This window comes from Thermococcus radiotolerans, from assembly GCF_002214565.1.
Lineage (GTDB): Archaea > Methanobacteriota_B > Thermococci > Thermococcales > Thermococcaceae > Thermococcus > Thermococcus radiotolerans.
In genome coordinates, this window is sequence record NZ_CP015106.1 from 1,759,805 (window position 1) to 1,868,990 (window position 109,186).

Below are 109,186 nucleotides of genomic sequence, written 5' to 3' on the forward strand. Positions count from 1 at the left end.
TCCGCATCCCATTCAACGCTTTTTATAGTCTCCTTCACCTGCTCTGCGTTGGGCCCTACGATTATTCCAATCTCATGGATGCCAGCTTCAATGACGTCTTCGATGGCATAGAATAGGACTGGTTTGTTCGCTACAGGGATTAGTTGTTTCTGCTGTGAGTACGTTAAGGGTCTCAAACGGGTCCCGTGACCTCCCGAGAGAATAAGGGCTTTCATGATTAATCACCGCGGTCAATATTACATTAAAAAATAAAAAGTTTATCGTCATGTTCTTATCAGACACTACTTGATATTGATTTGTTAACGAAGGCATGAAAATTCCCAAAGATGAATACCTGACTCAACCGGGTAGGTTGAACTTATGTGTCCAATGCTTAGAAGCCGCGTGAATGTTTCACGCGGCTTTGTAGGGGATTAAAAAGGTACCCTCATTATAATCGGGTAGTATTCACTTGCAGTTATGCAAATTAACTCAACTCAATCTCAAAAACACTCTCGACCCTTGAACCATTAAGATAAGCCCGATTTGGGTTGTTTTAATTAACTAAAATGTGAGTCAACTGAGAGTAAAACATGAGTCAACCAAGTAAACAAAAAGAAAAGGAGCTCTGGTTAGGCTCCGTAGTAAACTCAAGTTTTACAACATTGGAGGAAACAAATGAAATTATTGAGCCAACTGGGAGTTAATAATGTTCAAAAGACTATCGATAAGTTTTACTCGTTTGAAGTTCTTTAGACCCATAAAATACCCCTTATTGGCCACAAGATTATTCCGAAGGGTAATAACATCCACTTCTCTCGGATCTGAGAGCAGAAAAACCTTGAGGGCCCTTTTGGCATTTTCAAAGGCAACTCTCTCCGCAGGAGGACCATATTTATTACGGTCCGAGTTGAGGGCATGTTGAACGGATAAGTATACCACCACTGTGCTTAACTCCTTAATCCTGCTCCTAAAGGTGGTTTCAGTTTCATTAATCTGTCTCTTTAGTTCGGCTTTCTCATCATAATACTCACGTAAAAACCGTAGAAAAATCTTTCCTACGCGGTCAAGTTTCCGTTCTAGCTCACCCACCCTTTTTTCTAGTTCATCTAAGAGCTCAAATATTGTAACCGATGGAAGATCTTTAAGTTCTAGATATTTGTCATAAATCTCCTGAACCTTATCTGCTGGAACTTGTAGCTCCATAACCACTTCAACCGGAGACTTTCCTTCCTCAAACCGTCTAAAAACAGCCGCTTCAAGTTCCCCCTCACTCTTAAATCTCCCTAACTCAAGTTCCTTTTTAATCTTAGAAACATAGGATCGGGTAACGCCCAGTTTATTCTCTATCTCCGAAGGAGTCTTCCCCTCACGCAAAAGTTTTATTATTTCGGCCTTTTTGGATTTTCTGGTAGCATTACCCGACATATTAGCACTTACGTTGTCGATGCTTAAATATTTTTTGCAGAATGCATTCTGATGCCCACAGGGAAATTATAGGCACGTGCGGTATAGTATAATGCCAGGACTCATCACACACCCAGGAGGGTGAACAACCCAATCAACAGTATTATTACATTTATAGCCGTTTTAAGCCTCCCCCTGTCCGCGATCCGGTTCACATGAGTGCCTAGATAAACGCCGGGAACCGTTCCGAGGATAAGGGTTCCTGCAAGACCGTAATCAACCCCCCCAATGCCCGCGTAGTTCAGAAAACTGAAGGCAGAGAGCGCAAGCCCGTAGACTATCGTAACCCCAACCACATCCTTTGGATCGAGCCTGGCAACGTTCATCAGGGTGAAGCTAACTATGACCCCCGCTCCAACTGATGTGAATTGGACGGTCAAACCCACAATAAATCCAAGGAGATAAACGTATACCCACCTCGGCCTCACAGGAACATGGAATTCGCCCCTAAGGAGGCTTAGAACCGCGCTGACAATGAGTATTGTCCCGAGTAACAGGGTAAGGTGATCGTTGAGGGCGTTTCTGTCTATCTCACGGAGGATCATTCCTCCCGAGATTATCGCGGGAATGCTTCCTACCAAAAGACGGAGCACTATGTCATACCTTATCTTTCCTTTCCTCCTGTGAAAGAAAATGCCGAAGACCCTCGTGACGGTGGCGTAGAGCAGGTCGGTTCCCACGGCAGTTAGGGGCTCCACGCCGAGGAAGATTAAGGAAGGGGTCATCAAAGCCCCGCCACCGACCCCCGTTAGGCCCACGAGAAAACCGACGAGAAAGCCCAGCCCAACGAAGGTCAGCGGATTCAATGTCCTACCCTCCGGTTCACGGCAGGTAGCCGAGCTCCCTGGCCTTCGATATTACTGCCTCGACCTCTTCTTCTGGTGTCATTTTGGAGCTGTCCACAGTAACCTCTGGATTCTCGGGCTCCTCGTAGACGCCATCGTAGCCGGTGAGACCCTTTATCTCGCCCCTCAGGGCTTTGGCGTACAACCCCTTCGGGTCGCGCTGAATCCTGACCTCCAGCGGGGCGTAGACATAGACCTCGATGAAGTTTCCTATCTCCTTCCTCGCGTACTCCCTGACCGCTTTGTAGGGTGAAATCAGTGAAACTATGGCTACCACACCGTTCCTGCTGAGGAGCTTGGCCATGTGGATGACAACGCGGTTGTGCATCTCCCTCGCTTCCTTTGAAAAGCCCAGCTCTGGATAGAGCGTTTTCCTTATGGTGTCCCCGTCAAGTATCTCAACGCGATAGCCCATCTCCCTGAGCTTTCTGGCGAGCTTAACGGCCAGAGTAGTCTTTCCGGCACCGCTCGGTCCCGTGAGCCATATTGTAAAGCCGTTTTCAAGGTTCTTCAGCCCATCCATTCCACCCACCTCGTTTCAGCCGGGTTGATTGGAATGTGGAATATTGAAAGTCAGAGGATGCTCCTCCCGTGCATTCCCGCGAGAGGCTCTTCTATGCCGAAGAGTCTGAGCATGGTCGGGGCGAAGTCATAGATGGTCAGTTGCGTTGCTTTACTCTCGTCGAAGCCCGGCAGGTACATTGAGAACACTCCGAACTCGGAGTGATTGGCATCGTCGGGCCCGGTATCGTTCTCGGGCAGGTAGTTGCTTGGATGTCCAACCGTTCCGGCGGCACGCCAGTTGAGGTTGTCGAAGTAGACCATTATGTCCGGCTTGCTTCCCTTTGTCACCGGGTAGATGTCCTCCGGGTAGAACACCTTAGTGTCCCACTTCTCGCCGTTCGGGCCGCGTATTGACTTTATCTGCTCGGCAACCTCGTCCCTCACCTTCTCGAACCTGGAGAGGGGTATCTTTCCTTCCTTCTCCCTACCGAGCACGTTGAGGAAGACCCTTGAGTAGTAGCCGCCCCAGCCCCAGGCAGTCGTTTCTTTCCAGTCCACTTCGAGGCTCTCGAAGCGCTTGACCTTTCCGTCGTGGAGAACCTCGGGGTTCCTGACCTTCAGCAGGCCCTCCTCGGCCAGCCACTGGTTCACCGCGAAGTTGCCGTGCATGGCCTTTATTCCGTGGTCGGAGACTATAAATACTGCCGTCTCGTCGAGGTCCACGAGCTTGAGCGTCTCGCCTATCTCCCTGTCCAGGAGCCTGTAGTAGTCCGGAATGACGTTCTCGTATTTGTTCCCCTTCCCTGGGTAGAGGTGGTGGTTCGGGTCAAAGTAGCGCCAGAATGCATGATGAAGCCTGTCGAGGCCAATCTCGACGAAGTGGAAGTAGTCCCACTCCTTCTCGCTCAGGAGATAGCGGATTACCTCGAAGCGCTTCTCCGTCATCTCCCAGATGCCGTCCCTAACCTCGTCTTTGGCCTCTCTCCTGAAGGGAACGTCGAAGATGTACTCGCCAACCAGGCGCTCAATCTCACCCTTGAGCTCCTTTGGGTAGGTATAGTCAACGCTGGCATCCGGCGTTATGAAGCAGCTCACGAGGTGACCGTTTATTGGCTTTGGCGGGTATGTCGGCGGGACGCCAACGATTATCGACTTCTTTCCCCGCTCGCCGAGGTAGTCCCAGAGAGTCGGCTCCCTGACCTTCCTGCTGTGGGCTATCCAGTAGTCGGTGTATGAGTGGCCGGTCCTGTGCCTGAAGCCGTAGAGACCGAGCTCACCCGGCGTCTTTCCGGTTACCATCACCATCCACATCGGGATGGTTATCGCCGGGATTCCCGTTTGCATCGGGCCGTAGACCGACTTTTCAAGGAGCCTCTTCACGTTGGGGATGTCGTCGATGAAGCGGTTGAACAGCAGCTCCGGAGGGGCGGAGTCGAGGCCTATGACGAGCACCTTCTTCGTCCGCTCCATTCCCTCCTTAACTTTCCTTTCAAACTCCATTTCCTTCACCTCAGGTACTCTTCAACGATTTTAAGAGCGTCTTCGATTTTATCCCTCTCGCAGACGCAGCCGAGGACTTCTCTCTTGCCGCCGGCGTTAGTTTCGAGTGCCTTAATGCGTTCGATGACCTCGGCCATGTTTATCCTCTCCGCTTCCTTCCCGGAGATTCTGAAGTACAACTGGGCCTTTCCGTGGAAGTCCTCGTTGATGACTATCGCGCCTGAATAGCCCAGCTCCCACACGAGCTTCCGAGCGACCTTCGAGATTATGTTGAATGGGCTCTCGAAGTGAACGATAGCGAAGCCGTTCCGCTCCTCGGCGTTTGAAACTGCCCCCTCGATGGCCTCCCTTATGGCTTCTGCCTTCTTCACCCACGGCTCGTATTCGAGGAGCTCCCTAACGGGGTGGTTCAAAAGCACTTTAACGGCTCCCTCAACCGCCTCCCGATCCATGGCGATGTAGTTGGAGTCTATGAGCTCGACGAGCCTCAGAGCCTCTTCCCGCGAGATTCCCTCTTTCCCTAGGAGCTCCTTAACCTTCTCCAGCTCAAAGGCCTTCTCGCCCACATCCCCAACGACGCCGAGGGCGCTCCAGGCGTTCCATATTCCGAAGTGCTCCGAGACGACGAGGGAGTTAGCCGGCCAGTACTCCCCCTCCAGCGAGGGGTTCACCTGCTCCACGAGCGGATTCTTGATCCTCGGCTGGGTGTGGTGGTCGATGAAGAGCGTCGGAACCCTGACCTTCTCGACCTCCTCCGGAACGTTGAAGTCAAGAACGTAGAGCCTCTCGGTCCTCTCAAGGGCCCTCCATATTCTCTCGTCGAAGCTGAACTCACCTATCTGGGCCGTCATGTTGGTGAACTCCTCCAGAGAGAGCGCCCTGACCAGCAGGGCCGCCGACGCTATCCCATCCGTGTCCCAGTGGTGGACGATTAGATTCACCTAACTCACCCCACAAAAAATAATGAAATCACTCCACGAAGGGATTCTCAAAGCTCCTCACGACCTCGAAGACTTCTGGGCGCATCATGTACTCCGGCGGCTGTTCTCCAGTCATTATCATCTTTCTGAGCTTAGTGCCACTTATGTGGACGTGGAATTCTTTGTCATGGGGGCAGATCTTCGCGTTGACCATGCCGCCGCACTTCCTGCAGTAGAAGGACTCGCGGATGAACATCGGGGTTATTCCCAGGTCCGGGAACTCTCCAAAGAGGTCCCATGCCTCGTAGGGGCCGTAGTAGTCTCCAACGCCCGCATGGTCCCTTCCGACTATGAAGTGCGTCGCACCGAAGTTCTTCCTCATTATCGCGTGGTGAATGGCTTCCCTGGGCCCAGCATAGCGCATCTCGTAGCGGACGGTCGCTAGCGTCGCAGCATCCTTAGGATAGTAGTGCTCGAAGAGCGTCTCATAGGCCTTGATTATGACTTCGTCCCTGTAGTCGCCCTTCTTCTTCCTTCCGAGAACAGGGTTGATGAAGAGGCCATCGACGAAGGTAAGGGCAGCTTTCTGGACATACTCATGGCCGAGATGGGGCACGTTTCTGGTCTGGAAGGCAACTATCGTCTTCCACCCGCGCTCCTTGAAGAGAACCCTAGTCTCTACAGGCCTGAGAGTGTACTTGGCGAAGGGGTTCGGGAGCTCGTTGAGGAGCTCTATCTCCCCACCGACGAGGTAGTCCCCCATGTTCATGACCCTGGCGACTCCCGGGTGGTTGAGATCATCTGTCTTGAAGACCTTTACCGCAAATTCCCTCTTGTCGTAGGTGTAAATCTCCTCCACATGCATCCTCGCTATCGGCAGATCGTCGTAGTACAGCAGTATCGCATCGCCTTCGTCGAAGGTCTTCTCCCTCACGTCGAGCACTATCGGAATCGTCCAGGGCGTGTCGTCGCTCAGGCGCATGTGATCGAGGACGCTCTCGAAGTCGTCGCTCGTCAGGAAGCCCTTGAGCGGTGAGTAAACGCCGTGGGCAATGTTCTCAAGGTCTATGGCCCTTCCATGCTCAATCTGGACGTGGGGGTATTCTTTCTGCTCGCTCAGAATCCTCTCACGGGTTCTCTCGGCAACGAGCCTTCTGACGAGCCTTCCGCCGTGCGGCTTTGAAACCATGGTATCACCTCAAAAAGGAAAGACCTCAGTCAAGGTAACCGAGGGCGCGAAGCCTCTCCTTGACCTTCTCTTCCTCCTCCTCGGTGAAGACTTCCTCCTTCTCCTCCTCTTCGAGGCTCGCCAGAACCTCGCGGAGGACGTAGGTGACGTAGTCCGAAACCGAAGTGAATCCAGTGCCCTCTATCCTGACCTTAATCTTGTCGTAGAGGGGTTTGGGTATGGAGACGGTGGTGTATTTCTTCTCCTCAGCCATCGCAAACACCTCCAGTCTTAATGATATTTAATTACATTTAATTAAACGATGAGCAGGGAATATAAAGATTTCGAAAAATAAGTGAAACTTGGAACATTAACCCCCGCTACCAGTACCAGATAGTACATCCGAGATCCGGAAGACCCCCCTGTCAAGTACTGCTCTTCTCTGGGTGTAAATGTATCTAATAACAACGCTTCCGTTGATGTCTACAGGGAGAACGAACTCCTCCTTCCCTTTAACACCGTACCACTTCTTGAACAGCAGCGTGCCGTTATCTAGATATCCATAAATTCCAATTCCCGTCCCGGTGTTGTTGGTGAACCTGAGCAGAACGGATCCGTTTTCCGAAGTAACAACCACGTTTGGATGCTCAAACCGGAATATCTTGATATACCCGCCGTCCGAATAAACCTCCGTGAAGTTTGGATGGTCATTCGTAAACATCAGCTTGGCGAGGGGTGTCTCAAAGGCTTTCCCGTTCATCAACACGGCGTAGCCATAGTTGAGGTTAAGGTAAACGTAGGCATCGGCGTTCGGCTTGCCTGTGAGAGTCACATTCTCCACGGATTTCCCTCTCTCAACGAAGACTTCGCGGGGGATCAGTATCGCGCCACCAGTGTTAACCTGGACACTCCAGGAGCCCTCTTTGGGAACTGCCATGATGGAGTAGGGTCCCGCTGAGAACAAAAGCATTCCTCCCATGGATGACACTAGCGGCATAGGTACCATCGCATACTCTCTGGGAGAAGCGTCTGCCGTCTCAAGTACAGCCTCAAACTTCATAATGGTATCATAGGAGACTATGACGTAATCTACACCCAGATTCATGAGATCTTTGTTTGTTTTAATCCCGAGATAGTATTGAGCCACCCATTTACTGACTCCTCCCTGGGCTACAGGCGCTCTCCCAGCGAAGTAAGTGACCCAGTGCCCCTGGTCCCACCACGTCAAAACTATATCATTTATATTTGAGTGCTCCCCGAGGTAGGTAAGGGCGTTATCCCATCCTTCATTTGTAATTGGTCTTATTCCTTTTGTTGTCCAGAAGCCTTGAAACGCAGTTGTGAGGGGAATTGAAAGTAGAATGATGGTGAGGACAACTGTGCCAAATTTTTTGGACTCGACTTTTGGTGATGTCATCTCGTATGCCCTCATGAGTCCTATTCCAGCCATAACTGCGACTGCAAGTGAGCCAATAAAGAGGAACCTCGTCCACAATATCACCATGGGAATTGCAATTAACGCCAGCCCTAGGAGTACAAAGTCTCGTATTGTTGTCTTTCTAGGAAGGAACGTCAGGAAGAAGGCTGGCGTAATGAAAATAGCTATTCCATATGCTTTCCAGAGATCGTTGAGTGTTGTTCTTTGGGTCTCCACAATTTCCCATGTTGGAAACAGCTCTTTTACTAAATTGTCTATTCTTCCATAATACTTGATCCCAATCCAGAAAAAGATGATAACTCCAATCCCAACGATTATCGCTTTTTGTTTCGTCTCTTTTATAAATCTTGAAAGAATGAACAGCAGGATTATTGCTACAATGGAGCTGGGAACTGCATACTTCAGATATACCAGGAGAAATGCATCCTTGATGAACCCGAACTGAAGCCCGAACTCCTCAGCAAACTTCTGTCCTAACCACTCTGTTTCTCCGACCATGCCGTATCCAAAGCGTCCTCCAAACGCATTGGCTAGAATCGCTCCAACAATCGTGGCAATTACGAGCATAATAGCATCGATAAATTCTCTCTTTCTTTCAAGCAAAAATGCTCCAACTGCAAGGAAGAGGGCACTGCCAAGCAGAAATCCGAATATCGGGTAATACGCCTGCCAGAAGATGGCGGAGAAACCACTAGCGAGGGCAGGTATTAGGTAGAACACTAGCCTCTTGTATCTCCATTCCTCACTCTTCTTGGAGAGTGCTAATGCAATCCCAAACAGCGCCACACTGTACCAGAAGAGCATGTAGTTGTCTCCTCTGTAATAGCCTGCCATCGAGCGGAAGACGTGGCCGAAAAGAACCGCCAGAAAGAACGCCGAAAGAAAAGCCTCCTTTTTCCCATAGAGTTTCAGCATGACAAGATACGTGAATACTACGGTAAGAACCCCAAAAATAACCGGCGTTATTCTAAATGAGTTGTAGAGGGAAACCCCAAAGACCGAGAGAAACTTGTAAACGTAAGCCGGGGTCATCCAGAGGCCGAGGGGATGGAAGTGATGTATCTGGAATCCCCAGGGTCCAGTGGCGTAGGGGAAGAAATTCACCCACTCCCCCTTCTCCAGCGCATACCTGATGTAGGCTAAGTGAAAATACGGATCATAGCCGAGGAGGTACTTAAATCGCATCGGGAGGAGTCTAATGGCCGAAGCTATAGCGATGAGAATCGGGAGGGCATACTTTGGGGTTAATATCAGCTCGTAGGCTTTCAGCAGCTTTGCCTTAACCTCTTGAACTTCCATCCTCCCTCACTCCCCCCTCTGTATCTTGGCGTGCCCTCCAACGAGGCTCTTTCTCAGCTCGAGGTTCCTTATCTCGCACTTCTCGTCGATAATGGAGCGCCATATCGTGGAGTTCCTTATGACAGTGCTCCTGAAGACTATGGAGTCGCTTATGTCGGAGTTCTCTATGACGCAGTCCTCACCGATGTAGGCGTAGGGACCGATCATCGACCGTCCTAGTATCTTTGCCCCCCTCTTTATGACCACCGGCGGGATTATCTTCGCGTAGGGGCTTATCTGGATCTCCTCCACGTGACTCTCCTTCAGGAGCGTCTTCAGGGCCTCTAGATAGCTGTCCGCACTTCCTATGTCATACCAGTACTCTGAAAAGCGGTAGGCCCTTATCTCCTCCCCTTTTCCGAGGAGCCACTGGAGGAAGTAGCCGGGGGAGTCGCGGTTTCCGTTGGAGAGGTACTCATCTATGCGCTCCATAATCCCCTTGGGGAAAACGTAGACGCCGGTGCTCACGAGGGTTGATCTCGGCTCGGCGGGCTTTTCCTGGAAAGAGATGACCCTCTCCCCCTCGAGAACCACGACACCGTAGCGCTTGGCCAGCTCCAGATCGCCCACATCGTAGACTGCTATGAGCGTCTTCCCGTCGTAAGAGTTCAAGAATTCCCGCAGTGAGAACGAGAAGAGGTTGTCTCCGGCTATGACCAGGTAGTCGTCGGGACCGAGCTCATCCAGCGCCTTTTTCAGCGCTCCTATGGTTCCGAGCTTCTCATCTTCGTGGAGGGTCTCCTCGACTATCATCCCGACGCCGTATTTTTCGGCGTACGGCCTGAAGTGAGCCTCAAAGAACCGATTGGTTGATACGTACGTCTCCAGGCCTAACCCATCGACCTTTTCTAGGATGTACTCCAGTATCACCCTGTCCCCGACGGGGAGAAGGGCCTTTGGGTTGTCCTTCGTTATTGGCCAGAGCCGGGTTGCGTAACCTCCCGCCATGATTAGAACTTTCATTCCTCCCACCTTACCAGTTTTCACGCTGAAAATGATACGCCCAAATGTATTTAAATTATTTCGTTTCATCAAGGGTGGTGGTAGGAATGAAGGTTCTGGTTACGGGCGGTGCAGGGTTCATAGGCTCCCATCTGGTTGACAGGTTAATGGAAGATGGTCACGAAGTCAGGGTTCTCGATGACCTGAGCGCTGGCACCCTCGACAATATGAAGCGCTGGTTGAATCACGAGAGGTTTGAGTTCATAGAGGGGGATATGAGGGACGCTGAAACCGTTGAGAAGGCCGTTGATGGAACGAGGTTGTTTTTCACCTCGCCGCAAATCTGGAGGTTAGAATAGGCTATCAGAGCCCGGAACTGCTCTACGAGACCAACGTTTTAATAACGTATAACCTCCTGAACGCCATGAAGGATTCCGGCGTTAAATACCTCGTCTTCACCTCCTCATCGACCGTCTACGGGGACGCCTCCACATCTTCGAAGCGTTTAAGAAGGAGAACAAGCGGGTCGACTTCTACAACCTCGGCAACGACGACTGGATAACCGTTAGGGAGATAGTCGAGATAGTCAGCGAGGAAATGAAGCTAAAGCCTGTCTTCAGATTCACCGGAGGCGTCGACGGCGGCCGCGGCTGGAAGGGCGACGTCAAGTTCATGCGCCTGAGCATAGAGAAGGCGAAGAAAACGGGCTGGAGGCCAAAGCTTGACAGCTATGAGGCCGTAAGAAGAACGGTTGGGGAGCTCCTGCAAACGGCTAAGGCAGAAGAATAGTGAGGAGCACCATGCGAAAGGGGCCGGAGTGAAGTTCCACTCCTTTCAAACCGTCCCCTACAATTGTAGCCTCACGTTCCGTTATGGTCCATGAAACCACTCGGGTCCGGTTTGTCTTGGGGTGAAGCTTTCGCTTCAGTCTCTTCCGCACAGCACTCCTCAAAGGCTTATAGGTGCTTTAACTATATAAAGCTTTGCTTTTATCTAGTGCAAAATTTTTTAGCAACTTTTCGAAATAACTTCAAGAAACCATCGCCTCAATACAGATGTTGCAGTTTTATGAAGGATTGAGGGCCTCACTCAGCGTGCAGACGTGGTTCCACACTTCGGAGTTATCCCACAGCTTACCGAAAACTTTTTAAATCCTCCCGGCTCCCTAATTTCGGACGCGCCCCGGTGGTGTAGCCCGGTCAATCATGCGGGACTCTCGATCCCGCGACCCGGGTTCAAATCCCGGCCGGGGCACCAAAATCCTTCTCGTGGGCCCGTGGCTCAGCCTGGTCAGAGCGCCCGCCTGATAAGCGGGAGGTCCGGGGTTCGAATCCCCGCGGGCCCACCAGAAAACAAACTTTTGCAGAGTTTGATCAAAAGGTCGTGATTCTTTTCTGAGATGTTTCTTTGAGAGGGTTTGCCTTTTTGAATGTGCTTTTCAGTTAGGGATTCCTTTTGAGGTTGCCTTGTTTGAGTGGGTTTACTTCCCCCGCGCTCCGTTGGAGCGCTTTAATGGTTTAAACCCGCGTTTTTGAGGGGTTTTGAATCGTGAATTCCTGCTTATAAATGCCTGCGGGGAGTACAAACATTCTCAAGTTGCATCTTTGATAAGGAATCACAAGCTTTGATAAAACTTTTCGCCAGAAAAGTTTCTTTGGTGAAGCTTTTTTCAAAAGCCTCAGCGCTGGCGGAAGGTTTGCGTATAATTCTAAAGGCACTGTTCTTCAGAGATTATAAGACAGAAACTCCAGGTTAATATCCGCCAACAAATTTAGACTCTAGTCTGCTCAAGTCGACTAGACCATAAGGTTTTTATTCTGTTTGAACAGACTAGACTGTGGTGAGGGTCTTGGACGAGAAATTCCTAGAAACTTTTGTGAGACGCACCGTTGATACCGCAGATAAAGCCCTCAAAAAGTACGCTTTTGCTCCCAATGGGGAAAAACGCCCAGAACGAAAGCTCCTCCCAAAACTGTCTCAAGAGGTTGAGTCTTTTCTTCAGGGTGGAGAAAATCGGGTTCTTGTCCTCTACGGCCTCCGCGGTGTCGGGAAGACAACGATGCTGGCTCAGATTTACTTTGACCTTTTATCTAGAGTCCCCCGCGAGCGGCTGATTTACCTCTCCCTGGACAGACTCTATCCTTTAGGCATCAGTCTAAACGACTTCATAATGGCCTATGAGCGCCTGATTGGCGAGAGGGTGGAAGAGTTTAGTGCGCCTACCTTCCTGTTCATCGACGAGGCCCATTACGATAGGAACTTTGGGACCACGGTGAAGGCACTTCACGACTCCGCGAACAACCTGATGATAATCGTTACAGGTTCTTCTTCCCTCCCATTGAAGCTCGACCCTGACCTAACACGCCGCGCCAAGAAGCTCAGAGTACCACCGCTCACTTTCACTGAGTACCTCCTCCTGAAGAAGGGAGTTCACATTCCGGAGAAGTTAAGTGATGCCCTGAAAGACGCTTTTCTTACCTGTAATTTTACCGGAATCGAAAGCATACTGGGCGACGTTCTCCTGAAGTTCAGCGAGAAGGATGTTGAAGACTATCTCGTTCATGGTTCTCTGCCCATCTACCTGAACTCCGAAAATCCCCTGGAGGATGCTTATGAGATTCTCCGGAAAATCATCGAAGTTGACCTCAGATACGAGGGGCTGAGTGAAACAACCCGCGAGAAGGCCCTCGGCCTGCTCCTCCTGATGGCTTCCGGGGAGAGCCTGACCTATGACACAATCACATCAACGCTTGGAGTATCCAGGGATGCCGTGGCCAAACTCCTGGAGAAGCTCGAAGACCTTGAAGTGATATTCCCCGTCAGGGCCTACGGCTCTATAGGCAAGGTCGCAAGAAAGACTCCCAAATACAAGTTCCTCGCCTCAATACTCAGAAGCGCGGTGCTCTATGAATTTGGCCTCTTTGAGAGGGACAGTAAGACAATGGGCATGCTCCTTGAGGACGTGGTGGCGTTCTACCTGCACATCTTGGCAAGGGAAAAGCGACTCCGCCTTCACTACGATGCCCAGAAGGGAGGGGCCGACTTCATCTTAAGTGGAAGGAAAATAGGCGTTGTCGTTGAAGTTGGATGGGGGAAGAAGGGAATTAGACAGGTTCTCAGAACTATGAAAAAGACCGACCTGAACTGTGGTGTGGTCGTCCATAACGGAAAGCTCGAAAACAAAAATGGCGTGTGGTTTGTCCCCCGTGAACTGTTCCTCCTGATGCTTTGAGCTTTTTCGTAGTTCCCTTTATCAACCTGTATGAGAGGAGGCTAGTGTTGCTAAGATTTGGTTAAGTCCCGCAATCCTATATACATCTTTGGACACCCCCATAATGGGGGACCTCTCATTTCTCCGAGAAATTGCCCACTGGAGTAAACCTCCAGAGGGAGGGGGCGGGGCCCCCAATACTCTAAAAAAGGAGGGTGCAGGGGCGAAGCCCTGCATTCCACCATATCAAGATGAACGATTGTGCAGTATCGTAAGTTCCACCCCCTGTAACTAGTTACACCCCTTTAACTTCTTTCTGAAAATTTTATTGAGATCCTGACTGGACTAGTCAGTAACCGGAGAAAATTACTGACCAGAGATGACCCAGAGAAAGGTTTATAAGTCAACCCCCGCAATGCCCACCAGTGATTAAAAACCACCTTTCTCGGAGGTGTTCGCAGTGGAAGCCAAGTTCGAGATACCCGTATGCACATCATGCGGAAAGGAGATAACCCCAAGGGAGCACGCCACTCACTTCGTCTGCCCGAACTGTGGCGAGGAGATAATCTGGCGCTGCGAAAGCTGCAGGGTCCTAAGCGTCCCCTACAAGTGCCCCAAGTGCGGCTGGGAGGGGCCGTGAAAGTTAGGAGGTGAAAAGAATGGCTGACTTCAACCTTGTTGGCGTTATAAAGGTCATGCCGACCGACCCCGAGGTCAACCTCGACGAGCTCGAGGAGAAGCTCAAGGCCGTCATCCCCGAGAAGTTCGGCCTCGCCAAGGTCGAGCGCGAGCCGATCGCCTTCGGTCTCGTCGCCCTCAAGTTCTACGTTCTCGGAAAGGACGCCGAGGGCTACTCCTACGACGAGGTTACCGAGCTCTTCAGGCAGGTCGAGAACGTCGAGAGCGCGGAAGTTGAGACCGTTTCGAGGATCTGAGGGCTCCGCCCTCTTTTTGACATTAATTCCCACTCAACTGTTCTGTTAAACTCCTAAAAGAGAAAGAGTAGGATTCAGAGCCCCAAGCTCAAACTCAGCTTCGGCCTCTTCCACTCGTCCAGAACCGAGCGAAGCTCCTCGTTCTCCACCTTGGAGTAGAGCTCGTCAAAGCGCTCCTTGGCCTCCTCATCTCCAGCCTTCCACCGCGCCAGCTCCGCGATAGCCCTGAAGAAGTAAGCGGTGTCGTCCTCGAAGAGTTCCGCAAAGGACTCCATGTTCTCCGCGACAACGCCGTAGGAACCCTCGTTGAAGAGCCCCTCGATGAAATCAACCAGCGTGTCGAAGACCAGGCCAAAAATATCGTCGCTTACATTGATAGCCTTGACGAGAGCGTCCCGTATAGCTCTGAAGGCCTTCTCGTACTCCTCCCTTCCGGCGAATATCTCCGCCTCCACCAGCCTGGCGTTTATCTCAATCTCGTCCTCCCTAGGGCTCCTGAGAACCTCGTTTATCAGCGCCTCGGCCGCGTCATAGTCTCCGAGCTCGTACCTGAAGTGCGCCAGATCGAGGAGGCTTATCATGTGGTTCTTCTCATCGCCGAGCCTCTCGAAGATGTCCCTAGCGCGCTCCATCAGCTCTATCGCCCTCTCTGTGTTGCCCATCTCGTCGTAGTTCACAGCCATGTTAGCCAGCGTGAGCGCTATCTCCCTCTCGTTCTTGAGAACATCCTCCTCGAGCCTGAGCAGCTCCTCGTAGGTCTCTATCGCCTTCTCAGGCATGCCGAAGTGCTCGTAGGCGTCGGCCAGGTAATAGAGAGCAGTCGCGTACTCCTCGGGCTCGGCCTTCTTGGCCTCGGCCACTTTCCTGTAAAGGCCTATTCCGGCCTCGATGTCGTCTAGATGGGCGTAAACGTGGGCAATCTCGTGGAGCAGGTCGTAAGGGTCTTCGCACTCAACCGATACTTCCCCGAGCCGCTCGAGTTCCCTTTTAAGTTCCTCCTCGCTCTCGATTGAATCAATGTAATCATCAAAGAGCTCCAGCAGTTTCTCACAGTTCTTCTCGGCTAGGGCATTCTCCCATTCGACTTTAACGTCGGCCATTTCTTATCACCGGACTTCGGTTGGCTGGACGAGTTAAAAAGGTATGGTTGTCGGAAGCTGTGTTTTATAGTCAAATATTGATTTGGCATTTTGTATTGATGACAATCATTTGTCGATACTTGTTTTAATGGCTCCCTGCGTTGTCAGTTTGTCTGTCTAATTATCAACGAATATCTGTCAAATCTGTCATTTAGCACCAAATTGTGGGGGAATTTCGCAGGGCTGACTATTAGTTCAAGGGGAATGGTTATATCCTGCGTTTGTTTCCCTTGTTATTGGATAAATTATCCAGGTGAGCAGTATGGAGATAGTGAAAAAGGATGTAATCCATGAGTACGCGGGCTGGAGCAGTCTGGATGTTCTGGAGAACGCAAACCGCTATCCCGGTCCGACCGGCTTCTTCGCCTACGTGATGGAGGAGGCATTGAAGGAGAGCATCTCGCTCGTCCCAAAGGAGGGCAGGGAGGCCCACTTCTCGGGTGACGTTTACATCCACAAGCTCCCCTACAGCCTCTACATTCCCTACTGCACCGGCCACAGCACGGCGCGGCTCCTTGAGACGGGGCTGAAAACGCCGACGATAGTTTCTCGGCCTGCCAGGCACTTCGACACCTACGTTGACCACATTGCGAACTACCTCATAACGATGCAGCACTACTTCAGCGGCGCCCAAGCCCTGAGCTCGGTCGAATGGTACGCCGGGCCCTTCATCAGGAGAGAAAACTTCGACAGGCGTAAAATCAGACAGCAGATTCAGCGATTGGTTTACAACCTCAACTACCCGAGCAGGGTTGGAATGCAGACGCCTTTCACAAACTTCACCGTAACTTTAGACGCTCCGAAGAAGATGCTCGAAGGGGACCACGCGGTCTACGCTGGAGAGAAAGTCGAAGCACTCGGCGAGTACGAGAGGGAAGCGAAGGAGTTCCTTATCGCTCTAACCGAAATCCTCCGCGAGGGCGATGCACTTCGCCAGCCATTCACCTTCCCTATTCCGACGCTGATGGTTACAGCCAAGATGCTCTGGGACGACCCGGAGGTCTTTGAGGCTGTTTTTAAGACCGCTTCAAAGCGCGGGAGCTTCTACTGGTTGAACACGAACGTCGTAGACCCAGACGCGAGCTACGCGATGTGCTGCCGCCTAAATATCGACAAAAGTGAGTTTATGTACGCTTTTGGCTTCAATGCAGAAGATACCAAAGAGCAGTGGCTTAAAGAAGTTGAGAGGGGGCGCTTCGGTGGGCTCTGGGCGATGCCCGACGTCACCGGCTCGGTGAACGTCACCACCGTGAACCTCCCGAGGCTGGCTTTAAAGGCCAACGGCGATGACGATAAGTTCTGGGAGGAGTACGAGAAGGTTCTTGACGTTGTTAGAGCCACAACCGACTGGTTCAGGGAGCGCTACGTGAGGCTGATTACCTCTTACAGGCACATGTACAGCATGATTCACACCTACCTGAAGGAGTTCCCGGGCAGCCACTTCAACACCGTCGGAATCCTCGGCCTTCCCGAAGCTGCTTCGATTTACCTCAACGAGCCCAACCTCTGGGAAGAAGGCTCAAGAAGGGAGTGGATGAAAGCGGCGGAGCTGATGAAGGAGATGGTCGAGTTCGCGACGACAAAGGCGAGGGAGTGGATGCGCGAGAGCGGGACGCCCTGGAACGTTGAGGAAGTACCCGGTGAGAGCGCCGCGGCGAAGCTCGCTATAAAAGACCTGCATGAGTTCCGGGAGCTTGAAGGGTACCTCAGCGATCCGGAGAACCCTATTTACTCGACTAGCATAGCGCCCTACTACGGTTCCCTCGAACTGGCCGACAGGATAAGGGTCGAGGAAAAGGTTCAGAGGAGCTTCACGGGTGGAGTTATGATGCACATCTTCCTCGGCGAGGAGCCGGATCCGGAGGCGTTAGCCAAGCTCACGAAGAGGCTCATGAGGACGGAGCTCGTCTACTGGAGCTACACCCCAGCGGTTACTGTCTGCAACGAGTGTGGACACTCGACGACCGGTCTGCACACCCACTGCCCGCGCTGTGGAAGCGAGAACGTTGAGGTCTGGAGCAGGATAATTGGATATTACAGACCGCTCAAGAACTGGAACCCCTTCAGGAAGAAGGAGTTCTGGACGAGGAGGCACTACTCCTCATGATTTCTTTTCTGGGGTGGTCCTATGCTCACGAGCGGCTGGAAGAGCGTCAGCATGGTGGACGTCCACGGCAGGGTAACCTTCACGCTCTGGCTCTGCAGGTGCAACCTTAAATGTCCGTTTTGTCACAACTGGCGTATAGCGGAAGGCCTTGACTGCTTCACCCTCGATAGAAAAGCCCTTCTTGACGAGCTTGAAGCGAGTTCCTTCCTAGTGGACTACTTCCACGTCACCGGAGGGGAGCCACTGATGCAGTGGAGGGAGCTGAGTTCGCTCTTCGCTGAGGTGAAGCTCCTCGACGTGCCGGTGAGTTTGAACACGAACCTAACCCTCATTGGTCCGCTGGAGAGGTTTTTAAAGGCCGGCCTCGTTGACCACATAGCGACGGACCTTAAAGCACCGCCCGAACTCTACGGTCTCCCCGAAAAGCCCGCAAAAAAGCTCTGGGAGCTCTTCCTGAGGGGCCTTGATGTGGTTTCCGACTACGGGGTTCCGCTGGAGCTGAGGATTCCTGTGGCGAAGGGCCTAAACGCGTGGCCCTACGTCGAAGAGGGGATCAAAAGGGCCAGCACTAACTTCTACGTCGTCCTGAACCCTCTCGTGGGAAAACCTCTGACCAACCCGAGGGACGAGGAGTGGTGTTCCGCCCACTGCTGGCCGGACGGAGAGGTCAAGGAACTCAAGAGAAAACTCGAAGAGCTCGGCGTCGAGGTTCACGTGAATCAGTTTTTCGAGTTCCCCAGTGGACATACGGGCGGAAAAATTCCCGGCCGGGCTTAACCGGCCCTCTCTTGACTTCCTTAGCCATTATAATGTCCTCATTACTCCCAGAAGCTGACCGAAAATTTTATAAATAACCTAAAGGAACCATAAACCGGAAACACTAATTGTAACTAAAACTCCTCCGTCGACAAAAACAAAAAAGGGCGGAGGTGAGCGGAGATGGCCCAGCTCGCTGGACAGCCGGTTGTTATTCTGCCTGAGGGAACCCAGAGGTACGTTGGAAGGGATGCCCAGAGGCTTAACATTCTGGCTGCTAGGATTATTGCTGAAACCGTCAGGACCACCCTCGGTCCGAAGGGCATGGATAAAATGCTCGTCGACAGCCTCGGAGACATCGTCATCACCAACGACGGTGCCACCATCCTCGACGAGATGGACATCCAGCACCCGGCTGCCAAGATGATGGTTGAGGTTGCCAAGACCCAGGACAAGGAGGCCGGTGATGGAACCACTACCGCCGTCGTTATCGCTGGCGAGCTCCTCAGGAAGGCCGAGGAGCTCCTCGACCAGAACATCCACCCGAGCATAGTCATCAAGGGTTACGCCCTGGCCGCCGAGAAGGCCCAGGAGATACTCGATGAGATAGCCAAGGACGTCGACGTTGATGACGTTGAGATGCTCAAGAAGGCCGCCGTCACCGCCATTACCGGAAAGGCCGCCGAGGAGGAGCGCGAGTACCTCGCCAACATCGCCGTCGAGGCCGTCAAGCAGGTCGCCGAGAAGGTCGACGGCACCTACAAGGTCGACCTCGACAACATCAAGTTCGAGAAGAAGGAGGGCGGCAGCGTCAAGGACACCAGGCTCATAAGGGGCGTCGTCATCGACAAGGAGGTCGTTCACCCAGGCATGCCGAAGAGGATTGAGAACGCCAAGATCGCGCTCATCAACGAGGCCCTCGAGGTCAAGGAGACCGAGACCGACGCCGAGATCAGGATCACCAGCCCGGAGCAGCTCCAGGCCTTCCTCGAGCAGGAGGAGAAGATGCTCCGCGAGATGGTCGAGAAGATCAAGGAGGTCGGCGCCAACGTCGTCTTCGTCCAGAAGGGTATCGACGACCTCGCCCAGCACTACCTCGCCAAGTATGGCATAATGGCCGTTAGGAGGGTCAAGAAGAGCGACATGGAGAAGCTCGCCAAGGCCACCGGCGCCAAGATCGTCACCAACGTCCGCGACCTCACCAGCGAGGACCTCGGTGAGGCCGAGCTCGTCGAGCAGAGGAAGGTCGCCGGCGAGAACATGATCTTCGTTGAGGGCTGCAAGAACCCGAAGGCGGTCACCATACTCATCAGGGGCGGTACCGAGCACGTCGTCGACGAGGTCGAGAGGGCTCTCGAGGATGCCGTCAAGGTCGTCAAGGACATCGTCGAGGACGGCAAGATACTCGCCGCCGGCGGTGCTCCTGAGATTGAGCTCAGCATCAAGCTCGACGAGTACGCTAAGGAGGTCGGCGGCAAGGAGGCTCTCGCCATCGAGAACTTCGCTGAGGCCCTCAAGGTCATACCGAGGACCCTGGCAGAGAACGCCGGTCTCGACCCGATCGAGACCCTCGTGAAGGTCATAGCAGCGCACAAGGAGAAGGGACCGACCATCGGCGTCGACGTCTTCGAGGGCGAGCCGGCCGACATGATGGAGCGCGGCGTTATAGCGCCGGTCAGGGTCACCAAGCAGGCCATCAAGAGTGCCAGCGAGGCTGCCATAATGATCCTCAGGATCGACGACGTCATCGCCGCCAGCAAGCTCGAGAAGGAGAAGGAAGGCAAGGGCGGAAGCGAGGACTTCGGTAGCGACCTTGACTGAAGGCGCTGGATTTAGCTCTCTTAACTTTTCTCATTCCTAATTCTCCAAGCTTTTAGGTTCCTGTGACCCCATAACAACAGTTTTTTAAACGAGGTTTCCTCTTCTGGATGACCAAACTGGAATTGGAGGGAGTCCTTGTGAGGGTCATAGGCGTCGACCCTGGAACCAAGAGCTTCGATGTCATAGGCCTTGAGGACGGAAGGATAAAGCTTGATTTAACCTTTCCGAGCGAGGTTGTTGCGGAGGATCCAGGAAGGATAGTAAAGGCCATCGAGGACTTCAACGCCGAGGTCATAATCGGTCCCTCTGGCTACGGGGTTCCGCTGAAGCACATAAGCGAGCTGACCGAGAGGGACCGCTTCGAGATGACGCTCGTGAGAGAGGAGGAAATGAAGGAAATCCCCGTTCTCCTCGGCCTCCAGGAGATGGTCGGCCAGATGGCCGAGAAGGGCATGAACGTCTGGTTTATTCCTGGGGTCATTCACCTTCCGACCGTCCCGGAGTGGAGGAAGTACAACAAGGTGGACATGGGGACGGCGGACAAGATGGCGATAACCGTGCTCGGCATCTACGACCAGGCGAAGAGGCTTGGACTTGAGTGCAGCGAGGTTTCCTTCGTCCTCCTCGAGGTGGGCTTCGGCTACAACTACGCGGGGGCGGTGAAGAGAGGAAAAATCGTTGACGGCATCGGCGGGACGATATTCCCCGGCCCGGCGTACGTGAACAGCGGTGCCCTCGACGGAGAGGTCGCCTACCTGATGGGAAGGATAAAGAAGTGGCACCTCTTCTGGGGAGGGGCAACGGTGATAGCGGCCAACGAGATACTCCCGCCTGAGGAGTTCGCCAAGCGGCTCGACGAGAAGCCCTTTTCAAAGGCCTGGGAGGCTATGAAGGACGGCTTCATTAAAGCTGTTGCCTCAGAACTTGCCGTCGTTGGGAAGGCCAGGGAGATAATCCTCTCCGGCCGGTTGATGCGCATAGACGAGCTGAGGAAGGACGTGGAGGATACCTTCGAGGAGCTCTTTGAGATTTCGATCGTCAGGCAGAGGGGCCTTGAGGGCAGGGCCAAAGAGGCCGCCCAGGGAAGCGCCATAATCGGCGACGGCCTCGCTGGAGGTCAGTTCAGGGAGCTCGTGGAGCACGTGGAGATAAAGAAGAGCCGTGGAAGCGTCCTCGATTACGTAAAGCTCCCGCTCGATGTTTAAGGTGACTGGTGGGCGTTCTCTATCTTTTCAACCTCTTCCCCCAGCCTCTTGAGCTTCCCCTTGAAGCGCCTTACCTGGGAGTTGGCAATTCCAACTATTCTCTCGATGTAGGCCTCATCGACCCAGAGCTCCCCATCGGTACCGAGCGGAACGTCCATCCTCTCGGTGGAGCGTATCTCAACGAGGAGCTTCTTGTGGCTCACGCTCTTGATGTTCGAGTACTTGAAGCCCAGGCCGATGGCGAGGTTGAGCAGTTTTACAGCGTCCTCCATGGTTCTCGCCCCGACGTGAAGAATCGGGCTCCTGATCAGGAACCAGAGCTGGCCCTTTTCGTGTCTCCCGATAGCCTCAAGGACTTCCTCGACTTTGACGGTTCTGTGCCACTTGCCGAGCCAGACCGAGTTCACCTTGTCTCCGAAGTGGGGCATCTCCATGACCGAAATCCTGCCCGAGCACGAGGAGGTGGTGAAGTAGTTCTCAAGGGAGTTTATTTTATCGAGCAGTGGGATTATGTCATCATCCACCTTGCCCTCGGCTAAGGCCCGCCTGAGGCCTTCCATCGCCCTCGCCTTCTGCTCATCGAAGTTCTTGGTGTAGAGGAACATCCATCACACCCCCAGTTTTCTGGCATCGACCACAGTCTCCCTCTCACCCACAAACTCCACCAGCCGTTTATAAGTTGGATGGGCACTCAAAGTCGAGGAATCGCCTATCAAAATCAGCTTCCTCTTAGCCCTCGTCAGCGAGACGTTCAAGCGCCTCAAATCCTTCAGGAATCCCAGCTCGCCCTTCCCGTTGGAGCGGACGAAGGACAGGAGGATTACCTCCTTTTCCCTCCCCTGGTATCCATCCACAGTCTTCACCTCGACTTCCTCCGGCAGGAGCGAGCGTATCAGGTCGCGCTGGTCGTCGTAGGGGGTAATCACTCCAATCCACTCGGGCTTAACCCCGAGCTTTAACAGCCTCTCAACTGTTTCCTTAACCAGCCTCGCCTCGAGCGGGTTCTCCCTGCTCTCGCTCCCATAGCGCTGCCTCTCGAAGCGGTCTTCCCTCCCAGAGGTGTCCACGAAGACCAGGACGTTATCTGGCCTGAGGACTTCGTCCCATGAACCATTGCGCGTGGGGCTTTTAACCCCGAGGTCTGCGAGGGTTATCGCCCTAATGCTCTCATCCGCTTCTATTCTACCGCCGTAGAACTCCCTGCTCGGGAACTCCATCAGGCGTTCGTTCATTCTGTACTGGACTGTGAGCATCTCGCTCTTCCTGGGATAGCGCTCAATCAGGCCCTCGAAGAGCGTATTGCCTAACTCCTTCGCCTTCTCGCTGAGTATCGTCGGGGGCAGCTGCTTGTGGTCTCCGGCCAAAACGAACCGCCTCGCGCGGTTGATGGGTATGAGGACGCTTGGGATGGTTGCCTGGGTGGCCTCGTCTATTACCGCGACATCGTATGAGCCGTAGTCAACGACATCCAGTCCAGCCGAGGAGTTCGTCGTCAAGACAACGTCCGCCTCTCGGATGATTTCCCTCGCGATTCTCTCCTCAAGCTTTCTGGCATCGTCGAAGGTCTTCTGAACCTGCCGGTTGATTTTTATCCACTCCGCCATCTCCCTGATCAGCCTTGCCGGAACGCCCCTCGTCCCGATGCCCTTTGAGGCCAGCCTGAGGATCTCCTTGTCGCTCAGCCCGCGCCTGTACTTCGGCGAGGGCTTAGTGAACGTGTCGCGCTTTTCCGCTAAATTCTGGCCAATAACCCTCAGATCTCTCAGCTCACCGTAGAGCTCATGCTGAGTTATGAGGTAAGCTAGAGTCGTCTCGTGGAGGCTCTTTGAGACCCTGCTCGGGTGGCCAACGCGGACGACCTTCAAACCGGAGTCAACGAGTCTCTCCACGAGGTTGTCCACGGCAACGTTGCTCTCCGCCGTTGCCAGAACCCTGTTGCCCCTCTCCACCTCCTGCCTTGTCAGCTCGGCCAGAGTTCTCGTCTTGCCTGTTCCAAACGGACCGTGGATAAGGAAGAAGTCAGGGCTTCCAAGGGCTTTGGCAACCGCCTTCCTCTGGCTCCCGTTCAGACTCCTATCAAAGGGCGTGAACTCAAGGGCCTCACTTTCTTCCGGCTCCCTCAGACCGAGGTAGAGCTCCAGAGCCTTCCTCCCGCTCTCACGAAGGGCCTCAAGGTTCTCAAGCCAGCGCTTGAAGGTTATGTCGTTGGCGTAGAGGTCGATGCGAGCACCCTTTAATGCCCACTCCGGAACGGTTTCAAGGGCGACCGTTATGAACCGCTTTCCCTTCTCGACGACCGTTCCAACCAGGTCGCTCTTCAGCGGGTCTCTCCTGCTGACAACCACCAGATCGCCAACGCTTATCTCGGTCTTTATCTCTCTATCGCGGCCGTATTTCACCAAAAAGTAGCCCAGCTCCTCCCCGACGACCTTCCCGTTGAGTCCCAGAACGGCCCTCCCGACCTTCTCCCTCTCGCGACCGGAAAGACGCTTCATCTCGGCGCGCATCGCCTCTATCTCGGCCTTACGCTCAATCTCAACGAGTACCTTGAGGCGAGAGATGAACTTCTCCAGTTTTTCGTCCATTTTTCCTCCCGATGAGCGAAGAGAAGAGCCGTTTAAAAGGTTGAGGGTGGTCAGCCCATGCGAGTTTCCTCACCGATCGGACGAAACTTCCCTCATCATCCCAGAAGGAGTAGGGAAGAGGGGTTAAAAAGCTAAGCCCTCTCGGAAGAAATCACCGAGACTATGTCCCTGTGGAAGGACCTCAACGCCTTCCAGTGCCGCTCGTCAATCTCGTCGCTCCACGAGACCCTCTTGTAGAACCTTTCCAGGTCGTCAAGCAAGTACTCCAAGTATTCCCTGCGTCCACCCTCCACACCGATGCCGTTGCTCAAGAGCTTGCCCCTCAGAAACGGCATGACCTCCGACGGCCGACCGAGAGCCGCCCAGAAGAGACCTTCCTTCAGGATTTCACCCAACAGCTCCTCAAAACCAAAGCTCCTAACCTTAGCCCTAGAGATGGGTTTGGTACTCCCCCCTCATGGTAATCACCGATTCTAGGAGTGTTCGGGAGTATTTGTGCTTTTTGGCGGAACCTTTGGCCATCTGTCAAGAAAGGCAAAAATTAAGGCTAACCTCTGGACGAATATCCAACTTATTCTTCATTCAATGTCATATTGTTAACGCAGTAGCCGAGTTATGCCGTCTGGAGCGGAAACCCTTAAAAACCCCTGCCAGGTTCATGTTAAAAAGGACGCGGAGGCGCGAGAAAAATGGGGAAATTTGAACACAAACTTGTTAATGCGATTAAGGGATACACCTTTGACGACGTTCTTCTGATACCACAGGCGACCGAAGTCGAGCCCAAGGACGTTGACGTCTCAACCAGGATAACGCCGAACGTGAAGCTCAACATACCGATTCTGAGCGCTGCCATGGACACCGTCACCGAGTGGGAGATGGCTGTTGCAATGGCCAGGGAAGGCGGCATCGGCGTCATCCACAGGAACATGAGCATTGAGGCACAGGCCGAGATGGTGAGGAAAGTCAAGCGCGCCGAGCGCCTCATAGTCGAGGACGTCATCACCATAGGCCCCGATGAAACCCTTGACTACGCGCTCTTCCTCATGGAGAGAAACGACATCGACGGCCTTCCGGTCGTTGGTGAGGACGGTAGAATAGTCGGCATCGTTACCAAGAAGGACATAGCGGCCAAAGAGGGCAGCCTCGTCAGGGAGGTCATGACCGGCGAGGTCATAACCGTCGGAGAGGACGTCTCGGTCGAGGAGGCCCTCGAGACGATGGTTGCCAACCGGATAGCCCGCCTCCCGGTGGTCGATGGGAACGGCCGCCTCGTGGGAATAATCACGATGAGCGACCTCATGATGAGGAAGAAGTACAGGAACGCCGTTCGGGACGAGAACGGAGACCTGATAGTTGCGGCCGCCGTTGGTCCCTTCGACATCGAGCGCGCCAAGGCCCTCGACAGGGCAGGTGTTGATGTAATCGTCGTTGACACAGCCCACGCCCACAACCTCAAGGCCATAAGGGCCATGAAGGAGATCAGGAAAGCCGTCGATGCCGATTTAATCGTTGGAAACATCGCCAACCCCAAAGCGGTTGACGACCTCACCTTCGCCGATGCCCTGAAGGTCGGAATAGGGCCAGGAAGTATATGTACAACGAGGGTCGTCGCCGGCGTAGGCGTCCCGCAGGTCACCGCCATAGCGCTCGTGGCAGACAGAGCCCAGGAGTACGGGCTCCACGTCATAGCCGACGGTGGAATCCGTTACTCCGGCGACATAGTCAAGGCGATAGCGGCGGGAGCTGACGCTGTCATGCTCGGCTCTCTCCTGGCCGGAACGAAGGAGGCCCCGGGCAAGGAGGTCGTCATCAACGGACGGCGCTATAAACAGTACCGTGGCATGGGCTCCCTCGGTGCCATGATGAAAGGAGGAGCGGAGCGCTACTACCAGAAGGGCCATATGAAGACCAAGAAGTTCGTTCCGGAGGGGGTTGAGGGAGTCGTCCCCTACAAGGGAAGCGTGAGTGACGTCCTATATCAGCTCGTTGGAGGTCTCCGCTCGGGAATGGGCTACGTAGGGGCTTCAAGCATAGCCGAACTCAAGGAGAAGGGCGAGTTCGTGATCATAACGCAGGCTGGCGTCAAGGAAAGCCACCCGCACGACATATTCATCACCAACGAGGCGCCGAACTATCCGGTCGGAAAGTGATTTCCCTTCCCTCTTTTTGAAAACCTTATAAGGCGTTTCTCCCAGTCCAGCCTGGGGAGAGCTATGACCAGCGTTGGAATCGTTGGAAGCGGTGCCGCGGGCCTGACCGCCGCGGTGGCCCTGGCGAGACGGGGCTTCGACGTGACGGTCATCGGTAGGGGAATAAAGGAGAGCAACTCCTACCTTGCCCAGGCAGGAGTAGCCTTTCCAATCCTCGACGGTGATTCCCCCAAGGCTCATGTTCTCGACACGATCAAGGCAGGCAAGTATCTCAACGATGAGGAGACCGTATGGAGCGTAATCTCAAAGGCAAGCGAGGCCTACGCTTTCCTTCTCTCAATAGGGCTGGAGTTCGAGACCAACGAGACCGAGGGAGGGCACTCCTTCCACCGCGTCTTCACCGTGAGGAACGAGACCGGAAAGCACCTCATGAAAGTTTTATATATAGCCGCCAAGGAGGCGGGCGTTCACTTCGTCGAGGGCATTGCCGAGGAGCTGGCTGTGAGAGAGGGCAGGGCCTACGGGATCTTTCTCGACGGAGAGCTTCTTACGTTCGATGCCACTATTATAGCCACCGGCGGCTTTGCCTCACTCTTCAAGTACACCGCCGGTTCGCCCCTCAACCTTGGGGTCCTAATAGGCGATTCCATAATGAAAGGCTCCCCCGCGAGGGATCTGGAGTTCGTCCAGTTTCACCCCACCGGTTACATCGGTAAGAACGGCGTTTTCCTCGTCAGCGAGGCCGTTAGGGGAGCGGGAGCAAAGCTGGTGACGGAAAATGGGGAACGCTTCGTTAACGAGCTTTCCACGAGGGACATCGTCGCTAGGGCGATATACAACCAGATGAAAGCCGGCAGGAGAGTTTTCCTTGACGCGACTGACATAGAGGATTTCAAGAAAATCTTCCCGCAGATATACGCTTTCCTGAGGAAGGACGGCATCGATCCGGCTAAAGACTTAATCCCGGTCTCCCCGATAGCCCACTACACCATCGGCGGGATAGCGGTCGACCTCTGGTACAGGACGGCAATCAAGAACCTCTACGCTGTAGGTGAAGCGATGAGCAACGGTTTCCACGGAGCGAACAGATTGGCGAGCAACTCCCTCCTTGAGTGCCTCGTTTCCGGCCTTGAAGTTGCAAGAACCATAGCGAGGGAGGGGCCAAGGCTCGGTGAGATTCGGGAGATTCCGTATCGCTTCGATTCACTGGGAGACGTTGACACCCTCCGGGAGATACTGTGGAACCATGCAGGCATCGTGAGGAGCGGTTCCTCCCTGATGGACGGCCTGAAAAGGCTCGATTCGGTTGAGGCGGACCCGAGGTTAAAGCTGCTCGCGAGAGGAGTCCTTGAGTGTGCTCTCGCGAGAGAAGAAAGCCGGGGCGCTCACTACCGTGAGGACTTTCCAGCTATGAGCAAATCCTTCGAGAGATCGAGCTTCTTCGACGGAAGGTGCAGGCTCTAACCACAGGTGGCCAACAACCTTTTAATCTTCCTCCTCTACCACCATCCAAGCGAGGTGAGATTATGGAGAAGGAGACGCTCATAGCTGAGATTGAACGCCTGAAGGAAGAGCGCAACGCTATAATAATGGCCCACAACTACCAGCCACCTGAAATCCAGAATATAGCCGACTTCCTTGGTGACAGCCTTGAGCTCGCGAGGAAAGCTGTGGACGTTGATGCCGACGTCATAGTCTTCGCGGGAGTAGACTTCATGGCCGAGACCGCGAAGATCCTCAATCCCAAAAAGACCGTCCTGCTCCCGAGCAAAAGGGCCACCTGCGCCATGGCCAACATGCTGAAGGTCGAGCACATCCTTAGGGCCAAGGAGCGGTACCCGGACGCTCCAGTGGTTCTCTACGTGAACACCACCGCCGAGACGAAGGCCTACGCCGACGTAACGGTAACTTCAGCCAACGCGGTCAGAATAGTTGAGAAGCTCGATTCCGACGTCATACTCTTTGGACCGGACAAGAACCTGGCTCACCACGTCGCCAAGGTCACCGGAAAGAAGGTCATCCCCGTCCCCGAGTACGGACACTGCTATGTCCACAGGAAGTTCACCCTTGAAGACGTCGAGCGCGCGAGGAAGCTCTACCCCAACGCCAAGCTGATGGTTCACCCGGAGTGCGAGCCGGAAGTGCAGGAAAAAGCTGACATAATAGTCTCCACGGGCGGAATGATAAAGCGTGCCCCCGAGCACGACGAGTGGGTCGTCTTCACCGAGCACGAGATGGTTTACAGGCTTAAGAAGCTCTATCCCCACATCAAGTTCCACCCCGCCAGGGAAGACGCCGTCTGTGTCGGCATGAAGGCTATAACTCTAAACCACGTCTACGAGTCGCTCAGGGACATGAAGTACCAGGTTGAAGTGCCTGAGGAGATAGCGGAGAAGGCCAGGAAGGCCATCGAAAGGATGCTGGAGATGAGTTAAGTTCAGAGGGAAAGATTTCGTAGTTTTTGTTAAGTATGGAGGGAAACTTATGATCTCTCTTTCATATCTGCTCAAGTTCCTTGAGGAGGACACTCCCTTCGGCGACGTCACGAGTGAGGCTGTGATTCCTGAAGGAATCAGGGCCAAGGCAGTGATAATTGCGAAGCAGGAAGGAATAATAGCGGGCGTTGAGGAAGCCAAAGCTCTGTTCGAGCACTTCTGGGTTGAAGTTGGGGTCAGGAAGCGTGATGGAGAGGAAGTGAAGAAGGGAGACACCATCCTCGAGCTTGAGGGCGACGCCCGCTCGATACTCCTCGTCGAGAGGACGGCTTTGAACATTATGGGCAGGATGAGTGGCATAGCGACCGAGGTCAGGAAGCTGGTCGAGAAAGTTAAGGCCGTAAACCCGAAGGTTCGTGTTGCAGGGACAAGAAAGACCCTCCTCAAGCCGATAGACAAGAGGGCGATACTCATCGGCGGCGGCGAGCCCCATCGTTTTTCCCTCAGCGACGCGATACTCATAAAGGACAATCACCTCGCTTTAGTCCCGCTGGAGGAGGCCATAAGGCGCGCTAAGGCTTTCAGCGTTTACAAGGTCGTCGAGGTTGAGGTCGAGAGCCTTGAGGATGCACTAAAAGCAGCAAAAGCCGGGGCGGACGTGGTGATGCTCGACAACATGAGTCCGGCCGAGATAGCTGAGACGGTGGAGGCTCTAAAGCGCGAGGGTCTTCGCGATAGGGTGAAAATCGAGGTCTCCGGTGGGATAACCCCTGAAAACATCGAGGAGTACGCGGCGCTCGACATCGACGTCATAAGCCTCGGCTACATCACGCACTCCGTCAAGAACTTCGATGTCAGCCTTGAGATAATTGGAAAGCTCTGAACGGAAGACTTTCACTTTTTCCAATTCCCTTGGACCCTCTTGGCGTTCCCCGTTTTCTGTCCCTCCAAAAGATGTTAACCTTCGCGATTATCTCCAACATAGGTCTTTGGTTTGAACACTTTTTCATCAAATTTCTTCCAGAAAGCTTTTTATTTTTGCCGCTTAGATGCTCACAGGTGGTAACGTGGACGAACCCAAGACGGTCGTGTGCCCCTACTGCGGCTTTGGTTGCAGGCTTCTCGTTGATCCCAGGACGATGAGGGTTAAACCCCACCGAGGCGAGCCTAACAGGGGCAAGCTCTGCCCCAAGGGTCTCCACGCGACTGAGTTCGTTCTTTCCGGGGACAGGCTCAAGCGCCCCCTGAAGCGTGAGGGTTCTAGGATAAGGCCGATAAGCTGGGGAGGGGCCATCGAGGAGATAGCGGGTAAACTCCTTGAAATCCGCGAGCTGTACGGGGCGGATGCCGTCGCCTTCATAGCTTCATCCAAGGTCAGCAACGAGGAGAACTACCTCCTTCAGAAGATCGCGCGGCTTTTCGGCACCAACAACATAGACAACTGCGCAAGGCTCTGCCACGAGGCGAGCGTTCACGCCCTCAAGATGACCGTTGGGGCGGGAGCACAGACCAACCCCTACGAAGACCTGGAGAGATTCGGAGTTATATTCATCTGGGGTTACAATCCCGCCGAGACCCACCCCGTTGTCATGGACTACATCCTGAGGGCCAAGAAAAGGGGGGCGAGGGTGATCGTCGTTGACGTCAGGGAAACCAGGACGATGGCCTTCGCGGACTACAGTCTCGTCATCCGCCCGGGGACGGACATAGCCCTCGCGAATACTCTGATGAACATCATAATCCGGGAGGAGCTCTACGATGAGGAGTTCATAAAGACCAGAACCGTTGGCTTCTCCGAGATAAGGATGGCTGTGAGGAAGTACACGCCGGAGTACGCGGAAAAGGTAACCGGAATTCCGGCTGAGACGATCAGAGAAGTTGCGAGGACCTTTGCCCTCGCCGGAAGCGGCGCGATAATGTGGGGTATGGGTTTGACACAGCACGTTTCAGGCGTTGAGAACATTATGGCCGTTATAGACCTCGCCCTGCTCCTCGGCTACATCGGCGAAAAGGGCGGCCTCTACCCGATGCGCGGTCAGAACAACGTTCAGGGAGCGGCATACATGGGAGCGCTGAGTGAGTTTCTGCCGGGCTACGTCCCCTTGACCGATGAGAGGTTCAGGAAGCGTGTGGCAAAGATATGGGGCGTGGAAGACCTCCCAACGGAGCGCGGGCTTTACCTCACAGAGCTCTGGGAGGCGATAGAGAGCAACGATATTAAAGCGCTCTACATAGTCGGGGAAAACCCTGCCGTCAGCGAGGCGGACTTCGTCCGGGTGAGGAATGCCCTCAGAAAGCTCGACCTCCTCGTCGTTCAGGATATCTTCATGACGAGAACTGCCCGCTACGCCCACTACGTTCTGCCGGCTTCGGCCTTCTGCGAGAAGGAAGGCTCGTACATGAACAGCGAGAGGAGGATTCAGTGGAGCCACAAGGTCTGCGAGCCGATGGGTGATTCGAAGCCCGACTGGGAGATACTGACCATGCTCGGCAGGGCCCTCGGTTTGCCGGGATTCAACTACTCCAGCGTTGAAGAGATCACCGCCGAGTATTTCCGCCTCTTCCCTTCGCTGGAGGAAAGGAGCGTTGACGAGCTGAAGGCGGGCGATGGGGTATTCCTTCCGAAGAAGAGGCTCCACACCTGGGAGTTCGCAACCCCCGACGGAAAGGCCAGGTTCATCGCGGTGGAGCAGGTGCAACCGTGGGAGAGGCCGGACTACGAGTACCCCTTCATCCTCACCACAATCAGACTGATAAGCCACTACAACACCGGTGAAATGACTCTCAGGAGTCCCTCGCTCGTCAGGCTGATGGGAGAGCCCAGGGTGCTGGTAAACAGGAACGACGCGGAGAGGCTTGGAATCCACGACGGCGACTGGGTAGAGATTGAGACGAGGCGCGGAAAGATTAGAATGAGGGCCAGGCTCGGCGGTGTTCCATCGGGCGTAGTTGCGGTTCCCTTCCACTTCAAGGCGAACAAAATAACGAGCCCAGCTCTAAACAAAGCGGGAACACCGGAGCTCAAGTTCTCCGCGGCGAGACTGAGAAAGCTCAGAAGCGGAAAGCCCACTCCGGATACTCACCGGTGAGGCATGCCAGACAGAGGTCTCTCCTCCCAACGGCCTTTTTCAGCCCCTCAACGCTGAGGTAAGCCAGGCTGTCGGCCCCTATGGATTCCCTCACCTTCTCAACGCTTCCAAACGCCGCTATGAGTTCGTGCCTCGTCGGAATGTCCACCCCCATGTAGCACGGGTACCTTATCGGTGGGGAGGCTATCCTAACGTGAACCTCCCTCGCGCCGGCTTTTCTGAGCATGGCGACGATGCGCTTCATAGTCGTCCCCCTGACGATTGAATCGTCAACCAGCACGACGCTCTTCCCATCTATTACCTCCCTCACCGGCGAGAGCTTGAGCTTGACCTTCAGCTCGCGGTAGAACTGGCCTGGGGTTATGAAGGTCCTTCCTATGTAGCGGTTCTTTATGAGACCCTCCGAGTAGGGAATCCCGCTGATCCTGGAGAATCCAAGCGCCGCAGCCCTTCCAGAGTCCGGCACGGCTATGACGACGTCTCCGTCGGCCGGACTCTCTTTAGCCAGCTCCTGCCCCATCCTGACCCTCGCAGTATAGACGTTTACACCGTCTATCGTGCTGTCCGGACGGGCGAAGTAGATGTACTCAAAAACGCAGCCGTGGTGCTTCCCCGTTTCTATTATCCGGCTCTCTATCCCATCCTCCGAGAGCAGAAAGACCTCCCCCGGCCTGACGTCCCTTACCTCCTCAACGTAGAGCCTCAACGCAGAATCCTCCGAGGCGAAATAGTGACCGTCTCCAGTCCCGTAGCTGAGTGGCCTGAAGCCGACAGGGTCCCTCGCCACGAGTATCTTCCCGTCGAAGAGAAAAGCCACGGAATATGCTCCCTTCACCTCCCTGAAAACTTCCCTCATAGCCTCGAACTCGTCCCCGGTCTCGCGGAGGTGCCAGAGAAAAGAGATTCCTAACAGCTCGGAATCAACAGAGTGCCCGAACTTAACTCCCAGCCGTTCGTAATGCCTCCGGAGGGGAAGGAAATTCGTGAGGGTTCCATTATGGGCGACGGCTATTCTCTTTCCGCAGCAGCCCGTCTCCAGCGGCTGGATCTCGGTGAGGGAGCCGGAGGTCGAGTACCGGACATGGGCTATGGCGACGTTGGATTTCAGCTTTGCTATCTCACCGTTCTTGAAGACCTCCGAAACGAGCCCCCGGCCAGCTACCGTTTTTATCCTGTGCTTCCAGACGCTTATTCCCGCGCTCTCCTGCCCCCTGTGCTGCAGTGCTATCAGCGCGTAGTAGGCTTTTCTGGGCGCGTTCTCGGTAACCGCTGCAAAGACACCGCACTTCTCCCTCATAATGAATCCCGCCGACTTATTGACGTAAGCATGTTAATAATTATGGATTCGACGCCGTACTTTATCCTTTTTATGTTTAAAAGCTTTGCCCATTGATTACCATTTTTATGCCAAAATAAGCCTTAAATATGGTAAGATTTTACACAAAAATGGTGAAGTCCATGCAGGTTTACGAAGGCAAGGCCAAGAAAGTTATCCCGCTTGACGATGGAAAGGTCATCATGGAGTTTAAGGACGATGCAACGGCCTTTGATGGCAAGAAGAAGGCCCAGTTTAAGGGCAAAGGCTGGCTCAATGCCCAGATTAGCGCGGTTCTCTTCAAGGTTCTCGAGGAGAAATGTGTTAAGACGCACTTCATCGGCGTCGCCGGAGACAACAGGCTCATCGTTGAGAGGCTCAAGATGTATCCGCTTGAGGTCGTTGTAAGGAATGTCGTTGCCGGTAGCCTGAAGAAGCGCCTTCCCATTGAGGAAGGAAGGGAACTGCCGGAGCCAATAGTCGAGCTCTATTATAAAGACGACAGCCTCGGTGATCCTATGATAAACCACCACCACGCAAAGGTTCTCGGGATAAGCGAGGGCGAGATAAAGGAGATGGAGCGCATAGCCCTTAAAGTAAACGAGATTCTCAAGGAGTACTTTGCCGAGCGCGGGATAATCCTAGTCGACTTCAAGCTGGAGTTTGGAAAGAACGAGAGAGGCGAGATTATCCTCGGTGACGAGATAAGCCCAGACACCTGCCGCTTCTGGGACGCTAAGACGAAGAAGAGCCTTGACAAGGACGTCTTTCGCTTCGACAAGGGCGACCTGATAAACGCCTACGAGGAGCTCTACCACCGTCTCACTGGGGAGGCTTGAAGCTGGACTCGTAGGTTACGAGAACTGTGTAGCAGCCCTTTTCGTCTTCTTCTATTACTATTCTCCTCAGCCGGATTCCGTACTCGCTTACAGCCCTTTCCACCAGCTCCGGCAGGTTCTCAAGGAATGCCTTCTTCTTTACCGTGAGCTCCATGGGATCACCAAGAAAAGTTTGGGAAGGGGCTTAAAGTCTTACCCCGTAGTTCTTCACGACTATCCCTTCTTTTTCCGTGACGGTTCCAAGCTCAAAGGCCTCAGAGTGCCTGTCGAGGACATCAAGTGCGTTCTCCTTCTCCTCCCCCGGCACTATAGCAACCATGCCAACACCCATGTTGAAAACCCTGAACATCTCCTCCAGGGGGACGCCGTTTTCGTGGATGAGCTTGAATATTCCCTCGATGGGGGGCATCTCAATGGAGAAGCCGTAATTCGTGAGGCGCTTCAGGTTGGTCAGGCCCCCACCGGTTATGTGTGCCAGCCCGTGAACCTCGACGCTCTCGATCAGCTCAAGAACTGCCTTCACATAAATCCTCGTCGGCTCCAAAAGCCACTCCCAGAGCTTTCTTCCCTCGTATTCGTACTCGAGGCCATACTTCGGGATGAGGAGCTTTCTTGCCAGTGTCAGACCGTTGGAGTGTATCCCCGAGCTCGAAATCCCTATAACGGCATCATCGGGCTTTATCTTCTCGCCGGTTATTACCTTTCCTTTCTGGACGGTACCTATGGCAGTTCCTGCCAAATCGAAGCCGTTTATCAGGTCGGGCATCACTGCGGTTTCTCCCCCGACTATCGCTATTCCCGCTTCCTCTGCCCCCTCGTAGAGTCCCTTGGCTATCTCATCGAACACCCTCTCGTCCGGCCCCTTCACGGCGAGGTAGTCAACGAGCGCCACCGGTTCGGCCCCAACGCAGAGCAGGTCGTTCACGTTCATCGCTATCATATCAATCCCTATCGTGTCGAACTTGCCGACGGCTTCCGCTACCAGAACCTTCGTCCCGACTCCGTCAGTCGTCATGGCGAGGTAGAATTCGCCAAAATCCATAAGCGCCGCGTAGTGGCCTATCTCACTCGGCTCTCCAAGTTTTCCCCTCCTGAACTGGAATGTTTCCTTCGCGAGCCCTATGATTCCCCTGAGGGCCCTTGCGGTTTTCTCGTCGTCAACTCCAGCCTGCGCGTAGGTCAGCATGAGCATCACCGGGGGGAGTTCTATCGAGGGCTTAAAAGGTTTGTCATTTTTCTGCTTAAAAAGGCTTAAATATTATGAATTTTTAACATTTTAACGTCAAAACCTGAGGTGATGTTCATGATCAAGCCCCGTGATGAGCTCGGAACGGCCACAACGGATTCTGCCCAGAAGATAGTCCTCCTCGGAAGCGGCGAGCTGGGAAAGGAGATAGCGATTGAGGCTCAGAGACTCGGCGTGGAAGTTATCGCCGTTGATCGCTACGCCGACGCTCCGGCGATGCAGATCGCCCACCGCTCCTACGTCGGAGACATGCGCAAAGCGGACTTCCTCTTCTCGGTCGTCGAGAGGGAAAAGCCCGACGCGATAATCCCGGAGATCGAGGCCATAAATCTGGATGCTCTATTTGAGCTGGAGAAGGACGGCTACTTCGTCGTTCCGAATGCCAAGGCCACGTGGATTGCCATGCATCGCGAAAGGACGAGGGAAACCCTCGCGAAGGAAGCCAAGGTTCCAACTTCCCGCTACGCCTACGCGACCACTCTCGACGAACTCTACGAGGCCTGTGAGAGGATAGGTTATCCCTGCCACACGAAGGCGATAATGAGTTCCTCAGGAAAGGGCTCCTACTTCGTGAAAGGCCCGGAAGATGTTTCGAAGGCCTGGGAAGTGGCCAAGAAGAAGGCTCGCGGTAGCGCGGACAAGATAATCGTCGAGGAGCACATAGACTTCGATGTCGAGATTACCGAGTTGGCGGTCAGACACTACGACGAGAACGGTGAGGTAGTCACGACCTTCCCGAGACCGGTCGGCCACTACCAGATTGACGGCGACTATCACGCGAGCTGGCAGCCGGCAGAGATAAGCGAAAAGGCCGAACGCGAGGTTTACCGCATAGCAAAGCGCATCACCGACGTCCTCGGCGGTCTTGGACTGTTTGGCGTCGAGATGTTCGTGAAGGGCGACAGGGTCTGGGCCAACGAGGTCTCGCCAAGGCCCCATGACACGGGCATGGTGACTTTAGCTTCCCACCCGACGGGTTTCTCCGAGTTCGGACTGCACCTCAGGGCGGTTCTCGGCCTTCCGATTCCCGGCGAGTGGGTTGAAGACTACCGCCTGTTCCCAATCCTAACGCCAGCTGCCACCCACGTCATCAAGGCCAACGTTTCCGGCTACTCCCCACGGTTCCGCGGCCTGGCTAAGGCCATGAGCGTCCCCAACTCGACGATTCGCCTCTTTGGAAAGCCGGAGGCGTACCCAGGTAGAAGACTGGGTGTTGCGCTTGCTTGGGATAAGGAGGTTGGAGAGGCAAAGAGGCGTGCCGAGATGGTGGCACACATGGTCGAGCTTAGGACCAAGGGTTCAGAGTGGCACTCCCAGGATTACGAGAGGAGGAAACACATAATTTGATTAACATCTTGTTACAGTTCGACGAAAGAAGGAAAGGCTTAAAAAGGCTAAAATGTTCCAAAATGTGTGCTTAAATCAGACGTTTCTAAAATAAAGTGAGGGTCGAATAAGAGATTGTCTCGATGCGGGCTCATGCCCGCATCTTTTCCCTGTACTCTTCGAGCTTTTCCCTCAGCTCCTCGTTCTTTACCGCGAGGATTTCAATCGCCAGTAATGCCGCGTTCTTCCCGTTGTCTATTCCCACGGCTGCAACTGGGACTCCAGGGGGCATTTGGGCTATGCTAAGGAGGGCGTCGAGGCCGTTGAGCTTCGCCGAAACGGGAACTCCTATAACTGGCCTAACCGTGTGGGCCGCGATAACCCCTGGAAGGGCCGCACTTAACCCTGCTATCGCTATGAACACCTCGTAATCCTTTTTGGCCAGTTCCTCAACCTTTTTTGGGTTTCTGTGAGCCGAGGCGACTTCAACGTCGTACTCAACGCCGAACTCGTCGAGAACAGCAGTAACCTTCTCCGCTATCTGGGAGTCGCTCTTGCTTCCCATCACCACGAGCACCTTCATGGACTTCACCGGAGGGAGTTTACTTCGGTCTTTATAAATTTTGCCATTTTAATGTAAAAACAAAGCTTAAAAGCTGAAGTTTTTGACAAGTAAATGGTGAAGCTCATGAAGGTTCTGCTCGTTGGAGGCGGCGGTAGGGAGAACGCCATCGGTGAGGCGCTCGTGAGAAGCGGCGCCGAGCTGTACGTCGTTTCGAAGCACAGAAATCCTGGGCTGGCGAGGCTCGCGAAAGGCTACGGTCTGGCTGGGGAGACGGATATCAAGAAAGTTATTGAATTCGCCAAGATGTGGGGGATAGAGCTTGCCTTTATCGGCCCTGAGACCCCCCTCGAGAAAGGCATCGTTGATTCCTTCGAGAGTGAGGGCATCCCTGCGGTTGGACCGACTAAGGAGGCGGCCCAGCTAGAGACCAACAAGGCCTTCGCCCGCTCCCTCATGGAGGAGTATGAGATTCCAGGCAGGAAGCTCTTCCGCGTCTTTGAGGACGTTTCTGAGATGCGCTCGTGGATAGACGACTTCGGAAGGCCGGTCGTTGTGAAGCCCCTCGGTCTCACCGGTGGGAAGGGCGTTAAGGTGGTCGGCTATCAGCTGCAGGATAACGAAGAGGCCAAGGCTTACGCCGAGGAGCTCATCCAGAAGGACGGGAAGGTTCTAATTGAGGAAAGAACCGACGGCGTCGAGTTCACCTTCCAGGTCTTCACTGACGGAAAGCGTGTCCTTCCGATGCCCCTCGCCCAGGACTATCCTCACGCTTACGAGAGTGATGAAGGCCCCATCACCGGCGGCATGGGGAGCTACTCATGTTCGAGCCACGTTCTCCCCTTCGTTCCGAGGGAGGACTACGAAAAGGCCCTTGAAACACTGAAAGCGACCGTTGAAGCCATGAGGAAGAATGGAACGCCCTACAAGGGAATCCTGTACGGCCAGTTCATGCTCTCCAAAGACGGTCCTGTCATAATCGAGTACAACGCCCGCTTCGGCGACCCGGAGGCAATGAACGTTCTCCCTCTCCTTAAGACGAGTCTGCTTGAGATAGCTGAGGGAATCGTTGACGGTAACCTTGGAAGGGCGAGGTTTGAGAACAAAGCCACCGTTGTCAAGTACCTCGCTCCAAGGGGCTATCCCCTGAACCCGATTAAGGGAGTTAAAGTTCAGGTGGACGAGAAGGCCATCACCAAAACCGGGGCGAAGCTCTACTACGCCTCCATTGATGAAAACTTCACGCTCCTCGGCTCCCGCGCCATAGCAGTCGTTGGAGTCGCCGATACGCTCGAAGAGGCGGAGAAGATAGCCCAGAATGCCATCGGTCACGTGAAAGGTGAGCTGTTCTATCGCAGGGACGTCGGCACGAAGGAGAGCGTTGAGAAGAGGATTGGCCTGATGCGGGAGTTTGGAAAGGAGTTCGAGCCGAATTCATGCTGAGGTGGTTGAGATGATAAGCCGTGAGGAGATTTTGAGCGTTCTTGAAAGCTACGATCCGGAGAAAATCACTGTCGGAGTTATTGGAAGCCACTCCGCGCTGGACATAGCCGACGGTGCAAAGGAGGAAGGTCTTCCGGTTCTCGTTGTTGCCCAAAGGGGCAGGCACAGAACCTACGCCGAGTACTTCAAGCTTCGGAAGACGAGGGACGGTCTGAGCAAGGGCTTCATCGACAAGGTTATTGTCCTTGAGAAGTTTGCCCAGATCATTGATGTCCAGGAGGAGCTGGTCAAGAGAAACGTCATCTTCGTGCCGAACCGCTCCTTCGTGGTCTACACGGGCATTGATAGAGTTGAGAACGACTTCAGAGTTCCCCTCTTCGGCAGCAGAAACCTCCTCAGAAGCGAGGAGAGAAGCGAGGAGAAGAGCTACTACTGGCTCCTTGAGAAGGCCGGGCTTCCCTATCCGGAGCCCGTTAAGCCAGAGGAGATTGACGAGATAGGCCTCGTCATCGTCAAGCTCCCGCACGCGAAGAAGAGGCTCGAAAGGGGATTCTTCACAGCTGCTTCCTACAATGAGTTCCGCGAGAAGGCTGAGAAGCTCATCAAGCTCGGCGTAATCACCGAGGAAGACCTCACCAGGGCCAGAATCGAGCGCTACATCATCGGGCCGGTCTTCAACTTCGACTTCTTCTATTCACCGATCGACGGGGAGATTGAGCTTTTGGGCATAGACTGGCGCTTTGAGACCAGCTTAGACGGTCACGTGCGCCTTCCTGCTTCCCAGCAGCTTACCCTGCCGGGGCACCAGTTCGAGCCGGAATACACCGTCACAGGTCATGCATCCTCAACGCTCCGCGAGTCTCTCCTTGAGAAGGTCTTCGACATGGCCGAGCGCTATGTGAAGGCCACCCAGGACTATTATTCCCCTGGAATCATCGGGCCCTTCACCCTCCAGACGGCCGTTGACAAGGATCTGAACTTCTACATCTACGACGTGGCTCCAAGAACCGGCGGCGGAACCAACATTCACATGGCGATGGGTCATCCCTACGGCAACGCCCTCTGGAGGAAGCCGATGAGCACCGGAAGGAGGGTTGCCCTTGAGATAAAGCGCGCAATCGAGCTCGACGAGCTTGAGAAAGTCCTCACATGAGGTGGTTGGAATGAGATGGAAGGTTACCGTCATCGTTCGTCTTAAGGAAGGACTGAACGACCCCGAGGGAAGGGTCATAGGAAACGCCCTCAGAAACCTCGGATACGCCGTGGATAATCTTCGCGTTCCCAAGTACTTCGAGTTCGAGCTGGAGAGTGAAGAACCGGAAAAGGAAGTAGAGGGGATGTGCAAAAAGCTCCTCGCTAACCCGCTCATCCACGACTACGAGTACAGCATAGAGCCGGTGAGCTGAGATGGTCCGCTTCGCCGTGATCGTATTCCCCGGAACGAACTGCGACTTCGAGACAGAGAGGGCAATAAGAAAGGCCGGTGCCGAGGCCGAGCGCGTCTGGTACAGAGCCAACCTCAAGGACTTTGACGGGGTTGTTCTGCCAGGTGGCTTCAGCTACGCTGATTATCTCCGCGCTGGGGCGATAGCCGCTCGTCAGGAGATAATGGAGGAGGTCAAGGAGTTCGCCCGAGAGGGAAGGCCCATCCTTGGGATATGTAACGGCTTCCAGGTTCTGACGGAGGCAGATCTCCTTCCGGGAGCACTGAGGCCGAACAGAATCCCGCGCTTCCTCTGCAAGTGGGTTCATCTTCGCGTTAACGACGTCGAGACGCCGTTCACTTTCCTCTACGAGCCGGGAGAGGTCATAAGAATGCCGATAGCCCATGCGGAGGGCAACTACTACATTGACGACCCGTCGAAGGTCAGAGTAGTTTTCCAGTACAGCGACGAGAAAGGAAACGTGAGCGAAGAAGCCAATCCCAACGGCTCGGTTCTCAACATAGCGGCGATAGCCAACGAGGGGGGCAACGTCCTCGGAACCATGCCCCACCCGGAGCGTGCGAGTGATCGCTTTTTAGGCAGTGAAGACGGCCTGAGGCTGTTCAAAAGCATGGTTGAGTGGGCGAGGAGGTGATTCTGTGTTTCCGCACGAGGAGAAGCTCATCCGTGAAAGGCTCGGCAGGGAGCCGAACGAAGTTGAGTGGGCGATGCTCGAAGTTATGTGGAGCGAGCACGCTTCCTACAAGTCGAGCAGACCGTGGCTCAAGCTCCTGCCGACCGAGAACGAGCATGTCATTTTGGGCCCCGGTGAGGACGCCGGGATAGTGAAGTTCGACGACGAAACGTGGGTAGTCGTTGGAATCGAGAGCCACAACCATCCAAGCGCGGTCGAGCCCTACGGGGGAGCGGCCACTGGAGTCGGGGGAATAGTGAGGGACATACTCTGCATGGGTGCAAGGCCGATAGCGCTCCTCGATCCGATACGCTTCGGTCCGCTGGAGAAGGAGAGAAACCGATACCTCTTCGAATATGTCGTCAAGGGCATAGCCGACTACGGCAACAGGATAGGTGTTCCGACGGTTGGGGGCGAGACGGAGTTCGATGAGAGCCTCGACAACTACACGCTCGTCAACGTCGCCTGCGTCGGGATAATGAGGCCGGAACACCTCGTCCACAGCTACGTAACTGAAGCCGGTCTGAAGCTCATCCTCGTCGGCAACAGAACCGGTAGGGACGGCATCCACGGAGTCACCTTCGCGAGCGAAGAACTCGGAGAGAACGCGGAGGAGGAAGACCGCTCCGCCGTCCAGATTCCCGACCCCTTCACCGAGAAGCTCCTCATCGAGGCGACGCTGGAGGCAGTTTATACGGGCAAAGTCAAGGCGCTCAAAGACCTTGGTGGCGGTGGTTTGACCTGCGCTGCCTCCGAGATGGCTGGAAAGAAGGGCTTTGGTGCGATTATTCATGCCGACAGGGTTCCGCTCCGCGAGCCGGGAATGACCCCAACGGAGGTCATGATTTCCGAGAGCCAGGAGAGGATGCTCTTTGCGGTTAGTGAGGCTGATGTTAGCTTCCTTGGGGCAATCTTCGAGAAGTACGGCCTCGAATGGACGGTTGTCGGGGAGGTCATCGAGGAGCCGAGGTTCATCGTCTACTGGAGGAGCGAAAAGGTCGCGGACCTTCCGGTGGAGCTCCTGGCGGACGTTCCCACGATAGAATGGGAGCTGAAACCTTACAGCATCGAAAAGCCTGCTGAGACACCGGACGTTTCTTTTGGAGATGCTCTTGGCCTCGTCTGGAGCAGTCCGAACGTCGTAAGCAAGCGCTGGATATGGCAGCAGTACGACCACGAGGTTCAGGGGAGGACGGTCCTCAAGCCAGGAGCGGATTCTGCTGTGCTCAAGCTCAGCGAGGAATACGGCTTAGTTTTCGTGGCCGACGGAAACCCCAGCCACAGCTACTTCAACCCCTACCACGGCGCGATGGGGGCCGTTGCTGAAGTCGTTAGAAACCTCGTGAGCGTCGGGGCTGAACCATTGGCTCTGGTGGACAACCTCAACTTCGCATCGCCCGAGAGACCGGAGGTTTACTGGAGTTTCGCCGAGACCGTTAGGGGATTGGCCGATGCGGCCAAAGCCTTCGGTTTAGCGTACGTCAGCGGGAACGTCAGCTTCTACAATGAGGTCGTTGACAGGCCGATAAAGCCAACTCCAGTGGTTGCCGGTCTCGGGAAGGTTAAGCTTGAGAAGATTCCCAAGATGGGACTGAGCGACGGACTGCTCATAGGTGTCGTCGGGATAACGAAGGCGGAACTCGGCGGCTCGGAGTTGTTTGCGAGACTCGGCGTCGAAGGCGGCTTTGCCCCGCGTGTGAACCTCGACGAGGAGAAGGCTAACGCCGAGGGAATCCTGACGGCGATAAAGAAGGGCCTCGTTAGGGCGGTACACGATGTTGGCAGGGGCGGAATAGCCGTTGCCCTGGGGGAGATGGCCATCACCGGAAACACCGGCTTTGTGGTTGACCTCTCGAAGGTTCCGGCGGAAGTCCAAAACCCGATCGAGGTCGCCTTCAGCGAGAGTCATGGACGCTACATAGTTGCCTTCCCCGAGGAAAACCTTGACGAGCTCAGGGCCACCTTCAGGCACTTCGCGGTCATCGGAAAGGCGGGGGAAAGTGATGCAGTCTTCCACTGGGACGGAAAGGAGCTCCTCCGGAAGCCCCTCGAAGAGATTAGAGCAATTCACGAGTCCCTGCCCAAGCTGATGGGTGAGGAGAAATGAGAATAGCGACCTATGCTTCACACTCGGCCCTTCAGATTTTGAAGGGGGCAAAGGGGGAGGGCTTTGAGACGATAGCCTTTGGGAACCCCCGCGTTAAGCCCCTCTACACGCGCTACTTCCCGGTGGCGGACTACTTCATTGAGGGGAGCTATCCAGAGGAAGAGCTGCTCAGCTTGGATGCCGTCGTTATACCCACCGGCTCGTTCGTCGCCCACCTTGGAGTTGGGCTGGTGGAGAAAATGCGCGTCCCCTACTACGGCAACAAAGAAGTCCTGAAGTGGGAGAGCGACAGAACACTTGAGAGGAGGTGGCTTGAGAAGGCGAAGCTTCGCCTTCCGAGGGTTTACGAGGACCCAGACGACATAGACGGGCCGGTCATAGTCAAGCCCCACGGGGCGAAGGGTGGAAAGGGCTACTTCTTGGCCAAGGGCCCCGAGGACTTCTGGAGAAAGGCAGAAAGACTGAACATCAGGGACAAGGAGGATCTGGCCGGGATTCAGATACAGGAGTACGTCCTCGGCGTTCCTGTTTATCCCCACTACTTCTACTCGAAGCTCAACCGCGAGCTGGAGCTGATGAGCATTGACAGAAGGTATGAGTCCAACGCCGACGCGATAGGCAGGATCCCGGCCAAAGAGCAGCTCGACCTTGAACCCAACACCAACTACACGGTGATAGGCAACATCCCGATAGTCCTGAGGGAGAGCCTGCTGATGGACGTCATCGAGGCCGGGGAGCGGACGGTTAAAGCTGCCGAGGAGCTCATGGGCGGTCTCTGGGGCCCATTCTGTCTGGAGGGAGTCTTCACCGAGGAGCTTGAGTTCGTCGTCTTCGAGATTTCCGCCAGGATAGTCGCTGGAACGAACCCCTTCGTTCACGGCTCCCCCTACAGCTGGCTCCGCTATGATTATCCGGTCAGCACCGGAAGGAGGATAGCGATGGAGCTGAGACAGGCTAGTGAGGAGGAAAGGCTCGACGAAATTTTGACGTGAAACTGTTTAATTCCCGCTCGGATAGGTTTATAAATTGACGTCCGAATGGTTGGCAAAAAGGTGGTGCTCATGTGGGAGAGGTTCATCGAGGAGAAGGTTGAGGAGATTAGGGAAACGGTCGGCGATGGTAAGGCAATAATAGCACTCTCCGGCGGCGTTGACAGCTCGGTCGCTGCGGTGCTTGCTCACAAGGCCATAGGCGATAAGCTCCACGCGGTCTTCGTCAACACCGGCTTCATGAGGAAGGGCGAACCTGAATTCGTCGTCAGGACATTCAGGGACGAGTTCGGTCTCAACCTGCACTACATCGATGCCGGCGAGAGGTTCTTCAGCGAGCTCAAGGGCGTCACAGACCCCGAGGAGAAGAGGAAGATAATCGGCAGGGTCTTTATCGAGGTCTTCGAGGAGGTCGCGAGGGAGATTGACGCCCAGTTCCTCATCCAGGGAACGATAGCCCCGGACTGGATCGAGAGCAAGGGGAAAATCAAGAGCCACCACAACGTTGGCGGACTGCCGGAGAGGCTCAACCTCAAGCTGATAGAGCCGCTCCGCGACCTCTACAAGGACGAGGTCAGGGAGCTTGGCAGGGAGCTCGGCCTCCCGGAGAAGATATACAACCGCATGCCCTTCCCGGGGCCCGGCCTTGCCGTCCGCGTCCTTGGAGAGGTCACGCCGGAGAAGGTTGCCATTGTTAGAGAAGCTAATGCTATAGTCGAGGAGGAGATCGAGAAGGCGGGACTGAAGCCCTGGCAGGCATTCGCTGTTCTGCTGGGAGTGAAGACCGTTGGCGTTCAGGGCGATATAAGGGCCTACAAAGAAACAATCGCCGTCCGCGTCGTTGAGAGCCTCGACGGCATGACCGCCAATGCCATGAACGTTCCCTTCGAGGTCCTGCAGAGGATAGCCTTCAGGATAACCAGCGAGATTCCTGAGGTTGGAAGGGTGCTCTACGATATCACCAACAAGCCCCCGGCGACGATTGAGTTCGAGTGAGGTGGTGGTATGATAATCATAATGGACAACGGCGGGCAGTACGTTCACAGGATTTGGAGGACTCTGAGATACCTCGGTGTCGAGGCCAAGATAATCCCCAACACGACACCGCTTGAGGAGATAAAGGCCATGAAGCCAAAGGGCATAATCTTCTCAGGCGGCCCGGACATCGAGAAGACCGGCAACTGCTCCGCCATCTTGGAGCACTACGACGAGTTTAGCGTCCCCGTCCTTGGCATCTGTCTTGGCCACCAGCTGATAGCGAAGCACTTCGGTGGAAAGGTCGGAAGGGGCGAAAAGGCCGAATACAGCCTCGTTGAGGTGGAGATACTGGAGGAGAACGACATCTTCCGGGGACTTCCGAAGAGGCTCAAGGTCTGGGAGAGCCACATGGACGAGGTGAAGGAGCTTCCCGAGGGCTTCAGGCTCTTGGCCAGAAGTGAGACCTGCCCGGTCGAGGCCATGAAGCACGAGAGCCTTCCCCTCTACGGCGTTCAGTTCCACCCCGAGGTCTTCCACACCGAGCGTGGGGCAGACATTTACCGCAACTTCGCGGAGCTCTGCGGGGAGCTCAGATAGTCGGTCCTCTCCCCATCTTTTGTCGGCAACGGGTTCTCTCATCCTCGCTCCTCCATCACGTTGGGGCCACTATGAAAATTCTTGCTGGTTACGACTAAAGATTGCAAATTAGAAAACTTTTTAAAGTTTAGTTCTTACTATCTTTGGTGATAGTTTGGGGCACACGGTCTACTACCGCACCAAGATTGATAGATGGGAGGAGTTCAGGGGGTTCCTAAAGAAGATCTGCGAAGGGCTCGGTTTCGGTTTCCTTGAGGGCGAAGATGCAGTCATAATCTTTCCGGAATGCCACGGTGTCGAGCCCTTGGAGATAAAGAAGAGGGGTAAGGGGTTCGTCAAGACGAACCTCGTCGAGCCCTGTCACTCGATTTATCTGCTCGTTCTTCATTCGGTTTCTTCATTCGGCTCTGTCGAGCTCTGGGAGGACTGATCCGTGAGGTAGACCTCTATTATCTTGACCGGAACCGCTCCCTTGAGCTTTCTGTCCTCCACGATAAGCTTCACCACCCTGCCAATCTCTAGGTCTTCCACGGCATCGACCCAGTAGTGGCCGGGCTTGACGTTTGCCGCTATGTCGTCGTGCACAAAGACCCTGACGACATCGCCTTTGATCTCTTCAACAATGCCGTAGGTGTAGTCCCTCCCGTATCTCTGCTTGAAGTACCACCTGAATGCCATGACGACTGCAAAGGCCACAAGGAGATATGCGTAGTAATAGTAGATGCTCGTGGCTATCCTGCGTATCATCAGGTACCCGAGGAAAACTGCAAAGGAAATTGCCGATATTGCATAGTAGAAGAACCTGTACGGCTCGTGCTCAACAAAGAACTCTCTGTTTCTGACCAGGGTATAGCGAAGATAGAGGAAGTACACCACTGCCACTCCCACAAGCCACAGTGGACTAGCCTTGATGAAGAGCAGGCCGAGGTTCACAATAAGGTAAAGAAGAAATGCCAGTTGGAGCTTGAGGCTGAGGTACTCATGAGTTGTGAGCCTCTTTTTCACGAGCCTGCTCAGGTACTTAAAGCTCGGCGGTTCCTTTGAGGGGGAGGGATTGATGAAATCTATGATGCCGTGGATCGCTGAATCCACAGACTCACCGATTCCGTAGAGGATGTCTTCCACCGACATGATTTCACCCCTTCAGCAGGTCCTCTGCTCCTGTAGGTCCGAGTATCGCAATGGCCGTCTGGTTATCCATAAAGAACGGCACTATGCTTAAGTCTCCAGTCAGTGCACTTGTGCCGTAGGAAATGCCCCAGACACGGTAGCCGGGCGTCTTTGTCATGCTTCCGAAGTAGTAGTTGAGGAAGTAGTAGTCAACGCTCGTCTGCCCTTCTTCGACTGATATTCCAAAGTTGTTGAATATGTCAAAGAGCTTTCTGTCGTAGTCTGCATTGGGCACCATAAAGCTGACGAGACCTATCGGATAGTACTCTCCACCGTACTTCAGTCCGAGCTCGTCCTGTATGCTCTTTGCTAGTTGGAAGTACTTGTTGTGGTTTACCCTGCTGTTTTCAAGGCGCTCGAAGAACGATACGCCCGTGTAGGTTCCAAAGTACTTCTGGTCTATTATGCACGATATCAGCGGCTGGAGGTCATAGGCTCTCCCTGCTGTTATTTGTATTTGTGCATTTTGAGTTGGTCTTTGTTCTATTTGAGTTGATATTGTGACTGTTGGAGGAATCTGTGTATATTTACGAACACGTATCCAGTCAATGTACCCATGCCTTGTATCTGAATCTGTATCCGCAGCGATCTGCAGATGGAACCTTGTTAGAGGGGGCGACACTCCACTAGTTAACCAGCTATTTGAATAAGAATCCCAAAATTGTATCTGAGTGCCAGTATAAATCACTTGAAAACCTTGCCACTCTGTGGACCTTATTTGATTCCCAACAGCAGGATACGAGTCGTATACTCTTAGGGATTTATAGTTCCAAGAGTACCCATCATAGTCATACCCATCGTACCATGCATAAATAGCGGAATTGCTGAGCCATGGTGTGGTTTGTTGTGGTACTAGACCGATGGTTAAATCGGTATCATACAGGTATACATTCCTCCCTCTGTAATAAGTGTATCCTCCAAGCCTCCAAACACCTTCAATAATCACATTCGGAACAAAACTTTTGAGAGTATTTATGTAGTATTGGTTGTTCCAGTTGCCCCACATCTTGATGTACCCATTTTCAATTGAATAATAATCTGTATTCGTTGTCCATTTTGTTGTGTCCAGTGAATTTCCGTCAAACTCATCATAAAAATCAAATACCCTACTTGCATTTCCTAGTGTCTCTATACCGCTTGAATCAAAATATATACTAAGCGTTACTTGGGAATTTGCTGGGATTGTGACATTAACCCATATCAGTGCCTCTTTGTCCGATGTATCCCAATTTTCAACCCAAAAGTTTACAGGATTGCAATTTGAGTCGTAGATCTCCAGTATAGGGATGTTATTCCCATCGGGATCCGCAGTGTCAAAAAACGTGTTTAATGTATTTGGATCTGTGATGTGGGAGCTGTCAATGTAAATGGGAACTTGGAAGTTCGTTAGATCGTCCCCTCTGCTATTTTGGATAGTTACGTTAAGTCTGTTCCCCAATAAAGAGCACCAAGTGGCTCTTTCCGCTTCCCCACTAACATTTTCAAAAATAAGAACTCCAACGTCATCGTCGTTGAAGACCTCTAGTGGCGAAATTGGGACGCCGTTTAAAGTAGTGTTTACAATGACGGGGGAGGATATGCTGGTTATATTGCCGTTGCGCAGTACGTATCCATCGGCACCGTCCCCAGGATATGTGTTTCCGTAGAAGATATGACCGGAATCCCAGGCCGTTGAGGAGTACTTTCCAAGGACGTGATCATCCTCACTCGTTCCGTTTCCATAGAGGGTCTTAATGGGCCTTTCTATGATCTCGGGGAAGGTATATTCACAGGGCTCAATTGAGCGGTAGTATCTGCCGTATGTTAGTGCAGAGAATATGGGATCTTCAAGGTTTTCGATTGAAATTGTTGAATATACGTAGTTTTCCCTTGGTATGGGGCCGGTATAAACAACCTTTCCGGAGACGTCTGAAATCGTTACATCTCTTATCTTGGCCCGTATGACTATCCTAAAGGCGTCCAATGGAGCAACGGTTAGTTCGATGTTGCTCCTGAGGAAATTGCTCCTCTCAGAAGAACTCATGGTCCTAATCTCGCCGAGTGTTTTATTTGCTATCCTGAGCTCGTATCCTTGCTGCCTCAGCTTCTGAGAGATGTTACCGAGCCAGCCTAGAACCGTTTGATCCTTCATCAGCCGTTCGGAGTAGTTGCTCGCAACCTGTGTGGACTGGCCAAACAAAACTAGGTCACGTATTGTGGCGTTTGCCATGCCGTTTGGGTCATTTGGGTCCAAAAAGTCCCGTGTGTTTGCAATGTAATCTACAACGGTGACTATAGCTCTTTTTCCGGATATCTCGAGGGTTCTTTGAAAGTCCAGCTCAACGTACGAGACTACCCTGTACGTTTTCTCAACCTGCGTTCTCTCGCTCTGGCTCATTATTATCTGAGACGAGACGTCCTCGTACGTCGCTAAGAGTAGCATCAGGGGTATGAGCAGGAGGATGACCGTTGAATTCATTAGGAACGCTCGCCGTTTTCTCATCAGCTCTCCCTCCAGACTCTGAGTGTTATGGTGATGGGCTGGAACAGGCCTGGTATGTTGCCCATGGAGACGAAGACTATGTTAACCGTTGGCGGTAGCTGCACCAGTATCGGGTCGGCCTGGGTCCCGTCTCCGCCCAGGTTGTTGAACAGCCTTATTATTGCGTCGTCGACTGCGTATCTGCCCCTACCGTCGAGGAGGTCCTGGGCAGTGACATCGCAGTAGGGGGAATCTCCCGCGGTCACATAGTGAGGCGAGTTGTCCCCAACCCAGTAGTACGTTATATTGTAGCCGGAACACCCGGGTCTCAGAAGGGCTGGGAATACATTGCCGTAGCCTGCGAAACCCTGAATGACGTATGTGAGCTCTCCATATCCATATTTTGGTTGTAGTCTGTAATAGTTCCCTAATGATATCGTGATGCTGTTATCCCCTGGGGCGATCGCATTGGGGAGCGGGTCATATTTGTAGTCAAAGCTGTCTTTGGAATATCCAATCTGGGCAAAATGTGTAAACGGATTTGAGGGGTTACATGTTATATCTCCGCCTCCATCGTAGCAGTAAATATATGTTGGGGCTACTAGTAGAGGGTTACTAATCTGCATAGTTTGGTAGGGGGTTGTACCTGCATAGTATCTCCATGGGAATTGGAATCTTACCCACAGAGGAGTTGTTCCTTGGGGCACGTTAAAGTTTATTGCCACAGAGTCGGTCCAATCTTGATTCGGAAGGCTTATGGGCTCTGTTATATCTATGGTGTATGAAGTGAGGAGAACCCCGGGCGTGTAATCGGCTTCTATGAATGACAAATCCCTGATTAGACGTATCCTCTTTGAATATTCCAAATCTTTGGAACTTTCATCCCCATTACCGCCGATGAAAAATTTAAGGACGACCCACTTGCCTGAGATTTGTGAATAATTGTATCCCGCACCACTTAGAGCCTGGGATATTGTTGCATTTGTCCAGTAACATGTTTTGATTTCTGTGGTGATATTGTATTGGCAATAAGTTGGGCTAACATTAACCTCATTGGTAAACACAAATCTCAGCGTGATATTATCGGTGGGACTTATGTTCTCTGCAGCCACTTGAATGTTCATGCCAGTTAATATGCCCGGCACCATTAAGAACTTCCAGTATTCTATCCCATAGTTTGAGGTGACATCATCGAGATAAAACTTTTTGGGGAATTTTAACGTTGAGGGAGTCGATGTTTTGTACTTTACGGTCACATATTGAGCTGCATCTTCGCCCCCCCGGTAATACCACTCTCTGGTACGTCTATTATAATAGTAGTTATCGTTGTAGTTCTGAACTTCGAACACAACTTCTTGGCCGTTACTAATAGCATCTTGGACTACTTCAACTAGATTACATGAATCTCCATTGGTGGAGTCTCTGACTAAGTCATTCGCTTCAACAAGACTCCACTGGTCATACTGATTTCCGGTTATCTCTCCGGTGCATGTGACTGGGTTCCCATTAACATACAAGCGATATGTACTATCAACCCATGCTCCTTCAATAAACCATTTTACCTCCTCTATCACGGCATCTCTAGGAATAGTACCTGCGGGTATTACGTACTTTATTGTCACGTGTTCATCAGAGTCTGGAGCTGCAGACTCAATGTATCCGCCCCTTATCGTGTATGTGTTCTCCTTGCTCCCCAGCTTGTTGAGGAATGCCCTCGCCATGTAGCCCCTCGGTGTCTGGTTGAAGGCGTAGCCGCTGAGTATAAGGGTCGCTGGGGTAACGTCCTGGGCGGCGGAGTAGTTGGAGCCGACCTTACGGAGGTACGGGCTTGTGTAGTTGTTTATCAGGAGTTCGTAGTTGTAGTCCTTGAGGGTGCTGTTTAGTATGTACCCCAGTATAACTTCTGCCTTGTGGGTAAGGTTTGCTCCTGGAAAGAGCGGGGCTGTCGCCCAGTAAGTGGCAACGATATCTATAGGGGACATGTCCGGACTAACGAGGGCAAGATTCAGTGTTCCGTCGTCTGTCCAGTTCTTTATCACTCCTGGTGGGACGAACGTCCAAAGAGGCTGTGTTCTCATCGTTGTGAGGGAATCCTCTGCCAGGTACTTAGATTGGGAGCGCATGTAGGTGGAGTACACCTGCGTGCTTGGATTGATTTGGGTTATGCTTACCACGAACATGGTGACTAGGAGAAGTGCAAGTATCGCATCCAGAGTGAATATGAATCCTCGCCTCTTCATGAGTCATCCCACACCCACAGTTTTATAACGGTCGTCCTGAAGGAGGGTTTCATAAGGAGACCTATGTTGTCAAGATCGTTTATCGTGATGTTACTTCCGAAGGAGTTCTCATACACCCAAAGTTCTACAGGTTTTTCGCTGGTTTCATCGTTGAACTCCGAAAACAGTGCCCTCCATGGAATTTTGATGGAGGTTGTGTCCCCAGCATAAAACTCGGCGTAGGTTCTTTCGTTGGTCTTCTATGCTATGGTGGCATTCAAAGCATCTCCAGGAGAGCCCCTCTGGATTAGAATCCCCCTGAGGACGGTTCCATCGATCGCAACAAGGGTCAGGTTTCCAACACTGTTTTCGGGTACTTGGACTTCGAGATACGCATAGCCCGGGACGTCGTGGATTAAGGTCCCCACGAGAATTGGAATCGGCTGTGTTGTTCCCACTACCCATGTTTTTTCGTATATCAGGTTCGAACTGACAACTCTTCTTGAGATGTACTCCACCCATGGAGAACGGGATTTTGAGGCATTTATGGTACTCTCATCCTCGACAACGGTTCCGTTTATCACAGCAATCCTTAGGGAGGCGGTGGTTAGGTTGGCCGCTGGTATGACCACGTGCTTTATGGCGAGATTCCCCGCACTATTTCCGTGTATCATCAGTTTCACATGTCCATGTCCACCAATGTGTAGTGTACATGCGCCATCCGAAGAACCGAAGCTGTAATGATAGTTGCTCTGTGCGTCTACCAGTTTCACTGCTACGTATGACCCTGGCGGGATTATCCCCACCTGGGTATTTCCCGAAACCAAGACCTGGGCCTCGTCAACTGTTATAAATTCCAGGACGTCCCCTTTGTCCATCGTAAGGGGGTTTCCCGTTGGGGAGGGTTCGCCGTTAAGAAGGACACTGTCGCACTTCACCCGGAACGCCTTATTTCCTGAGTTGTCCGTTGAGAGTGCTATTTTGATGTTTTGTAACTCACTCGTGAGGTTCATGAGTATCTCCTCTGGAAACTCACCGGAGACCGTTATGTTTGTCGTGGTTAGGTAGAATTCAAGCTGGAAATCCTTAGAGTCCGCTATGCTGTAGAGGTTTGTAACTACGGATGAGACGTTGATAAAGTTGCCCAGCGCCTGAATTTTCTGAGAGCTTATTGCAAAGGGGTACGAATTGTCCCTGAGACCCAAAAGTACGATATTCGTGGGATTCTCCGTCCAGTTGTCGGGGGTTCCAGGGTTCTTCACGAGTATATCCAGCATGTTGTCGCCCACGTTGGCCCTCTCATACCAGCCCAGCACTGTGGTTATCTCCCCCTTTAGGGCGTTGGACGTCGTGGTTATCGTGCCAAGCAGGAGTATGATTATCACCATGGACAGCATCGCATCGAGTGAAAGCAGCTGACCGCGCCTCATCTTCTCACCACATCAACGTTTATCTCAATCTCTCTTCCCCGGAGGTACAGCTTTCCGTTCTCCCTAACGACGTTGGTCTTGGAGACTAGGTCGTCCTCTATGTACTGCTTTATGTTAGCCTCAATGGTGGCCTCCGGAAGCCCGGCCCCCGCGTAGGTTATGGTGATGTTGATCTGCATCTTGCCGTTTACGTCCGCACTGCGAACGCCGGCGAGCTGGAAAGCCCTGTACGTGTAGTTGCTCGCCGTTATTATGGCGTTGAGGGGAGAATATATGCTTTCGTTGCTAACAACGCCGGTATTTAGGTATGCGCACGCGTCGGAAGCCGAAGTGCGGACGTAGGATACCGCGGACATCGCGGTGTTCTCATTCAGGTACGATGGGGTCACCACGAGGACTCCCGCTAGGATTATCGCCAGGATGAACAGAACCTCTATGGCGCTCTGGGCCCTACGGCGAGAGGACGACATCGAGTCTCCCCTCCGTTTCGTTGTACGTCGCCACTATGCCGAAATCCCTCTTCGTGTCGGTAAGCGTTACCGAGCTGTTCTCGTATATTGGAACCGGGCTCCTCTGAACGACGGTGTAGCCCCTTCCTCCCAGACTCGCGTTGACAACAATGCTATCAGGAGTAATCAGGCTGACAGTAACCTTGTCTCCTGAGTCCAGCTTTATCGGCAGCTCCTTCCTTACCGCGAATCCGTCTCCCGCCGCGTAAACCTTCACCACTGAGTCCCTGACGTCCACGGAGAATGCCTTCAGCTTTGCGATCGTGTCAAAGGTCTCGGAATGGGCCCTCTCGCTGTCCGCAATGTAGACTAGGTTGAGCATCGTGATGGTTATCAGGGTCACTGCGAAGAGAAAGTCAAGGCTTATCTGTCCCCGTTTCATCTTCATCCACCGGGGTTTATGTTTATGTGAAGCTCACCGGTCGTTGAGTTGAACATCCATGAGTTGGGGTTGTCGGGGTTCCACTCAACGACTATCTCCAGCGTTGCCGGGAGGGTCGCGGGGTCGAGATCCAGCCCGTAGACCGTGGATGATCCAAAGGTGACGCTTCCGGACGGCGACCATACGGATGAGTTGGTGTACAGAACCGCCTGGTACATCGCCCTGCTCCAGAAGACGTTCTTGTTCCCGCCGCTGAGAACGGCGGTAACGTTGGTTCCGGTTACGGTGACGTACGTGCCGTTGCCTTCGGCGCTGTAGTTTCCGTAGGTTATAAACACGGAAGCGTTATTGACGTTCAGCCCTTTCCGGAGCATCTCGGGGTCTCGCAGGTACGTCAGTCTCACATAGGTGGTTGACTTGGCTCCAGGGCCCTGGGCGTAAACCTGTGATATCGTGTTGGAGATAGCATTGGCGAGGTTCTTCTCCTCAAGGCTTATCTGAATTCGAAGGGTCTCGGTTGAGGTTGAGCCCTCCCTGAACGTGATGTTGTTTACGGAGTAAAGCAGGAGTATGAGCATCATTCCAAAGATTAACATGAACTCAAGTGAAACCTGACCACGCTTTTTTATCCGCATATCTCTCCCCTCAGTATGGTATATCTCCGAACATCTATTTAATCGTTACTCTCCGATTTTCCAGCGTTTACGACGGCGAAAAGGCCGGTTCCGACCCTTTTAGTCTCAACGCCGAAGTAATCTCCGCTGAATATCTTGAACTTGTACCTCTCAGGATGAAGGGAGTGTTTCTCTATCAGCTCGGCCAGTTCGTCGATGAAGAACTGCGTCAGCTCATAGTAGATTAAATCAAGCTTCTCACGGGTGGAGTCCCTGATCAGGAGAACCGCTGGCAGTATTGCAAGCCCGATGATGAAGTACGGCTGGCCAGTGAAGAAGGACGCGAGTGCAGTTGCACCTATCGTCGCACCTATTGCGGCGTACAGGCCCTTCTCCCGCTTCTTCGCCTCTTTAATCTCCTTGACCTTCTGCTCCCAGATGTCGAGCAGCGCAGGATTGTAGAAATCAAAGGCTGTGTGGCGCTTTCCCTTGGCTATCCTCTCCCGGATGAGGTCGTCCCAGTCGTCCTTGTAGTAGATGACCTCCCCGTGGAGCTTCGCCCTCTCGGCATCGAGGGAGGAGATAATTCGAATGATGTCCTCGGCGCTCTCGTGGGCAATGTGGGCGTAGACCTCCTTCTCGTTGAGGTCGAGGGCCACCTCGACGGAGTCCTTTATCGGCTCAGTCATCCCTCTCCCTCCGGAGCCTCTTGCTTATACCTTCGATGTCCGGGTACTCTCCGTCGGGGATTCCCTTCAGCTCGCTCCCGCCCTTGGCGTAGACGTCGTCGAAGTCAGGCAGGCCGCTTAGGAGCTCCTTCTTTTTGTTCTCCGCTTCCTCTTTTGCCTCCATGAAGGACTGGGCGTACTGCTTGGCGGTGATGATTATGTCCTCGATGCTCTTGCTCTCGTAGATGCCGCTGAGGAGGGTTACAACCTCCACCTCCCTCTCGCGCGGGTCCGGATAGAAGCCGCGGAATATCTGCTTGCCCCTTATCTTGTTGGTGAGATAGTTGAGCGCCTCGAATATGTCTGCGGCCTTCAGCATCTCCGGCGGCCCGTGAATCGCAACCAGCCCGTACAGCGCCGATTCGATGTTTGCCTCGAGGTACAGGCCTTCGCTCTCGAACGACTTGATGATGAGCCTTGAGAGGCTCTTTACCTTGCCCGCGTCGGCCTTGGCGTAGCCGACCGTTGCAAAGCTTCCGAAGGCCTTGAGAACGAACTTCAGGTCGCTCGCGTCCAGCGTCTGTTCGCCGGGAACGTCAACCAGGGCTAAGAGCGACGCTATCCTCTCGACTATCGTGTAGTTAATCCTCTCGTAGGCCTTGCTTATGTCGTCGCCCCCTTCCTTGAGCTTGTTGTTGTCTATGGCTATTATCGAGTCCGCGATCTTCGAGAGCTTGTCGATGGTTATCGCCGCGTTGATGGTGGGCCTTATCCCCTCCTCCTTGAGGGGGAGTGCGCCGATGGCCACCACCAAGGAGTCTGGGTACTCCTCTTTGAGCGCCTCGGCCAGGACGGGCGTTCCTCCGGCGCCCGTTCCGCCGCCGAAGCCAAAGGTCAGGAAGAAGATGTCGATATCCTCGTAGCCGATTATTGAACCTATCTTACGCATGACGAGGGGCAAATCGCGCTTCATGGCCTCCCTGCCGAGTATCGGGTTCGCGTTGACCCCCTTGCCGCCGGTCAGGCTCTCACCTATGAGTATCCTCCGCTCCTGGGAAACGTGCTTGAGGTACTCCAGGTCGCCCCGGGAGGTGTTTATGGCCAGAGCCTCAAAATCAACCAGAGCGAAGAGGTCGGCTATCTTCGTTCCGCACTGGCCGACCCCTATGATTAGAGCCCTCACCTCTTAATCACCCCACGACTATTACCCGCACCTTACCGTTTTCGTTGAGGAGAACCATCGCGTCTCCCCTGATGTACCTTATGAAGCCTGTGGTGAAGACCTCCTTGGCAATTTCGGCGTTCTCCTGCTCGTAGAATACGAACAGGACGACTCCCTTGGGGGTCTTGCCAGGAATTAGAATGACCGCCTTGTCAACGGGCACCGTGACGTTGCCGACGGTGACGGTTTCGTTTGTAAGGTGGAACTTCAGGTATGGGTTGTACGGTCTCACGAAGTACTCGCCGTAGTGGGTCATGACTATGTAGCTGCCCTCGCCTATCGTGGTTGTGTTGAGGGCTATGAAGCCGCCGCTGAAGAGGTCGTTGAGCATGTCTATCGTCTCGTTTACCGTGGCACCGTCCATGTGGGGTGCGATTATTCCGAACACATTGCTGTCGAGGGCGCCCCTTACATCGTAGAGGCTCACCGGCGGAACGTACTGGAAGCGGGAGAGGTAGTTTACTGCGCTGGCGATTTCTATCGTTTTGTTGTCTATGGCCCCGGAGTCCCTGGCGTTCATGACGAATTCAAGCGTCTCGTTGGTGTAGTTGTACCCGTAGTTGATCAGAAGGTCCGTTGCCCTGAGGGTGAGCTCGACGGTCGGCGTTCCCGGGAACTCCCTGTTCTTCTCCCAGACGTAGTAGGTCTTCCAGTACGGCCAGCCGCCCTCGATCCTCTGGTCAATGAGCCAGTCTATGTGGGGCTGGAGCTCTTCCTGGGAGGCTATTCTCTCCAGGGCCTCCAGGACGGTTATGGTCGTCAGCACGTCCGGCTTGAGCATGTATGAGTAGTACTTCGTCGTTACGTGGGTTCCCCATCCGTCGTTGCTTATGCCCAGGAGCCATTCCTTGGCCTTCTGAATCAGGGAGTCGTTTGCTGGGACTCCGAGCTCACGGAGGGCTTTGATGGCCAGTGCGGTCTCGTAGGGCTGTGGACCGAGAACGGTGTTGCCCCAGAGGCCGTAGTCGAGCTGAACGCTGCGTATCAGCTCCTCCGCCTGAGCCTTTTCCTCGGCGGTCAGGTTGTTGTACATGAGGAGCGTCTTCAGTGCGTAGTAGTAGCCGACGGACATCCTGCGCTCCTGCCTCATCCAGGCCGCGTCCCTCTCGAAGGCCTCTCTCGTCCACGCGAGGGCCTTTTCAATGCTCTCCTTCTCGGGATAGCACGCCTGGATGCTCATAAGTGCGTAGTAAGTGGCCTTCTCGTCGGAGGGCTCGTTGGGTCCGAGACCCCATCCCCCGTCGGGGTTCTGTATGTTCTTCAGCTCCTGGCATGGCATCTCGTAGGGGTTCTTTACCTCTTTCGCAGGTGGAAGCTCGAACGGTGTTGAGAAAGCCATGAGGGCGTAGGAGGTGGTGGCTATGAGCTCCGTCGATGAGAAGAGGTCTGGAGTGTTCATCCAGTAAACGAGGTCGTTCGTGCTCTTGCTGTACGATTCCAGCTTGATGAGTATCCTCGCCGTGTCGAAGTCTATGGGTGTGTGAAGTACGAGGGCGTACGTTAGCATGGCGCGCTCCTTCATCTTGAGGTTCTCGTCGTTGAGAAGGATTTCCTTGACGCTTTCAATGGTCTCGTTATCGACGGGATAACCTGTGCTGTGGTAGGCTATGAGCTTCAGGGCGAGGGCCTCGTACTCGGATATCTCGCAGGTTGTGGTGTTCTCCACGTATTTTATCGCGTCCCTAACGACTTTGCTGTTGTAGTTGTATCCGCTCTCTCCAAGGGCCCATATCGCCACGAGGGTTGGATAGCACGAGGTCGGGGTTCCCGGCACGTAGCCCCATCCGCCCTTGTTCTCCGCGGAGAGGAGGTATGAAACTCCCCGGTTGATGGCGTCCCTTACGCTCTCTACCTGCAGTGCCCCGAGGATTGGGTCTGCCTTCTCTAGGGCGATAACTGCGTAAGCCGTGTCGAGGACGTTGCTGGTCTCGCCGGGGTACAGGCCCCATCCCCCGTCAGGGTTCTGATACTTGAGAAGCGTCGTCACGAGGTTGTTCAGGTCTGGAGCCATGTCCCACTCCAGATCGTTGCTGGCCTCGGAGAGCGCCATTATAGCGAGGCTTATTTCCCTCGTCTGCTGGCTTGACTTGGCCGCATCCTTGAGAAACCTTGCGGAGCCGTCTATCGTTCCGGCGCTAACGGCTGGAATCAGCATGAGAACAATCATTACTAGAGCCAGAACCTTCTTCATCACCTTACACCCCTAAGCTCATTCTAAGCGGCCAGAATAAATAAACTTTTTCCATAATAGGAAGAAGAAGGGACTCAATGTTTTATAAAGCGCCCTTCCCTTCCGCTGCCCCGGGGATCAACGTCGTCGCGCATTATGAGAACGACCCTGCTCGGCTCGTACTCGTCCTCGATGTGATATCCGGGCAGATTCTTGACGAGTTCCTCCGCGAAGGCCTTTATCTCCTCGTGGCGCGGCATGTTGTTGATGGTGAGCCTGTTGCGCGAATAGCCGACGAACATGTACGCCTTCGCCTCGACGAACATCGGGTTGGCGAGCTTTATCAGCTTCGCGTAGCCCTCGGGGTTGTGCATGTTCTCGCCCTTGACGAGGGTCAGCCTCACGACGGTCCTAGTGGGGAGACCGTTCATCATTTCAAGGAAGGTCTTTATCCTGTCCCATCCGTCGGGAATCATCGGGACGTTGACCCTGTTGTATGTCTCGACGTCGGGAGCCGTCAGCGAGACGTAGAGCTGGCTCGGCAGCTTGTCCTCCTTTATCATCTCCTCGAGCCTCTCCGGAACGGTTCCGTTGGTGACGATGAAGGTCGTGAAACCGCGCTTGTGGAACTCCTCCACCAGGTCGCCCATGTACGGATAGAGCATCGGCTCGCCGGATAGGCTTATCGCTGCGTGCTTTGGATTCCACGCCTCCTCGAACTTCTTCATGTTTATGCCGGGCATCCCCTTGTAGCCGACGAGGAGCTTCCTCTGGGCTTTGATGCTCTCCTCGACGATGAACGCTGGATCGTCCCACGGCTCCGGGAGCTCCGTGCCGAGGAAGCCCTCCATCGGGCGCCAGCAGAATATGCAGTTGTGGGTGCACCACGCCGTAACAGGCGTCATCTGCAGGCAGCGGTGGGAGTGTATGTTGTAGAACTTCTGCTTGTAGCAGAAGCGGTCGTGCTTTATGCTCTCCTTTAGCCAGTGGCAGAGCTTGACCGAGCTGTGCCTGCCCACGAGCGCGTAGTGCTGCTTCCTGAAGAGACTTGCAATCTCCTCCGGCATGTTCGGGTTGGACTTGAACGTTAACGCCATTAGCCTCACCTAATTCATCTCTCTGGGTTGGCTTTGAACGAGCCTTTTAAAAAGGTGATGGGTCGGGGGTGGGAAATTTTATCGTCGAAAAATACTTCGGCAATGTGCGAAAACTTTAAAAGCTAATCGTCGCTTTTTCCTTCATGTTCGAAAGAGTGAAGCCAGAACCCGCGCTGAATGCAAGGGAGATTAAAATTGACTTCTTCGAGGACGAGGTTGAGCCAGTGGAGAGGCCCAGGGTCAAATTCCTCTTCGAGGTCAAACGCAATCACTCGGCTTAGCGTTTATCAGGACGATATCCTCGAAAAATACGTGCCTCTTAGCTACTATTTTTCCCCTCAGTCCGGCTTTTTCCAGCCTCCTCAGCGTTTCTTCCACCCCGGTTATCGAGCTCTGGACTATCTGGACGGTTCCACCCGGCTTGAGATACTCCGGAACTTCTTGGATGAACCTGTCGAGGACTTCTCTACCATCCTTGCCCCCAACCAGCGCCAGGTCTATCGGCTCCTCCGGCTCGCCGGGCAGGTAGGGGGCGTTGAACGTTACCACGTCGAACTTTCCTTCGACCCTCTCGAAGAGGTCGCTCAGGCGAAATTCGACGTTTTTGATGCCGTTTATCCTCGCGTTTTCCCTTGCCAGCTCGACCGCGAGCGGATTGATATCCACTCCCAGAACGAAGCGGGCTTTTCTGGCCATCAGAAGTGCTATAAGCCCCGTTCCTGTACCGACGTCAAGGGCCGTATCTCCTTCCCTGACCGCGAGATTTTCAGCTAAGAGAAAGGTATCCTCGGCCGGTTCATAGACCTGTGGGTGGAGCTTGAGCCTGATGCCGTAGTAGACTGGCATGGTACCATCTACCGCAACGTCCTTTTGAGGTTAACCCTTAGGGGATGTAGAAAAGCCGGAGGAAGGAGAAAAATCACTTCCTCTTCCACTCGGTGTAGCCGCAGCGGCCGCAGCTCCAGCGGTCCTTGTGCTCGGCCATGAAGACGCCTGGACCGCAGCGCGGGCAGAACTTGTTCTTCCTCTTGACCTTACCGCCCTGAACCTCGTACATCTTCCACTTCTGCCCCATTTCACTCCTCCTCCTTCGTGATTATTCCATCCCTTATGAGGACGTATTCCGGCTCGATGTAGAGCATCCTCTCCTTGCTCTCGTAGGCCTTGGCGTAGCCCTTGCTGATCCTGCTACCGAAGTAGCTCCTTATGTACTGGACGACTACCGTCTCGGGGTCGAGGTCGAGCATCGCCACGAGCTTGCCCTTGACGTCGGCCCTGCTCGGGGTGGCCTCTCCCTCGTGGATGACATCGAAGTATATCTCCTTTCTTCCGAGGAGCTTGTTCTCCTTAATCTCGGTAACCTTAATCTCCATCGCGAACCACCTCCATCTTCGACATGAGCTTCCCGCACTTGAGCTTGCATTCGGGTGTTACCCTTATAAGCACTACTCCCTCATCCGGCTGGCCGTAGAGCACGATGCTCCCGACGGGGGCGTAGAGCACGGCCGGAATGGCCGCCAGGTCTTCCTCTCCATACACCTTTATGTAAACCCTCCGGCCCCTTTCGGCCAGTCCAAACCCCTTTTTGATGGCGTTTAATAAAGCTTTCGTTATTGTTCCGGCGGGGTTCTGGACGGTCATAACCACCGCGCCGGTCTCTATGTCCGGCGTGTACTCCCGCCTCTTCGTCCTGTGGTCGTATATGGCCAGGCTCGGCTTTATGCCGACCTTGAGGACGTTCTCGGTGACCACGTCGCCGACTGTGACGACGTAACGCGCTTTTTCAAGCTCTCCCTTAACCCTAAGGTACGGCTCGGGAATCTCGCCCCGGACGAGCTCGCCCAAGGGCTCCTTCAGCTCCCGTCTGAGTTCGGGCGTTAGTACGAACAGCATCATCTAACCCTTATGGCGTACTTTCCGGGCACCGTAACGCCCAGCTTCTGCGCTATCCTCGACTTCTCTGGGTCCGTGATTATGACGAGATCGAACCACTCGTCGCTCAAGTCTCTGCTCCCGCAGACGGGACAGCGGTCTTCGGTAGTTATGTAGTGGCAGTGTCTGCACGCCCTCTCCTTCGTCATGCCTCAGCCTCCTTGCGCTTCTCCTTCTCTATCCAGTCCCTCTTTCCGAGACCGGGCTGACGCATGGTAAGGCCTATCTTGTTCTCCCTGATAACGCGGCTCTTGATGCTTATGGCGATGACCCTTGCCCTGACCTCGTCCCCGAGCTTGAGGATTCTCTTGGTCTCCTTGCCGAGGAACTGCTTGTTCTTTTCATCGAAGACGACGTAGTCGTCCATGAGCTGGCTGATGTGGACGAGACCGTCCATCGGGCCTATCCTGATGAACGCACCGTACGGGGCGACGTCTATGACCTCACCCTCAACGACCTCGTGCATCTCGGGCTTCCAGACGAGAACGTCGAAGACCACCTCGTGGTAGGTGGCACCGTCGCCGGGCACGATGACGCCCTGGCCGATGTCCTCGACGTCCATAATCGCAAGGATAACTCCCTCGTCCCTATCGTAGATGCCCTCGTAGGTCTCGCGGAGGACGAGCTTTGCCGCCTCCTTTGGATCCATCGTGAACATCCTGGGCGGGATTCTCACAACGTCCCTAATCTTGAGGAGCTTGTACATGCCTTTACCTCCCGTGGGGAATAAGAGGGAAAGAAATCACTCCTTCTTTCCAAACTTTTCCTTGTAGAGCTCGATGGCGCGGAGGATCTCCTTCTTGGCCTCCTCGGCGTTGCCCCAGCCCTCTATCTTGGTGACCTTGCCCTGGAGCTCCTTGTAGCGCTGGAAGAAGTGGGCAACCTCGTCGAGGAAGGCCTTCGGGACGTCGTCTATGTCCTTCCAGTCGTCGAAGTACGGGTCTTCAACGGGGACGGCGAGGACCTTCCAGTCCTTATCTCCGGAGTCCTCCATCTTCATGATGCCTATCGGTCTCGCCTCGATGAGCGTGAGCGGGTAAACCGGCTCGCGCATGATGACCATAATGTCAAAGGGGTCGCCGTCGTCGTACCAGGTCTGCGGGATTATTCCGTAGTCGACCGGGTAGAAGAACGGGCTGTAGAGTACTCTATCGAGCTTTATAAGGCCGGTCTTCTTGTCGAGCTCGTACTTGTTCCTGCTTCCCTTCGGAATCTCTATGAGAGCGTAAACGACCTCTGGAACCTCCGGTCCGGGCTCAAGCTCGTGGAACGGGTTCATCTCTAACCACCTCTTACCTCTTGTAGAACTTCTAGGTTAGCCTTTCGGATAGGGCTTTTAAAGTTGTTGGTTACGAAAACCAGAAAAGCAGTAGGGGGAAGGGGAGGGCCCTCAGTTGGCCTCATCCCCTTCCTGGGGCAATGGCTTCCGGTACTCGTAGGATATTCCGTCGTCTATTATGGCGAAGACCTCGTCCTCACCGTCTATATAGTGAAGTATCGGCTTGTCCACAAGCTCGAAGGTCGTCTCCAAATCCTTGGGGGTCTTCAGGACGACCCTCTTCTGCACGGGCCCTGGTGCGCCCTTGACTATGTACGGCCTTATCTTGGCCAGCTCATCCTTGGGCGGTCTTGCGGTGTACACGTATCCGAGGAGGGGTACCAGCATGAGGAGTGCCAGCAGTGTAGTTACCACTTTGGCTGTATCCAGGTCGCTCTCCACTCCCAGAACGTTTGCGCTGACTTCTTCCCTGGTCGTCTTTGTTAGCGTTCTCTTTGCGGTCTTGGTTGTGTCCGTGAAGTAGTAAAGGCCCGCACCGCCGTCCCTTACTAGCTCCACCTCTTGATCAAAGTTCTCGTTTATCGTCTTTCCACCGACTTCCCCGGTTCCTTCAACGGTGGTTGTGATGATAACGCGCCGGTTCAATCTCCGGATTCCGAGTTCTTCCGCCACGTTTGCGTTCATTTCGTCAAGTTTGCCCATATCAAGCGTGTATTCAACCGTGAATCCACCATTCTGGAGCTTACCCTTCTCGTCAAAGAGGGTTTCCTCCCACATTATGACCTCATCACTACCCTTGTTGACGTAGTAGATGACCTTTCCCGTGACTTCGTATGTGCCGCTGCTCAGCGGGGGGTCTGAGCGGTACGTGTACATCAGCAGGAACCTGTCGACTAGGGATATTGGGTACTCGTCCCTGAACACCATGTAGCCGTAGAGTTCGTTGGGCTTGAGGTAGGCGGCATGCTTTAGCTGGCCTTCCTCCCTGAACGTTCCAAGTCTCTGTGTGTTCACCACGTACGGGCTTGCGCTCATGAGCTTCACGGAATAAAATCCAAACACTAGGAAGAGAATCAGGAATACTCCCAGGACTTCCTTCCTCCTAATAAATCTCGAAACATCTTCTTTCTTCATCCTTCACATGCCTCCATGCCAGTGTCTGATTCTAACCCGGGGCCATCAATGTCGTTGACTTCGTTTACCCCGACTATGTTTTCTCCAGTTCCGTGGCAGCCGCATTTGTAAACGTAGACGTATTTCGGACAGCTTTTGCATCCGCATCCTACCACGCATGGGCGACTAACCAACATGACCTTCTTCCTGTTGCAGTGTATGCTTATCCCGTCCGTGTGTTCGTATAGGTTGAGCTTTGCGGTTTCCCTTGGGGTAAGGTGAAGAGTCCAGGTTACTAGGGTCCTTCCGTCCGGCATATTGGTGGTTGAGACGGTACCTTTACTCGGGACGTAGTTTTCAAGTGTGAAGTACTTGCCTACGTACTGAACTATCGTTACGTCCTTTTCGTTGCCGGTGTTTTTGACAAAGATTCGTGTGTGATAGTCAGCGGGTTTGTTGACTTTCAAACATCCGGGTCCGCTGATCCAGCGGTTGGCAACGCGGAGCTTGCAGTCGTTGCCGCCGTCACACTTCACTGTGACGTTGATTCCGTTGCTCCTGATGTCGTAGCCTTTTATCTCGGCACCCTCATTCAGTGGGTATTCTCCGCACGAGGTAAACTCCTGCTGTCCTCCATTGTTTATCCTGGTGAATATAGTTACGTTTATGTGGGCACTTCCTCCCGCCGGGATCGTTACGTTCCATTCCATCTTCGTGGCCGGCTGGGCGTGTCCGCCTCCACAATGTCCTCCGCACTGGTGTCCCTCATTCGCTGCCCAGAACCTGTACGTGCCGGCACTTGCGCTGGTTCTGCCTAGGCTCACGTTGAATTCCGCAGGTATCGTGTCGGTTATGGTCAGGGTGAGGTCTTCTCCGGTGGGATTTGTCACAAGTATCTGGAAGACCCATTCCTGATACGTCTTTAGTGGTATATCGCTGGTGTTGCCGTGAAGGAGTATCTTTTCGATGGTCGGCCCGCCCCTTACGATTAGTTTTATGGAGCAGGTCTCTATGACGGCATCTCCCCCGTTCCAGCGGGCGTACATGGTGACTGGAATCACATACTCCCCAGGCACAACGTCACTCACGCTCACGTGTCCGGCGAATGTGTACTCGTCTTCCGATGCTATCATTCTCTCGGTTCCGTCTTCCGTTTCTATGAACATGTCAACGTTGCCCGGAAGACCTGAGTAGTCCGGATCCAGCCGTATCCAAACGTTCTTCATTTCGTTCAGGTAGTTCCTGACAGTTAATGCATCAAAGTCGGTCTCGCTGTGGGGACCCACCTCCACAACTGCGGCGTAGCCGTCTTCACAGTCAAAGCCTAAGTATTCATTTTCGTGGGGTACAACCTGAACCTTAACCTCTCTCGATGCCTCGAAGCTTACAAAAGTTCCACTGGAGCCTACGAGAATCAGCGATGCCAGTGCAAGTGTTATGATGATTGAGAATAGAGCTTTCATATCCTAAACACCTCCGATATCCCTCTAAGGAAGGAAGTCCTCCTTCTCCTGATTCTAAGAACATCCTCGTTTCCGACGCCTGAGACCATGTAAAGCACTGCCAAGAATGCAGATATCTCGAGTAGAATTGCTAGGAGAGGAACCATTGGATGAATCTGATAGAGGCGACCAACAATTGAGGACGGAAGTATGGGGATGTACGCGTTGACCTGGACTTTGGGGGCGTACATGGCAGTTGTCTGTGGGGCTTTGATGGTTACTACGATGGTTTCTTCCTCCCCACCTCCCAGCTTGAACTCTTCCTTTGATACATCAGTTATCGTTGGTCCTGGGGAGATATAATACAGCATGGGGTATATGTTGTTGTTTTTGATCGTGAGTTCGTTCTGGAACTCCTCACCGGGGAGATACCATCCCTCTCTCAGGCCTCCGGCAGAGGTCACGGAGTACGTTATTGGGATTGCTTCCCAGGATACAAATGTTGAAACTGCAACCATTAGGAGGAGAAAGACCGATGCCAATGCGTAGAGGGTCTTAAACTTTATTGTGAGCTTTTTTTTCCTTCTCTTTGCGCTCTTCGACGCCTCATCCCCCGTAAAAGCTAGAATTCCGACGATGATCAAAAGTCCAGCAAAGAGTATCTTTCCTCTGTCAGAGATACCGGTTTCGAGATAGTTCCCCAGCCGGGGTATCTTTATAGGAGTCCCACTAACAGTCACCACGGTTCCAGCTATCTTATCCCTGGATATAGGTTGGATGTTATGGCTTTGCTGGTCTGTTGCAATGTTATTGTCGCCTTTGGTTATGTAGCCCTCTTCCGTCACAGCGTAAACCCTGTGAACCGTCCATACGCTCCCAGTCTGGAACACTATTATGTCTCCAACGTCTGGATTTCTTGCCAGTGGATTTATGAAGAATATGTCTCCCTTGTTTATTGTAGGGGTCATGCTTTCAGAATACGCATAGGACATGAAAACGGGTCTGTCTAACAGTACCCCTGCTAATGATCCAATAACTAGGATACCAATGATTGCAAGAAGGGGATATTCAATTAACGCCCTCATCCGCAGCTTCCTCCCCAGGCTTCTATTGTTATGCTCTCGCTGTAATCTCCTAAGGGCAGGCCGTGGGTATCGACCCACACTCCGATGTTTACATTCTCATCGGCTTGAAGGGTCACCTCAATGACTTCGCTCCAACTGCCCTCAAAATCGTCCACGAAGAATCCTATTTTAGGTGTCTTTGAGCTTATCCTCACGCATATCTCATCGTATCCAGTCTCGCTTTGGTTGTTTTCGATTGTAAACACTCCCTCAAAAACGTAGGTGGTGTTTACACTAAGTCCATCACCTTCTCCGGGATAAAAAGGGTTGTTTGAGGATATGTCGACGACAAGAACTTCATTCTCCAGATACGCATACGGGGGAAGGGGATTCTCTACTGAGGGGTTTCCCTCCTCTGGAGTGGCATACACAACCGTGAGTGGGTCTGGGGGATATATTCCCCAGACTCCGATGAGCAGGATTATCATAATGCCAATGCCCGTAACAATCTTTGTCTTCGTTCCCATCATCTCTCCCCCTAATAATAAAGTAAGACAAAAGGAGCAAATGCTCCACAAACTAAACTATCACTGAGGTCCTCACTTACACTCTCCAGCTACTGCGTAGAAGTGTAACTGACCTGTGATGGACTCTCCGGCGTTCATATTAGTGCTGTCAAGGATCATGCCTATCCTTGCAACGTCTCCGGGCATTATGGTAACCTTGAGATGGTCGCTGCCAACGGTCTGGCCGGGCACGTAGTCGCCCTCAAAGAAGAGGATTCCACCGTCACCGGAGTAGGATATTTCCATACAGATTGGGGTCTGCTCCCAGAGGTCGTTGCTCACGCCGAATACTTCCTCAAAGACGTAGGTGCTGTTCGGGCTGACGCCCTCTCCGGGGTCAAATCCTTCCTTCACGAGTCTCTTGAATTCCGTATTGTTCTTACTGAGCTCTACAACGAGCATACCTTTCCCTGTTATGTACGCGTAGGGCTGGAGCGGTGTCAGGTCAATGAGCTCATTGTCGTCGGGGACGATCTGAATGTGAACGTTCCTCTCCGCTTCAAAGTACGCGAAGTGGGCGCTGCTGGCAGCAACGGCGACTAGTAGTCCAATCATCAGTGCAAGGAGTCCGAGTATTTTTCTCATCTCAGCCACCTCCGCACGATACGTCATCCGGAACGTTGTCTGCTGGCCACGCCATAATGGTTATGGTCACGTCCTTGCTGCCGAGTCCATTGCCTGCTAGTTCCATGCCAACACCCAGGGCCTCCCCGGGTTCAAGAAGGAAGCAGACGTCTCCAAGGGCAGTGTCAGAGCTTGTGGGGGTGGTGTCATAGTCGCTGGTGTCATGCATCTTCCCCTTCTCAGCGTCATAGAATGAGACGGTACCATCATCTGAGGAGATAATCCTGACAACAATGGGCGTCTGCTCCCAGAGGTGGTTGCTCACGTTGAACACGTGGTCAAAGTTGTACCTGCTCTGCGGGCTCAGGCCGGCTCCTTTCGGCGCCACGGGCTGGTCGTCTTCCCAAATCCACCACTTCTCCCAATCCTTGTTGTACTCCGGGTTTCCGGGCCAGTGGGGGTTGTTCTTTGAGAAGTCAATAACCAGTTGCCCTCCATCATTTATGTATGCGTAGGGCTGGACCGGCGTTAGATCGATGAGCTCATCGTCGTCTGGAACGACGGCGATGTGGACGCTTCTCTGGGACCGGTAGTCCCTGAAGGTAGCGCTCGTGCCTAGTGCAAAGGCCGCCGCGATCATCAGCCCCAGCATACCGAGGGCCAAAATTTTCTTCATGGTACATTCCTCCATGTTTTCCAAACCGACACCCTAGGCGAAGGCCATCATAGGGATGTCTCATTGACTATAGTGACGTCAACCTATATAGTAAATTCCGGCTTACTGGGTGGTAATCCCTCGTTACCAGAGGTAAAAGGGCCCAGTTTGATTAGAAGAGACGGATTGTAGCAGTATTCTGCTAAAACAGCCTCTTAATCTTCTTGTGGTGGATTATACTTATAATCAGATACACCATGGCAGCCAGCAACAACGGCATGCTGCCCAAGTACCAGCCCGCGATGATGAATATTACCGACGTTCCCATGTAGAAGGTACTCCAGCTTATGTCGTGCTTGTTGACTACCTCCATGTAAACTGTCACATCGTCGGGAACCTTCAGGAGCGTGACGACGCCGTGGTTGAAGGTTATGACGCCCTCCCTCTCTAACTTGGGAATGTGCGTCTGAACCAGGCTGACGTAGACGCTTTTCCTGTGCTTCCGATCTGTGTCTCCTTCCCTCTCGGCTATGTACTCAACGAGCTCCCTGAGCTCGGCGTGTCCCTCTTTCTCCTTTAGGTACTCTATCATTAACATTCTTCTGTCGTTTCCGAGTATCGTGGTTGTCGCGCCCATTCTATCACCGCAACCTGTAATGCTTTCTCTTATTTCCATTGGTGTAGAATGCTTCCACCTTCTTCTGCTCCACTAGTTTCCTGAGGGTTCTCTCAACCTTCTGCCTCGTGCAGAAAATGCCTCTCTCATTGAGGAACCGCGTCAGAAAAGCGACACTGAGTGATCCGTGGACCCTGAGGAGGTTCATAATCTCAACCTCCAGGTTAACTACATTGCTCACATCCTCACCCCCTCCATGTTAAGCAATAAGTATGTAACATCACTTTGAAACTTAGCGACATAGTATTTAAAAGTTCCTGAAAAGTCCGATTTTGGAATTCGGGGCTGTTTTATACCCATTCTTGGCTCAATCTCCTGTTTTCAAAACGAGCCTGGGAAATGCCCCCGTTATCTTCCTGTTCTCTGGCCGAGCCTTCCAACATCATTGTGGATTTTACTACATATTGGAAAAAATCCAACAGTATCTTGGACAAATTCCCATGGAAGTTGGAACATTGAACCTTCCCCAATGGTAACGTGGGAATACTGAGAACCAAGGGAATACTTCTTAAAGTATAATGTGTGGTTCGAAAGTCGAACTAAGAATGAGGAAGATTGTGGGGTTCGAAGGTCTGGAGCCCGATTGAATGGTAGCCCCGCGGGGATTCGAACCCCGGTCGCGGGATCCAGAGTCCCGCATGCTTGGCCGCTACACCACGGGGCTGTGCCCGTTGATAGGTTCAGGGCGGGATTTATAAATTTTATCCTTGAAACTTTGCCATGCAAAGTTTCATCAAAGTTCGTGATTCCTTACTTAGAATCCGCTAGGCAACGGGGGGTTTAAGTTGAAATCTGCAATTTTGGCCGGATTCATTCCAAAAAAGACAACCATCGATAGGTTCGGCTTTTTTAGCGCTCCGGAGGAGCGCAGGTTGAAGTTGAACCCGCCAAAAAACGCCCTTTCGACATGAATCCAACGTACAATCCAACCACTAAAACAAGAAAATCTACTAAAGATCTGACCACTCAATAAGAATCACGACCTTTTGATCAAACTCTGCGGGACTGTTATCCTTGCGTTGAGCAGAACTCGACGTCGTGTAGGCGAAGTTCTTGGGGGTGTGGGGGCGTTAGCCCCCCGGAGTTTTAGAGAAGAATGGGGTTGTGGGGCGAAGCCCCACTCCGGGGGTTTGAGAGTACAGAGAGATAAGGGGGCGGAGCCCCCTTGTCTTTCGTTGTGGTGGGGCCGCCGAGATTCGAACTCGGGTCCCCGGCTCCCGAAGCCGGAAGGATAGGCCAAGCTACCCCACGGCCCCATGCCCGCCCTTAAGGGCGGGGGCAGGACTTATAAAGTTTACGGAACAGTTTGATGAAGGTGGAGGGAAGCCCCTTGAGAATCAGCGTGATAGTTCCCACCTACAACGAGAGGGAGAACCTTGAGGAGCTCTTCGATAGAATCAGCAGAGCGCTTGAGGGTTACGATTACGAAATCATCATAGTTGACGACGATTCTCCCGATAGAACCTGGGAGTTTGCTCAGCAACTGGGTGAAAGATATCCCGTCAAGGTGATACGCCGTACCAAGGAGAAAGGCCTCTCCTCGGCCGTGATAAGGGGATTCAGAGAGGCCTCTGGCGATGTCTTCGTTGTCATGGACGCCGACCTTCAGCATCCACCGGAGGTTATTCCCGAGCTTCTGAAGGCCATTGAAGACGGTGCCGAGGTGGCCATCGCGAGTAGATACGTTCCGGGTGGCGGCGTGAGGAACTGGTACTGGTACCGGAAGCTAATCTCCCGAGGCGCGATAATGATAGGCCGCCTCGCGCTGCCCAAGATAAGGAACGTCAAGGACCCGGTGAGCGGTTTCTTTGCCCTCAGGAGGGAGGTAGTTGAAGGTGTAAATCTGAATCCGGTCGGCTTCAAAATCCTCATGGAGATTCTGATCAAGGGCAAATACGGGAAGGTGGCCGAGGTTCCCTTCACCTTCGGTCTCAGGAAAGCCGGGGAGAGCAAGCTGGGGACGAAGACGATGCTTAACTACCTCCGACACGTTTACAGACTCATGCGCTGGGAGGGGGAGCTGGACAGGCTGATCAAATTCACCCTCGTCGGTCTCTCCGGCGTTTTCGTAAACGAAGGCTTTCTCTGGCTCTTCGTCTCCGGTTTTGGCTGGGACAAGATACTCGCCAACGTCCCGGCGACCGAGCTGGCGATACTCAACAACTTCACCTGGAACGACCTCTGGACGTTCAAGGACCTCAAGAGAAAGCCCCTCTGGAGAAGGCTCCTCACGTTCCACATAGCGGCTTTAACCGGGGCCGTTGTTCAGTGGCTCATCTACGCCGGCCTCGTCTACCTGGGGCTGTACTACCTCGTCGCCAACCTGATCGGGATAGTCGTTTCATTCGTCGTGCGCTTCCTCGTCAACAGGCACGTGACGTGGGGCTAGCGCCCCGGCGGCAACTCCTATCACCGTCATGAAGTAAACGAAGGAGATAACTAGGGCAAACTCCTCTCCGATTCCAGTGGGGAGCCTTTTCGAGATCGCCGTCGCGATAAGGATGAAAAAGGCCAGCGTTCCAGGAAAGCCGAAAGCTACCGTGAGGGCAAAGAGTGAAAGCCCGTCTGCGTCTTCCCATCTCCTGAAGAGCCATGTGGCCAGGGCCACGGCGACGATAGGGAGCACGAGAAAGAGCAGGTCAAAGAAATCGTGGCACCGCAGGCTCCACTCGATGTCCGCAATCCCGAGGCAGATGCGCTTCCTGAAGAACCACGAGGGGTTGAAGTAGTCTTCCAGCAGGAGGAGACCACCAGTGAGCCATGTTACGAGAAACCCGAAGATTCCCTCAGAGGTCCTGGTTCTCATGATTGGTAGTAACCTGGGCCGAGATATAAACCTTTTGGGATTATTATCCGTTTGTTTGCCTCACAATGTTATGGCCTCGGATTTCCTTCGGTTCTAGGCCATTTGGAGGGCGGAGTTTGGCTTCTCTATGTGTCATCCGGTTACGTCACGCTTCACACCGCTTCTCACATTGTGGGTTCATCTGGACATCATTGGACACTTCAACCTTAAATACCCTGGGAACGTTTATGTAATACGGAGGGAGTGATCATGTACGTGGGAGAACTCCTCAAGAGTCTTGACAGGGTTTCAACCGGCGTTCCGGGACTCGACGATCTCATCGGTGGAGGCTTTATCCCCGGCAGGGTGTACCTGATCATCGGGCCCCCTGGCAGCGGAAAAACGACCTTCGGGATTCAGTTTCTGGTTGAGGGCGCCAAAAACGATGAGAAGGGGCTGTTCATATCCCTTCTGGAGCATCCCAAGATTATAACCCAGGACATGCTCAGGTACAACTTCGGGCTCCTGACCCACCTCAAGTCGAAGAGGATACTCTTCTACGACATGGGTGAGAGCATCTTTGGAGCCGGGAGGAGGTTCACCTGGAGCGAGATATTTGAGAACATCCTCCGCATCATCGAGGCGGAGGGCGTCAAGAGGGTGGTCATAGACTCGTTCACGTCGCTGGAGTACTCGGTTCTCGACCCCGAGCACAAGAGGATGGCGCTGGGTAGGTTCATAAGGAAGCTCCACGAGCGCGGGGTTACGTGCCTCATAGTGGCCGAGATGATGAGCTCCGAGAACTACACGGAGGACTACTACCTCACCGACGGCGTTATAGTCCTCCACCACTTCATGAAGAACTATCAGATGATAAGGGCCCTCCAGGTTCTGAAGATGCACGGCGTTGCCCACGACAGCAACCTCAAGAAGCTCCGCTTCACCGAAGAGGGCATCAGGGTCTACCCGGAGGCGCCGTTCTGAGGTGGAAGCATGGAGGAAGCGAAGAAGCTCGTACAGGAGGCCTACGAGTTCGGCTACTTCGTGGGCTACAAGGGGCACAGCGAGTGGGCGGAGTGGGTCCGCGAGCGCAGGGAGAGGCTCTACGCGAGGGCACAGGAGCTCGGCGTCTACGAGCTCGTCAAGAACGCCTACAATCGTGGGAAGCTGGACGGAGCGAAAAAGAGGGAGGAGGAGATAAGGAAGGGGCTCGGAAAGGAAACCGCCGGTGAGGAGCGGCCGAGGCCCAAGGTGGCTCCGGAGGAAGCCGAAGAGACGGCCGGGGCTCCGGAGATGGAGTTCGTCCGCTTCCTTGAGACCACGCGGCTCCTTCTTCCACCCGAGCTCCTCGACACGCTGAGGCACCTGAAGCCGCCGAGGATGCTTCACATGGGGCGCTGATTTCCATTTTTCTATGCGAGCACCTTAAATATTCCCTGGAGAACTATGCTTGGGGATAGTCATGAGGCGCTTTTTAAAGGAAGCCGAGGTTTTTGACCCTTCAAACGTTCTGCACTACATAGCCGAGATAAGCCAATTCCACAGGATACAGGGTTCAAAGGAGCTCCCGGAGGCCGTTCGATTCATCCGGGAGGAGCTAAGGATATGGGGAATCAACGCGGAGCTTTACGAGGAGTTCTACGACGGAAAAAGCTGGTTCCTGACTCTGAAGTCTCCCATAGCATGGGACTTGGTGCATGGGAGGGTCGAGGTTCTGGAGAAAACACTGACGACATCCCAGAGTCCCCTCGTCGTCATGGCCCACTCACCGAGCGGAAAGGCCGAGGGTGAGGTCGTGCACATAGCCCGCGAGGAGGACTGGGAGAACGCCGAGGGGAAGATAGTTCTGGTCGGAAGAGATTGGCGCGACGCCTACAGGAAGGCCAATGAGGCCGGTGCCCTGGGATTCATCGCCTACCGCGAGGGAACCGGGGATGCGATTCCCTACATCGGCCTTTTCCTCGCCAAGGATGACCTAGAATGGGCGAAGATTCCCGCCGTTGCCGTTCCCGAAAGCCTGGCAAAGGGCATCGTGGGAAAGCTGAACTCCGGCGAGAAGGTCGAGGCGAAGATTGAGGTTGAGACCCAGATAAACGAGCGTCAGGTTCTGCCAATCCTCTACGCGGAGGTGGGAAGGGAACCCTTCGTTCTCTTCACCGCTCACATCTGTCATCCGAAGCCAGGTGCCAACGACAACGCCTCCGGAAGCGCCATGCTGATGGAGCTCGCGAGGGTTCTGGGGAGGCTCTACGACGACTCCTTCCGATTCGGCTTCGCCTTTCTGTGGATTCCTGAGTACTACGGAACCCAGGCCTTCGTGGAGAACTACGCGGGGCTGGACAGGTACTATGCCGTCATAAACCTCGACATGGTGGCCGGAAGCGAGGACCGAGCCGGTTCAACGATAATGCTTGTAAGGACTCCGTTGTCGAGGTTTTCGGTGGTTTCTGGCCTTCTGGAGTACTTCCTTGGGCTCTCCAACGCCGCCGGAAAGAGCTTCTCGGGAAGTCCAATGCCGCGTTTAAAGCTCAAGAGCTACCCCTACGAGATGGGCAGCGACCACGACGTCTTCAACTTCTTTGGAATCCCGTCGGTGATGTCGATAACCTGGCCGGACCGCTTTTATCACTCCAGCGAGGACACGGTTGAGAAGGTGAGCAAAACCAGCATAGAAATCATTGGCAGGGCCGTTCTGGCCACCGCCCTGGCACTCGCCAAGGCTGAAACCGAGGAACTCCAGCGCTTTGCGCGCGGCTATGCCATGAAGTATCTCGGCGAGCTCTCCCTCGAGAGGGACACCGAACACGCGGAGAAGCTAGTCATGATGGGCCTGGCCAGGGACTCGCACTTCCTGGGCATCGAGAGCGGTCACCCCTTCGAGAGGAAGCCCTGGATGCGGTGGGTTAGAAAAGGGCAGGTATCGGGCGCGCTCATAAAGAGCATCGACGAAAAGGCCTACGAGGAGTTCAAAGAGCTGACGAAGGACAGGAAAACGCTGGTGCACCTCCACGAGCTTCTCATGCTCGGCGAGCTCCTTCCAAAGGAGGATGCAATGCGCGCGCTGAAGGAGGAGTTCGGGGAAGTTGAAGAAGAGAAGCTGGAGAAGCTCCTAGCCCTGTTGGAGAAGACTGGGGTTATAGAGGTACTCTAGTTCCTCTGTTTAGAGGGGTTCTTGAGCTCCTTTTCGATTTCGTTTATCCTCTTTATCAGGTTCTCCTTCAAGTGCTCCAGCACCTCGCTCGGTGAGACGGCTGTGTATACGTAGCCCAGCCATCCCTGCTCGATGAGCCTTCTCCTGAGTATGCCCTTGCGGTACAGGCTCAGGACGTGCTCCCTAACCGAGCGCTCGCTTATGCCGAGCTCCCTCTGTATCTCGGTTATCCTCATGGGCTCGCTCTTCTCGAGGAGGAGGCGGTATATCCGCAGCTCCGTCTTCTTAACTCCAAGCGAACGCAGCAGTGCCTCAAGTCTCTCGTAGACGTCACTCATCTCCGGGTCACCTGATATACTTTTATCCCACCTATGAAGTATTCCCTTCATACCTTAATAAACTTTCCCCACCGGCGGGACAAAACGGCAACCTCTTGTTCCTATAGCGGAACACGCCCCAAGTAAATGCCCTCCGGGAGGAACGCCTCCCCCTCCCTTGAATCCTTCAGAAAGGGCACCATCTTTATCCCCTGCCTTACATCGAAGCCCTCGATGAAGGGGTTGATGGTTGGGAGGATTAAAAACCTGCCCACGCGGAAGAAGACCTTCGTTTTCCTGGATGTCCCGCCGCTCTTGAACGTATACGCTGGGTGTATGTGTCCCAGGTAGGCCTCCGAAAACTCCACCCTTGGAAGGTTTGTGTGCCCGTGGAGGAACAGAACCTCTCCGATGAGTGCATGCTCGACGACCTCAACGTTGGGAAACTTTTCGGCCACTTCCTCTATCCTGCCGTCGTGGTTTCCCTTGGTTATCACCGTAGGTATTCCCCGGAGATCGGAGAAGAAACCCATAAGGAGGCGCTTCATCGTGAAGCTCAGTCCTATCGGCTCCTTGAGATCGCCGAGCAGAATCAGCAGGTCGGGGTCTTTTTCGGCTATGAACTCCGCGAGGCTCTCCTCGAAGTGAGTGCGTATCCTCAGCCCTCGGGATAGTTCAAAGCCTATGTGGGGGTCGGCTATCAGGAGAGTTTTCCCTCTGGGAGTTTCAATCTCCATTGAGAGCCGCTCAAAGGATTCAAAAGAGTACATGGAACCACCGGGCAAAACGGTGGAGAAAAGGAGGAGCATCAGATGAGTCCGCGCTCCTTCCTGCGCTGCCTCTTCAAGCGCCTAATCCTCTTCTTGATCCACTTCCACCTCATCCTTCCCTTCTTCTTCCACTTCCTTGGGCGCCTCTTCATGATCATCACCCCTGACTTTCTCTCCAGCCATAGCTCCAGCGGTTCCTTTTTAAGCTTTTCCATGGGAAAGGGTCGATTACCTTCAAACCGTCGAAAAGCTGCCGTGCTGCTCCAACTGCCCCAAAAAGCCGTGTGAGAGCAGGTTCTGAGTTCCCCAACTTTTCACGTCTCTTGGTCCTTTTTGCTGTCATTCCGTAAACACATCTAGCTTTTACGATGAATGCGTTGTTATTCCTATCGCAATAGCTGATTTAAAACAACAATGGATTTATCTGCCAATGTCATTGGGTCTGAGGTTTGGAAAGGCCTTCCGCTAACCTTATCTATCTCGCGGGCGATGTTAGGACGGTGGTAGCATGAAGGTGGCTTACGTTCAGATGGAACCGGCCCTTCTCGAGCCGGAGGTTAACTATTCCAAGGCCGAGGAGCTGATCCGTGAGGCGGTCGATAGGGGTGCCCAGCTCGTCGTTCTGCCGGAGCTCTTTGATACCGGCTACAACTTCGAGAGCCGGGATGAGGTTGATGAGGTTGCGGGTCAGATTCCCGATGGACCAACGACTCAGTTTCTGATGGAGCTTTCGAGGGAGCTGGGAGTTTTCATAGTCGCCGGAACCGCCGAAAAGGACGAGAAGGGGAGGCTCTACAACTCGGCTGTGATGACCGGGCCGATAGGGAGCGGCTACATCGGAAAGTACCGCAAGGTCCATCTCTTCTACCGCGAGAAGCTCTTCTTCGAGCCGGGAAACCTTGGATTCCATGTCTTCAACATCGGCATCGCGAAGGTCGGCGTCATGGTGTGCTTCGACTGGTTCTTCCCGGAGAGTGCTAGAACGCTTGCCTTAAAGGGTGCCGACATCATAGCCCACCCGAGCAACCTCGTCATGCCCTACGCGCCCAGGGCTATGCCGATCAGGGCTTTAGAGAACCGGGTTTACACGATAACCGCGAACAGGATTGGGGAGGAACGCGGACTTAGGTTCATAGGCAAGAGCACCATAGCCTCACCGAAGGCCGAGGTGCTGGCCATGGGGAGCGAGGATAGGGAGGAGGTGGCCGTCGTCGAGGTTGACCTATCCCTCGCGCGGGACAAGAGGCTCAACGACATCAACGATGTATTCGCCGACAGGCGACCCGAGTTCTACACGCCCTGACTTTTCCTCTCTTTGGAATTTTCCCATGTTCCCTCCTGGAGTTATGAAGTGTTGGCAATTCGGTTGTGATATTATCAAAACCTGGTTGGATGAATGCAATAACATCCAACCTTTGCGTTCCTTCCTTGCAGGATCTTCATGAAAAATCGCCGCTCTATCCCCTGTTTCCTTTTTGGGGCGATGATTCGAAAGGGTTTTAAGAACCAAGGCCAAATATGGTATTTGATGACGAGAGGGAGAAGATACTTCCTTTTGCTGGTGCCCGTTGCGGTGGCGGTGGTGGTTACCCTAGTCGTCAATGCGGAGATGTTTCCCGATGATTACTCATACCAGAGGATCCTTTTTGGGCCGAACGACGTTCAGGCCGAGATTCTGCCCGTGAATTCCCACATAGCCGGCTACATACTCGCCGAGAGGCCCTTCTCCGCCTACGTGGTCTCGTCGAAATCCGGCTACTTTGAAGGCAACAGCGATAACGTCCTCATGAGATGGGAGAACGTCACGAACGTCACCCTCGACATCAACGTTTCCGGCGAGGGTTACTACCTAGTGATTAAAAACGGCAACGCGAGCCAGGAAATAGAGATGAGGTTCAAAGCGGAGCGCTGAAGTCCTCCAGCACAAGCCCTGCCACGTCTTTTCTTGGTTTCCTGAAGTAAAGCACGCCCCAGGTGTTCTCAACGCCTCGGCTCTCCCCCGGTATGAGCCGGGCCTCCCTGAAGAACATCCTTCCTATCGCGAGCTGCGTTGAGATGTCCCAGTAATGGAAGTCCACGCCGCTTATCCTCCTGAATTCCGGCAGAAGGTAGTAGCCCCTCTTGAAAGTTCCCCTGACGAAGTCGTAGCCCTCGTGCATGGACGCTATTGTGTGGCCGTCCCTCCTTCCCTCAACCAGGAACCTCCTGTAGCCGATGCGGTACATTATCCAGTAAACCCTGTCCATGTCCTCTATCAGGAAAACGCCATCATCGCTGAGCGACAGGGCAACCCCCGCGAAGAGCCTGACGGCATCGAAGGGGTCGAAGTGCGGCATTGTGAACCCCCAGAGCACCGCAACGTCGTGCTCGTCCACCAGCTTTCCGACTTCCCTGGCATCCCCCTGAACCATCCTCAGCTCAGGGTTTATCCCAGCCATTCTGAGCCATTCCCTCGCCAGCTCGAGGTCATCCTTTCTTGCATCGAGGACCGTCAAGCGTCTGGCTCCGGTTACCTTGGCGAGGGCAACGCCCGCTATGCCGGTTCCGGCGCATATATCCAGAACCCTGCCCTTTGAAGGCAGTTCACCGGAGATTTTCTTGAAGAACTCCTCTATCCTCTCGAACCTCTCCCTCGCCCTCTCGTCCCCCGGGTTCATTCGCCAGTTTATGTAGCGGTAGAGCTCCTCAAGGGACATCCCATCACCACGGTGAGGAATGTGTGAAATTATTTAAACCCATCGAAAGGCTTAAATATTTTGTCAACTTACATAGGTTGACACTTAGGTGATGGGTATGCGGATCAAGGGTGCGGTGCCGATGAACTTCTCTGGCTTTCAACTCTTCCTGGCTGCCGTGGGCAGTGCCCTCATTCTGTTTGTTCCTATTCTCCTAGGCTACGTTTGGATTTCCCTCCTGGGCTGGTTTTTCTTGGCCGCGTCGTGGGGAACGTCGGTCGAGGTTGAAGGGGAGAGGCTGAAGTTCCGGTACTTCTTTGGAAAGCTCTGCTCCGAGGTCCGAGTTGCCGAGATCAGGGAGTTGAAGACCGTCAATCGCCTGGAGAACGCCGTCATGGCGAGAGAATTTCCGGGGATGTTCATCCTCATCGTTTCCGTCATAATTTTCGCGTTTGTTGAAATCCTCACCCCCCCTCTGGTGGCGGAGTACGGCCTTAACAGCTGGTTCGTCCTTGAGGCCACCGGGCTGGTGTATCTGGGCTTCATGGTTTTGCCCTTCAAGAGAGAAACCCAAGCTTTCTCCCTCGTTCTTTTACCCCCAGTCCTTGGTTTCCTCGTGAACCGCGTGAAACCAGGCTCCATTGACGAGTTCTCAATTTTCATGGCAACCTTCATGGCTTTCTTGCTGCTCGTTGGATATTACAGAACGGATTATATTGTCCTGAAAACCTCCCGGAGGAGCTATCTGATAGCCATCGAGAGCCGGGGAGGGGCTTTTAGGGTTCTGAGGGAAATGGTCCAACTTCAGGATGGGAGGGGATTTCAGAATGCGGCTGATTAAGGCGGCCCCTTTTCCGGTTAGGGGTCTCCCGCTATTTCTATTCTCGGTGGGACTTATTGGAATATCCGTCGCGTGGTACGTTTCCAGGCTCACAGGGTTTTTTGTGGAGCCCATCTTCATAGGCCTCTGGATTTTCTCCAACGGTATGGGCGCCAAGGTTGGAGACGGAAAGCTCATTCTCCTCTACGGCTTTTGGCTCATAAGGCAGGAGATAGAGCTTAGCTCCATCGAGGAGATATCCCTCCTATCGAGGCTTGACCGGGGAAGCATAACGAGGCATTTCAAAGCCTACTCCCTCACCTGGCTCGCGGTGGTTTTGTGGGCCCTCACTGACCTCGTGATTTTGAATGCAGGGAATAACGGACTCAGGCTCTACATGGACGTCTTTGTAATCTCTACCTTCACAGTTTTCTTCCTTGCACAAACCCTCCCAAAAAGCGAAAAGACCTTCCTCCGCTTGGCGGCGTTCGTATGCGCCGCGTTTCTAGTGGTTTTCCCTCTCTTCAAGTGGGGCCCAAAAACCCTCATCCCGGGGGCGTTCTTCGTCCTACTGATAGTTTTTATAGTAAAGACCTTCCAAAGGGGCGATCTCATCCTCATAGTCGCGGACGGAAAGTCTTATCTGCTCTCCTCGGATAGAGGGGAAGAGGTTCTAAAACTCATTAGGGAGGCCATGGAAAATGCTTAGACTTCCAGAGGGCATGGAGAGGGTCTGGCTGATGAAGGCGAAGGGAATGCGCGAGGTTGAGATAGCCGAGGCCCTCGGGATCTCCCGCCAGGCGGTAAACAAGGCTCTAAAAGATGCCAGGGTGAAGCTCTTTGAGGCCTTTTTCGGCCTCGCGGAGGTTTTCTCGTGGGAGATTGTGAGGGTTAACGCCGAGAAGGGATTCATGGTCGCGAGGGGGAGGTGCCTCGATAAAAACGTCCGCGTTTACGCCTTCTACTTCCCGGGGAAGGGGATAAAGGCCTTCTTCGGCGAGGAACTTCCCGATTACGTGCTCGAGCACGCCGTTGAGATGGGGATAACAAAAAAGCTGGACAGAGGATACCTAGTTAAGGCTTTAGAGAGCTGATGCCCTTCTCCGCCTTTTCCATCTTTTCAAAGGTCTCCAGTATTGCATCCACATCTGCTTTGAGTTCCTCTAGAACCGTCCGTCCGAGCTTCGTGAGGGAGTAGTACTTTCTCGGTCTCCCGCCGACCTCCGCCCAGGTGTCCTGAACTAGGCCGCTCTTTTTCAGGCTCTTGAGGATGTCGTAGAGTGCCCCTTCGCTCGGCACGATTCTGCCGTCGCTCAGCTCCTCAAGCCTTTTCCGTATCGCGTAGCCGTGTAGCTCCTCTTCCCTCTCCAGGAGCAGGAGGACTAGGTAGGAGTAGAGTCCTGAGCGAAGGTCCTTCCTCAGCTTTTTGAGGGCTTTCTCCTTTCTATCTATCAGCACGTCGCTCACCACAGGGCTTCCTCTTCCTCCGGAAGCTCGAGCTTCGCCTTCGGAATCGTGTAGTACAGCAGACCCAGTGCGACGAGGGCGCTTATAACCTCTACCGCGTACATGACCGGTGCGCTTTTCGTGAGCTGGTAGTACGCCGCCATCGAGTCGATGACCGTGTGGATTCCTATCATCGCCATAAGGCCGGTCTTCCCGTAGCCCTCTCTGTATGCGTATGCCAGGTATATTCCGGTCCCCACGTGGAAGAGGACGACGAAGTAGCGCTCCACCATCGAGATGAGTGCCGTGCTTAGCGGGACGTCGAGCGGCTTTCCGGTCGCCAGCGCTCCCGCGAGGGCCGCCCCGGCGATGATGAAGACCTCCGTTATTCCGAAGCCCAGGCCGAGGAAGAGCCCCGTGTTCAGGCTCTTTCCCTTCACCAGGAGGTACTTCGCTCCCTCCTGTATTATCCCAGCGATAAGACCGAGCCATATCGAAACACCTATGGTGAACGCGGTTCCTCTCGCTATAACGTCGGCGTTGGACTTTATTCCCATCCCGAGGAGGGGAAGCTGCTGGACGGGGTTCTGGATAATCATGGCTATGAAGAACGCGGCCAAACCGAGGGCGAACTCTCCCCACCTCTGCTTCTCGAAGCCAAGAAAGTAAATCGTTGCCCACGCCAGCAGCCCGCCTATTATGGGGAACGGGAGGAGATACATGCTCACTCCTCCTCAATCTTCTCAACGACCACCGCCGTACCGTAGGCGTATATCTCGGCCATACCGGAGGCGACCGCGGAGGTCATGAAGCGGACCCCTATGACGGCATTTGCTCCCATGTCTTCAGCGTGGAGCTTCATCCTCCTCAATGCCTCCTCCCTCGCCTCCGCGAGCATTTGGGTGTACTCCTGAACCTCTCCGCCCTTGAGGTTCTTGAAGAACGCCATTATGTCCCTTCCGACGTGAGTGGCCCTGACTATGCCGCCCCTCGCGAGGCCTTTGACTTCGACCACGCGATAGCCGGGGATTTCCTCGGTGGTCGTTATGATAAAATCACTCATGCCTGTCACCTCGATGCATCGAACTTCGAGGTATTATTGACGTTGAAAGTATTTAAGGCTTTCTGTCCGGCAAAAAGAGTGGGGAAAGGTCAGGCGGAGTGCTGGTAGACCACGTGGGTGTCATCGTCGTCGTATATCTCCTGGGGAGCCACTCCCCAGAGGTACCTCCACGAGAAGTGCGGATGGGCGTCGATATCGGGCCCGCCGCCGGCGATGTAAGCGGCCCAGACGAGTTCCGAGCAGTAGTATCGGTCTCCATGTACCTGCTTTGTCCAGACGGCAAAATCGTAGGGTTTCCCGAGCTGGGCGATGGCGAAGGCAACGGCGTTGGCCTTTACCTCTGCGGATGTCGAGACCCTCAAGAGCGCGACCTCATCGTACCTGGCCATGTACTCCCTTAGGGTTATTATTCTAACTCCGCTGAACCACGCCTCCACAACGTACCACTCACCGTTCTCCTCGTAGACCACCATGGCGCTGTGCGTCCAGTGGCCGGGAATGAGCCAATCGCTGCTCGGGCTGTGTCCCACAACCACGTCCCCGACCATCACGTCCGTTGGGTACGGATGCTCGTAACTTCCCCCTCCACCGCTGAGGGCGAGGGCCGGGGACTGAAACGCCAGAAAAACAAGAGGCAGGAGCACAAATAGGGCGTATCTCCTCATACATATCCCTCCTGGGCTTTGTTAGAACTTTGACATTAACCAATAAATAGCTTTGTATTCCTCAAGGATATTTTGCCCGATTACGAGGATTGCATGAACGATTGTTCAACAGAATTGCATAAAAAGAAGGGGAAAGCTCAGACAGAGTGGTAGTAGACCACGTAGGTATCCCCGTCGTCGTAAATCTCCTGCGGGGCGACGCCGTTCAGGTAGGTCCACGTCCAGCCGGGGTGCGCGTCTATATCTGGACCGCCAGCTGCTATGTAGGCTGCCCAGACGAGCTCGGAGCAGTAGTAACTGTCGCCGTACACCTGTTTCGTCCACCAGCCCCAGTCGTAGGGCTTGCCTAGCTGATAGTAGGCGAAGTAAACCGCGTTCTGCCTCACGTAGTCGCTGGTGGCGACGCGAAGAACGGCAACTGTGTCGTACCTGCTGAGGAAGTCCGAGAGCAGGACCATTCTTATACCCGACTCCCATGCCTCTATAACCACCCAATCGCCGTAATAGGTGTCATAGTAGGCTATGATTCCAGTGTGCGTCCAGTATCCTGGTATGAAGAAGTCGCTCTTTTCGCCATGGCCTATGACGATGTCCCCGGGTATCACGTTGGTCGGGTACGGGTGCCAGTAGTCTCCCCCGCCCTTGCTGAATGCCGAGACGGGGCTGGCCATTGCCAGGAGGATCAAAAATCCCAGAACTGCACCGATCTTCCTTCTCATGCTACCACCTCCGAGCGGCAGAGGTAATATGTGCATCGATGGTTGATAAGGTTTACTGAAAGCCACTGATGTCTATTGATGTTCCATCTGCCCCATGAAGAAGAGAACCGTGGCGACGCTCAGGGCCAGGGAGAGGGGGGCAGATAGCAGCAATCCTACCACTAGACCCGGTAGCCCGGTGTTCGTCACGATGAAGGTCAACGGGACTGAAATCAGCGCTCCCAGGGCGAGGTACTTGAGGGCGTAGTCTAGGTATTCCCCGCCCATCTTCGCCAGGTTGATGCTCTCCCCCAGGGCATCGCCGAATCCAAGTCCGTGGATCGAGATCAGAAACGGTGTCCCGTAGATCGCGTAGAGGAACACGAGGAGCGCCGGAAAGGCCAGGAGGAACATGAAAGGCATGGCCATGAGAGGAATGATCAGGACAACCATAACGGCGTACAGCATCAGATTGAACTGAAGGAACTCGAAAAAGTCCCTTTTCGCATTATCGAGAAAGCTTCCCTCCACTATCCGCACCGCGTCCCTTATGCTTCCAAGGTAACCTGCCTCGAGGTAGCTCCCGAGGAGGATGAAGAGGGCCATGACCATGAGACCCTGGGCGGAAAACGTCAGGCCGGAAGCATTCGCCGGCAGGGAGACGAAGCTCCAGAGGGTCGGCGCGGGCTCGGGGAGCGGAAACCGGATTCCAAAATGGGTGCCTTCGAAGTTCAGGACTCCGATGACCTTCCCGTAGTCCATCAGGGTCATTATGATAGGAACAGGCAGGAGCCATTTGGTCTCCTCGAACCTGCCCAATGCCTCGCCAAGGATCTCAGTGAACTCTACCACGTTGTTCACCGTTTCATGTTGCGATTTTTTGCTTTTAACTCTTTCCGATGGTATTGACGCCGATGGACATTTAAACGCTTCCCAGCTACACAGTGTGGTGGTTCCATGCACGAGGTTTCGACCCGCGAGATATTGAAAACCCTGCGAGAGCTCGGCGCGGAGAGGGTGCTCATTCAGACGCCGGAGGGTCTGAAGAGGGAGGCCCAGTCTCTGGCGGATTTCCTTGAGGAGAACGGAATCGAGGCGATAATAAGCGGGGATATAAACTACGGCGCCTGCGACCCCGCCGATAGGGAGGCGATGCTCCTCGGCTGCGATGCTCTGATACACCTTGGTCACTCCTACATGCGCCTTCACCTCGAGGTCCCAACGATATTCGTTCCCGCCTTTGCGAACGTTGATGTGGTTCCATCCCTCGAGAAGAACCTGGGCGAGATTGGGAAGCTGGGAAGGAGGATAGCCCTCGTCACGACCGCCCAGCACATCCACCAGCTCGACCGGGCGAGGGAGTTTTTGGAAAAGCAGGGCTTCGAGGTCCTTGTGGGCAATGGGGACTCGCGCGTCAGCTGGCCGGGTCAGGTTCTCGGCTGCAACTTTGCCGCGGCGAAGGTTAACGCGGAAGGGGTTCTCTTCATCGGCGCCGGCTACTTCCACCCCATCGGCGTTGCCCTGGCAACTGGGAAGCCCACCCTCGCAGTCAACCCGTACTCAGGCGATGCGATCTGGATGGATAAAGAAGCGGAGCGCCTGATCAGGAGGCGCTGGGCACAGATAGCGAAGGCCATGGATGCGGAGCGCTTCGGTGTGATAACGAGCACCAAAAAAGGACAGCTTCGCCTGGCCGAGGCGAAGCGCGTGGTAAAGCTTCTCCGCGAACACGGGAAGTACGCGAGACTCATAGCGATGAACCACATCAACTACCCCGCCCTCGAGGGCTTCGACTTCGATGCGTACGTTGTGGTAGCCTGCCCGCGCGTTCCGATAGACGACTACGAGAACTGGAGGAAGCCGGTGCTGACGCCGCCGGAGGTCGAGATACTCCTGGGCCTTCGCGAGGAGTACGCCTTCGACGAGATACTCGGCGGGAGGCGCGAGACCGACGAGTCGGTGGGCATAGCGCTTCACGGGGTGAGAGATTGAAGAAAAAACACCTTGCCATGACTCTCTCCCGGCTGGAGGGCTTCAGGAATCCAAAACCTGAGCTTGAACAGTACCGAACCCCTGGGAATGTCGCGGCCGAACTGCTCTGGCTGGCGCACTCCCAGGGCGATATCGCCGGTAGAGTTGTTGCCGACCTGGGTGCGGGAACGGGGGTTTTGACCGTCGGTGCCTGCCTCCTCGGCGCTGGGAGGGTCTACGCGGTTGAGGTTGACGGCGATGCCGTCGAGGTTCTCCGCGGTAACGTGGAGCGCCTTGGGCTGGCGGACTGTGTTGAGGTCCTCCACACCCACGTCTCGGATTTTTCGGCGAGTGTTAACACCGTGGTGATGAACCCACCCTTCGGCAGCCAGAATCCCCACGCCGACAGGCCCTTTTTGACCAAGGCCTTTGAAGTGGGCGACGTTGTGTACTCCATCCACCTGGCCAAGCCCGAGGTAAGGCGCTTCATCGAAGCCTTTGTAAGGAACTTTGGTTTTTCGATAACGCATAGAGTAACCATTCCCTTTGAGATTCCGGCCCAGTTCTTCTTCCATCGGAAGAGGCTGGAGAGAATCTCCGTTGATGTGTACAGGTTCCAACGCATGTGAAGCGAAAACAATATATTGGATGAAGTTCAATATCTCGTGGGTATAATGAGGGGTGGAACCCATGGATCAAATTAGGGAGCTGGTGATGTCCTGGCGGGCGATGGATATAATTGACATTGCCAACGGGGACGAGTACGTCGTGACGTCCCTCCTTGGTCTCTTGAGAGACGAGGATGCCGCAACGCGCTTGAGGGCGCTAACGGCACTCGGAGAGCTCCTCAAGGAGCAGAATGGGCGGATAAAGTCCACCGTCCTTAGAAACGGCTTTAACAGACTGACGGTTCTTCTTGGAGACGAGGACGGCAGGATAGTCTCAAGAACGATAGAGGTTCTCCTGCGGCTGTTCGATGGGGTTCAGATCGACGAACTCCGGCTCTTGGCGCTCATAGACGCGGTCGTCCCGGTCGTGGAGAGGAACGACACCTTCCTGTACCTCTCGGTTCTAGACCTCTTCGGCAAGCTTCAGATGCCTCCCCTGAGCTGGAAGAGCAGGGAGAGGATAAACGAGCTTTTGTCCTCCGATAACCTCTACCTACAGGCCCTTGGAATGCGTCTTTTCCTGAACTCGGGGAGTCTGGACGGAAAGGGTCGTGCGGTTCTGGAGTGCATCTCGGGGCTCATGACGAGCGACAATGTGCTTCTGGTGGAGGCTGGCCTCGATTTCCTCGAGGAGGTGCTGGCTTTCCACATGTCCCCAGATATGATGGGTCCGCTGGTCGGTTTTCTGCCGATTCTCAAGGACATCGAAAACGGGGCTGAGAACGTTCTCATCCGTTCCAGGGCTTCCAACGTGAGGACGGAGGTGGAGAAGGTTCTGTTTTCCTACTACAGCCCCAGGAAGGATGAGGCGCTTGATGTTATGAGGGAATTTCTCATCGAGGGTCGCGTGGAGGAGGCTCTTAACCTCGCCCTGATAATCGGCGGCACGGCCCTGCTGATGAAGCTCTGGGAGGAGGATCCCGAGGGGGTCGACCCGAGGCTCGCGGATCTGCTGGGCTTCTCAAGGGAGCAATGACCTCCGCGGATATTTCAAGCGAAAGTGATATATGTCAAGTTAGTTATATTACTCATCGTGCCGCTTGAAAGGACTATCCCCTCCAAGGATGAACTGCGCGAAATGGTCCTCTCGTGGCAGATAAACGAGGCAGTCGAGCTGGCCCTCAGGGACAGTGACGTTCTTCTAATGCTCCTAGACCTGATTGGGCATGGGGACGAGAACACCAAGGTTAGGGCGCTTCTTGCACTCGGCGAGGTTCTGAAGAAGGGAGACGACAGGACGAAGTTCCTCGTCATGAACAACGGTTTTGGGACGATACTATCGGCGCTGGAGTCCAAGGATCCGCGCTTGGTCACGAAGTCGCTCAAGGCCCTCTCCGCGCTGGTGGATGGATTTCCCCTGAGAAAGGATGAGTTTCTGTGCCTCGTGGATGTTCTGGTCAAGCTCATCAAGGACCCGGGGATGGAGTTCGCTTCGATCGAGATGAACGATCTCGTGACCAAACTCGCGGTTTCCCATCCCTCGCCGGCCGTTCGCTCCAAAGTCTCTTGGCTGGTCTCCCACGAGAACCCGCGCCTCAGGGCGATGGGGCTCAGGCTTCTGCTCAACATATTCGTCTTCACCGGAGACGCCAAGAGCCTCCTAACCCTCCTTGAAGAGGCCTCGGACCTGCTCCTGAGTGAGGATGACGCCCTCCTTGTGGACTTCGTGCTTGACGTGCTTTCCGAGGCACTTCGCGCAGAGGTTCCGGAGGAGGCGATAAAGACCCTGCCCAAGGTTCTCTCCAGGGTTAAACGGGTCGCGGTTCAGAGCGGTGACTTTCTGATACGTTCAAAGGCAAAAAAGCTCCAGGGTAGAATCGAGGAGATCCTCGCCTCCCATTACCGCTCCAGGCCCGAGGAGGCCAAGAACGTTCTTCACAGACTTGTGTTGGATGGGGAATACTCGATGGCCATGGACCTGGCCATCTCCCTTGGGGACGGGTTCCTCCTGAGGTGGCTGTCCAAAACCTTGGAGCTGGAGGGGATAGAAGAGTTCACTCCCCGGTTCCAGGTCGTTGGCGGCCCTTCGGGAGGTTCAGCTGCCGTTCTTGAGTTCTCTCCTCCCGCTCCCAGCTCGGGATCCGTGGAGGTGGAGGAAACACCTTCCGAAGAGGTCGCCGATGTCCCCGAGCTGCCCCCAATAGAAAAGCTCGTTGACGATGGTGACGCTTCGGCGCTTGCCAAGGTCCTCCGCACAAGGCCCGAGTCGGTATCGGAGCTGGAGAGTTTCCTGCGTTCTCGCGATGCGGAAAGGAGATCGAACACCCTGTGGGTGCTCTCCAAGCTTGTCTCTAGACTGAACAACGGGGAGCTCAAGGCTCTCCACCCCCTGATCCCAGCGCTCTTTGAGATCGTTGAATCCGGGAATCCATGGGAGAGGAGCAAGGCCGCGAAGATCCTGGCGTTTCTTGCCTCCCGCGGGGGCAGGAGGGACGTTCTTGATAGCGTTCTGTCCTTCCTTGAGGAGCGTCCGCTTCCAGCGCTGGAGTTCTTCGGTTACTACTTCATCTACACCTGGGACGAGGAGGCCGTGTCCAGGGTTCTGCAGTTTCTGAAGGATGCCCTGACGGACCCCCAGCTTCAGTTCCCCGCGCTCATGGTGCTCGACGCCATAACCATGTGGGGAATTCGTCCCGAGATAGACAGAACCGTTTTTGAGCCAATCCTCCTGAAACTCCTTGAATCGGATGATGAGGAAGTCCGGAAGGTCACGGCCAGGGTCATGGAAAGGTTCAAAACGGCCTGAGCCAAGCTTCTCCTATCGGAGGGATGAACTTGGGAAAACTCAAGCTCAGCGACAGGCAGCTGTATGCCCTTATAGAGGCCGTGAAGCTCGGGGAGGAGATCAAGCCCAGCCAGAGCGCCAAGAGAAAGGCCTTCGCGAGGTACAAAATCGAGGGCTGGGAGAACTCCAAGCTCACGGGGATATTCTATTCAATTCAGCGGAGGCTGGGCCTCATAGACGAGGTAATAGAGGAACTTGTGGGCGTTTCTCCGCTCATCCTGGACCCCTGGCTCAGGGCGACGCTCAGGGTGGCCGTTGAGGTGGCGGTCTTCAGGGATCCCGGTGAAAGGACGCGGCAACATATGAAGGGCCTCGCCCAGTTTCTGTCGAAGAGAACGCACCCCTACGTGGGTTATTACTACTACGACCTCCTTCCGCGCATCCTGGAGTACGTGCCGGTCATCGACACCGAGGAGAAGCGCCTCAAATGGGACTACCTCTTTCCCGAGTGGTTCATAGCCAGGATGAGGAGGCTCCTCGGTGACGAGGCGGAGGCTCTCCTTAAGGCGCTCAACGAGACCCTGCCGACGAGCATCCGGGTTAACCTACTGAAGGCAAGCCCTGGGGACGTGGAAGAATACCTGAGGAAAAAGAACGTCAGGTTCGAGAGGAGCGATAGAGTTGATACCGTTCTCAGAATCCTTGATCCCTTCAACCCGGAATGGCTCTTCAACAAGGGGTTCGCCATAGCGCAGGAGGAGGCGGCAGCGGTTGCCTCTCTGGTGCTGGCCCCGGAGCCTGGAGAAACGGTCGTGGATTTGGCCGCCGCCCCAGGGGGTAAAACCGCCCACATGGCTGAGTTGATGAACAACGAGGGGAAAATTTACGCCTTCGACGTGGACGGGGCCAGGATAAAGCGTATGAAGGAGGTTCTCAGGCGTACGGGCGTTGAGATTGCAGAGACCATCAGGGCGGACGGCAGGAAGGCGCCAGAGATGCTGGGGGAGGGAATGGCCGACAGGGTGATGCTCGACGCGCCGTGCACCAGCGATGGGACGATAGCGAAGAACCCGGAGCTTCGGTGGCGTCTCCGTGAGAAAAACATTCCAAAGGTCGTGAAACTTCAAAGGGAGCTCCTTGAGAGTGCGTGGAGGCTTCTCAAACCCGGAGGCAGGCTGCTGTATTCAACCTGCTCCATGCTCCCCGAGGAGAACGAGGAAGTGGTGGAGTGGTTCCTTGAGAGGCACGGGGATGCCGCGCTGATTCCGCTCGATGGACCATACGATGAGGGCTTTCTGCCCGGGACGATGCGCGCCTGGCCCCACAGGCACGGGACCATAGGCTTCTTCTACGCCCTGATGGAAAAGAAGGGAGATTAAGCCCTTTCCTCCCTTTCCCCGCTTTCCTCCACCTTCACCCTCAGCTCGTTGGCGAACCAGTTCACCCTCTGCGGGAACGGTATCTCTATTCCGGCCTCGTCAAGGGCCTTCTTAACGTCCCGTATGATTCTCGTTCTGACGTCAAACCACTTCTCGCTGGGTGCCCATGCCCGTATGGCGATCATAACCGCGCTGTCCGAGAGCTCGTTGACGTAAACCAGGGGCTCCGGCTCGGCCAGAACAAGAGGTATCCCATCCAGAACGTCTTTTATTATTCGGATGGCCTTCTCAGCGTCGGCGCTGTAGGATATGCCCATGTCAACGTCCACGCGCCTCACCGGATAGCGCATGAAGTTCACTATGTTGCTGTTGAAGAGCTTCTCGTTTGGAATCCTTATCAGAGTCCCGTCCCATGCCCTTATCCTCGTCGAGAGTATCCTTATGTCCTCAACGACGCCCTCCAGCTCGCCTATCTGCACCTGGTCGCCTATCGAGAGCGGCTTGTCAAAGTACATGAAGACTCCGGAGACGAAGTTCGAAACAACGGTCTGAGCCGCGAAACCGAGGACTATACCCGTTATTCCAATGGCCGCCAGAACCGCGCTCAGCTCACCGCTTACCCCTGCAAAGTTGAGTGCCAGGAAAAACGCCACCGTTAGGAAGATGTAGTAGAATACCTTTGCCTTAACCATGACATCCGGCCGGGCCTCCTTTCCAGAGCTGGCGATCATGTAATCCTTGGACTTCTTGGCTATGAGGTACGCGAAGTAGAAGAACCCTATCGCAAAGGCTATGTTCCCCACGGTGGTGTTCCATATCTCATAACTCATTATGCCGAGCAGGTACAGGGCCCAGATTATTCCACCGAGCACGAACATCCGAAAGATTATATCCGCCGTGTCCTCGTTGATTATCCATGTGAGGGTCGTCTCCTTGGATTTTCTGAGGATGAAGCGCCTCATGAGCCTGCCCAGAACTATCATGCCCGCTATTATCAGGGCGGCCTCGATCAAAGTGAGGAGTGAGACGCCTATGTCCACGGGTATCTCTGGATGGGGAACCGTTGTGTTGTTCGTTGCCATGGTCACCACCTCATCCTGAAGTTGGGGAGCGGTTCAGCCTCGTGGGTTGGCTTCAGCGTTCCGTCCGGCGGATTTCCTGTGTTGTTGACCTCGTAGATTTCCTTCGTGGTGAGTATTATCAGCGGATAATACGCCCTGTCCTCGGAGTAGAACATCACGCTGTTCCTTATCGGGAACACTATCTTTTCCACGAGCTTCCAGCTCTCCGTCGGATTGTTGATAATCAGTTTCACAATTCCCGGTGAGTCGGGTATCTTCTCGTGGAAGTCGCTCACGTGATAGCGCGCTATAACCCCGATGGTTTTCTCTCCGTAGAGTGCGTATTTCTCCCTTCCGACGACGAAGCGGTCTATCTCTATATTCCCGCTCCTTACGGAGATGTCTATGGGCGCCGAGAGGTAGCCGGTCAGTTTCTCCCCGGGGGGTACGGCTATCCTCTCCGAGAGCTTTATCATCAGGAACTTCACACCGTAGCCCTCGGCGGGGGCCGGAAGAACCAGAAGATTTTCGCCGCCCCGCTTTATGAGCACGCTCACATCGTCCCTCCGATAAAGGACGGTATCCTCAGAACTCTCCACGAGGTGGATTTTCTTGTCGATGATTTTGATGAACTGGGTTTTCAGCTCGTGCTCACCGAACATGGGTAAAGATAGAACCTAAGAAAATTTAAAGTTTGTCAGAAATTGAAAATGGAAAGGGATCACACCTTCTCAAAGGTCATGTCCTCGATCTTGATGTGCATGAAGACGTTCACACCCTCCTGCTGGGAAATGAAGACTCCCTTGGTCTCTATTGGTATCGGAAGGTTCGCGGTTATCGTCGCCTCTCCCTGACCGGTTGCACCCCCGAGGCTGTAGTTCCATCTCACGGTGGAGACCCTGAAGCTCTTTCCTCCGAGTTCTATCGTCCCATCGGGCTCTATCTCGTAGTTGTACTGGTAACCCATTGCTCCCCAGCTGTCTTTTGTTGAGGTATAGAGGTTCTCTTCCTCCAGAGCACCCCAGAAGCCGAAGTAGTAGAGTGCGTACCAGCCTATGTACAGGTCCTCGATGTCGGGTATGCTGGAGAGTACGTCGAGGCTTCCCTCCTGGTAGGGAGTGACGCTCATCTCCCCAACCGCCGCTGGGTTATAGAACGCGAACTCTTGATCTCCGTACTTTATCCAGACGCCTATGGCGTTTTCCGAGCCACCATAGATGTTGTAGTAAAGGGTTGCAAACTCGAGGGTCGGGAACAGGAAGAACATGTCGGACTCTTCCGTTCTCTGTTTCACCCACACCTTGAACTCAAAGGGCTGATCCAGCCCCTCGCTTTTTACCGGGGTGATCTTACCGTAGTACTCGTAAACGTCAAACTCTCCGAGGTCTACCTTCTCCTGCTCACCAGTTTCCATGTTTATCTTCATGCCGTAGACGTGTATCTTTGCCTGTCCCCTCTTCTTCTCAACCTCGTACTCATAGATTGGGGCGCCCTCTTCCTTCCTTATCCTGAGGTAGTACTTGATGTAGCTTATGAGGTAGCTCTGTCCATCTATCTCAACGGGGTTGTACGCATCCCACGGGTTTGTCCACGAGGCGTACTCCGTGCTCGTCTCCGAGGGCGTTGTCGTTCCGGTTCCTCCGGGGCTCTCGGTTGTGCTGTACCCGCCGGAACTGCTTGTGGTGCCTCCCGAACCTCCGGCCCCTCCGCTGGAGGTCTGGCCACCTTCGGAGGCTTGGGACGTTGTGGTGCCCTCTCCGCCTCCACCTCCAAGACAGCCGGCGGCGACCACGCTAAAAATCAAAACCAGCACCAGCAGTATGGCAAACTTTCCCTTTCTTATCATATCACCTGCCTCCCTCATTAGTTTGTCTTTTCGAGTATTTAAATCGTTGGTTTGACAACAATGAAAAGGTCATCCTGCAGTGTAAAGCCAGAACCCCCCGGTCTCCCCCGAGACAAGCATGACTTTTCCGTCGTCGCTCAGCTTTATGTATCCGAGCGAATCGCCGGGAACCTTCACGCTGAAGACCTCATGGAGGTCCTTCAGTGAGTAGCAGTGGATTACGCCGTCCTTCGAGGTAACGGCGAAGTTCTCGTTTGCGAAGTAGGGAAAGCCCGGCAGGGTTCCGATCTCCGTGAGGTTCCACGTGAGTAGATGAGTGTCCCCAAAGGGCTCGTGCCAGAGCAGGTATCTTCCAGTGGGAATCAGAGTCCACTTGAGCAGTATCGTCTGGTCGAATGGATAGCTCCCCTCGGCCAGTAACTTTCCGTCCTCGGAGAAAATCCTCAGCTTTCCGTTCTCGCTCACCAGCAGTTTATCGCGGTAAGCGAGTATCCTGCTCGTGTTGAACGTCAGGATTCTTCCCCCGTCCTTGAAGACGAACGCATTGTCCTTTTCCGACAGAACGACGAGCCCGGAGTCCGAGACGGACTTGAGGTCGTAATAGTCGGGGGTGAGCGTGATTTTTGCCCCGTCGCAGTGGAGCTCCTGCTCCGTGGGGGACACCGTCACCAGGTAGCAAACGTGGTTTCCGCTCGGTGAGCGGAGCATGTAGTCGGCAACGGCTCCCGGTCCGCCGTGTCTCTCCTCGCCGGCAAGACCGTTCCAGGAAAAGATTCTTATTCCCGCGAACCCTTCGTACGACGCCAGAACCCAGGCCTGGTCTCCGACCACGGCGACGCTCGAAACCACCGGTTGTATTTCGCCCTCGTTCCTTCTGAGGTCCAGGGTCGTGTTGCTCCCATCCGGCTTGACCAGGTACAGAAGACCGCGGTTCCAGTCTATGGCCGCCGAGAGGCTTCCGTCCGGGTTCATGTCCATGAAGGGTATTCCCGTGGTGTCAGCGCTCCAGACTATTTTCATCTCCCAGGTTGATGGTTCAGGTGTCGTAGTAGTTTCGGGCTCACTCGTCGACGGCTGGCTTGACGTCGTGGGGGAAGGAGAGCCTGTGGCGGTCCATCCGCCGGTACAGCCGCTGGCGAGGACCATGCTGGCTATCAGAAGTGCCAGCAGGATCGCTTTGGTTTCCCTCATGCAAACCTCCTCCATCACCCGCCAAGAAAGAAAAGCGGGTACTGCGAAATATACCCCTACCTTGTACACGAATGTATTAAAAATTTTCCAAGGCTTCAAACGTCTTTGCACCTCTAAAACAGTTATCTGAATGTTAATATTCTTTTGAATACGCTTTTCTCAGGAGTTCAAAGAGATCGCCCGCCTCCCACCCGGCGAGCCTTCCCACGTGCGCTGCCAGGTCAAAGACGTGGGGAACCTTTGATATGATTCCGATGTCGGCGGTTGCGACGGTTTCGAAGGCCTTGAGCTCGAAGTCGGGGCTTTTGACGAGCCTCACCTCGGAGTTGACCCCCTCCCGAAGGAGGGCCTTTTCCGTCAGTCTCTTCACCTCCCCGCTCCTTGGAACCGCCGAGCCGTAGAAGAACACGACCTTTTTAAGGCCCAGCTCCCCGAGGGCGCGGGTGAGATCGCCAATGAGCCGCTCCGTGCCTTCGTTGAGCCTGTATCTGCCCTGGTACTTCAAATCCCTCACGAGCCCATCCTCGCAGAGTATGGCCCGCCCTTCGAGGAGCGATTCGAGTGTTATCAGGACGTTGAAGCCGTCTATCCCAAGAACCCTGCCCCTGAGCTCTTCCGGCATTAGGAGCTTTCTCCTTACCTCATCTATCCATTCGTCCGAGAACACGCACCTGGCCAGGAGGTAGCGCTCACCCTTTGTCAGCCTGTAGTGATTGGCCACGAACTCGAGGGCGTACTTTTTCCGGTAGCCCCTGTTGAGGAGGTACTTCAGATCGCGGTACGCATCGAGGAGCATGGATAAAGAAACGGTGGAGGGTTAAATAACCTTCTCCATTACCTCGGTGCCGGTGTGTATCCTGAGCCTGACCCTCCCGCCCAGGAGGGAGCTCTTGACCTTCTTCGTCAGTATCTCGTCCACCTGGAAGATTCCGGCGGGGTGCTTCATCCATATCTCGATGAGTATCGGCTGCTCCTCGTCCCCTTCCCTTATCTCCACCCTCTCGATGGCCAGGGCCGAGACGGCGTGGATGTCGACCTTGTCCCTCTTGTGGACGAGCCTGCTCCTTCCGGCCTCCATGTCGCAGCCGTCCGCTATCGTAACGAGCGAGCCCTCGATGGTGGTGCACGGAACGGCTTCATCGTGGGTGTAGATGGCGTTCAGGGTGAGCGCCTTGAGGAGGAGCGGGTCGTCGGTTCCGAACTCCCTCACGAGCTTCTCTATTATCGGCTCCGCCAGGAGAACGCTGAACTGGTAGTGGTTTATCCTGTGTATCATGTTCCCGGTGTCGTGGAACAGTGCCCCGAAGGCCACTATGAACTTGCTCCAGCGGAAGGGCTTGCCGAGCTTCTCGGCCGTCGTCTGGATTCCGAACTTCCTAATGATGTTCAGAAGCTCCAGCGCGCGCCTGGTCGTGAGCAGAACGTGAATCGGTCCGTGGTCGTTGAAGCCGTAGACGTTCAGCACGATGTAGTTGGTCGTCTCGAAGTAGTAGTGGTACTCTCTGAATGCCCTCTCGTAGAGCCCGTAGAGCTCCTCGTCGCCGAGGAGTTCCCTAATCTCGCCCAGCAGTTCTTCCTCCGTGTACATCTTTTCCACCCAAGGACGTGGAGAAGAGGGTGTTTTAAGGGTTGCCGTGGATGTTTTCCAACTCTTAGAATGGTTGAGGGAGACCCACGGTCTCACTCCAGCATGCCCTCGAGCTCGAGTATCTTCTTCGAGCGGAGGTAGACGACCGGGATTCCCCTCTCGCGAAGGCGTCTCTTCAGTCCCTTGTCGTTGGTGCAGACTATTACCCGCTCGTTCTTGACCGCGAAATCGAAGATCTGGTCGTCTATGGGCCTCTCACCAAAGCGGCCTATCTCAACGACCTCAAACCTCTCCACGAGCTTTTTGGCCATCCTAATGGCCATTAGGTCCTTTCCGCGGGATTTCCTCTCTATGACCTCCAGCTCCTGGAGGACGGCGTTCGGAACGGCTATTCTGAACCTCACGTCGAGAACCCTGTTCAGTTCGCCGATTATGTCGACACCGAACTGTCCCGGAACCAGGAGAAAGTTCGTGTCCGGGATCACCAGCCATTCCCGTCTTTCAGGCATCTGCCTCACCGAAGGTTAATGAAAAAGAAGAGGGCTCACTCCCTTATGAAGCCGTAGCCTATGAGGCGCCACCTCGAGCCAACCTGCCTGCTGATGGCGACCCTGTCGCCGACCTCGGCGCAGATGGGTATCTGGAGCTTGAGCTCGACCTCGTCCCTGCCGAGCCCCGTGACGAGACCCATAGTTCTGGCCGTTCCGACGTTGAGGAGGAGAACCTCGCGCCTCTTTATCGGCTCGACCTTGAGCTCCTCCTCGGTCCCTACAACGCGCTCAAGGAGGTGAACCTCAAGCCTGAGCTCGTCCCAGACCGGCGGGAGCTTTCCGGGCTTTCCGACGACGTTTCCGGCCATCAGGTCGCCCTTGGTGAGGTACGGGTCGAGCTTGGTTCCAACGCCGACGAGTCCTCCTGGATAAGCCTCGTCCACGAACTTTCCTCCGGCCTGGAGGGAGGTTATCTCGGTGGTTATCGGCTCGTACTTTATCCTGCCGTGGTCCTCGTAGGGGACACCCGGGCGAATCTCTATCTCGTCGCCGACCTTGAGCTTGCCCTGGATTATCGAACCGCCGATGACGCCACCGACGAGCTTCTCGGGCTTGGTTCCCGGCTTGTTGACGTCGAAGCTCCTGAGAACCAGCATCTTGGGCGGCTTTTTGAGGTCGTGCTTCGGGGTTGGTATGAACTCTTCTATCGCCGCGAGGAGAACGTCAACGTTCGCGCCGTGAAGGGCCGAAATCGGGATTATCGGGGCGTTCTCAGCAACCGTCCCCTTGACGAACTCCTTTATCTCGTGGTACCTCTCGATGACCTTCTCCTTGTCGACCAGCTCGATCTTGTTGAGGGCTATGACTATGTTCCTGTTGCCAACTATCTGGAGCGCCATGAGGTGCTCCCTGGTCTGGGGCATGACACCCTCGTTTGCTGCTATGACGAGAACGGCACCGTCCATGAGGGAGGCACCTGCGAGCATAGTGGTCATGAGGGCCTCGTGGCCGGGGGCGTCTATGAACGAAACGCGCCTCTCGAAATCGGTCTCGGCGCCACAGTACGGGCAGACCGGCGAGTTGGAGTGCCTACCGCAGCTCGGGCACTTCCTTATCTCGGCATCGGCGAAGCCTATCTTGATTGTGATTCCCCTTCTCAGCTCCTCGCTGTGGGTGTCAGTCCAGATTCCGGTTAAAGCCTTTGTGAGGGTCGTTTTACCGTGATCAACGTGACCAACCATTCCGATGTTAACTTCGGCCTGCTTAAACTCCTTCTTCTTTGCCATCTTCTCTCACCCCTAAATTTAGAGCGTCGGCCGGTTTATTAAGGTTACCTCGATGGGGAGAATTGGGTAATAAGCTGCCATTCCCTCCTTTAACTCTCTAAGTTGCTGATGCTAATCATGATGTCATGATGGTCAAGTTTATGGTCGAAATGTTCTTATACTGCCTCATGTGAATAACATATTGTTGACAAAGGGGAGGTATCACAATGCAGGAAAAGGACCTCCACTATCTTATAACCAGAATAATCAATCCATATCTAAACTGGGTCATCGTAGAGTTGCGTTCTGGGAATCGTGTTGTCTATGGTCGTGATGGATATACTGGCTTAAAGTGGACCGATCATACAATTGGGGATTTTCTTGCTAGTGATTTAGAAGAATGGAGAAATGAGCTATGGTACAAATACAGAGATAACTTCTTTGAGCGTGGACATGAAATCATTGACTCTCTCCTGGACATAATAGTTAGAATTGAAGCCAAGCTCCCAGATAGTGAGACCAAAGAACGGGTGATGAAGGATTTGTGGGAAATGGCAGAAAAGGTAGGGGACTACCTAGAGATTGGAGATTATGTTGATTCAAAAAGACCTGAAGTAGAATCAAAGGCAGCCAAAATTAAGCGAGAGGATGAGGAACTGAAAAAGAGGATGGTAAAAGAGGCTCATGAGCACAGAGATGAAAAAACCATTGTACTCAGCCAGGACGGGAATCAAACCAGGGATAGTACCTATAAGCCTGCAGTGTCTAGGGATTCAAAACCATCAAATGGGGGACACAAGTTTTCGTGGAAGAACTTCGTAGCGTTCTCTTTGGCAGTATTGCTTCTTTTTGCTCTTTGGGATTTAGCCCACAACGATGGAGCCATTATTAGTAAAGTGCTTCCAACTGGTAACAACGAGAGAGTTCTAGAGCCCAATGGAGGCAGTGATGGTTCCTCTCAGACACTCTCTCCGAGCTTTTTCAATGGCAGTAACACTTCCAAAGACGGCAGCACTATTGATGAACACAAAGCAGAATCCTCCTCCCATGATGCGGATAATGATGGCCTGGATGACAACATGGAGATCTCTCAAACTGGTACTGATCCTCTTAATCCAGATACCGATGGGGACGGACTCTCCGATGGAGAAGAAGTTCTGGAATACAACACGAACCCTCTTGTTAACGATACGGACGATGATGGTTTGACTGATAAGGCCGAGGTGGTTACTTATCACTCTGATCCACTTAATGCCGACTCCGATGGGGATTACCTGCCAGATGGATACGAAGTTAAAATTGGCACGGATCCAACTTCTGACTGGAGATACGGTTCAATTGATGAAGAAACTTTGAAAGCTGGCCTCAGTAAATTACTGCGTGAGAGAATTAAAGGGATCTCCGAGCAGTTTTGGGAATACAACTCTACATTGGATCGGGCATGGGCAATTCTCCAGTGGATTGATGAGAATATCCAATACAACGATACCAAGGCAGAGTACGTGGATAAAAGCGTTGAGATGTGGGATTATCTGAGTAGTTATAACAAGGAGTATTATGCTAATCTGACAAGACTTCAGGCGGTGAATGATACTGTTTTCAGGTACAAAAGTGGAATTTGTGGAGACTATGCTCTGCTCACTGCCGCTTTTCTTCTTGAGGCTAATGTAAGTCCAATATACGTTTTAAGCATTGACTATGTTGATCAAGAGGTGGGACACGCCACTGTGGCAGTAAAACTCGAGAAGGAATACTTTGTACTGGATCAGCATCTGCCAATGATACCCCTTGGGAACTATTATTGGTTCTCTATCTGGGGAGGCCTCGGAGAAATCTCCAATGTAACTTTCTATAGAGTGGCCCTGAATGAAAATGGAGAAGTAGACATCAGAAACTGGACGTGGAGAAGTGGAAGCCTCAAAAAACGAGCCTATAAGTTCACTTCGCAGGATCTCGAAGTGGTCCTAAACCTGACAAAGGAGATGTTTACTGAGCTTTATCCTGGATATCAACAGGATCAGAGGCTTAAGCGTAACGCGGAGGCAGATCTTGAGTCAATTAAACAACGGAACGAAAGTGCAAGAACTCTGTTACCAGTAGGGTTTCACAAAGGATGGACCCTTTGGTGGTCCGATCCAGGATTTCAGCTTTACTACCACCCACTGCTTGCGGAAAAACTCGTAAGATATTACTGGCCGGGACCAGCTTTCTCGAACGAGGACTGGGTTGGTCCAATCAGAGAATGTGACAGGTACTATCTACTGGTCGATAGCGATGAATACAATACAGTCCTGATCCAGGACTCTGAGGGGGACTCCTATGAAATCAACCGCATGGTGATGGTACTTCAAATTGCAACGTAGCAGGTTATGCACTCAGAAAAGCGATAAGTTTGGGGAAAGGAGGAAGCTCAGAAGACGAGCTTCATGTTGATCTGGACGATCTCGGGGCTGATGGTGTTGCCCCTGACGGTCTTCTTCCTCCTCTCTCCCCTCTCCTTCGGCCTGAAGCCCGGACCCTTCGAAACGAGGATCTTGACCCTCCTCGGGCCGTGGACGTCGGGCCTCATGGCGAAGCCGTCCTTGTCGGTACCACCGGTTATCCTGAGCTTGACGTTGCCCGGAATCTCCTCCCCGAAGATCTCGGTGAGGTTGAGTCCGAGCTCGCTCGCGGGAATCTCCTCTCCTATGCGCTTTCCTATGAGCTTCTCGGCTCCTTCGCCGCTTATCTCAACCTGCCTGGCTATGCCGTTCTTAGGGTTGGATATAACGAGCTTAAAGGTCGCCATTTCCTCCCACCTCCTGTGTCATTAGCGGGATTCATTGGGTAAACCCCTTATCCAGTGAGCGCTGTGGTTTGGTGTTTAAAAAGTTTCCTCTAAAAATAAAATGGAAGGTCAGCCGCCGCTCATGTGGTACAGCATCTCCCAGAGCCTGACGGTGTACTCAACCGTTGGAGGGTAGCTCTGAACTATTTCGGTGATCTCCATGTTCTTGTGGAAGGTTGGGGCATCTATTGTTTTCATGTACTCTTCGAGGGCTTCTCTGTCCTTGGCCCGCCATATCGTGTAACTTCCGCCGACGAAATTGTACGAAGCGAGGAACTCAACATCGCCCGTGAGGGGCAGCCGTTTGAAGAAATCGGCAGCTTCCTTAGTCGCTTTGATGCTCTCTTCATCTGAATAGCGATGGGTGACGAGGAACATCGCCATACGAACACCTCCCATGTATCAAATAACTTTCATATGTTCTTGCCAGAGGGAGCGCCGCTGGGTGAAAATGGTCGCTTGCTTCCGGGCGCTCCGCTTTAGATTCACCCAGACAGAACCTGCTGTGTAGGCATTGCCCTTATTGTATATAAAGATTGTGACCGAATTAACTTGCTATTTAAAAAGGAAAAAGTTATAAAAATTCAGCACGTTTTCAGAGGAGAACCCCCAATCAAAACTTTTTTATACCTTAGCGCCCGTAGGCACTCCTTGAGGGGTGAGATGAATGGCAAAAGAAAGAACAACGCTTCCGCCAACCGGTGCCGGTCTCATGAGGTTCTTCGACGAGGACACCAGGGCAATAAAGATAAGCCCGAGGGGCGTCATAGCGGTTACGCTCATCTTGGTGGCCCTTGAGATACTCCTTCACGCCTTTGGAACGCAGCTCTTTGGTTAAATGAAGCTCGTCTTCTTTAATCCCCTTGCGTTCAGCTCCTCGTTGATTATCGCCCTGACCACTTCTTCCAGCTGTGTCTGGATGAGCTTATCCACATCGTCCTTTATCTTGTCGATGTCGTGTCTGAGCCCTTCGAGGAGCCTTATGTAGTCCTTGGCCATCTCGAGCTGTCCCTCCTGCCTGACGAGCTGCTCCTTGAGGTGCTCGAAGTCCTCCTTCATCACCTGGAGCTTTCTAAGTTCCCTCTGCATCTCATCGAGCTTCTTTGTCAGCTCGTAGTTCTCCTCCTTGAGCTTCTCGATGAGCCTCTCCTTGGCCTCGAGCTCCCTCACGAGGGAGTTGTACTCCTCCGCTATCTGGTTTAGCCTCTCTATCTCCCTGAGCGGTGGAACCTTACCGTTCCCGAGGATTATAACGTCCGGCCCAACGTTGACTATATCGCTCGGCCTTATCTTGAGCTTCTTCTCGCTGGAGAACATGCTCTGGCCCTTTCCGAGGTTCTCCACTTCCTTCATCTTGAGGATGAAGTAGAACTGATCACCCTCAACCTCGACGTTTATGTCGGTCACAAAGCCTAGTATCTTCCCATCCGTTAGGGATATGACGAATTTGTTGATGAGCTGGTTGGCCTTGGTTTCGCCACCCTCTACCATAAAACACCACCGTTGGGACTTATCCCTTCGCCTACTTAACTTTTCCGCCAAGGCTTATAAGGCGAAAGAACTTCATCGCTTACGGTGAGAGAGATGATAATATTCGTGGGACGTTCGAACGTTGGCAAGAGCACGCTCATCTTTCGTCTGACCGGCAAGTGGGTCAAGAGGGGCAAGAGGCCAGGGGTTACTAGGAAGCCCGTGGAGATAAACTGGCGCGGGAAGCTGGTTGTGGACATGCCCGGCTTCGGCTTCATGAGCGGCGTTCCCAAGGCGAAACAGGAGAGGATCAAGGACGAGATAGTCCACTTCATCGAGGACAACGCCGATGACATCGAGCTGGCGGTTCTCGTGGTTGATGGCAAAGCCGCCCCGGAGATAATAGAGCGCTGGGAGAAGCGCGGGGAGATACCGATAGATGTGGAGTTCTACGCCTTCCTCCGAGAGCTGGGAATCCCTGTGATAGTCGCGGTCAACAAGATGGACAAGATAAGGAACCTGCAGAGGACAATAAACTTTCTAGCCGAGAAGTTCGGCGTTCCCTACAGCGAGGTGCCCGAGACCTTTGTTCCAATATCCGCCAAGTTCGGGAAGAACCTCCTTGAGTTGAGGAAGCTCATGGAGAAGAAGCTTAAAGAGGGCAGGAAGCGGCCCTCCGCGGAAACGGAGTCAGAGGACTTCGAGGACGATGTGGGTAATGGTCTCCTTGACGCCGTCGAGTGAGGCTATCTCCTCGAGGATATCGTCGAGCTTCGTCTTGTCGGCCTCGATGATGAGGTCTATGTCGCCGGTGACGCGGTATATCTTCTTTATCTTGAGCTCCTTAATGTGCTCGTAGACGTGCTTTCTCTTGGTGGGCTCTATCTTCACGAAGACGAAGACGTCGCCCTTCTTCTCGCCGAGAAGGTCAAGGGCCTTGTCGGTGAGGTCTATGAAGCCCCTTCCGGTCCTTATGTAGCCGAGTTCTTTAAGCACTTTAAGGTGATTGCTGAGGGCCTGCCTGGTGATTCCAAGCTCCTCCGCAAGCTCGTCCTGGGTCTTCTCGACGGTGTGCACCTCGATAGTCTTTCCTTCCTCGTAGAACTTCCTGAGCAGCCTTATCTGCCTCGGGGTAAGAGTCGACCTCCCTTCCATCTCCGAAACCTCCTTTTGCAAGATTAGCGTTTACAGCTTTATTAAGCCAACTATTTTTAAGTCTTATGTCAAATTTTTTGGTTCCGTGGATTATGGCCACTACCACTCTTATAAGTCTTTCCAAAAGTTAGCTTTTTAATTCCAGCCTCCTAGGAACTCACATGAACAAAGCGACCTACACGGAGGACGTTCCGCCAGACAGGTTTGAGCTCCTTGAGCGGATAATTAGCTTGGAGAGACTCGCAAAGGTCATGCTGATAGGCGCCACCGACAGTGGAAAGACGACGTTACTGACGTTTCTAGCCAATCGGCTCATTGATGAGGGCCTCAGGGTTGCGGTGGTTGACAGCGACGTCGGCCAGAAGGGTATCCTTCCCCCCGCCACGATAAGCCTCGCCTTTCCCGAGGGTCCCTTTGAGTCAATCGGTGAACTTCATGCATATGCTCATTACTTCATAGGCACCATAACCCCCGGGAGTTACACGGGAGAGATGGCTGTCGGGGTTAAGAGGCTGACCGACATGGCTTCAGAGGAAGCCGACGTGGTCCTCATAGACACGACCGGCTTCGTCACCGGTCCGGGCATCGAGATGAAGCGCCTCAAGGCCGAGCTTGTGAAACCAGAGCTCATCGTTTTCCTCGAGAGGAACGGTGAGCTCTCCCACCTGCGGAGGCTTCTCTCCCCCTACGGGGAAGCTGTGACCCTTTCCATCAGCGAGAAGGCGAGGGGGCATTCGAGGAGTGAGCGCAGGGAAGTCCGGAGGGAGAAGTGGAGGGCCTACTTCTCGAACGCCTCGCTCGTCGAGGTCGACCTCTCGAAGACGGTTCCCACCGGAACGGAGCTCTTCAGGGGCAGGCCGTTGACTCCTGAGGAGAGGGACCTTCTCTCGGCGCTCTTCATGTGGCTCGTCATAGCCGGCTGGAGGGGTGAGCGGTACGTCGTTGTCAAGGCCGATGTCGAGCCCGGTCCCAGGCAGTACGGCCGCTCGGTAATCCATGCGGTCGATTTTGAGAGGCTGAGCAACCTCTTGGTGGGCTTCATCGACGGAAGCGGACTCTGCCTGGGCGTCGGGATACTCAAGTGGATAAACTTCGGCGAGATGAAAGCACAGGTTCTGACGCCCCTCCCTGCCGATGAAGTTGGTAAAGCGGTTGAGCTTCGCTTTGGCAGGATAAGGGTGCTTGAGACGGGCGAGGAGCTTGGCCTTCTCCGGAGGGAGGAGCTCTAGCAAAGATTTTTAAGGCAATAACCTAATCGAATTAGGTGTCCCTAATGGAACTCAAAGCCTTCGTGGAGATAACCAGGCCCCACAACTGCGTTCTTGCCGGAGTAGTGGGTGTTCTGGGCTCGATAGTCGCGGTTGGACACTTTCCGGACCTAGCCACGGCGGTTCTGGTCTTTCTGGTTGTCACCCTCGGCTGTGCGGGGGGCAACACGATAAACGACTACTTCGACTACGAGATAGATAAAATCAACCGGCCCGAGAGGCCCCTTCCCAGGGGTGCGATGGGCAGAAAAACCGCCCTCTACTACTCACTGCTCCTGCTGGCAGTCGGCCTGGCTCTTGCGTACTTCATAAACATCCAGGCGTTCATCTTGGCAATTATCGCCTACGCCGCGATGATTCTCTACGCCTGGAAGCTCAAGCCGCTCCCGTTCATAGGGAACCTCGTGGTTGCTGGCCTCACCGGTGCGACGCCACTCTACGGAGCCCTCGCCGTTGAGCACATCGGCCTGGCCGGCTACCTCGCGCTCTGCGCCTTTCTGGTAAACGTTGCGAGGGAGGTTATAAAGGATATCGAGGACGTTGAGGGGGACGTTGCCAAGGGCGCCAGAACGCTTCCAATAATATGGGGCGAGAAGAAGGCAGCTTACATCGGGGCCCTCTTTGCCGTTCTGACTGTGATGGCCTCGTTCCTGCCGGTGAGAGCCGGTGTCGGCCTTGGTTACTACGCAATGGTGCCGGTTGACCTGATCATACTCTACGCCGCGTACATTATACTTAAGAACCAGGACAGGGAATCGGCACACAGGGCCCAGAAGCTGCTCAAGGTGAGCATCTTCCTGGCCGTCATGGCATTCATAATAGCCGCGATAGTGTGAGGAGGTGGAGGTATGGAGTTTAAGGATGAGCTCGTGAGAAACCTCGAATCCGAGGAGCTGTGGACTGTCATCACATTTAAAACGCCCTACGGGCCTGCAAAGACACTTGAAAAACTCGTGGAAGCCGTTGAGGATGCGGGCTGGCGCGTTACCTTTAAGGCCAACTGGTGGACGGCCGACATTCCCTACGGTCTAGCGAGGATAGACGCCAAGAAGGGGGACAGGGAGAAGATAGTGCTCGGCAAATGGATACTCGGGAGAAAATGCGAGCTGATAGGCCTGGAGAACATGCCGCTCGAAAAGGGACGCGACGAGTTCTTCCGCATGGTGGACAGCATAACCTCAACTCTAATCCACGACCCGGTCATAAGGACGATGAGGGAGCAGTACTAGCTTTTCTCTTTTTTCAAAAAAGATAAGAGCCTCAAAGCGGCTCGTAGTAGCCGATCTCTGGCTCGTATATCTCGCCCTCCGCCAGGAGCTGGGTTATCGCTTCCTCGATAAGCTCCTCATCGATCTCCTTCGAGAGCTTCTTGACTATGAATTTGTGCGATAGTGCCTTACCCTTCTCGCGGAGCAGGTCGAGGACGGCCTTCTTGGCCTTCTCAAGCTCCGGGTTCTCTGCCTTGGGTTCCTCCTCGACGACCTCCTCCTCGAAGAGGGCCTCCTCGGTGCTCCTCTGTTCGAGCATCATGGTGTAGAGTTCGTCTATGGTCATGAGCATGTCCTCGCTTACGCCCTTGTTCTTGGCTATGACCTTGGCCTTGGCGGTTATCCCGTAGCGGTCGTATATCTCGAAGGCTATCTTGGCCTTCTTGGCGTGCTCGGCCTTCTCCTTCAGCGTCTCGAAGCGGTGGAGTATCCACATGTTCGGCTCGACCTTCGCTATGCCCTCGACGAGTATCTGTTTGTCGTCGCGCCATTCCCCAACCTTTCCGATAATCTGAACCAGGTCGCCCTTCTTCACGAGGTTTATGAAGCGGGTGTTCTCCCTGAAACCGAAGACCCACATCGTTCCGGTGCCGTCATCAATCTGGAACCTTCCGTAGCTCTCGTCCTCGCTCATCATGGGGTCTCTGACGACCGTGGCGACGACCTTAACGCGGTAGACCTTTCTGGCGTCTTTCGTTATCAGATAGTTCGGCTCGAAGTCGCCCTCACTCTTGACGTAGTAGCCGTCTATGATGTCCTTGATGTAGACCCTGCTCGCTGGAAGGCGCTTCTTCATAGTCCCTCACCTCCGAAGAACTCTATGATGCCCTCAACTTTGGGCAGGACCTTCCTCTCGAGCTCCCTGATCTCTTCCAGCGCATCCAAGTCTGCATTGTTGAAGTCCTGGACGACCTCGCCATAGATGTGCATCCCCTCTTCGTTCCTGATGACCCTTCCGATGACCCTGACGATCTGTCCGTTCTCGGGAAGAACGTTCTCCTCGCTCTCGATGAGTATGACGCCCGTTCCGTCGTCGAGCCAGAAGGTGTAATCCATCTTGTCGACCTTGAAGGCCTTCCCGATGAGCGAAACTCTGGTGTCGTCCTCCTGTATCTCCCCAATCTTTCTCTCGACGGCGGGCTTCCTGCGCCTGAACCTAACTTCCTCCATCGTCAACACCTCACACCAAATCCTTGAGGACCTCCTTCAGCTCGGCCCTCACCCTGGCGATCTCGCGCTTCGGGTCAACCTCGTCCCATCCAAAGGCCTTCAGGATGAGCCCGAGGAACTTGTCGTCCACGACGTTGCCCCTGACGATTACCTCCCTGCCGAGCAGGTAGTAGTACTCCTCCTCCGCCAGCTTCCTTCCGGCTTCCCTGAGCGTTAAACCACTCTCGACGAGTTCCCTGAGCTTCTCGGCTATCTCCTCTGGATCCTTGCCCACCAGCTCGGCCGCATCGTCTCCGAAGAGCGTTGTCCTTATGTATCCCGTGGAATCGTCGAGGCCGAAGTCCACTATCGTTATCTTAACCGGCTGAACCTCGCCGTGCTCTGGGCATACCCAGCTGTTCGTTGCGGGGTCGTAGTCGACCTTCCTCCTGCACTGCGGGCAGGCGTCGTAGACGGTAACGCGGTAGAGCCTCGCAATCGTCCCGCGAACCTCAATGAACCGCTCGCCTCCCATCAGCTCACCTATCTTTCTCCGCTGATAGTTGTAGCTCCTGACCTCCTCAATCGGGGGTATCTCCCCGGCGCGCGGGTCTTCCGGGTTGAGGATTATCCTGGTTCTGAAGTTGGCGTGCAGCTCGACGCCGTTCCGGCCCTCCCTGACGCTGGGGTCGATTATCTTGATGAGGTCGCCAGCATTGAGTTCGTTGTAATATTTGGTCACGAGGCCGTCCCACAGAACGAGTCTCGTCTTTCCGGTGGCATCGTATATTATCACGTTGGCCACCTGTCCGGTGGAGCCGTCCCTCTTCTGGTACTCTCTGGGCGGGTACTTCCTCAGAATCCTCGCCACGACGTTAACGCCGGTCATTCCCGGAACCAAGTCGGCTATGTGGAGGAGCTCCTCCTTGCCCTCAAGATTCACCCCGAGCTCCTCGGCAAGCATCAATGCCGCCGCGTGCTCGGAGATTCCCTCGCGGGAGGCTATCTCCGATATTCTCTTCTCGATTTCATCCCTCGAGAGGCCCTTCTGCCCCTCGATCATCTCAATAATCTGCTCCTTCGTTAACACTCCCATAACACTCACCTTAATGGTAATGATGGCTCGGACTATTTAAACCTTTCTCCAAACTCGGTCCAAGGGGCCAATTTTCAGAAAGGAAGGGCGATTTCCTCCTCTGAAGGAAAATTGAGTGACTGAAGGGTCAAGGAATTACTCTTCGCCCTCCATAGAGGTCTCCACTTCAATCTCCTGGGGTTCTTGAAATTCTTCGCCATCCCCTTTGCCCTCGAGCTTCGCTATGAGGTCGCTGTACTCGGCGTGAACGACCTTCTTGAACGCCTCCTTTATGATGTTGGGGTCGTTCTCGGGGAAGCCGTAAAGCTCGGCGAATTTTGGAGTCGTTCCGAGGAGCTTCGTCCTCTCGTACGGCTCGGCGTATATCAGTCCCATTCCGAGGAGCTTCCTTATGTGCTCGTAGGCCTGACTGCCCCTGAGCTTCACCACCTTGCTCTGCTCTATTGGCTGGAGGTAGGCTATGAGGGCCAGGGTCTTCAGTTCGCCGGTTCTCAGGTCCGGCCTCGGCATGAGGTGAACGACGCGCTGGCTGTACTCCTGCTTTACCTGCATGACGTATTTGTCCCCAAGGACCCTCACAACCTCTATCGCGCTTTTTCTCTCGGCGTACTCTGCGGCTATAAGCTCGATGAGCTTTTCGAGGTAGTCCAGCGATCTTATTCCTAGAGCCCTTGAGAGCTCCTTCGCACTCAGCGGTCTTCCAGAAACGAACAGTGCAGCCTCAACAAGGGCCTTGTCCTCAAGGAGTCCCATTATTACCACCACATTGAAAATTGGGCCCCTCTCTTATAGGGTTTACCCTCCGATGAGAACGCGCTTTATGGTCAGGTAATCCTTTTTCTCCAGGGCGGTTTCGTCTACCACCACTACCAGCCTGCCATCCCTCAGTATCACGAGGTCCCTGAGCGTTCCTAGGAACTTAGTCACGGCCGTTATTCCGTTGTGTATGACGAGGTACTCTATCCCATCGATGACCACGACGCCGGTCACTCCTCTCATCTCGGCCTCCCTGAGGTACCTCCCCGAGAGCTCCAGAATTCTGGGAAGGTTCGTTGGCGCTATCGTGTCCCTCCCGGGCAGACTGGTTAGGAAGTAGGCCTTCCATTCGTCCGGGGGAGTCAGCTCCCTGATGAACGCGAGCACGGGGTAGCCCTTGAGGTCCTCCTTTACCCTACGGTACTCGCTGCTCGATACGAGCTCGATGCCGGGGTCTATTTCGAACCTTATCGTTCCAGTGAGGTTTATGAACTCCTTGGACAGCACCATTCGGGCCATAAAGTACGCCGCGACCACGGTCAATGCCGCGCCTATGGCGAAGCCCATCGGTGCGAACCACGTCACGGTCCTGAGGAACGGGTAATCCATCTTGTGGGCCCCAAGGATGCCAAGGGCGAATGCCGCACGCTTGGCGCTTTTGAACTTCGGATCGATGGAGGCAACTATTAAAACGCCTGAGAGAACTATAAAGAAGGCAGAAACGCCGTAGGGGATTCCAACGACCGAGTTCCAATCGTTTCCAAGGAAAATGCCGTAGGTCGCTGCGATGAGCGGTGGGGCTGCCCACAGGCTCGGGTACCTGAGGTTCTTCCCGAGTTCCTCGGAGAGGAATACCAGGGAGCCAAGGAACAGCAGCGAGGAGGACGTCGCCTCGGTCAACGCGGCGAACTGGAGAATCCCGAGGGCATCGGCCACTATGCTCATGGCCGCCACGAGCCAGGCGATGGCCCAGATGAACGCGGATTTTCGTCGTGATTGTATGTAGACCATTAGAAGTACCGCCGAAACGGCGAACTTGGCCGAGAGGCTCAGGGCTTGGCCTACCATTAGGAGAGTAGTGTTCATCTTGACCCTCCTGGTGCGTCCGGCTGTTAACTTGTGTTCTGCATGTATAAAAAGCTTTGGCTACTCTGTGGGGGCTAGAGTGTGAGTGTGGACTCTAGGGCGACCGTAATCTTTATAAACCCAACTCGAAAGGTTAACAGCGGTACGGCGGTCATAGCGGCGGGGTCACACCCGGTCTCGTTTCGACCCCGGAAGTTAAGCCCGCCAGCGATCCCGGTTGTACTGCCCTCCGGGAGGGGGCGGGAAGCC

The 109,186-nt window shown here is 54.0% G+C and carries 115 protein-coding genes, 4 tRNA genes, 1 rRNA gene and 1 pseudogene (1 of these 121 only partly in view); 48 read left to right on the forward strand and 73 right to left on the reverse strand.

The features are described 5' to 3' along the window. From A3L10_RS09660 to A3L10_RS09705, 10 genes are all read right to left on the reverse strand, one after another. On the reverse strand, positions 1-215 hold the beginning of the coding sequence (locus A3L10_RS09660) for a glucose-1-phosphate thymidylyltransferase (protein ID WP_088867414.1). 844 nt of this gene lie to the left of the window's left edge; 215 of the gene's 1,059 nt are visible here — the first part of the coding sequence; it begins with the start codon at positions 213-215; its stop codon lies off the left edge, out of view. A 448-nt stretch (positions 216-663) separates the two neighbouring features. Further along, complete coding sequence (locus A3L10_RS09665; RefSeq protein ID WP_088867415.1) at positions 664-1,407, reverse strand: V-type ATP synthase subunit I domain-containing protein; 744 nt, start codon at positions 1,405-1,407, stop codon at positions 664-666. A 104-nt stretch (positions 1,408-1,511) separates the two neighbouring features. Next, positions 1,512-2,252, reverse strand: a complete 741-nt coding sequence (locus tag A3L10_RS09670; protein WP_088867416.1) for a sulfite exporter TauE/SafE family protein — start codon at positions 2,250-2,252, stop codon at positions 1,512-1,514. A 16-nt stretch (positions 2,253-2,268) separates the two neighbouring features. Then, positions 2,269-2,814, reverse strand: coding sequence for an adenylyl-sulfate kinase (gene cysC, locus A3L10_RS09675; protein ID WP_232460979.1), 546 nt, complete (start codon positions 2,812-2,814; stop codon positions 2,269-2,271). A gap of 50 nt (positions 2,815-2,864) precedes the next feature. Beyond that, positions 2,865-4,295: an alkaline phosphatase family protein gene (locus A3L10_RS09680; protein WP_088867417.1), complete on the reverse strand. Its 1,431-nt coding sequence runs from the start codon at positions 4,293-4,295 to the stop codon at positions 2,865-2,867. A 5-nt stretch (positions 4,296-4,300) separates the two neighbouring features. Then, entirely contained in the window at positions 4,301-5,236 is a 936-nt protein-coding gene (locus A3L10_RS09685; protein WP_088867418.1) for a DHH family phosphoesterase, read from the reverse strand. A 28-nt stretch (positions 5,237-5,264) separates the two neighbouring features. After that, positions 5,265-6,404: a sulfate adenylyltransferase gene (sat, locus tag A3L10_RS09690; RefSeq protein WP_088867419.1), complete on the reverse strand. Its 1,140-nt coding sequence runs from the start codon at positions 6,402-6,404 to the stop codon at positions 5,265-5,267. A gap of 25 nt (positions 6,405-6,429) precedes the next feature. Continuing rightward, positions 6,430-6,657: a ribbon-helix-helix domain-containing protein gene (locus A3L10_RS09695; protein WP_088867420.1), complete on the reverse strand. Its 228-nt coding sequence runs from the start codon at positions 6,655-6,657 to the stop codon at positions 6,430-6,432. A gap of 96 nt (positions 6,658-6,753) precedes the next feature. Continuing rightward, entirely contained in the window at positions 6,754-9,120 is a 2,367-nt protein-coding gene (locus A3L10_RS09700; protein ID WP_088867421.1) for an STT3 domain-containing protein, read from the reverse strand. A gap of 6 nt (positions 9,121-9,126) precedes the next feature. Beyond that, positions 9,127-10,122: a sugar phosphate nucleotidyltransferase gene (locus A3L10_RS09705; RefSeq protein ID WP_088867422.1), complete on the reverse strand. Its 996-nt coding sequence runs from the start codon at positions 10,120-10,122 to the stop codon at positions 9,127-9,129. 86 nt (positions 10,123-10,208) lie between these two features. On the opposite strand from A3L10_RS09705, the pseudogene A3L10_RS10400 reads away from it, so the two are divergent. From A3L10_RS10400 to A3L10_RS09735, 6 genes and pseudogenes are all read left to right on the forward strand, one after another. Continuing rightward, positions 10,209-10,890, forward strand: a pseudogene (locus A3L10_RS10400) (SDR family NAD(P)-dependent oxidoreductase). A 390-nt stretch (positions 10,891-11,280) separates the two neighbouring features. Continuing rightward, positions 11,281-11,358: transfer RNA gene (locus tag A3L10_RS09715), tRNA-Glu, on the forward strand. 13 nt (positions 11,359-11,371) lie between these two features. Then, positions 11,372-11,449, forward strand: a tRNA-Ile gene (locus A3L10_RS09720). 492 nt (positions 11,450-11,941) lie between these two features. Further along, entirely contained in the window at positions 11,942-13,333 is a 1,392-nt protein-coding gene (locus tag A3L10_RS09725; protein WP_232460981.1) for an ATP-binding protein, read from the forward strand. Positions 13,334-13,772: 439 nt separating this feature from the next. Beyond that, positions 13,773-13,952 (forward strand): zinc finger domain-containing protein, encoded by a 180-nt coding sequence (locus A3L10_RS09730; protein ID WP_012572828.1) that lies wholly within the window; start codon positions 13,773-13,775, stop codon positions 13,950-13,952. 19 nt (positions 13,953-13,971) lie between these two features. After that, positions 13,972-14,247 (forward strand): elongation factor 1-beta, encoded by a 276-nt coding sequence (locus A3L10_RS09735; RefSeq protein ID WP_088867424.1) that lies wholly within the window; start codon positions 13,972-13,974, stop codon positions 14,245-14,247. Between the two features lie 74 nt (positions 14,248-14,321). Here the strand turns inward: A3L10_RS09735 and A3L10_RS09740 are convergent, their stop codons facing one another. Further along, positions 14,322-15,347 carry a tetratricopeptide repeat protein gene (locus A3L10_RS09740; protein WP_088867425.1) on the reverse strand — a complete coding sequence of 342 codons (1,026 nt, stop codon included), beginning with the start codon at positions 15,345-15,347 and terminating at the stop codon, positions 14,322-14,324. Between the two features lie 301 nt (positions 15,348-15,648). On the opposite strand from A3L10_RS09740, the gene A3L10_RS09745 reads away from it, so the two are divergent. The 4 genes from A3L10_RS09745 to A3L10_RS09760 all read left to right on the forward strand — a co-directional run bounded on the left by A3L10_RS09745 (position 15,649) and on the right by A3L10_RS09760 (position 21,275). After that, a complete protein-coding gene (locus A3L10_RS09745; RefSeq protein WP_198362071.1) occupies positions 15,649-17,493 on the forward strand; it encodes an anaerobic ribonucleoside triphosphate reductase in 1,845 nt (614 codons plus the stop codon). A gap of 21 nt (positions 17,494-17,514) precedes the next feature. Further along, the gene (locus A3L10_RS09750; RefSeq protein ID WP_088867426.1) at positions 17,515-18,270 is read left to right on the forward strand and encodes an anaerobic ribonucleoside-triphosphate reductase activating protein; all 756 of its coding nucleotides are present in this window, start codon (positions 17,515-17,517) and stop codon (positions 18,268-18,270) included. A 162-nt stretch (positions 18,271-18,432) separates the two neighbouring features. Further along, a complete protein-coding gene (gene thsB / locus A3L10_RS09755; protein WP_088867427.1) occupies positions 18,433-20,070 on the forward strand; it encodes a thermosome subunit beta in 1,638 nt (545 codons plus the stop codon). Between the two features lie 137 nt (positions 20,071-20,207). Next, a complete protein-coding gene (locus tag A3L10_RS09760) occupies positions 20,208-21,275 on the forward strand; it encodes a DUF1464 family protein (protein WP_088867428.1) in 1,068 nt (355 codons plus the stop codon). Here A3L10_RS09760 and taw3 read toward each other — a convergent pair. The 3 genes from taw3 to A3L10_RS09780 form a co-directional block, all read right to left on the reverse strand. Continuing rightward, complete coding sequence (taw3, locus tag A3L10_RS09765; RefSeq protein ID WP_088867429.1) at positions 21,272-21,880, reverse strand: tRNA(Phe) 7-((3-amino-3-carboxypropyl)-4-demethylwyosine(37)-N(4))-methyltransferase Taw3; 609 nt, start codon at positions 21,878-21,880, stop codon at positions 21,272-21,274. The two genes, A3L10_RS09760 and taw3, sit on opposite strands and share 4 nt — an antisense overlap. Positions 21,881-21,883: 3 nt before the next feature. Then, positions 21,884-23,860 carry an IGHMBP2 family helicase gene (locus tag A3L10_RS09770; protein ID WP_088867430.1) on the reverse strand — a complete coding sequence of 659 codons (1,977 nt, stop codon included), beginning with the start codon at positions 23,858-23,860 and terminating at the stop codon, positions 21,884-21,886. A gap of 131 nt (positions 23,861-23,991) precedes the next feature. Then, positions 23,992-24,255, reverse strand: coding sequence for a hypothetical protein (locus A3L10_RS09780; protein WP_232460982.1), 264 nt, complete (start codon positions 24,253-24,255; stop codon positions 23,992-23,994). Between the two features lie 294 nt (positions 24,256-24,549). On the opposite strand from A3L10_RS09780, the gene guaB reads away from it, so the two are divergent. From guaB to fdhF, 5 genes are all read left to right on the forward strand, one after another. Then, positions 24,550-26,010, forward strand: coding sequence for an IMP dehydrogenase (guaB, locus tag A3L10_RS09785; protein WP_088867432.1), 1,461 nt, complete (start codon positions 24,550-24,552; stop codon positions 26,008-26,010). 63 nt (positions 26,011-26,073) lie between these two features. Then, positions 26,074-27,474 carry an L-aspartate oxidase gene (locus tag A3L10_RS09790; RefSeq protein ID WP_088867433.1) on the forward strand — a complete coding sequence of 467 codons (1,401 nt, stop codon included), beginning with the start codon at positions 26,074-26,076 and terminating at the stop codon, positions 27,472-27,474. Positions 27,475-27,536: 62 nt separating this feature from the next. Continuing rightward, on the forward strand, positions 27,537-28,445 hold the full coding sequence (gene nadA, locus A3L10_RS09795; RefSeq protein WP_088867434.1) for a quinolinate synthase NadA: 909 nt from the start codon (positions 27,537-27,539) through the stop codon (positions 28,443-28,445). A 49-nt stretch (positions 28,446-28,494) separates the two neighbouring features. Then, on the forward strand, positions 28,495-29,328 hold the full coding sequence (nadC, locus tag A3L10_RS09800) for a carboxylating nicotinate-nucleotide diphosphorylase (protein WP_088867435.1): 834 nt from the start codon (positions 28,495-28,497) through the stop codon (positions 29,326-29,328). A 166-nt stretch (positions 29,329-29,494) separates the two neighbouring features. Further along, positions 29,495-31,534 (forward strand): formate dehydrogenase subunit alpha, encoded by a 2,040-nt coding sequence (fdhF, locus tag A3L10_RS09805; RefSeq protein WP_088867436.1) that lies wholly within the window; start codon positions 29,495-29,497, stop codon positions 31,532-31,534. Here fdhF and purF read toward each other — a convergent pair. After that, positions 31,497-32,831: an amidophosphoribosyltransferase gene (purF, locus tag A3L10_RS09810; RefSeq protein ID WP_088867437.1), complete on the reverse strand. Its 1,335-nt coding sequence runs from the start codon at positions 32,829-32,831 to the stop codon at positions 31,497-31,499. The genes fdhF and purF overlap by 38 nt on opposite strands. A gap of 161 nt (positions 32,832-32,992) precedes the next feature. On the opposite strand from purF, the gene purC reads away from it, so the two are divergent. Further along, positions 32,993-33,688: a phosphoribosylaminoimidazolesuccinocarboxamide synthase gene (purC, locus tag A3L10_RS09815; protein WP_088867438.1), complete on the forward strand. Its 696-nt coding sequence runs from the start codon at positions 32,993-32,995 to the stop codon at positions 33,686-33,688. Here purC and A3L10_RS10350 read toward each other — a convergent pair. Both A3L10_RS10350 and purM read right to left on the reverse strand, forming a co-directional pair. Further along, complete coding sequence (locus tag A3L10_RS10350) at positions 33,672-33,842, reverse strand: hypothetical protein (protein ID WP_198362072.1); 171 nt, start codon at positions 33,840-33,842, stop codon at positions 33,672-33,674. The genes purC and A3L10_RS10350 overlap by 17 nt on opposite strands. Before the next feature lie 30 nt (positions 33,843-33,872). Beyond that, on the reverse strand, positions 33,873-34,874 hold the full coding sequence (purM, locus tag A3L10_RS09820) for a phosphoribosylformylglycinamidine cyclo-ligase (protein ID WP_088867439.1): 1,002 nt from the start codon (positions 34,872-34,874) through the stop codon (positions 33,873-33,875). 117 nt (positions 34,875-34,991) lie between these two features. Between purM and purT the strand changes: the two genes are divergently transcribed. Beyond that, entirely contained in the window at positions 34,992-36,281 is a 1,290-nt protein-coding gene (purT, locus tag A3L10_RS09825; RefSeq protein WP_088867440.1) for a phosphoribosylglycinamide formyltransferase 2, read from the forward strand. A 130-nt stretch (positions 36,282-36,411) separates the two neighbouring features. On the opposite strand, the gene purE is transcribed toward purT, so the two are convergent. Continuing rightward, positions 36,412-36,843, reverse strand: coding sequence for a 5-(carboxyamino)imidazole ribonucleotide mutase (purE, locus tag A3L10_RS09830; protein ID WP_088867441.1), 432 nt, complete (start codon positions 36,841-36,843; stop codon positions 36,412-36,414). A 105-nt stretch (positions 36,844-36,948) separates the two neighbouring features. Here purE and purD point away from each other — a divergent pair, with 105 nt between their 5' ends. The 9 genes from purD to A3L10_RS09875 all read left to right on the forward strand — a co-directional run bounded on the left by purD (position 36,949) and on the right by A3L10_RS09875 (position 45,484). Next, positions 36,949-38,265, forward strand: a complete 1,317-nt coding sequence (gene purD / locus A3L10_RS09835; RefSeq protein ID WP_088867442.1) for a phosphoribosylamine--glycine ligase — start codon at positions 36,949-36,951, stop codon at positions 38,263-38,265. A gap of 10 nt (positions 38,266-38,275) precedes the next feature. Beyond that, positions 38,276-39,418 carry a formate--phosphoribosylaminoimidazolecarboxamide ligase family protein gene (locus A3L10_RS09840; protein ID WP_088867443.1) on the forward strand — a complete coding sequence of 381 codons (1,143 nt, stop codon included), beginning with the start codon at positions 38,276-38,278 and terminating at the stop codon, positions 39,416-39,418. 10 nt (positions 39,419-39,428) lie between these two features. Beyond that, the gene (gene purS / locus A3L10_RS09845; protein ID WP_088867444.1) at positions 39,429-39,671 is read left to right on the forward strand and encodes a phosphoribosylformylglycinamidine synthase subunit PurS; all 243 of its coding nucleotides are present in this window, start codon (positions 39,429-39,431) and stop codon (positions 39,669-39,671) included. Position 39,672: 1 nt separating this feature from the next. Then, complete coding sequence (purQ, locus tag A3L10_RS09850) at positions 39,673-40,344, forward strand: phosphoribosylformylglycinamidine synthase I (protein WP_088867445.1); 672 nt, start codon at positions 39,673-39,675, stop codon at positions 40,342-40,344. Between the two features lie 4 nt (positions 40,345-40,348). Further along, positions 40,349-42,490 carry a phosphoribosylformylglycinamidine synthase subunit PurL gene (gene purL, locus A3L10_RS09855; protein ID WP_088867446.1) on the forward strand — a complete coding sequence of 714 codons (2,142 nt, stop codon included), beginning with the start codon at positions 40,349-40,351 and terminating at the stop codon, positions 42,488-42,490. Then, positions 42,487-43,482: a formate--phosphoribosylaminoimidazolecarboxamide ligase gene (locus A3L10_RS09860; RefSeq protein ID WP_088867447.1), complete on the forward strand. Its 996-nt coding sequence runs from the start codon at positions 42,487-42,489 to the stop codon at positions 43,480-43,482. The genes purL and A3L10_RS09860 overlap by 4 nt, the downstream gene beginning before the upstream one ends. A gap of 69 nt (positions 43,483-43,551) precedes the next feature. Continuing rightward, positions 43,552-44,475, forward strand: coding sequence for a glutamine-hydrolyzing GMP synthase (gene guaA, locus A3L10_RS09865; RefSeq protein ID WP_088867448.1), 924 nt, complete (start codon positions 43,552-43,554; stop codon positions 44,473-44,475). Between the two features lie 9 nt (positions 44,476-44,484). Continuing rightward, complete coding sequence (locus tag A3L10_RS09870) at positions 44,485-45,054, forward strand: GMP synthase subunit A (protein ID WP_088867449.1); 570 nt, start codon at positions 44,485-44,487, stop codon at positions 45,052-45,054. 154 nt (positions 45,055-45,208) lie between these two features. Then, complete coding sequence (locus A3L10_RS09875) at positions 45,209-45,484, forward strand: TonB-dependent receptor (protein ID WP_088867450.1); 276 nt, start codon at positions 45,209-45,211, stop codon at positions 45,482-45,484. On the opposite strand, the gene A3L10_RS09880 is transcribed toward A3L10_RS09875, so the two are convergent. The 11 genes from A3L10_RS09880 to twy1 all read right to left on the reverse strand — a co-directional run bounded on the left by A3L10_RS09880 (position 45,439) and on the right by twy1 (position 58,996). Then, on the reverse strand, positions 45,439-46,185 hold the full coding sequence (locus tag A3L10_RS09880; protein WP_088867451.1) for a DUF2101 family protein: 747 nt from the start codon (positions 46,183-46,185) through the stop codon (positions 45,439-45,441). The two genes, A3L10_RS09875 and A3L10_RS09880, sit on opposite strands and share 46 nt — an antisense overlap. A gap of 4 nt (positions 46,186-46,189) precedes the next feature. Beyond that, complete coding sequence (locus A3L10_RS09885; protein ID WP_088867452.1) at positions 46,190-48,706, reverse strand: DUF2341 domain-containing protein; 2,517 nt, start codon at positions 48,704-48,706, stop codon at positions 46,190-46,192. Then, complete coding sequence (locus A3L10_RS09890; protein WP_088867453.1) at positions 48,706-50,925, reverse strand: hydrolase; 2,220 nt, start codon at positions 50,923-50,925, stop codon at positions 48,706-48,708. The genes A3L10_RS09885 and A3L10_RS09890 overlap by 1 nt, the downstream gene beginning before the upstream one ends. A gap of 239 nt (positions 50,926-51,164) precedes the next feature. After that, the gene (locus A3L10_RS09895; RefSeq protein ID WP_088867454.1) at positions 51,165-52,334 is read right to left on the reverse strand and encodes a hypothetical protein; all 1,170 of its coding nucleotides are present in this window, start codon (positions 52,332-52,334) and stop codon (positions 51,165-51,167) included. Beyond that, positions 52,331-52,804, reverse strand: a complete 474-nt coding sequence (locus A3L10_RS09900; protein ID WP_088867455.1) for a hypothetical protein — start codon at positions 52,802-52,804, stop codon at positions 52,331-52,333. Before A3L10_RS09900 ends, A3L10_RS09895 begins: the two co-directional genes overlap by 4 nt. Next, positions 52,785-53,225, reverse strand: a complete 441-nt coding sequence (locus A3L10_RS09905) for a hypothetical protein (RefSeq protein WP_088867456.1) — start codon at positions 53,223-53,225, stop codon at positions 52,785-52,787. The genes A3L10_RS09900 and A3L10_RS09905 overlap by 20 nt, the downstream gene beginning before the upstream one ends. A 2-nt stretch (positions 53,226-53,227) precedes the next feature. Further along, on the reverse strand, positions 53,228-53,860 hold the full coding sequence (locus tag A3L10_RS09910; protein WP_198362073.1) for a class III signal peptide-containing protein: 633 nt from the start codon (positions 53,858-53,860) through the stop codon (positions 53,228-53,230). 38 nt (positions 53,861-53,898) lie between these two features. Further along, positions 53,899-54,528 (reverse strand): hypothetical protein, encoded by a 630-nt coding sequence (locus A3L10_RS09915; RefSeq protein ID WP_088867457.1) that lies wholly within the window; start codon positions 54,526-54,528, stop codon positions 53,899-53,901. Further along, entirely contained in the window at positions 54,521-55,690 is a 1,170-nt protein-coding gene (locus A3L10_RS09920) for an FtsZ/tubulin family protein (protein WP_088867458.1), read from the reverse strand. Before A3L10_RS09920 ends, A3L10_RS09915 begins: the two co-directional genes overlap by 8 nt. A 7-nt stretch (positions 55,691-55,697) precedes the next feature. Continuing rightward, positions 55,698-57,920: a prenyltransferase/squalene oxidase repeat-containing protein gene (locus A3L10_RS09925; RefSeq protein ID WP_088867459.1), complete on the reverse strand. Its 2,223-nt coding sequence runs from the start codon at positions 57,918-57,920 to the stop codon at positions 55,698-55,700. A gap of 74 nt (positions 57,921-57,994) precedes the next feature. Beyond that, positions 57,995-58,996, reverse strand: a complete 1,002-nt coding sequence (gene twy1, locus A3L10_RS09930) for a 4-demethylwyosine synthase TYW1 (protein WP_088179703.1) — start codon at positions 58,994-58,996, stop codon at positions 57,995-57,997. A gap of 143 nt (positions 58,997-59,139) precedes the next feature. On the opposite strand from twy1, the gene A3L10_RS10355 reads away from it, so the two are divergent. Next, a complete protein-coding gene (locus A3L10_RS10355; RefSeq protein WP_168169225.1) occupies positions 59,140-59,277 on the forward strand; it encodes a hypothetical protein in 138 nt (45 codons plus the stop codon). On the opposite strand, the gene A3L10_RS09935 is transcribed toward A3L10_RS10355, so the two are convergent. The 17 genes from A3L10_RS09935 to A3L10_RS10015 form a co-directional block, all read right to left on the reverse strand. After that, positions 59,255-59,842, reverse strand: a complete 588-nt coding sequence (locus A3L10_RS09935; RefSeq protein WP_088867460.1) for a HemK2/MTQ2 family protein methyltransferase — start codon at positions 59,840-59,842, stop codon at positions 59,255-59,257. The genes A3L10_RS10355 and A3L10_RS09935 overlap by 23 nt on opposite strands. Positions 59,843-59,915: 73 nt before the next feature. Further along, on the reverse strand, positions 59,916-60,071 hold the full coding sequence (locus A3L10_RS09940) for a 30S ribosomal protein S27ae (RefSeq protein ID WP_088867461.1): 156 nt from the start codon (positions 60,069-60,071) through the stop codon (positions 59,916-59,918). A gap of 1 nt (position 60,072) precedes the next feature. After that, entirely contained in the window at positions 60,073-60,369 is a 297-nt protein-coding gene (locus tag A3L10_RS09945; protein WP_088867462.1) for a 30S ribosomal protein S24e, read from the reverse strand. Further along, positions 60,359-60,889: a GTP-dependent dephospho-CoA kinase gene (locus A3L10_RS09950; RefSeq protein ID WP_088867463.1), complete on the reverse strand. Its 531-nt coding sequence runs from the start codon at positions 60,887-60,889 to the stop codon at positions 60,359-60,361. Before A3L10_RS09950 ends, A3L10_RS09945 begins: the two co-directional genes overlap by 11 nt. Beyond that, positions 60,889-61,077, reverse strand: a complete 189-nt coding sequence (gene spt4 / locus A3L10_RS09955) for a transcription elongation factor subunit Spt4 (RefSeq protein ID WP_088179707.1) — start codon at positions 61,075-61,077, stop codon at positions 60,889-60,891. The genes A3L10_RS09950 and spt4 overlap by 1 nt, the downstream gene beginning before the upstream one ends. Beyond that, positions 61,074-61,634 (reverse strand): DNA-directed RNA polymerase, encoded by a 561-nt coding sequence (locus A3L10_RS09960; protein WP_088867464.1) that lies wholly within the window; start codon positions 61,632-61,634, stop codon positions 61,074-61,076. The genes spt4 and A3L10_RS09960 overlap by 4 nt, the downstream gene beginning before the upstream one ends. 36 nt (positions 61,635-61,670) lie before the next feature. Beyond that, positions 61,671-62,207, reverse strand: coding sequence for an inorganic diphosphatase (locus A3L10_RS09965; RefSeq protein WP_088867465.1), 537 nt, complete (start codon positions 62,205-62,207; stop codon positions 61,671-61,673). Between the two features lie 111 nt (positions 62,208-62,318). Continuing rightward, positions 62,319-63,341 (reverse strand): DUF5305 family protein, encoded by a 1,023-nt coding sequence (locus A3L10_RS09970; RefSeq protein ID WP_088867466.1) that lies wholly within the window; start codon positions 63,339-63,341, stop codon positions 62,319-62,321. Then, positions 63,338-64,783, reverse strand: coding sequence for a hypothetical protein (locus A3L10_RS09975; RefSeq protein WP_198362074.1), 1,446 nt, complete (start codon positions 64,781-64,783; stop codon positions 63,338-63,340). The genes A3L10_RS09970 and A3L10_RS09975 overlap by 4 nt, the downstream gene beginning before the upstream one ends. After that, complete coding sequence (locus A3L10_RS09980) at positions 64,780-65,847, reverse strand: signal peptidase I (protein ID WP_088867467.1); 1,068 nt, start codon at positions 65,845-65,847, stop codon at positions 64,780-64,782. The genes A3L10_RS09975 and A3L10_RS09980 overlap by 4 nt, the downstream gene beginning before the upstream one ends. Beyond that, on the reverse strand, positions 65,844-66,353 hold the full coding sequence (locus A3L10_RS09985; RefSeq protein ID WP_088867468.1) for a DUF1102 domain-containing protein: 510 nt from the start codon (positions 66,351-66,353) through the stop codon (positions 65,844-65,846). Before A3L10_RS09985 ends, A3L10_RS09980 begins: the two co-directional genes overlap by 4 nt. A gap of 72 nt (positions 66,354-66,425) precedes the next feature. Next, positions 66,426-66,977 carry a DUF1102 domain-containing protein gene (locus A3L10_RS09990; RefSeq protein WP_088867469.1) on the reverse strand — a complete coding sequence of 184 codons (552 nt, stop codon included), beginning with the start codon at positions 66,975-66,977 and terminating at the stop codon, positions 66,426-66,428. A gap of 1 nt (position 66,978) precedes the next feature. Then, positions 66,979-67,647 carry a DUF1102 domain-containing protein gene (locus A3L10_RS09995; protein ID WP_232461032.1) on the reverse strand — a complete coding sequence of 223 codons (669 nt, stop codon included), beginning with the start codon at positions 67,645-67,647 and terminating at the stop codon, positions 66,979-66,981. A gap of 166 nt (positions 67,648-67,813) precedes the next feature. After that, positions 67,814-68,248 (reverse strand): DUF7344 domain-containing protein, encoded by a 435-nt coding sequence (locus tag A3L10_RS10000; RefSeq protein ID WP_088867471.1) that lies wholly within the window; start codon positions 68,246-68,248, stop codon positions 67,814-67,816. A 4-nt stretch (positions 68,249-68,252) separates the two neighbouring features. Further along, positions 68,253-68,468, reverse strand: a complete 216-nt coding sequence (locus tag A3L10_RS10005; RefSeq protein WP_088179716.1) for a hypothetical protein — start codon at positions 68,466-68,468, stop codon at positions 68,253-68,255. Positions 68,469-68,875: 407 nt separating this feature from the next. Further along, positions 68,876-68,951 (reverse strand) — tRNA-Gln (locus A3L10_RS10010). 514 nt (positions 68,952-69,465) lie between these two features. Continuing rightward, positions 69,466-69,543 (reverse strand) — tRNA-Pro (locus A3L10_RS10015). A 74-nt stretch (positions 69,544-69,617) separates the two neighbouring features. Here A3L10_RS10015 and A3L10_RS10020 point away from each other — a divergent pair. Further along, the gene (locus tag A3L10_RS10020) at positions 69,618-70,676 is read left to right on the forward strand and encodes a glycosyltransferase (protein ID WP_088867580.1); all 1,059 of its coding nucleotides are present in this window, start codon (positions 69,618-69,620) and stop codon (positions 70,674-70,676) included. Here the strand turns inward: A3L10_RS10020 and A3L10_RS10025 are convergent. Beyond that, positions 70,629-71,093 carry a hypothetical protein gene (locus A3L10_RS10025; RefSeq protein ID WP_088867472.1) on the reverse strand — a complete coding sequence of 155 codons (465 nt, stop codon included), beginning with the start codon at positions 71,091-71,093 and terminating at the stop codon, positions 70,629-70,631. The two genes, A3L10_RS10020 and A3L10_RS10025, sit on opposite strands and share 48 nt — an antisense overlap. A 249-nt stretch (positions 71,094-71,342) precedes the next feature. On the opposite strand from A3L10_RS10025, the gene A3L10_RS10030 reads away from it, so the two are divergent. The 3 genes from A3L10_RS10030 to A3L10_RS10040 all read left to right on the forward strand — a co-directional run bounded on the left by A3L10_RS10030 (position 71,343) and on the right by A3L10_RS10040 (position 74,223). Further along, positions 71,343-72,056, forward strand: a complete 714-nt coding sequence (locus tag A3L10_RS10030; RefSeq protein WP_088867473.1) for an RAD55 family ATPase — start codon at positions 71,343-71,345, stop codon at positions 72,054-72,056. A 9-nt stretch (positions 72,057-72,065) separates the two neighbouring features. Continuing rightward, the gene (locus A3L10_RS10035) at positions 72,066-72,473 is read left to right on the forward strand and encodes a hypothetical protein (protein ID WP_088867474.1); all 408 of its coding nucleotides are present in this window, start codon (positions 72,066-72,068) and stop codon (positions 72,471-72,473) included. A gap of 61 nt (positions 72,474-72,534) precedes the next feature. After that, positions 72,535-74,223, forward strand: a complete 1,689-nt coding sequence (locus tag A3L10_RS10040; protein WP_088867475.1) for a DUF4910 domain-containing protein — start codon at positions 72,535-72,537, stop codon at positions 74,221-74,223. Here A3L10_RS10040 and A3L10_RS10045 read toward each other — a convergent pair. Further along, a complete protein-coding gene (locus A3L10_RS10045) occupies positions 74,220-74,561 on the reverse strand; it encodes a transcriptional regulator (protein WP_088867476.1) in 342 nt (113 codons plus the stop codon). The two genes, A3L10_RS10040 and A3L10_RS10045, sit on opposite strands and share 4 nt — an antisense overlap. A 101-nt stretch (positions 74,562-74,662) precedes the next feature. Then, complete coding sequence (locus tag A3L10_RS10050) at positions 74,663-75,310, reverse strand: metallophosphoesterase (protein WP_088867477.1); 648 nt, start codon at positions 75,308-75,310, stop codon at positions 74,663-74,665. Between the two features lie 508 nt (positions 75,311-75,818). Between A3L10_RS10050 and A3L10_RS10055 the strand changes: the two genes are divergently transcribed. Beyond that, positions 75,819-76,613, forward strand: coding sequence for a nitrilase (locus A3L10_RS10055; RefSeq protein ID WP_088867478.1), 795 nt, complete (start codon positions 75,819-75,821; stop codon positions 76,611-76,613). A gap of 225 nt (positions 76,614-76,838) precedes the next feature. Then, on the forward strand, positions 76,839-77,222 hold the full coding sequence (locus tag A3L10_RS10060; protein WP_088867479.1) for a multidrug transporter: 384 nt from the start codon (positions 76,839-76,841) through the stop codon (positions 77,220-77,222). Here the strand turns inward: A3L10_RS10060 and A3L10_RS10065 are convergent. Then, complete coding sequence (locus tag A3L10_RS10065; protein ID WP_088867480.1) at positions 77,206-78,006, reverse strand: class I SAM-dependent methyltransferase; 801 nt, start codon at positions 78,004-78,006, stop codon at positions 77,206-77,208. The genes A3L10_RS10060 and A3L10_RS10065 overlap by 17 nt on opposite strands. 91 nt (positions 78,007-78,097) lie before the next feature. On the opposite strand from A3L10_RS10065, the gene A3L10_RS10070 reads away from it, so the two are divergent. Genes A3L10_RS10070 through A3L10_RS10080 form a run of 3 tightly spaced genes read left to right on the forward strand, consistent with a single transcriptional unit; the run spans position 78,098 to position 79,899 of the window. Continuing rightward, on the forward strand, positions 78,098-78,826 hold the full coding sequence (locus tag A3L10_RS10070) for a hypothetical protein (RefSeq protein ID WP_157726935.1): 729 nt from the start codon (positions 78,098-78,100) through the stop codon (positions 78,824-78,826). Beyond that, on the forward strand, positions 78,813-79,514 hold the full coding sequence (locus A3L10_RS10075; RefSeq protein ID WP_088867482.1) for a hypothetical protein: 702 nt from the start codon (positions 78,813-78,815) through the stop codon (positions 79,512-79,514). Before A3L10_RS10070 ends, A3L10_RS10075 begins: the two co-directional genes overlap by 14 nt. Next, entirely contained in the window at positions 79,507-79,899 is a 393-nt protein-coding gene (locus tag A3L10_RS10080) for a sigma factor-like helix-turn-helix DNA-binding protein (protein ID WP_088867483.1), read from the forward strand. The genes A3L10_RS10075 and A3L10_RS10080 overlap by 8 nt, the downstream gene beginning before the upstream one ends. On the opposite strand, the gene A3L10_RS10085 is transcribed toward A3L10_RS10080, so the two are convergent. The 6 genes from A3L10_RS10085 to A3L10_RS10110 all read right to left on the reverse strand — a co-directional run bounded on the left by A3L10_RS10085 (position 79,880) and on the right by A3L10_RS10110 (position 83,538). Then, entirely contained in the window at positions 79,880-80,263 is a 384-nt protein-coding gene (locus tag A3L10_RS10085) for a PadR family transcriptional regulator (RefSeq protein ID WP_088867484.1), read from the reverse strand. The genes A3L10_RS10080 and A3L10_RS10085 overlap by 20 nt on opposite strands. Before the next feature lie 5 nt (positions 80,264-80,268). After that, positions 80,269-80,973 (reverse strand): YhfC family glutamic-type intramembrane protease, encoded by a 705-nt coding sequence (locus A3L10_RS10090; RefSeq protein ID WP_088867485.1) that lies wholly within the window; start codon positions 80,971-80,973, stop codon positions 80,269-80,271. A 2-nt stretch (positions 80,974-80,975) separates the two neighbouring features. Then, complete coding sequence (locus tag A3L10_RS10095; protein ID WP_088867486.1) at positions 80,976-81,314, reverse strand: heavy metal-binding domain-containing protein; 339 nt, start codon at positions 81,312-81,314, stop codon at positions 80,976-80,978. 89 nt (positions 81,315-81,403) lie between these two features. After that, entirely contained in the window at positions 81,404-81,979 is a 576-nt protein-coding gene (locus tag A3L10_RS10100; RefSeq protein WP_088867487.1) for a YiiX/YebB-like N1pC/P60 family cysteine hydrolase, read from the reverse strand. Positions 81,980-82,116: 137 nt separating this feature from the next. Then, positions 82,117-82,698, reverse strand: coding sequence for a YiiX/YebB-like N1pC/P60 family cysteine hydrolase (locus tag A3L10_RS10105; RefSeq protein WP_088867488.1), 582 nt, complete (start codon positions 82,696-82,698; stop codon positions 82,117-82,119). A gap of 72 nt (positions 82,699-82,770) precedes the next feature. Next, positions 82,771-83,538 (reverse strand): hypothetical protein, encoded by a 768-nt coding sequence (locus tag A3L10_RS10110; RefSeq protein ID WP_157726937.1) that lies wholly within the window; start codon positions 83,536-83,538, stop codon positions 82,771-82,773. Between the two features lie 96 nt (positions 83,539-83,634). Here A3L10_RS10110 and dph2 point away from each other — a divergent pair, with 96 nt between their 5' ends. The 5 genes from dph2 (at position 83,635) to A3L10_RS10135 (ending at position 89,420) form a co-directional block, all read left to right on the forward strand. After that, positions 83,635-84,669, forward strand: coding sequence for a diphthamide biosynthesis enzyme Dph2 (gene dph2 / locus A3L10_RS10115; protein WP_088867490.1), 1,035 nt, complete (start codon positions 83,635-83,637; stop codon positions 84,667-84,669). Further along, complete coding sequence (locus tag A3L10_RS10120; RefSeq protein WP_088867491.1) at positions 84,666-85,277, forward strand: METTL5 family protein; 612 nt, start codon at positions 84,666-84,668, stop codon at positions 85,275-85,277. Before dph2 ends, A3L10_RS10120 begins: the two co-directional genes overlap by 4 nt. Positions 85,278-85,338: 61 nt before the next feature. Further along, the gene (locus A3L10_RS10125; RefSeq protein WP_088867492.1) at positions 85,339-86,292 is read left to right on the forward strand and encodes a hypothetical protein; all 954 of its coding nucleotides are present in this window, start codon (positions 85,339-85,341) and stop codon (positions 86,290-86,292) included. A gap of 57 nt (positions 86,293-86,349) precedes the next feature. Further along, complete coding sequence (locus A3L10_RS10130; protein WP_157726939.1) at positions 86,350-88,062, forward strand: hypothetical protein; 1,713 nt, start codon at positions 86,350-86,352, stop codon at positions 88,060-88,062. Between the two features lie 29 nt (positions 88,063-88,091). Next, a complete protein-coding gene (locus A3L10_RS10135) occupies positions 88,092-89,420 on the forward strand; it encodes an RsmB/NOP family class I SAM-dependent RNA methyltransferase (protein ID WP_088867581.1) in 1,329 nt (442 codons plus the stop codon). On the opposite strand, the gene A3L10_RS10140 is transcribed toward A3L10_RS10135, so the two are convergent. From A3L10_RS10140 to eif2g, 8 genes are all read right to left on the reverse strand, one after another. Continuing rightward, on the reverse strand, positions 89,417-90,502 hold the full coding sequence (locus A3L10_RS10140; RefSeq protein WP_088867494.1) for a mechanosensitive ion channel family protein: 1,086 nt from the start codon (positions 90,500-90,502) through the stop codon (positions 89,417-89,419). The genes A3L10_RS10135 and A3L10_RS10140 overlap by 4 nt on opposite strands. A gap of 2 nt (positions 90,503-90,504) precedes the next feature. Next, positions 90,505-91,143, reverse strand: coding sequence for a DUF432 domain-containing protein (locus A3L10_RS10145; protein ID WP_088867495.1), 639 nt, complete (start codon positions 91,141-91,143; stop codon positions 90,505-90,507). Between the two features lie 59 nt (positions 91,144-91,202). After that, a complete protein-coding gene (locus A3L10_RS10150; protein ID WP_232460983.1) occupies positions 91,203-92,345 on the reverse strand; it encodes a hypothetical protein in 1,143 nt (380 codons plus the stop codon). Positions 92,346-92,396: 51 nt separating this feature from the next. Continuing rightward, entirely contained in the window at positions 92,397-93,533 is a 1,137-nt protein-coding gene (locus A3L10_RS10155) for a hypothetical protein (protein ID WP_232460984.1), read from the reverse strand. A 118-nt stretch (positions 93,534-93,651) separates the two neighbouring features. After that, complete coding sequence (locus A3L10_RS10160) at positions 93,652-94,314, reverse strand: DUF434 domain-containing protein (protein WP_088867497.1); 663 nt, start codon at positions 94,312-94,314, stop codon at positions 93,652-93,654. 21 nt (positions 94,315-94,335) lie between these two features. After that, positions 94,336-95,106, reverse strand: coding sequence for a metal-dependent phosphohydrolase (locus A3L10_RS10165; RefSeq protein ID WP_088867498.1), 771 nt, complete (start codon positions 95,104-95,106; stop codon positions 94,336-94,338). A 92-nt stretch (positions 95,107-95,198) separates the two neighbouring features. Then, a complete protein-coding gene (locus A3L10_RS10170; RefSeq protein ID WP_088179747.1) occupies positions 95,199-95,615 on the reverse strand; it encodes a PIN domain-containing protein in 417 nt (138 codons plus the stop codon). Between the two features lie 35 nt (positions 95,616-95,650). Beyond that, on the reverse strand, positions 95,651-96,883 hold the full coding sequence (eif2g, locus tag A3L10_RS10175) for a translation initiation factor IF-2 subunit gamma (RefSeq protein ID WP_088867499.1): 1,233 nt from the start codon (positions 96,881-96,883) through the stop codon (positions 95,651-95,653). 206 nt (positions 96,884-97,089) lie between these two features. Between eif2g and A3L10_RS10180 the strand changes: the two genes are divergently transcribed. Then, positions 97,090-99,225 carry a transglutaminase-like domain-containing protein gene (locus A3L10_RS10180; protein ID WP_088867500.1) on the forward strand — a complete coding sequence of 712 codons (2,136 nt, stop codon included), beginning with the start codon at positions 97,090-97,092 and terminating at the stop codon, positions 99,223-99,225. Between the two features lie 47 nt (positions 99,226-99,272). Here A3L10_RS10180 and A3L10_RS10185 read toward each other — a convergent pair whose 3' ends face one another. Further along, positions 99,273-99,650 carry a 30S ribosomal protein S6e gene (locus A3L10_RS10185; RefSeq protein ID WP_088179749.1) on the reverse strand — a complete coding sequence of 126 codons (378 nt, stop codon included), beginning with the start codon at positions 99,648-99,650 and terminating at the stop codon, positions 99,273-99,275. 108 nt (positions 99,651-99,758) lie between these two features. After that, on the reverse strand, positions 99,759-100,073 hold the full coding sequence (locus A3L10_RS10190) for a hypothetical protein (protein ID WP_088867501.1): 315 nt from the start codon (positions 100,071-100,073) through the stop codon (positions 99,759-99,761). Positions 100,074-100,356: 283 nt separating this feature from the next. Between A3L10_RS10190 and A3L10_RS10195 the strand changes: the two genes are divergently transcribed. Beyond that, positions 100,357-100,527 (forward strand): preprotein translocase subunit Sec61beta, encoded by a 171-nt coding sequence (locus tag A3L10_RS10195; protein WP_088179751.1) that lies wholly within the window; start codon positions 100,357-100,359, stop codon positions 100,525-100,527. On the opposite strand, the gene A3L10_RS10200 is transcribed toward A3L10_RS10195, so the two are convergent. Next, the gene (locus A3L10_RS10200; RefSeq protein ID WP_088867502.1) at positions 100,524-101,180 is read right to left on the reverse strand and encodes a hypothetical protein; all 657 of its coding nucleotides are present in this window, start codon (positions 101,178-101,180) and stop codon (positions 100,524-100,526) included. The genes A3L10_RS10195 and A3L10_RS10200 overlap by 4 nt on opposite strands. Before the next feature lie 93 nt (positions 101,181-101,273). Between A3L10_RS10200 and engB the strand changes: the two genes are divergently transcribed. Continuing rightward, on the forward strand, positions 101,274-101,903 hold the full coding sequence (gene engB / locus A3L10_RS10205) for a GTP-binding protein EngB (protein WP_088867503.1): 630 nt from the start codon (positions 101,274-101,276) through the stop codon (positions 101,901-101,903). On the opposite strand, the gene A3L10_RS10210 is transcribed toward engB, so the two are convergent. Continuing rightward, a complete protein-coding gene (locus A3L10_RS10210) occupies positions 101,850-102,314 on the reverse strand; it encodes an Lrp/AsnC family transcriptional regulator (RefSeq protein ID WP_088179754.1) in 465 nt (154 codons plus the stop codon). The two genes, engB and A3L10_RS10210, sit on opposite strands and share 54 nt — an antisense overlap. Positions 102,315-102,475: 161 nt before the next feature. On the opposite strand from A3L10_RS10210, the gene A3L10_RS10215 reads away from it, so the two are divergent. From A3L10_RS10215 to A3L10_RS10225, 3 genes are read left to right on the forward strand one after another with little or no spacing between them, the layout of a single operon-like run. After that, complete coding sequence (locus A3L10_RS10215; protein ID WP_088867504.1) at positions 102,476-103,543, forward strand: Clp1/GlmU family protein; 1,068 nt, start codon at positions 102,476-102,478, stop codon at positions 103,541-103,543. Positions 103,544-103,587: 44 nt separating this feature from the next. Further along, the gene (locus tag A3L10_RS10220; protein ID WP_088867505.1) at positions 103,588-104,418 is read left to right on the forward strand and encodes a geranylgeranylglycerol-phosphate geranylgeranyltransferase; all 831 of its coding nucleotides are present in this window, start codon (positions 103,588-103,590) and stop codon (positions 104,416-104,418) included. Between the two features lie 12 nt (positions 104,419-104,430). Continuing rightward, the gene (locus A3L10_RS10225; RefSeq protein WP_088867506.1) at positions 104,431-104,811 is read left to right on the forward strand and encodes a ribonucleoside-triphosphate reductase; all 381 of its coding nucleotides are present in this window, start codon (positions 104,431-104,433) and stop codon (positions 104,809-104,811) included. A 31-nt stretch (positions 104,812-104,842) separates the two neighbouring features. On the opposite strand, the gene A3L10_RS10230 is transcribed toward A3L10_RS10225, so the two are convergent. The 5 genes from A3L10_RS10230 to A3L10_RS10250 form a co-directional block, all read right to left on the reverse strand. Beyond that, on the reverse strand, positions 104,843-105,646 hold the full coding sequence (locus A3L10_RS10230) for an OB-fold nucleic acid binding domain-containing protein (protein WP_088867507.1): 804 nt from the start codon (positions 105,644-105,646) through the stop codon (positions 104,843-104,845). After that, positions 105,643-106,020 carry a single stranded DNA-binding domain-containing protein gene (locus tag A3L10_RS10235; RefSeq protein WP_088867508.1) on the reverse strand — a complete coding sequence of 126 codons (378 nt, stop codon included), beginning with the start codon at positions 106,018-106,020 and terminating at the stop codon, positions 105,643-105,645. Before A3L10_RS10235 ends, A3L10_RS10230 begins: the two co-directional genes overlap by 4 nt. A gap of 10 nt (positions 106,021-106,030) precedes the next feature. Continuing rightward, positions 106,031-107,095: an OB-fold nucleic acid binding domain-containing protein gene (locus A3L10_RS10240; RefSeq protein ID WP_088867509.1), complete on the reverse strand. Its 1,065-nt coding sequence runs from the start codon at positions 107,093-107,095 to the stop codon at positions 106,031-106,033. 135 nt (positions 107,096-107,230) lie between these two features. Continuing rightward, complete coding sequence (scpB, locus tag A3L10_RS10245; protein ID WP_088867510.1) at positions 107,231-107,848, reverse strand: SMC-Scp complex subunit ScpB; 618 nt, start codon at positions 107,846-107,848, stop codon at positions 107,231-107,233. A 42-nt stretch (positions 107,849-107,890) separates the two neighbouring features. Next, the gene (locus tag A3L10_RS10250; protein WP_088867511.1) at positions 107,891-108,937 is read right to left on the reverse strand and encodes a DUF835 domain-containing protein; all 1,047 of its coding nucleotides are present in this window, start codon (positions 108,935-108,937) and stop codon (positions 107,891-107,893) included. Positions 108,938-109,080: 143 nt separating this feature from the next. Between A3L10_RS10250 and rrf the strand changes: the two genes are divergently transcribed. Continuing rightward, positions 109,081-109,186, forward strand: a 5S ribosomal RNA gene (gene rrf, locus A3L10_RS10255).

Excerpts from the sequence above, each read along its gene's own strand:
- A3L10_RS09665 (WP_088867415.1), bottom strand. The coding sequence starts at position 1,407 with ATGTCGGGTAATGCTACCAGAAAATCCAAAAAGGCCGAAATAATAAAA.
- cysC (WP_232460979.1), bottom strand. The coding sequence starts at position 2,814 with ATGGATGGGCTGAAGAACCTTGAAAACGGCTTTACAATATGGCTCACG.
- A3L10_RS09680 (WP_088867417.1), bottom strand. The coding sequence starts at position 4,295 with ATGGAGTTTGAAAGGAAAGTTAAGGAGGGAATGGAGCGGACGAAGAAG.
- sat (WP_088867419.1), bottom strand. The coding sequence starts at position 6,404 with ATGGTTTCAAAGCCGCACGGCGGAAGGCTCGTCAGAAGGCTCGTTGCC.
- A3L10_RS09695 (WP_088867420.1), bottom strand. The coding sequence starts at position 6,657 with ATGGCTGAGGAGAAGAAATACACCACCGTCTCCATACCCAAACCCCTC.
- A3L10_RS09700 (WP_088867421.1), bottom strand. The coding sequence starts at position 9,120 with ATGGAAGTTCAAGAGGTTAAGGCAAAGCTGCTGAAAGCCTACGAGCTG.
- A3L10_RS09705 (WP_088867422.1), bottom strand. The coding sequence starts at position 10,122 with ATGAAAGTTCTAATCATGGCGGGAGGTTACGCAACCCGGCTCTGGCCA.
- A3L10_RS09735 (WP_088867424.1), top strand. The coding sequence starts at position 13,972 with ATGGCTGACTTCAACCTTGTTGGCGTTATAAAGGTCATGCCGACCGAC.
- A3L10_RS09740 (WP_088867425.1), bottom strand. The coding sequence starts at position 15,347 with ATGGCCGACGTTAAAGTCGAATGGGAGAATGCCCTAGCCGAGAAGAAC.
- A3L10_RS09745 (WP_198362071.1), top strand. The coding sequence starts at position 15,649 with ATGGAGATAGTGAAAAAGGATGTAATCCATGAGTACGCGGGCTGGAGC.
- A3L10_RS09750 (WP_088867426.1), top strand. The coding sequence starts at position 17,515 with ATGCTCACGAGCGGCTGGAAGAGCGTCAGCATGGTGGACGTCCACGGC.
- thsB (WP_088867427.1), top strand. The coding sequence starts at position 18,433 with ATGGCCCAGCTCGCTGGACAGCCGGTTGTTATTCTGCCTGAGGGAACC.
- taw3 (WP_088867429.1), bottom strand. The coding sequence starts at position 21,880 with ATGTTCCTCTACACCAAGAACTTCGATGAGCAGAAGGCGAGGGCGATG.
- A3L10_RS09770 (WP_088867430.1), bottom strand. The coding sequence starts at position 23,860 with ATGGACGAAAAACTGGAGAAGTTCATCTCTCGCCTCAAGGTACTCGTT.
- guaB (WP_088867432.1), top strand. The coding sequence starts at position 24,550 with ATGGGGAAATTTGAACACAAACTTGTTAATGCGATTAAGGGATACACC.
- A3L10_RS09790 (WP_088867433.1), top strand. The coding sequence starts at position 26,074 with ATGACCAGCGTTGGAATCGTTGGAAGCGGTGCCGCGGGCCTGACCGCC.
- nadA (WP_088867434.1), top strand. The coding sequence starts at position 27,537 with ATGGAGAAGGAGACGCTCATAGCTGAGATTGAACGCCTGAAGGAAGAG.
- nadC (WP_088867435.1), top strand. The coding sequence starts at position 28,495 with ATGATCTCTCTTTCATATCTGCTCAAGTTCCTTGAGGAGGACACTCCC.
- fdhF (WP_088867436.1), top strand. The coding sequence starts at position 29,495 with ATGCTCACAGGTGGTAACGTGGACGAACCCAAGACGGTCGTGTGCCCC.
- purF (WP_088867437.1), bottom strand. The coding sequence starts at position 32,831 with ATGAGGGAGAAGTGCGGTGTCTTTGCAGCGGTTACCGAGAACGCGCCC.
- purC (WP_088867438.1), top strand. The coding sequence starts at position 32,993 with ATGCAGGTTTACGAAGGCAAGGCCAAGAAAGTTATCCCGCTTGACGAT.
- A3L10_RS10350 (WP_198362072.1), bottom strand. The coding sequence starts at position 33,842 with ATGGAGCTCACGGTAAAGAAGAAGGCATTCCTTGAGAACCTGCCGGAG.
- purM (WP_088867439.1), bottom strand. The coding sequence starts at position 34,874 with ATGCTGACCTACGCGCAGGCTGGAGTTGACGACGAGAAAACCGCAAGG.
- purT (WP_088867440.1), top strand. The coding sequence starts at position 34,992 with ATGATCAAGCCCCGTGATGAGCTCGGAACGGCCACAACGGATTCTGCC.
- purE (WP_088867441.1), bottom strand. The coding sequence starts at position 36,843 with ATGAAGGTGCTCGTGGTGATGGGAAGCAAGAGCGACTCCCAGATAGCG.
- purD (WP_088867442.1), top strand. The coding sequence starts at position 36,949 with ATGAAGGTTCTGCTCGTTGGAGGCGGCGGTAGGGAGAACGCCATCGGT.
- A3L10_RS09840 (WP_088867443.1), top strand. The coding sequence starts at position 38,276 with ATGATAAGCCGTGAGGAGATTTTGAGCGTTCTTGAAAGCTACGATCCG.
- purS (WP_088867444.1), top strand. The coding sequence starts at position 39,429 with ATGAGATGGAAGGTTACCGTCATCGTTCGTCTTAAGGAAGGACTGAAC.
- purQ (WP_088867445.1), top strand. The coding sequence starts at position 39,673 with ATGGTCCGCTTCGCCGTGATCGTATTCCCCGGAACGAACTGCGACTTC.
- A3L10_RS09860 (WP_088867447.1), top strand. The coding sequence starts at position 42,487 with ATGAGAATAGCGACCTATGCTTCACACTCGGCCCTTCAGATTTTGAAG.
- guaA (WP_088867448.1), top strand. The coding sequence starts at position 43,552 with ATGTGGGAGAGGTTCATCGAGGAGAAGGTTGAGGAGATTAGGGAAACG.
- A3L10_RS09870 (WP_088867449.1), top strand. The coding sequence starts at position 44,485 with ATGATAATCATAATGGACAACGGCGGGCAGTACGTTCACAGGATTTGG.
- A3L10_RS09880 (WP_088867451.1), bottom strand. The coding sequence starts at position 46,185 with ATGTCGGTGGAAGACATCCTCTACGGAATCGGTGAGTCTGTGGATTCA.
- A3L10_RS09885 (WP_088867452.1), bottom strand. The coding sequence starts at position 48,706 with ATGAGAAAACGGCGAGCGTTCCTAATGAATTCAACGGTCATCCTCCTG.
- A3L10_RS09890 (WP_088867453.1), bottom strand. The coding sequence starts at position 50,925 with ATGAAGAGGCGAGGATTCATATTCACTCTGGATGCGATACTTGCACTT.
- A3L10_RS09895 (WP_088867454.1), bottom strand. The coding sequence starts at position 52,334 with ATGAGGCGCGGTCAGCTGCTTTCACTCGATGCGATGCTGTCCATGGTG.
- A3L10_RS09900 (WP_088867455.1), bottom strand. The coding sequence starts at position 52,804 with ATGTCGTCCTCTCGCCGTAGGGCCCAGAGCGCCATAGAGGTTCTGTTC.
- A3L10_RS09905 (WP_088867456.1), bottom strand. The coding sequence starts at position 53,225 with ATGAAACGGGGACAGATAAGCCTTGACTTTCTCTTCGCAGTGACCCTG.
- A3L10_RS09910 (WP_198362073.1), bottom strand. The coding sequence starts at position 53,860 with ATGCGGATAAAAAAGCGTGGTCAGGTTTCACTTGAGTTCATGTTAATC.
- A3L10_RS09915 (WP_088867457.1), bottom strand. The coding sequence starts at position 54,528 with ATGACTGAGCCGATAAAGGACTCCGTCGAGGTGGCCCTCGACCTCAAC.
- A3L10_RS09925 (WP_088867459.1), bottom strand. The coding sequence starts at position 57,920 with ATGAAGAAGGTTCTGGCTCTAGTAATGATTGTTCTCATGCTGATTCCA.
- twy1 (WP_088179703.1), bottom strand. The coding sequence starts at position 58,996 with ATGGCGTTAACGTTCAAGTCCAACCCGAACATGCCGGAGGAGATTGCA.
- A3L10_RS10355 (WP_168169225.1), top strand. The coding sequence starts at position 59,140 with ATGTTCGAAAGAGTGAAGCCAGAACCCGCGCTGAATGCAAGGGAGATT.
- A3L10_RS09935 (WP_088867460.1), bottom strand. The coding sequence starts at position 59,842 with ATGCCAGTCTACTACGGCATCAGGCTCAAGCTCCACCCACAGGTCTAT.
- A3L10_RS09940 (WP_088867461.1), bottom strand. The coding sequence starts at position 60,071 with ATGGGGCAGAAGTGGAAGATGTACGAGGTTCAGGGCGGTAAGGTCAAG.
- A3L10_RS09945 (WP_088867462.1), bottom strand. The coding sequence starts at position 60,369 with ATGGAGATTAAGGTTACCGAGATTAAGGAGAACAAGCTCCTCGGAAGA.
- A3L10_RS09950 (WP_088867463.1), bottom strand. The coding sequence starts at position 60,889 with ATGCTGTTCGTACTAACGCCCGAACTCAGACGGGAGCTGAAGGAGCCC.
- spt4 (WP_088179707.1), bottom strand. The coding sequence starts at position 61,077 with ATGACGAAGGAGAGGGCGTGCAGACACTGCCACTACATAACTACCGAA.
- A3L10_RS09960 (WP_088867464.1), bottom strand. The coding sequence starts at position 61,634 with ATGTACAAGCTCCTCAAGATTAGGGACGTTGTGAGAATCCCGCCCAGG.
- A3L10_RS09965 (WP_088867465.1), bottom strand. The coding sequence starts at position 62,207 with ATGAACCCGTTCCACGAGCTTGAGCCCGGACCGGAGGTTCCAGAGGTC.
- A3L10_RS09970 (WP_088867466.1), bottom strand. The coding sequence starts at position 63,341 with ATGAAGAAAGAAGATGTTTCGAGATTTATTAGGAGGAAGGAAGTCCTG.
- A3L10_RS09975 (WP_198362074.1), bottom strand. The coding sequence starts at position 64,783 with ATGAAAGCTCTATTCTCAATCATCATAACACTTGCACTGGCATCGCTG.
- A3L10_RS09980 (WP_088867467.1), bottom strand. The coding sequence starts at position 65,847 with ATGAGGGCGTTAATTGAATATCCCCTTCTTGCAATCATTGGTATCCTA.
- A3L10_RS09985 (WP_088867468.1), bottom strand. The coding sequence starts at position 66,353 with ATGGGAACGAAGACAAAGATTGTTACGGGCATTGGCATTATGATAATC.
- A3L10_RS09990 (WP_088867469.1), bottom strand. The coding sequence starts at position 66,977 with ATGAGAAAAATACTCGGACTCCTTGCACTGATGATTGGACTACTAGTC.
- A3L10_RS09995 (WP_232461032.1), bottom strand. The coding sequence starts at position 67,647 with ATGGAGGAATGTACCATGAAGAAAATTTTGGCCCTCGGTATGCTGGGG.
- A3L10_RS10000 (WP_088867471.1), bottom strand. The coding sequence starts at position 68,248 with ATGGGCGCGACAACCACGATACTCGGAAACGACAGAAGAATGTTAATG.
- A3L10_RS10025 (WP_088867472.1), bottom strand. The coding sequence starts at position 71,093 with ATGAGAACCAGGACCTCTGAGGGAATCTTCGGGTTTCTCGTAACATGG.
- A3L10_RS10030 (WP_088867473.1), top strand. The coding sequence starts at position 71,343 with ATGTACGTGGGAGAACTCCTCAAGAGTCTTGACAGGGTTTCAACCGGC.
- A3L10_RS10035 (WP_088867474.1), top strand. The coding sequence starts at position 72,066 with ATGGAGGAAGCGAAGAAGCTCGTACAGGAGGCCTACGAGTTCGGCTAC.
- A3L10_RS10040 (WP_088867475.1), top strand. The coding sequence starts at position 72,535 with ATGAGGCGCTTTTTAAAGGAAGCCGAGGTTTTTGACCCTTCAAACGTT.
- A3L10_RS10045 (WP_088867476.1), bottom strand. The coding sequence starts at position 74,561 with ATGAGTGACGTCTACGAGAGACTTGAGGCACTGCTGCGTTCGCTTGGA.
- A3L10_RS10050 (WP_088867477.1), bottom strand. The coding sequence starts at position 75,310 with ATGTACTCTTTTGAATCCTTTGAGCGGCTCTCAATGGAGATTGAAACT.
- A3L10_RS10055 (WP_088867478.1), top strand. The coding sequence starts at position 75,819 with ATGAAGGTGGCTTACGTTCAGATGGAACCGGCCCTTCTCGAGCCGGAG.
- A3L10_RS10060 (WP_088867479.1), top strand. The coding sequence starts at position 76,839 with ATGACGAGAGGGAGAAGATACTTCCTTTTGCTGGTGCCCGTTGCGGTG.
- A3L10_RS10065 (WP_088867480.1), bottom strand. The coding sequence starts at position 78,006 with ATGTCCCTTGAGGAGCTCTACCGCTACATAAACTGGCGAATGAACCCG.
- A3L10_RS10070 (WP_157726935.1), top strand. The coding sequence starts at position 78,098 with ATGGGTATGCGGATCAAGGGTGCGGTGCCGATGAACTTCTCTGGCTTT.
- A3L10_RS10075 (WP_088867482.1), top strand. The coding sequence starts at position 78,813 with ATGCGGCTGATTAAGGCGGCCCCTTTTCCGGTTAGGGGTCTCCCGCTA.
- A3L10_RS10080 (WP_088867483.1), top strand. The coding sequence starts at position 79,507 with ATGCTTAGACTTCCAGAGGGCATGGAGAGGGTCTGGCTGATGAAGGCG.
- A3L10_RS10090 (WP_088867485.1), bottom strand. The coding sequence starts at position 80,973 with ATGTATCTCCTCCCGTTCCCCATAATAGGCGGGCTGCTGGCGTGGGCA.
- A3L10_RS10095 (WP_088867486.1), bottom strand. The coding sequence starts at position 81,314 with ATGAGTGATTTTATCATAACGACCACCGAGGAAATCCCCGGCTATCGC.
- A3L10_RS10100 (WP_088867487.1), bottom strand. The coding sequence starts at position 81,979 with ATGAGGAGATACGCCCTATTTGTGCTCCTGCCTCTTGTTTTTCTGGCG.
- A3L10_RS10105 (WP_088867488.1), bottom strand. The coding sequence starts at position 82,698 with ATGAGAAGGAAGATCGGTGCAGTTCTGGGATTTTTGATCCTCCTGGCA.
- dph2 (WP_088867490.1), top strand. The coding sequence starts at position 83,635 with ATGCACGAGGTTTCGACCCGCGAGATATTGAAAACCCTGCGAGAGCTC.
- A3L10_RS10125 (WP_088867492.1), top strand. The coding sequence starts at position 85,339 with ATGGATCAAATTAGGGAGCTGGTGATGTCCTGGCGGGCGATGGATATA.
- A3L10_RS10140 (WP_088867494.1), bottom strand. The coding sequence starts at position 90,502 with ATGGCAACGAACAACACAACGGTTCCCCATCCAGAGATACCCGTGGAC.
- A3L10_RS10145 (WP_088867495.1), bottom strand. The coding sequence starts at position 91,143 with ATGTTCGGTGAGCACGAGCTGAAAACCCAGTTCATCAAAATCATCGAC.
- A3L10_RS10150 (WP_232460983.1), bottom strand. The coding sequence starts at position 92,345 with ATGAGGGAGGCAGGTGATATGATAAGAAAGGGAAAGTTTGCCATACTG.
- A3L10_RS10155 (WP_232460984.1), bottom strand. The coding sequence starts at position 93,533 with ATGGAGGAGGTTTGCATGAGGGAAACCAAAGCGATCCTGCTGGCACTT.
- A3L10_RS10160 (WP_088867497.1), bottom strand. The coding sequence starts at position 94,314 with ATGCTCCTCGATGCGTACCGCGATCTGAAGTACCTCCTCAACAGGGGC.
- A3L10_RS10165 (WP_088867498.1), bottom strand. The coding sequence starts at position 95,106 with ATGTACACGGAGGAAGAACTGCTGGGCGAGATTAGGGAACTCCTCGGC.
- A3L10_RS10170 (WP_088179747.1), bottom strand. The coding sequence starts at position 95,615 with ATGCCTGAAAGACGGGAATGGCTGGTGATCCCGGACACGAACTTTCTC.
- eif2g (WP_088867499.1), bottom strand. The coding sequence starts at position 96,883 with ATGGCAAAGAAGAAGGAGTTTAAGCAGGCCGAAGTTAACATCGGAATG.
- A3L10_RS10180 (WP_088867500.1), top strand. The coding sequence starts at position 97,090 with ATGCAGGAAAAGGACCTCCACTATCTTATAACCAGAATAATCAATCCA.
- A3L10_RS10185 (WP_088179749.1), bottom strand. The coding sequence starts at position 99,650 with ATGGCGACCTTTAAGCTCGTTATATCCAACCCTAAGAACGGCATAGCC.
- A3L10_RS10190 (WP_088867501.1), bottom strand. The coding sequence starts at position 100,073 with ATGGCGATGTTCCTCGTCACCCATCGCTATTCAGATGAAGAGAGCATC.
- A3L10_RS10195 (WP_088179751.1), top strand. The coding sequence starts at position 100,357 with ATGGCAAAAGAAAGAACAACGCTTCCGCCAACCGGTGCCGGTCTCATG.
- A3L10_RS10200 (WP_088867502.1), bottom strand. The coding sequence starts at position 101,180 with ATGGTAGAGGGTGGCGAAACCAAGGCCAACCAGCTCATCAACAAATTC.
- engB (WP_088867503.1), top strand. The coding sequence starts at position 101,274 with ATGATAATATTCGTGGGACGTTCGAACGTTGGCAAGAGCACGCTCATC.
- A3L10_RS10210 (WP_088179754.1), bottom strand. The coding sequence starts at position 102,314 with ATGGAAGGGAGGTCGACTCTTACCCCGAGGCAGATAAGGCTGCTCAGG.
- A3L10_RS10215 (WP_088867504.1), top strand. The coding sequence starts at position 102,476 with ATGAACAAAGCGACCTACACGGAGGACGTTCCGCCAGACAGGTTTGAG.
- A3L10_RS10220 (WP_088867505.1), top strand. The coding sequence starts at position 103,588 with ATGGAACTCAAAGCCTTCGTGGAGATAACCAGGCCCCACAACTGCGTT.
- A3L10_RS10225 (WP_088867506.1), top strand. The coding sequence starts at position 104,431 with ATGGAGTTTAAGGATGAGCTCGTGAGAAACCTCGAATCCGAGGAGCTG.
- A3L10_RS10230 (WP_088867507.1), bottom strand. The coding sequence starts at position 105,646 with ATGAAGAAGCGCCTTCCAGCGAGCAGGGTCTACATCAAGGACATCATA.
- A3L10_RS10235 (WP_088867508.1), bottom strand. The coding sequence starts at position 106,020 with ATGGAGGAAGTTAGGTTCAGGCGCAGGAAGCCCGCCGTCGAGAGAAAG.
- A3L10_RS10240 (WP_088867509.1), bottom strand. The coding sequence starts at position 107,095 with ATGGGAGTGTTAACGAAGGAGCAGATTATTGAGATGATCGAGGGGCAG.
- scpB (WP_088867510.1), bottom strand. The coding sequence starts at position 107,848 with ATGGGACTCCTTGAGGACAAGGCCCTTGTTGAGGCTGCACTGTTCGTT.
- A3L10_RS10250 (WP_088867511.1), bottom strand. The coding sequence starts at position 108,937 with ATGAACACTACTCTCCTAATGGTAGGCCAAGCCCTGAGCCTCTCGGCC.